This window comes from Variovorax sp. GrIS 2.14 (genome assembly GCF_046115955.1).
Lineage (GTDB): Bacteria > Pseudomonadota > Gammaproteobacteria > Burkholderiales > Burkholderiaceae_C > Variovorax.
Window position 1 is genome coordinate 113231 of sequence record NZ_JBJXIA010000010.1, and the last position, 98109, is coordinate 211339.

Below are 98109 nucleotides of genomic sequence, written 5' to 3' on the forward strand. Positions count from 1 at the left end.
CTTGCGCGCATGAAAAGTGCCGGGATCGTGCACGAAGGCGAAGCAGAACTTGATGTCCTTCATCTCCTTGGCGGCGTACGGCCGGTACCACTCGTCGATGGCGGCGCTGCCACTCTTGCCGTTGGCGAACAGGAACGGCAGCGACGCGCCGGCCATGATCGGGAAGCGGCCGGGCTGGTAACCCGGGTTGATGTAGGCGAGGTCGGCGATGCCGTCACGCGCCATGTCGTAGTGGTCGAACGCCTTGCCCAGTTGTTCCGACGGAAAGAGCGTCGCGGTGATGCTGCTGTTGGACGCCTTCTTGATGTCGTCGGCCCAGGCCTGCAAGGAAGGGTTGAGCGGATGCTGCGCCGGCACCCAGCTCGACATCTTGAGGTTGACCGGCTTGTCTTGCGCGTGTGCGGGCAGGGCGGTGGTCAACGCTGCGGCCAGTGCGAGCAGGGCCGCGGGGAAACCAATGCGGGAAGTCTTCATTTCTTTGTCTCCTTGGATGTCGGAATCTGGGGGTGTGCGGATCGAATTCGGTTATGTTTTATAAGAACTGTGCGGCGCCGCCTATTCACGTTTTCCTTGGGTCGCCCGCTTGGGTAACCTATTGCCGTGTCAACTAAAAACTGGAGCACAACCTGTCTGCAATCGAAACTTCCACCTCTTCACCGTCCACAGCGCCGGTCGCTGTCGTGACCGGCGCAGCACGCGGCATCGGCCTTGCCGTTGCCAACTGGTTTCTTGCCCAGGGCCATCGGGTCGCGCTGCTCGATATCAATAACGCGACGCTCGCAGCTGCCGAGGCCGGACTCGCGAATGACGCGCATGTGCTCGCATTGAATTGCGATGTCTCCGATCCGGACCAGGTTCAGACGGCCATCGACAAGGTCGTCGCGCGCTTCGGCCGCATCGATGCACTGGTCAACAACGCCGGCGTGGCGGCATTCAAACCGATTGGCGAACACACCTTCAAGGATTGGCGCACCGTCATGGCCACGAATCTCGATGGCGCGTTCCTGTGCTCGCAGGCTTGCGTGCCGGTGATGCTCAAGACGGGCGGCGGCGCGATCGTCAACATCGCATCGATTTCGGGTCTGCGGGCGAGCACCTTGCGTGCGGCCTATGGCACGAGCAAGGCAGCGCTCATCCACCTCACCAAACAGCAGGCGGCCGAGCTCGGAACAGTCGGCATCCGCGCCAACGCCGTCGCACCCGGACCGGTCGAAACCGAAATGGCCAAACTGGTGCACACGCCAGCGATTCGCGCCGACTATCACGATGCCATTCCGCTCGGTCGCTATGGAACGATGGAAGAGATCGCCGCGGTCACCGGCTTTCTTTGCAGCCCCGCGGCGAGCTACGTCAACGGTCAGGTCATCGCCGTCGATGGCGGTTTCGAGGCATCGGGTGTCGGCATTCCGACTCTGCGCAAAGACGCCGCGCAGGCGTAAATTCAGAAGACTCGCGTAAGACTGCCGGGAATTTCTGACAGGTCGGGACAAGCCCGAGGACTACAAAAGTGAGAAGGAGCGGGCCGTAGCTTGACGCTCCCATTTCAACTCACTGCCAACGCCCGGCTGACTGCCATGCCCAAAAAACCCAGCATTCCTCCCGCAGAACGCGACGCCACGCACGCGGCCGCTCGCAACACGGACAGCGGTCCCGCCCAGCCCGCACCGCCCGCCGCAGGCAAGGGCGATTTGCCGACGCAAAAGGCGATCGATACGCAGGCGATGGCAAGCGCAATGCCTTCCAATCCGAACAAGCCATCGGAGTACGGCGAGGTGAATGCGCTCGACACGCCCAAGGGTGCCACTGTCGAGGCGCCCTCGCGTCTTCCGACCGCGAGTACTTTGAGTGAGCAAAACTTCTCCGACAAGGTCGGCACCGCAGCGCGTGAGGGTGTCAATGCAACCATCGGCATGCTCGACCGCGTGCGCGTCGACTCGAGCGGTCAGATGTTGACGACCAACCAGGGTGTCCCGGTCGCAGACAACCAGAACTCGCTCAAGGCCGGCGCGCGTGGCCCCGCCTTGCTGGAAGACTTCATCCTTCGCGAGAAGATCACGCACTTCGACCACGAGCGCATTCCAGAGCGGATCGTGCATGCCCGTGGTTCGGGCGCACATGGCTTATTCGAATGCTATGAACCCCTGACCAAATACACCAAAGCCGCACCGTTCAAGGAAGCCGGCAAAGTGACGCCTGTCTTCGTCCGTTTCTCGACCGTCGCCGGCGAGCGTGGCTCCAAGGACACGGCGCGCGATGTCCGCGGCTTCGCGGTCAAGTTCTATACCGACGAAGGCAACTGGGACTTGGTTGGCAACAACATGCCGGTTTTCTTTATCCAGGATGCGATCAAGTTCCCTGACTTGGTTCACGCCGTGAAGCCGGAGCCGCACAACCAGATGCCTCAGGCCGCCAGTGCACACGACACTTTTTGGGATTTCGTGTCCCTTATGCCCGAATCGACCCACATGCTGATGTGGCAGATGTCCGACCGCGCAATCCCACGCAGCTACCGGATGATGCAGGGGTTCGGCGTGCATACCTTTCGGCTGGTCAATGAAGCGGGCGAGTCTGTGCTCGTGAAATTCCATTGGCAACCCAAGCTCGGAACACATTCGATGGTCTGGGAAGAAGCAGTAAAGATCTCTGGCGCGGACCCGGACTTTCATCGCCGTGACCTGTGGGAAGCCATCGAGGCCGGCGAGTACCCGGAGTGGGAATTGGGTCTGCAGATCTTCACGGAAGAGCAGGCAGAAAAGTTCAGCTTCGACATCCTCGATGCGACCAAGCTCATCCCCGAAGAGTTGGTGCCGGTTCAATTGGTCGGCCGGATGGTCCTCAACCGCAACCCGGACAACTTCTTCGCCGAGACTGAGCAGGTTGCGTTCTGCACGGCTCATATCGTGCCCGGACTCGACTTCACCAATGATCCATTGTTGGCCGGTCGTATCCACTCCTATGTCGATACGCAAATCAGTCGACTGGGTGGGCCGAACTTTCATGAGTTGCCCATCAACGCGCCAATCGCTCAGGTGCACAACAACCAACGGGACGGCATGCACCGCCAGGCGATCAACCGCGGCCGCGTGGCGTATGAGCCCAACTCGCTGGCCGGCGGATGCCCGTTTCAGGCCGGTGCCGCCCAAGGATTCACCAGCGTGGCGCGACGACTCGATGCCAAAGAGAGCGCAGACAAGGTCCGCATCAAGCCCGAGAAGTTTGCCGACCACTACACGCAGGCCAAGCTGTTCTTCGAAAGCCAGACCGAAGCGGAAAAGGCGCACATCGGCAATGCATTCCGATTCGAGTTGTCCAAAGTGACAGTGCCGGCCATTCGCGAACGCGTGGTCGCCAGCCTGCTCAATGCGGCGCCCGATCTCGCGGCACGGATTGCACGAGATCTCGGCATGGAGTTGCCTGCGCCACTGCCCAAGGCATTGGAAGCGCCCGCGGTGCCTGAAGTCGAAACGTCCCCGGCGCTGTCGCTCATGGCTCGCCCCGGTGACGGTGGCATTCGCACGCGCAAGATCGCGATCCTGGTAGCCAACGGAGTCGAAGGCGCCTCGCTCGGGAAGCTGGTCTCGGCACTGGTCGCAGCAGGCGCGGTTCCGCGTTTGGTCGCGAGGCGACTCGGCACCTATGTCGGCATCGGCGGGGAGAAGTTCGCTGCCGACGCGACAATGGAAAATTCGCCAGGCTTCCTGTTCGACGCACTCGTGCTTCCGGACGGCGCGGCTGCAGTAGAAGCCCTTGACGCTGATGCGCATACGCTTGAGTTCGTGCGTGCTACCTATTGGCACTGCAAGCCGATCCTTGCCTTTGGTGCATCCGATGCGTTGCTCGCGGAGGCACAAATTCCGATGACGCTGCCCGACGGATCAGCGGACGCAGGTCTGCTGCTGGCGGATGCGGGCAGTGCCGATTCCGCGATCGCGGAGTTCATCGCTGCAGTGGGCTTACCGCGGCAGTACGCAAGGGAGAACGATCCACCGAAAGCGGCAGTGGTCGCCTGAACGGCATGTGCTTGCTAACCGGCGCGAGCAGCATCGGCGGGCCTACGACATCGGTCTGAATCCGATGACATGCGCAGGTCCCTTGCCCATGAATATTTGCCTCTTGCCTCTTCATTCGAAGAGGTCCAACCCAGCTTGCAAAGCAGGCGCTAAAGGAGATGAAATGGCAACAGACAATGGCGAAATCGGTGTGGGTGAACCCAATCGCGACCCGATCACCGGCGCACCCGGCGCGCACCCGGTCGGCACTGGCGTTGGCGCAACGGGCGGTGCACTGGCAGGCGCTGCAGCGGGCTCGCTCGCGGGCCCTGTCGGGACAGTGATCGGCCTGGTGGCCGGTGCGGTCGTAGGTGGCCTTGGCGGCAAGGCCGTAGCCGAAGGTGTGAACCCGACGCAAGAAGATGCGTACTGGCGCGAGAACTACGAAAAGGAAAGCTACTACACGGCAGGCCGCAGCTATGACGACTACGGCCCGGCTTACGAGATGGGCTGGTCTGGAAGGGCGCAACGTGGAGCCGACTTCTACGCTGTCGAGCCGGCAATGGCGACCGAGTGGGCGGCGACGCGTGGTGGCCGGTCGAGCCTCGACTGGCCGTCGGCACGACCTGCCGTGCAGGCCGCGTGGGACCGTGCAGACGACGCCTACTACGGTAAGCAGGCCAACGGCAGTGACATCGTCAATCACGAAGATTTGTCCAACGACGACGTGGTCGATGTGCTCAACGATCTGCTCGAGAACGCACGCTATGGCGAGTATGGTTTTCGCACTTGCGCGGAGCAGGTGGAGACAGCCAATGCGAAGCAACTTTTTGCGAGCCGCGCCGAAGGTTGCCGCCAGGCGGGTGACGAACTCGTCGCGCTGATTCGCGCCTATGGCGGCGAGCCGGCATCGGGTGGTACGGCCGCCGGTGCCCTGCATCGCGGCTGGGTACAGGTCAAGGGCAGCATGGGTGCCGACAGCGAACTGTCGATCCTCGAGTCTTGCGAGCGCGGCGAAGACTCAGGCATTGCGCGTTACAGGAAGGCACTCAAGCAAAGCCTGCCTGCGGATGTTCGCGCGGTCGTTCAGAAGCAGGCGGACGGCGCCCAGCGCAATCATGATCAGATTCGTGATTTGAGGAATGCGGCGCGCGCGCGTGCCTGAAGTCATGGCCGGGTTGCTTATGAATGGCAACCCGGCTGTCCGCGCAGACCTTCAGCGCGGCGCCGCAGTCGACGTTGCAAGGGCATGTCGTCGGCAATGGTCGAGATAACCTTTTTCATGTGAGGCGACGAGCTCCACCACGCTGGTCCATAGCCAAGGTGGGGCGTCAATCACCTTCGAGTGACTCGACACAAGCTCCTTGCGCCACGCCTTTCGCGTGGCTTCGTCGATCTGCCTGGCGTGTGAGGCACCGACGACGCGAGCAAGGTAATACGCCGCCGTCATGGCTTCATCCACATTCAGCTGGGAAAATTCCAGTTTCAGGTCTTGTGGCAGCAGTTCGCGCACGAACACCGAACGGCGCAATACGCGATCCGCGTGCATGCGACTCCCGAGAAACGGTGACATCGCCTTGGCGCCCGCTACAACACGGTTTGCATTGTCAGGGGGCATAAGACCTTCATCCCGGTCATGCGGAGCGACTGCAGTGATCGCTTCCTTGATGTCCAGTAGACAAAAGTCGCGGCCTTGGGCGGTGTCGCGTCCAACGTCGACGAGCACGGCATAGCGGAGTCGACCGAGCGAGCTGCACCCTTTCATCCAGTACGCTACGTCGAGCATGCGCACCTCTGCTGCATCGTCACGGTGACTGAGGCGCGTAACGAGGCTGCGGACCTCTGCACCATGGACCAACCGCTGAACGCTTTCTCGCTCCGCTTCCGACACTGGCCAGAAACGCTTGCCGAGAGGAATCTTTCGGGTTGCGCCTTCGATCCGTTCCCTGGCGAGGTGACGCCAGGTGCGCTGCTTTGCTTCGCGCATTGCCTGCGCCACGGTCATTGGTTTGAGCAGAGGTCGGGATACCTTGCGCGGCGCAAAGGCATCTGTGTACCCGAGGCTCAGCTGCTCGATCATTCGCGCCGTGATGACGCCCGGCAGATCCGAGCCACGCGCTGCAGAGGCCAATGAAAGTCCCAGCCGAACGAGGTCGTGTGCCGGATTACCGACGACCGTCTGATCGAAGTCGCGGATCTCGATGGCGAGCTCGCCACGGACGTCGGCCACCGGTCCAAGATTGCCGATATGGCAGTCCCCGCAAATCCAGATCGAGGGACCTTCAGGCAGGGCGACGCGTTCGACGGAGTCGAGCCAGTCGTAGAACCGCGCGGTATTGCCGCGAACATAGGCATGCGCGGAACGCGCCATCTTGGCGTTGCGTGCTGCCACGAGGATGGGCAGACGTTGATCGGGCACCGGCGCGCGCACGGATGAATCCGAAGCGTGATTCTTCAAAGTAGGCATGTTGTTTTGGATATCGCCTGAGGGAACGCGGCGCGGTATGGCGCTCACGTATCGGGAATACGCAATCTATTCATGCCACACGCTGTTGTTGTAGGTCGGCGCATGCACCGTATGTCGTCCTGCTGTCGAGGCCCGAAGGCGATCGATGGCGATCAACGGCGCATTTGCGGGTGCACCGTTTCTTGGCCTTGCGCGCTATGCCGCTGGAATCGGTTGTCCCAAAGTCGCGCCCAAAGCGCCCTGTGCTGGCGTTGGTGGCGGCACCGCGTCGCCCCACTGCACGACACTTGCGCGCAGCGCGTCCATCAAGTCATCTGCCATCGCCTCGAGCAGGCGAACCTCGCGCTGGTTGAGCGCATGCGGCTCGGTGTCCAGCAGGCAGAGAGTGCCGAGCACTTGGCCTCCAATGTCGCGCAGCGTCGCACCGGCGTAGAAGCGAAGCCCGTTCGATTGCAGCGCCGGATTGCCGGCAAAGCGCAGGTCTCTGGCAACGTCTGGCACGACCAGTGTTTGTGCGTTGGCGACGACGTGGCCGCACATCGAGGATGAGCGGGGCATGTGCATGTCGTCGGCGTGCACACGCGTAGCGGCTTCGGCGCTGCGCAGACTGCCGAATGCACCCCTGACCTGTTGCGAGTCATCGTCGATGAACGACACCATCGCCATCGGCACATCGAAAATATCGGCCGCGCGCTTGGAGGCTGCATCGAAGAGGGGCTGCGCCCGTACGTCCAGCGCGCCGCTCGCATGCAATGCCATGACCCGCTGTGCGTCTGCTTCAGGCACGACCGCCTCCATGAAACCTTCGCTGAGTTGCGCCCCCATCAATGCGGTGATGCGCACCGCCGCCTCGCCGATCGACGTGACCACGGCATCGGCACCGAGCGACTTGCACGCTTCTTCGCCGAGCAGCTCGGCTGGGGCGTTCCACAGGCCGAGCACGATCTGCACGTCGGGCCAGCGCCGCTTGAGGCGTCTGCAGAAGTGTCTGGCCTGCACCCTCGGTTCAGGACTTAAATAAGACAGGCAGACGACCTGCGCCCCATCGAGCGCCAGGCCGGCGATGTAGTCTGCGTTGACCGTTCCCGCAGGGCGGTGCGCGGCGGGGTAATTTTCAAGCGACAGCGCGTGGGCGAGCATGCGCGCGGCCAGGCTATCGACCTCCCACTTGCCACCGATGCACACCACCCGCGCACCATCGGGCGCTTCCGGCGCCGGTTGCTGCTCGAGCAAGTCGTCGATGACGGCGTCCATGCCCATCACGACGCGGTGCCGATGCTCGGCCGTGGCAACGCTCGCGTGGTCGCTCGACGCCATGCGCAAGACAGGCAGGCCGACTTCGCCGTAGAAGCCGATCACGTTGCCGTCGACGACCTGCTCGTTAGCCAGTTCGCTGGCTTCCTCGACATCGCCGGCAATGAGCCGTTGATAGATGCGGGTGGGTGTGTCCAGGGCCGGCTGGCTGCCCAGCAGCACATCGAGAAAACGCAAGCGCGGAAGGTGCCGCCCGATCACCAGCAGGCACACGGTGAGCGGCGTCGACATGATCAGCCCGACCGGGCCCCACAACGCAGTCCAGAAGGTGGCCGACACCATCAGCGACATTGCCGACAACCCGGTGCTCGCGCCGTAGAGCCAGGGTTCGATCACGTTGTTGCTGAGCATCTCCAGCGCGGCGATGAGGCCGATGGTCCAGAGCACCATGCTCCAACCCGGGTCGACCGCGAAAGCCAGCGTCAGCGGGAATACTGCCGAGATCATCGGGCCGACGTAGGGGACGAAGCGCATCACCGCCGCCACGGCGCCCCAGAGCATTGCGCCGGGCACACCGATAAACCAGAGCCCCACGGCCATCGGCACGCCATAACTCAGGTTGACGATGAGCTGCATGGTGAGGTACTTGCTGATGCGCTGGCCGGCCTCGTCCATCGCATCCGTCGACCGGTGCAGGCTGCCGCCCCAGAGCCGCAACAATCTGTCTCTCAAGTCGAGGCGGTCCAGCAGGATCAACACGACGAAGACCAGAACGATGCCGGCATTCGCAAGCGGACCGCTGGCAACCTCCAGCCAGTTGAGCGCCTGCTGAAACGCGGAGGGCGGTCGTTCTGTCAGCTGCACGCGCTGCGGCTGCGGCTGCGGCGGCGTCGCGCTGCCCTTCGTCGGCGCGCTACCCGGCGCCGTGCTGGCCGATGTACCGGACGGTGCAGCGAGAGAGGTCTGATCCACCTCGTTCTTGAAGGTGTCGAAGGTCTTGACCACACCGTCGAACATGCCGGGTCGGTTAGCGCTTTCGCGAAGATCGCGCAGCTTCGTCTTGATGTTGCTTTGGTATGTCGGCAGCTCTGCACTCAGCGTGCTCACCTGGCTTCCGAGAAACACGCCGGCCAGGCCGACCATGCCCAGGGCAAAAATCACTACGACGATGACTGCAGCCGCGCGAGGCATGCCCCAACGCTTCAGCCGCATAACGAGGGGGTCGAGCACGAAGCCGAGCAGGAACGCGAGCGCCAGCGGAATCAGGATTTCGCGGCCGAAGTACAGCGCGGCGATGATCATGGCGCCGGTAACGAGGCCGATCATCAATTTGAGTTCAGGGGTCACCGTCGCCAACGTCGACAGTGCGCTGCCGGAAGGCGCCAGCGGCGACAAGCCCGAAGCGGCGCCTTCTTCACGATGGCTTCCTGCGAAGTCTTGGTTGCTCACTGCGCGCCTTCAGTTTCTGAAGCGGGCACTTTCTAGCGACGCGGTGTAACGCGGAGTCTTCCAGCCACGCGACCGTTGGTAGTCCGCCCGCCCGAGTGCATGCGATTGCCCGACACAGCAGCGGCGTGCCGCAAGCCGCTAGGTGGGATCAGAACAGTCCTGTATCGAGGATTCGGATTCGTCCTGCAACTGAATGCGCAGACTGCCTGCCAGCGCAGTTTCGAGGCGCGGCACGCTACCGGGCTTGAAGTGAAAACGAAAGAGATAAACCGTGAACGTCACCGATAAATTCGTGGGCTACCGTCGATGAAGCCTTCGTTCTCGCGTGTTGGCACCATCGCGTCGACAGTCGTTCTGACAGTGGCTGCCATGCTGCTGGCACTCAATTTCACCAGCGGCGCGAAAAAGCTCGACGAGCAGATCAAGCGGGAGTGCTCGCTACACGATGCGCAATATCAGCGTGCGCTCGGCGTGCTGCTCGGCCCGCCGATTCTTGATGGCAACCGCTTCGAGGCGCTCTACAACGGTGACCGCATCTTTCCGCCCATGCTGCAGGCCATCCACAGCGCGCAGAAAAGCATCACCTTCGAGACTTACATCTACTGGTCGGGCGACATCGGCAAAGCCTTCGCCGATGCGCTCACCGAACGCGCCAGGGCGGGCATCAAGGTTCATGTGTTGCTCGACTGGGTCGGCAGTGCAAAGATCGATGAGAGTTTCCTAAAGGACATGGGGGCGGCTGGCGTGCAGATCCGCAAGTTCCATCAACCGAGCTGGTATGACATCGCACGCCTGAACAACCGGACGCACCGCAAGTTGCTGGTGGTCGATGGCCGCACCGGCTTTACCGGCGGCGTCGGCATCGCTCCCGCATGGACCGGCAACGCGCAAGACGCGGAACATTGGCGCGACTCGCATTTCAAGGTCGAAGGTCCGGTGGTCGCGCAGATGCAGGCAGTGTTCATGGACAACTGGATCAAGGCGTCTGGCGACGTGCTCCATGGGGAAACTTACTTCCCTGCGCTCGCCCCCCTGGGGCCTGCAGTGCCGGCGGGCACCGGTCGCGCGCAGGTGTTCAGCAGTTCGCCCTCGGGCGGCAGCGAAAGCATGCACCTCATGTACCTGTTGTCGATCGCGGCGGCAGCAAAGAATATCGACCTGTCCAGCGCCTACTTCGTGCCGGACGACCTCACCGTCGGCGCGCTGGTCGCCGCGATGCAACGCGGTGTTCGCGTGCGCATCATCGTGCCGGGGTCGATCATCGATTCGCAGTCCGCACGCGGGGCATCGCGTGCAAGCTGGGGTCCGCTGCTCGAAGCCGGCGCCGAAATCAGCGAGTATCAGCCGACGATGTTCCACGTCAAGGTGTTCACCGTAGACGGCCTGCTGTCTTCGGTCGGCTCGACGAACTTCGACAACCGCTCTTTCAGGCTCAACGACGAGGCCAATCTCAATATCTACGACACAGCCTTCGCCGCAGCGCAGACGACTCAATTCGAGGCGGACTTGACGCATTCGAAGCGCGTCACGCTCCAGGCATGGCGCGACCGGCCGTTGCGGGAAAAGGCGTGGGGGCACATTGCGTCGTTGTTGTCATCGCAGTTGTGAGGGCGACGCTTTGACTCTGCACCCTGCGAGACGCGCAATGTCATTTTTTGCTGCAAGAAACAGCGAGGGCCTCGGATGCTTTGTCAGGCAGCGATCTGATGGCGTTGCTCAGGCCAGGACGTTCAGGCTGGTCTCGTTAATTCGCTGCCCACTGGGGAACGCCAGAACAACATGCGCCGCCAAAACGGCACCGCCACGGCGTCCAGTGTGCCGAAGCCCGTGCCACCTTTCGCGTTCGCCCGCCGCCGGCTCTCTGTTTCGTAAAAGTGTGCCAGGCTGAACGCCTTCTTGTTCCCGTGCAAAGCCTCGCGCCGCCAGATGATGGCTTTGACCTGGACTTCGTCGTCGGTCAGCTCGGTCAGATTGGTTTGCAAGTTCATAAAATATTGTCTCTGACCGATAAGAAGACTCGCACGCCGTCAATCAGACCGTTTGCAATCGAGCGAACAATTTCACGGTCCTATGCTCGGTGCGGTATGTCACTAAGGCAGGTTTTCCCGAAAGATCACTTGGCTTCGGGTCGACTCTATTCCGCTCAGCGCATCGCGGCGATCACGCAGGTTGCTGAAGATGCGCACGCAGTTCATCAGCGTGGTTTGCGGGCTTTGAGTGATGACAGCGTCGAGGCTGCCGTCGATTAGCAATGCGCGCGTATCCGGCGTGAGCCCGTGGCCCACGAACACGACCTTGTGGTCGCGCCCGGCTTCTTTCAGCGCGCGGGCCACGCCGTCCGACGCACCTCCGATGTTGTAGATGCCGCCGAGGTCCGGATGCTGAGCGAGCAGGGCGCGGGTCTGCCGATAGTTCTTCTCGGCGTCGTCCTGACCTTCGCGCAGGCCCACCACCTCCAGCCGCTTGAAGAGTTCGTCGATCACGTGCTGAAAGCCAGCCTCGCGCTCTTCGTGTGCACGGTAGCTGCGGCTGCCGGCAATGAGCGCGACCTTGGCGGTGGTGCGTGCGCCGATGAAGCGGCCGATGAGATAGCCGGCGGTGCGGCCGGCGGCGCGATTGTCCAGGCCGATGTAGGCCGCACGCGCCGAGTTGGAAAGGTCGGAGATCAGCGTGATGACCGGCACGCCTTGCTGCGCCAGCGTGTTGACGGCCTCGCGCACGACCGCATGTTCGAGCGCCATCATGGCGATGCCGTCGCTGCGCTTGCCGTGCCGCAACAGGGCGGCGGCAAGCGCCTGCGGATTGAAGACTTCGATGAACTCGGCGCGGCAGGTGACGTTGAACGGTGCCCAGTGCTCCTGCGAGTAGCCGACCATGTCGCCCAGCATGCGGATGAAGCGGTTGGTGCCCGCGGGCAGCAGGAACGACAGGCGCAGCGGCGGTGGCGCCAGCGCCGCGTAGAGCGCGGTCTCCGGCAGGTAGTCGAGCGCACCGGCCGCCTTGAGCACCCGCTGCGCAGTGGCGTCGCGCACGCCGGAGCGACGGTTGAGCACACGGTCGACGGTGGCGGTCGACACGTTCGCGGCGCGCGCGATGTCGGCCACGCTGGCGCGCGTCGTCGAAGGCCCGCCCGGCGGTGACGGTGGCGGTGGCGGTGGCGGTGGCGCTTTCGGGTTAACCCTCATACATCAAAAACCATCAGTGCGTTGATTTGACCGTGCGGAGTATGCCCTCTAAGGTTCGCTTGCACTGATGGATCGATGACGCATCGATGCATCAAATCGCATCAGAACCATTCCGGAGACACGCATGCAAAAAATCACCCGTCGCGGCGCGCTGCGCACGCTTTCAGCCCTGCCCGCCGCAAGCATCGTGACGGCGATTCCGCGCATCGCGCATGCTGCCGAGTTCTCGTACAAATACGGCAACAACCTGCCGCTGAGCCATCCGCTGAACGTGCGGTCGCAGGAAGCCGCCGACCGCATCGCCAAGGAAACCGACGGCCGGGTCGAGATCAAGATCTTTCCCAACAACCAGCTCGGCGGCGACACCGACATGCTGGCGCAGGTGCGCTCCGGCGGCATCGAGTTCTTCACCCCGTCGGCCCTGGTCATCGCTACGCTGGTGCCGGTCGCTGCCATCAACGCGGTCGGCTTCGCGTTCTCCGACTACAGCCAGGTCTGGGGTGCGATGGACGGCAAGCTCGGCGCCCATGTGCGCGACGCCATCTCCAAGTCGCGCCTCTACGCTTTCGAAAAGATGTGGGACAACGGCTTCCGGCAGACCACCAGCAGCAAAGCGCCGATCACCGCCGCCAAGGACATGGACGGCCTGAAGATTCGCGTACCGGTGAGCCCGCTGTCGATCTCGATGTTCAAGGGCCTCGGCGCATCGCCTGCCAGCCTGCAGTTCAGCGATGTGTACTCCGCGCTGCAGACCAAGATCGTCGATGCGCAAGAGAACCCGCTGCCGATCATCCAGGTCGCCAAGTTGTACGAGGTGCAAAAGTTCTGCTCGCTCACCAACCACATCTGGGACGGCTACTGGTTCATCGCCAACGGTCGCGCCTGGGAAGCCTTGCCGGCCGACCTCAAGACCATCGTGGCGCGCGCCATCAACGAGGCGGGGCTGAAGCAGCGTGACGACATCAAGAAGCTGAACGAATCGGTCGTCGGCGACCTCGAGGCCAAGGGCCTCACCATCAACCGGCCGGCCGCCGAAACCTTCCGTGCCAAGCTGCGCGAATCGGGCTTTTACGGCGAGTGGAAAGGCCGCTTCGGCCCCGAAGCCTGGGCCCTGCTCGAAGGCACGGTGGGCAAGCCGGCCTGAAGAGGAGCATGAGCTTGAACGTAAGCGCGATCACTGCCATTCCGGACATCGCCGTCGCGTCGTTCGGCAATGCGCTGAGCCCTTGGGCCAAGCGCGTCGACGGCTGGCTCGGCTACGTCGTCGAGAGCATCGCGGCGCTGCTGGTGCTGGCCGAGATCTTCGTGCTGGCGGCCGGCGTCACAGCGCGCTATGTCTTTCATTCGCCGCTGGTCTGGTCGGACGAACTGGCGTCGATCCTGTTCCTCTGGCTGTCGATGCTCGGTGCCGTCGTGGCACTGCGCCGCGGTGAGCACATGCGCATGACCGAGCTGGTCGACAAGCTCACGCCACCGCGGCGCGCCGTGCTGGACGCCTTCGCCATTGCGGCGTCCCTCGCATTTTTGGCACTCGTGCTTTGGCCGGCATTCGACTACGCGCATGAAGAATCTTTCATCGTCACGCCTGCGCTTGAAATCAGCAATGCCTGGCGCGCCGGCGCGCTACCGACGGGCATCGCATTGATGATCGTGGTCGCGCTGCTGCGCATGCTTCGGATCTGCGATGTGCGCCAGATCGCGACGACGCTGATCGGCACCGCCGTGGTGGTGGGCTTGTTCTGGGCGGCCGGTCCGTTGCTGGCACCGCTCGGCAAGTTCAACCTCGTCATCTTCTTCGTCGGCGTAGTGGCGGTCACCGTGTTCTCCGGCGTGCCGATCGCGTTTTCTTTCGCGCTGGCCACCTTCGGCTACCTCGCTCTGACCACGCGCACGCCGTTGCTCGTGGTGGTCGGCCGTCTAGACGAAGGCATGTCGCACCTCATCCTGCTGGCAGTGCCGCTATTCATCTTTCTGGGCGCGCTGATAGAGATGACGGGCATGGCGCGCGCCATGATCCAGTTCCTCGCGAGCCTGCTGGGCCGGGTGCGCGGCGGCCTTTCGTATGTACTCATCGGCGCGATGTACCTCGTGTCGGGCATCTCGGGCTCCAAGGTTGCCGACATGGCCGCCATCGCGCCCGTGCTGTTCCCCGAAATGAAGAAGCGCGGCGCCAAGCCGGGCGACCTGGTGGCGCTGCTTGCAACCACCGGAGCGCAGACCGAAACCATTCCGCCATCGATCGTGCTCATCACCATCGGCTCGGTTACCGGCATCTCGATCGCAGCGTTGTTCACCGGCGGCTTGCTGCCGGCCGTGGTCCTGGGTGCGGCGCTCTGCACTGTGGTCTGGTGGCGCTATCGGCATGAAGATTTGAGCGGCGTCGAGCAGCACAGCAAGCGGCAGATCGCGCGTCTCTTCGCGGTCGCGTTGCCGGCCGTGCTGCTGCCTTTCGTGATCCGTGCGGCGGTGGTCGAAGGCGTGGCGACGGCGACGGAAGTGTCGACCATCGGCATCGTCTATTCGGTCGTGGTGGGGCTTGCGATCTATCGGCAGTTCGACTGGAAGCGGCTGCGGCCGATGCTGGTCGAAACGGCCTCGTTGTCGGGCGCCATCATCTTCATCGTCGGTTGCGCCACGGCCATGGCGTGGGGGCTCACGCAGTCGGGCTTCTCGCAGGATCTCGCGAAGTGGATGGCCGCGATTCCCGGTGGCAGCTACGGCTTTCTCGCGATCTCGATCGTCGCCTTCATCGTGTTGGGCAGCGTGCTCGAAGGCATCCCGGCGATCGTGCTGTTCGGGCCGTTGCTGTTCCCCATCGCCAAGGCGGCCGGTGTGCACGAGGTGCACTACGCGATGGTCGTCATCTTCGCAATGGGCATCGGCCTCTTCGCGCCGCCCTTCGGCGTCGGCTACTACGGCGCCTGCGCTGTGAGCAAGGTCGATCCGGGCGACGGCATCAAGTACATCGGCGGCTACATCGTCGCGCTGCTGGTCGGCCTGATTCTGGTGGCCGCATTCCCCTGGTTTTCCATCGGCTTTTTGAAGAACTGAAGCCGGACATTTTCACGGAGCATGCAATGAGTCGATTCCTCGGCGAGATTCGCCAACTGGGCTATGTCGTGCACGACATCGAGGCAGCCATGGACTACTGGAGCCGCACGCTCGGTGTCGGCCCCTGGTACTACAACCCGAAGGTGCCTATCGTCAATTACGAGTACCGCGGCGCGTCGCATCAGCCGCACAACTCGGTGGCACTCGCCAACTCGGGCTACGTGCAGGTCGAGTTGATCCAGACCCGCAATGACGTACCGTCGATGTACCGCGACTTTTTGCAGGCCGGCCGCACCGGGCGCCAGCACGTCGCCTACTGGACGGCTGACTACGACGCCGACCTTGCACGCCTCACCGCGCAAGGTTTCAAGCCGGTGATGAGCGGTGAAGTGGGCGAGCGCGGTCGCTTTATCTACTTCGATACCGAGTTCCATCCGGGCACCGTGATCGAGCTGTCGGAAGTCGCCGGACCCAAGGGAAAGATGTTCGACCTGATTCGCGAATCGTCGGTCGGCTGGGACGGCAGCGACCCGGTGCGGCCCTTCCCCGATCTGAGCAAGCTTTGATGGTCATGCCCGGTTCAGATCGCATCCACGCGAGCTACCTGGTCGAGACGCCGCTGGCGCCCGAGGCGGTGGCCGAAGTGATGGCGGGCGAGCAATCGTGCGGCACCTTCACCCGGGTCGAAGGCGAAACGGATGCTTTGCGCAAGCGAGCCCGTGCGACGGTCGAGTCCATCGAAGAGCTGGAATCGGTGGATACGCCTTCGCTACCCAACGCGTTGCTGGAGCGCAAAAAAACGCGCGGGCCATGGCGGCGCGCTACGGTGCATCTGTCTTTCCCGGTTGCCAACATCGGCGCAAATTTGCCGACGCTGGCGGCCTCCGTCGCTGGCAATCTGTACGACCTGGGCGAAGTGACCGGAATGCGGCTGGAGACGATGCACGTGCCCGCCGCGTACCGTGCGCGCTTCGACCTGCCGCCGCTCGGCATCGCCGGCACGCGCCGCGTCGTCGGTGTCGCGAAGGGCGCCTTGGTCGGCACCATCATCAAACCCAACGTCGGCTTTTCGGCGGCGGAGACGGCCGAACTTGTCGGCCGTTTGTGCGCGGCCGGCGTCGATTTCATCAAGGACGACGAGGTCAGTGCCGACTCCGACCATGCGCCGCTGGCCGAGCGCGTGCCCGCCGTGATGGCGGTCGTGCGCGCGCACCAGCAACGCACGGGCAAGCACGTGATGGTGGCCTTCAACATCACCGACGAAACCGATGCGATGCGGCGCCACGCCGACTTGGTGGAGCGCGAAGGCGGATCGTGCGTGATGGCGAGCCTCAACTGGTGCGGCTTCTCCGCCATTCAGACCTTGCGGCGCCATACGCGCCTCGCGGTGCACGGGCACCGCAACGGCTTCGGCGCGATGTCGCGGCATCCTTCGTTGGGCATCGGCTTCCAGGCTTATCAGACGCTGTGGCGGCTGGCCGGCGTCGACCACATGCATGTGCATGGTCTGCAAGGCAAGTTCGCGCAGGCCGATGCGGAAGTCATCTCCTCTGCGTACGACTGCTTTACACCCTTGGCAGAGGGCATCGACGATGCGGTGATGCCGGCGTTCTCGTCCGGTCAATGGGCCGGCACCGTGCCTGCGACCTGGGCTGCCATCGGTCGCGACGATCTGTTGTTGATGTCGGGCGGCGGCATCCTCGCGCATCCGGGCGGGGCCGCTGCCGGCGTGACGAGCATTCGGCAGGCATGGGCGGCTGTGCGCGCTGGAGTGCCGCTTGCCGAGGCGGCGGTCGACGCGGCGGAGCTGGCGCAAGCGCTGGCATTTTTCGGGCGTACTTGATCATGTCGTCAGTGGCGCTGCAGATCGCGCCGCACATCGCGTTTTACGGCGACGACTTCACCGGCGCCACCGATGCGCTGGGCACCGCGACGCGCGCCGGCTTACGCACACTGCTCTTCCTGTCCGTACCCGACGAAGCTCGCATGCACCGGGTCGGTGAACTCGATTGCGTCGGCATCGCCGGCGCGGCGCGATCCATGTCGCCCGAAGAGATGCGCGCAGAGCTGGCACCCGTCTCGCGTTGGTTCGAAAGCCTCGGCGCCTCGGTGCTGCACTACAAGTGCTGCTCGACCTTCGACAGCGCGCCGGAGGTCGGCAGCATTGGCGTCGCGGTCGACGTGTTGCGGCCCGCCGTCTCGCAGCCTTGGGTCGCGGTGGTCGGTGGCCAGCCCGAGCTGCGGCGCTACTGCGTCTTCGGCAATCTGTTCGCTGCGGCCGGCCATGGCGGCGAGGTACAACGGATCGACCGGCATCCGACCATGAGTCGACATCCTGTCACCCCGATGTACGAGGCCGATTTGCGTCAGCACCTTGCGCTGCAGGGATTAGACGGACTGCGCTCGCTGGCTTATCCGGCGTATGCGGAGGGCGCCGAGGCTGTGCATACCTCGATTGAGGCGATGGTGTCGGAAAGGGCGAGCGGCGTGCTGTTCGATGTCGCTCGGCAGGAAGACCTTGCTACGCTCGGCGAAGCACTGTCTTTGAGTTGCAGGTTTGGGCAGTCGATGCTGGTCGTTGGGCCGAGCAGCGTGTTGCAAGCCTTCGCATCGCAGCATGCAACGCCGATCGCCGGCTTATCGCGTGTGGCGCCAGCGCAAGGCTCGGTGTTGGTACTCGCCGGCAGTCTGTCGCCAGTGACCGCGAAGCAGGTCGCAGCCGCAACGTCCTACGAAAAGGTCTGGCTCGACCCGGTGGCGCTCGCCGCTGCCGAGCCTGCTCACCTCGACACTGTCGCTGCCCAACTGTGCGGCCTGCTCGCCGCAGGGCACAACGTGCTTGCCTGTACCGCGTCCCCGGCGACCGGTGTCGATGCCGGCCTCTCCGCACGCGCATTGGCCCACGCCGGCGGCGCCTTGCTCGCGCGGGTGCTCGGTGCCACGCCCGTGCGCCGCGTCGGCGTTGCGGGCGGTGACACATCGAGCCATGCGGTGCAAGCACTCGATGCTTGGGGTCTGTCGTACATCGCCGCGTTGTCATCCGGCGCCCCACTGTGCCGCGTGCACAGCGATGAACCAACATTCGACGGTATCGAGCTCATGCTCAAGGGCGGCCAGATGGGCGACGACGACGTGTTCGAACGGCTGGTGCACGGCACGCGCTGAGCGCCCACTCTCCGCTGGTCATCGCCCGGTCAGGGCCCAGTGCCATGATCCGCAGGTGAAAAAGTACATCCCCTCTTTCTTGCGCCACGTCGGCCCCGGTGTCATCACTGGTGCGGCCGACGACGACCCGTCGGGCATCGCGACGTACACGCAGGCGGGTGCGCAGTTCGGCACGGGGCTGCTGTGGACGGTGTTTCTTTCGCTGCCTTTCATGATCGCCATCCAGCTGGTGTCGGCCCGCATCGGCCGCGTCACCGGCAAGGGTGTCGCGGCCAATTTGCGGCAGCATCTGCCAGCGCCATTGCTGCTGGGACTGGTCGGCTTGCTGGTGGTGGCTAACACCATCAACATCGCGGCCGACGTCGCGGCGATGGGCGAGTCGCTCAAGCTCGTCATCGGCGGCTCGGCGCACTTTCATTCGCTGATGTTCGGGGTGATCGCGGTGCTGCTGCAAGTCTTCGTGCCTTACAGAAAGCTGGCGCATGTACTCAAGTGGCTGACGTTGACGCTCTTCGCATACGTCGCCACAGTGTTGGCGGTGCACGTCGACTGGGGCCGGGTCTTGTATGACCTGGTGGTGCCCAAGCTGCAGTTCGACGGCGGCTACTGGATGATGATCGTCGCGCTGCTCGGCACCACGATTTCGCCCTATCTGTTCTTCTGGCAGGCCTCGCAGGAGGTCGAAGAACTACGGCTCAAAGGAGGTGAGCGCGGCACCGACGATGCAGTGAAGCGCGACCTGGCCCGCGTCAAGCAGGACACCTGGATCGGCATGACCTTCTCCAACATCATCGCGTTCTTCGTGATGGTGGTGGGTGCGTCGGTGCTCTACGCCGGCGGGGTGCACGACATCACATCGGCCGCGCAAGCCGCGGAGGCATTGCGCCCGCTGGCCGGCGACTTCGCCTTCTGGCTTTTTGCCGGCGGCATCATCGCCACCGGCTTGCTGGCGGTGCCGGTGCTCGCGTCATCAGCTGCCTACGCCGTCGCCGAGGCGTTTGGATGGGAAGAGGGGTTGGAGCGGCACTGGCGCGAGGCCAAGCAGTTCTACGCGATCATCACCGTGGCGACGCTGGTCGGCACTGCTCTCGGCTTCACGCCGATCGACCCGATGAAGGCGCTTTACTGGAGCGCGGTCATCAACGGTGTGGTGGCGGTGCCGATCATGGCGGCGATGATGGTGCTGACGACACGCGCCGATGTCATGGGCCGCTTTACCTCAGGCCGCAAGACGCGGTGGCTCGGGTGGGGTGGAACTGCGCTGATGGGATTCGCGGCGTTGATGATGGGTTGGGATCTGGTGCATTGATGGGTTGCGCGGCCGGTTGGTCGTATTCAAAGAACAGAGCGTTTCCAATTCGTGGCGACATGGGTGAACACCCAAGTCCGATAGTCGCATTGGAGTCCCGGCGCCCTGCGGGCCAGGAACACGCAATGCGCAAAAACGCAACAAGCAAAACAGTTTTGCGAGGCAGCCGCCTGCCGAACGACTGCAGCCTGCGCATACTTGTTCTTTGTCTCGCTAGCCAACAAACCTCTTCACCATGAGTCAGTTCAGACACTCGCTGCGTGAGCTCGACATCGTCATACCCTACAGAGAGGCGAGTGACGAACGTCGGGAGAATCTTTACGCCGTTCTCGCGCACCTGGCATTAACCTATTCGGATTACCGGATCTGGCTGATCGAAGCCGATGAGACTCCCAAATTTGAATGGTCACGTGCAGGCGACAGCCATATCCGCCACGTTTTCGTTCCGCACCGGGGCGCCTTTCCAAAAGCTGCGCTCTGCAATATCGGCGCCAAGCTTGCGACCAGTCCGGTCATCTGCTTCCACGATGCGGATTCGATTGGCAATCCAATGCAAATGATGTCTTGCGTCGCCAGCATGCTCGACGGGGATGAAAGCGAAGTTCTCTGTCCGTACTCGAAGGTCGTCAATGTGACGGGAGCTCTCAAGCAATCATTCGTCCAGCTGCCGCGCTTCGATTGGTTCGCCCAGTTACTGGATCCCGCTAATCTGCCTCCTGATGCCCAGCTCCTGTACCTGGGCGCCAACGGCGGCATCGTGTTCTTCCGGCGGGACGCCTATGCCCGCGTCGGTGGGTACAACGCGCAGCTCGAAGGATGGGGCGGCGAAGATGACGAACTGTTCAGCAGAGCGACAAGACTTGGGTTGCGGTGGCACAGTTTTCTAGTACCACTCATTCACTTGCATCACGATGTAAGTTCGCGAGAACCTGCCATCGCCGCGACCCGCGGCTCGAAGAATGTCATGGCGGCGGAAGCCGCCAGAACCATGCCCCTGGTTGAGCTGGAAGAAATGGCGACTCGCCTTTCAGAAAACTTCCGGGCGCCAACTTTTCAAGCGAGAACCAAGTGACGACTCTCTACCCGCTCGTGGCCGCCCGACACGGCCGTTTTTTTGTGAACAGCAACGACACGTATGTCGGCCAGAGGCTCCGCCGCTACGGCGAATGGTCCGAGCCCGAGATCGCTCTCTTCGGCCAGATCGTGCGCGCGGGCGATGTCGTCATCGAGGCAGGCGCCAACATAGGATCGCACACGATCTGGCTCTCCAAGCAGGTTGGCGAGGCAGGCTCGGTATATGCCTTCGAGCCGGCCCGACACACCTTCCAGCTTCTTTGCGCCAACCTGATTGCCAATGAATGCCTCAACGTTCGCGCCTTGCAGCAGGCCGTGGGTTCGACCGTTTGCGAGCTCGATTTCCCGCTCCTTGATCCCCGCCAAGCCTGGAATTTTGGGGGCGCATCCATGAAGAAGAATTGGACGCCGGTGACCGAGCGAGTTCGGGCCACCAGCATGGACGCCATGCCGTTCCAGCGGATCGACTTCATGAAAGCCGACGTCGAGGGCTTCGAGATCGAATTTCTTAAAGGCGCCTCCGCGACGATTGCCGAACATCGACCGGTGGTGTATCTGGAGATCAACACTGCAGATATTCGCGATGAAACAGTCCGGTTCTTCGAGCGGCTGGGCTACTCCTGCTTCTACTACATCACCCCGATGTTCTCACCGGAAAACTGGCTGTCGGACGCGCAGGATATCTTTCACGACTACTCCTTGGACATGCTTTGCACACCCGATGAGCGGTTTGTGACGTCTGGGCTGTCGCGGGCTGCGGTCAACGACAACACGGTGAGCTATCTGGAGGGACAGATGAAGTGGGCGACCTTGCCTTGGCAAAGCGCGCGGGTGTCTCCCAAGCCGAGTATCCCGCTGCGGATGGCCTAGTCGATACCTTCTTCGACCATGTCAACCGGCCTGTCGCTGTGACTGAAGTCGAAAGTCAATTGCGGATGGTGCGCACCCAACTCGAACAGCGGCAGCGCGATCAACATCCGGTCGATGTGGATGCGTACGGGCAGCCGTCGGCGGCCCAGCGGCTCCTGGCGACTGGCTTGCGGTTCTTGGAGTTCTTCGACTTTTATGCATCGCCACTGATGCACAAGAACCCGTAGCATCGATCGCATCGATGCGTGGAGGCCGGTGGCGGGGTGGATCGATGGCAAGGCGCATTCGGGCGCCTTCTCGCTCGGCGGCCCTGGCGCAAAGTCGTCGTTTTAGTACGAAAAGCTTATTGACTCGCATGCCCAGCGCTTGGCTGGCTCAACAATTGCTCGTTGCTTCTTGGCCGCCTTAAGGGTTTTCGCGCACGCTGCATACCGGGGAGCGCATACCGAATATGGTCGAGACGATATAAGTCGCGCGGCAGAGGCCGGTAACTTCCGGCGTTGGTCCCAACGTCACACGCACAGCGAGCTGCCAACGAGCATGAGCATCCAGAGTTCCACCCAACCGATCCGGTTCTTTCACCGCGGCAAAGTCGTCGAAGTCAGCGGCGCGCATCCGACGCGATCGGTGCTCGACTGGCTGCGCGAAGACGCCCGCTGCACCGGCACCAAGGAAGGCTGCAACGAAGGCGATTGCGGTGCATGCACCGTGGTGATCGGCGAGCTGGCCGGCGCGGGGAATGCGTCGGGTGAGGGCGCCGTGGGCGGCCTGAACTTGCAGACCGTGAACGCGTGCATCCAGTTCCTGCCGACGCTGCACGGCAAGGCGCTCTTCACGGTCGAGGATCTGAAGGCCCAGTGCGAGATGAAGCGGGACCCGGCGCAGCATGAAAAGCACGCGGTGCGGCAGTTGCACCCGGTGCAGCAGGCGATGGTCGACTGCCATGGTTCGCAATGCGGCTTTTGTACGCCCGGCTTCGTGATGTCGCTCTGGTCGACCTATGAGCACCACCAGGCTGGCGGCACCCAGCCGACGCGCCAGCAACTGGCCGACGACCTGTCGGGCAACCTGTGCCGCTGCACCGGCTACCGGCCGATTCTCGACGCCGGCCAGCGCATGTTCGACTTGCCGGCGGTGCGCCTCGATACGGCGCCCGCTGTCGCTGCCTTGACCAGCCTGCAGCGCGACTCCACTTTCACGTATACGGCGCCGTGGACCGGCAACGCGACGGGTGCCGCAGATGCTTCCGGCGAGACAGTCCCTCGCATCGACCGCTACCACGCCCCCAAGACGCTCGACGAACTGGCGATGTTGCGCGAGCAACACCCGAAGGCGCAATTGCTCGCCGGCTCGACCGACGTCGGCCTGTGGGTCAACAAGCAGTTTCGCGACCTGGGCGACATCATCTACGTCGGCGATGTCGGTGCGATGAAGGTCGTCGAGGAGCGCGGCGACACGCTCTACATCGGCGCCGGCGCCTCGCTCGAATCAGCCTACGGCGCACTCGCGCAACGCGTGCCCGCGCTCACCGACGTGTGGCTTCGCTTCGCGTCGCCGCCGATCCGCCATGCCGGCACCATGGGCGGCAACGTCGCCAACGGATCGCCCATCGGCGATTCGCCGCCCGTGCTGATGGCGCTCGATGCAGACATCGAACTGCGCCGCGGTGAACACGTCCGCTGGATGCCACTCTCGGAGTTCTACATCGACTACATGAAGAGCCACATTCAGCCGGGCGAATTCGTGCAGGGCCTGGTCGTGCCGCTGGCTGCGATGCGTCGGCAGGTGCGCGTCTACAAGATCAGCAAGCGCTTCGATTGCGACATCTCTGCCTTGTGTGCCGGCTTCGCGATCGAGCTCGATGGGGACATCGTCAAGGAAGTGCGGCTTGCTTTCGGCGGCATGGCCGCGACGGTGAAACGCGCGGCGCAGGCAGAAGCTGCCCTCGTCGGCAAGCCGTGGTCGCAGGCCAGCGTCAAGGCGGCAAAGCTCGCCTTGGCGCAAGACTTCAAGCCGCTGTCGGACATGCGGGCTTCGGCCGCATACCGCCTGCAAGTCGCGCAGAACCTGATCCAGCGGCTGTGGCTCGAAACCCGTACGCAGAATGCGTTGCCGATCGAGGCGACGAGCGTGTGGAGCGCGATGCCGCACATCACCGCGGTCGCCGCTGGCACCAATGTTCAGGGAGCCGTCGCATGAACAAGCCCATCGACGCCGCGCTCCTGCAGCCGGCCGAGGCCTTCGCCGATTACCTCAAGAACACAGCGGCCCGCATCGACAAAGTCGCAGAAGCCAAGGCGCAGGACGACGGCGCCCGCGTCGGCATCAGCCGGCCGCACGAGTCGGCTCATCTGCATGTCGCAGGCGAGGCAACCTACATCGACGATATTCCGGAACTGGCCGGCACGCTGCATTGCGCGCTGGGCCTGTCTCCCGTCGCCAACGGCCGGCTGACCTCCGTGTCGCTCGACGCCATCCGCGCCATGCCCGGCGTGGTGGACGTGCTGACGGCCAACGACATCCCAGGCACCAACGATTGCGGCTCGATCGTTCACGACGACCCGATCCTGTGCGCCATCGAAAAGCACGACGATGGATCTTCGTGGGGCGACATCCGCTACATCGGCCAGCCAGTGTTCGCGGTCATCGCCGAAACGCGAGATGCGGCGCGCCGTGCTGCTGCGCGCGCCAAAGACGCGCTGATCATCGAAGCCGTGCCGCCCGTGCTCACGCCGCAAGACGCGCACGCCAGGGGCCAGTACGTCGTGCCGCCGATACACGTCATCCGCGAAACGAACGACGGTGGCGCACGCGGCGCCATCGACCGCGCGCCGCACAAGCTCAAGGCGACGCTCGACGTCGGCGGGCAGGAGCAGTTCTATCTGGAAGGGCAAATCAGCTACGCCATCCCCAAAGAGGGCGGCGCGATGCATGTGTACTGCTCGACGCAGCACCCGAGCGAAATGCAGCACCTGGTGGCGCACGCGTTGCACCTGCATGCAAATGAAGTGCATGTCGAGTGCCGGCGCATGGGCGGCGGTTTCGGCGGCAAGGAATCGCAGTCGGCCATCTTCGCGTGCGTGGCGTCGGTTGCGGCGCACAAGCTGCAGAGGCCGGTCAAATTGCGGCTCGACCGCGACGACGACTTCATGATCACCGGTCGACGCCACTGCTTCTGGTACGAGTACGAAGTCGGCTACGACAACGAAGGCCGAGTGCTCGGCGTCGAGATCACGATGGTGTCGCGTGCCGGCCACTCGGCCGATCTGTCGGGCCCGGTGATGACGCGTGCGCTGTGCCACTTCGACAACGCCTACTGGTTGCCCGACGTGGCAATGCACGGCTTCTCCGGCAAGACCAACACGCAGAGCAACACGGCCTTTCGCGGCTTCGGCGGGCCGCAAGGCGCCATAGCGATCGAGAACATCCTCGACACGGTAGCGCGCAAGCTGGAGCGCGATCCGCTCGACGTGCGGCGCATCAATTTCTACGGCAAGACCGAAAACAACGTCACGCCCTACAAACAGGTGGTGACCGACAACATCATTCACGAGCTGGTCGCGCAGCTCGAAGAAAGCAGCGACTACCGTGCCCGCCGCGCCAAAATTGCGGGCTTCAATCTGAAGAGCGAAGTCTTGAAGCGCGGCATCGCATTGGCGCCGCTGAAGTTCGGCATCTCGTTCAACGTGAAGCACTTCAACCAGGCCGGCGCGCTGGTCCATGTGTACACCGACGGATCGATCCTGGTGAACCACGGCGGCACCGAGATGGGCCAGGGCCTGAACACCAAGGTCGCGCAGGTCGTCGCGCACGAGTTGGGTGTCAACTGCGAGAGCGTGCGCGCGACCGCGACCGACACCACCAAGGTCGCCAACACGTCCGCCACCGCCGCATCGACGGGCGCCGACCTGAACGGCAAGGCGGCGCAAGACGCGGCGCGGCAAATTCGCGAACGGCTGGCGGTGTGCGCTGCGGCGCGCCACGGCGGTGATCCAAAAGACGTGCGCTTTGCCAACGACAAGGTCGAGGTCAATGGCCGTACGCTGTCTTTCGCGACCGTCGTCGGCGAGGCGTACCTGGACCGCGTGCAGTTGTGGTCCGACGGCTTCTACGCCACGCCCGGCCTCAGTTGGGACAAGGAGAAGATGGAAGGCCGCCCGTTTTTCTATTACGCCTACGGCGCCGCCGTGAGCGAGGTGATCGTCGACACGCTGACCGGCGAATGGAAGCTCCTGCGCGCCGACATCCTGCACGACGCGGGCAAGTCGCTCAACCCGGCCATCGACATCGGCCAGATCGAGGGCGCCTTCATCCAGGGCATGGGCTGGCTCACCACCGAAGAACTGGTATGGCACCCGCAGAGCGGCAAGCTGACCACGCACGCCCCCAGCACCTACAAGATCCCGACGGCCAACGATTGCCCGCCGGTCTTCAACGTCAAGCTGTTCGAAGGCGACAATTTCGAAGATTCGATCCACCGCAGCAAAGCGGTTGGCGAGCCGCCGTTGCTGCTGCCTTTTTCGGTGTTCTTCGCGATTCGTGATGCGGTGTCGGCGGTGGCCGACCACAAGGTCGATCCGCCGTTGCGGTCGCCCGCCACCAGCGAGGCGATCTTGGCCGCGATCACTGCCGTTCAAGCATAGGCAGCCGTAGACTTCGCAGCATGTTCGCACCGATGCCCATGCTCGAATCAACGCCTCTTTTTGCTGTGGAGGCGAGCCGTCATGCGTGACCAGGCGCTTTTCGACAAGATCGATCTTCACTTGATCCGCGTGCTTCATACCGTGTTGACCGACCGCAGCGTTTCACGTGCCGCCATTCGCCTGGGCATGTACCAGCCGGCCGTCTCCGCAGCCCTCAAGCGACTGCGCGACCTGTCGGGCGATCCGCTGCTGGTGCGCTCTGGCTCCGGCATGGTGCCGACCGATGCGGGCCTGCGAATGATCGAGCCCGCCGCCGCCATCCTGCGCGCTGCCGAGGTGTTGTTCACCGATGCACGCGGCTTCGATCCGCGCACCGCCACAAGCACCTTTCGCATCGCCGCCAGCGACTACCTCGACCCGCTTTTTCTGCCGATGCTGGTGGCGCAGATCAAGAGCCAGGCACCGATGTGCCGCATCGAGATCCATCCGCTGTCGCCGGACTCCAACTACCACGGTCACCTGTCGCTCGGCCACGTCGACCTGGTCATCGGCAACTGGCTGAAGCCGCCGGAAGACCTGCACATGGCGCGGCTCTTCGGCGATGAGATCGTCTCGCTCATCAACAAGGATCACCCTGCCGCGCGGCGCGGCTGGGACGTCGACACCTGGCTTGCTGCCGAGCACATTGCGCCGACGCCGATGCACCCCGGCGCGCGCGGCATCATCGACCAGATGCTCGATGCGCTGAAGCTCGAACGCAACATCACCGCGCGGTGCGCCCACTTCAGTTTGATCCCCGACATGGTGGCATCGAGCTTGCTCGTACTGACCACCGGACGTCAGTACTGCGAACGCTTCATTCCGCGCCTGCCGGTGAAGATCGTCGAGTGCCCGATGACGCTGCCGCGCCTCATGTACTACCAGCTGTGGCACGAGCGCACGCACTCGTCGAGCTCGGCGCGCTGGCTGCGCGAGACCACCAAGTCGGTCGCCGCGTCGTTGCGGCCGCCGCCTGGTTCCGGTGTCGTCGCAGCCGACAAAAAGAATCCTTCGACAACCCCCACGAGCCCCACCAAGGTATGACGACCTCCAGACTCCAACTTGCGCACATCACCAAGCGCTACCCGGCGGTGGTGGCCAATAGCGACGTGTCGCTGGTGGTGCAGCCCGGTGAAACCCATGCAGTGCTGGGCGAAAACGGCGCCGGCAAATCGACGCTGATGAAGATCATCTACGGCTCGGTCAAGCCCGACGAAGGCACCGTCATGTTCAATGGCCAGATGGTGAACGTGCGCAACCCGCAGGAGGCGAGGGCGCTCGGCATCAGCATGGTGTTCCAGCACTTCAGTTTGTTCGACACGCTGACTGTGGCGGAGAACGTGTGGCTGGGTTTGGACAAAAGCCTGAGGCTGGCCGAAGTGACCCAGCGCATCACCGCCAAGGCGAGCGAATACGGCTTGGATATCGACCCGGTGCGCCCGGTGCACACGCTCTCGGTCGGCGAAATGCAGCGCGTCGAAATCATCCGCGCACTGCTGACCGACCCCAAGCTGCTGATCCTCGACGAGCCGACCTCGGTGCTGACGCCGCAGGCCGTGGTCAAGCTCTTCGTCGTGCTCAAAAAGCTCGCGTCAGAAGGCTGCAGCATCCTGTACATCAGCCACAAGCTGCACGAGATTCGCGAGCTTTGCACCGCCTGCACGGTGCTGCGCGGCGGCAAGGTCACGGGCGTCTGCAACCCGCAGAACGAAACCAATGAATCGCTCTCGCGCTTGATGATCGGCGCCGAGCCGCCGCCGTTGCAGCATCGCGCGGTGAAGACCGGCGCGGTGGCGCTCAAGGTCGATGCGCTGACGCTGGCGCGCGAAGACCAGTTCGGTGTCGACCTCGATGCGGTGTCGCTCGAAGTACGTGCCGGCGAAGTGGTCGGCATCGCCGGCGTATCGGGCAACGGGCAACGTGAATTGCTCTATGCGCTGTCGGGCGAAGACGTGCGCGCCGAGGCCTCGATGATCCAGGTATTCGGCCAGCCCGCCGCCCACATGCGGCCTCGCAAGCGCCGTGCACTCGGCGTGCATTTCGTGCCCGAAGAGCGGTTGGGCCGCGGCGCCGTACCGACGCTGGGCCTCGCGCACAACCTGCTGCTGACGCGCAGCAACGCGGTCGGCAAGACAGGATGGATTCACACCAAGGCGCTCGACCGTCACGCGGCAGAAATCATCAAGCGCTTCAACGTCAAGGCCGGTGGACCGAGCTCGGCAGCGAAGTCGCTGTCGGGCGGCAACCTGCAGAAGTTCATCGTCGGCCGCGAGATCGATGCCAACCCGAAAATCTTCATCGTGTCGCAGCCGACCTGGGGTGTCGATGTCGGTGCCGCGGCGCTGATTCGCGGCGAGATCCTGGCGCTGCGCGATGCCGGCTGCGCTGTGCTGGTGGTGAGCGAAGAGCTCGACGAGCTGTTCGAGATCAGCGACCGTTTGTATGTGATTGCCAAGGGCAAGTTGTCGCCCTCGGTCGACCGCGCTGCGGCCACCGTGCCACGCATCGGCGAGTGGATGAGCGGACTGTGGAACACCAACGAGAACGCCGCCAGCGCCGATACAGCCGCCAAGGAGATGTCTCATGTTTAAGCTGGAACCGCGCCCGCAGCTCTCGCGCTTCTGCAGCTACGGCTCGCCCATCCTGGCGCTGCTCATCACCGTGCTCATCGGCATGGTGCTGTTCGCCGCGCTCGGCAAAGACCCGGTAAAGGGGCTGCTGGTATTTTTCTACGAGCCCGTCAAGAGCTGGTACGCCATCGGCGAGTTGATGGTCAAGGCGACGCCGCTGCTCATCATCGCGCTCGGTCTTGCCGTGTGCTTTCGCGCCAACGTATGGAACATCGGCGCTGAAGGGCAGTTCGTGTTCGGTGCGGTGGCTGCAGGAGGCATGGCCTTGCTGGCCGACAAGACAACCGGCCCGTGGATCGTGCCGGCCATCCTGGTCGCGGGCGTGCTCGGCGGCATGTTCTGGGCCGCCATCGTCGCGTGGCTGCGAGACAAGTTCAACGCCAACGAAATCTTGGTGAGCCTGATGCTGGTTTACGTGGCCGTGCTGCTGCTCGGCTACATGGTGGCCGGCCCGTGGAAGGACCCGGGCGGCTACAACTTCCCGCAGAGCAAGACCTTCGAGGCCGTGACGCAGATTCCTCGCCTGATGAAGGGTTCGCGCGTCAGCATCGGCTTGATCATCGCGTTGGTCGGCGTCGGCGTGCTGTGGGTGTTCCTGTTCCGCACGCGGGCCGGCTTTGCACAGCAGGTCGGTGGCTTGGCGCCTGCCGCTGCCCGCTATGCGGGCTTCTCGGCTCGGCGCGCGGTGTGGATTGCGCTGCTGACGTCCGGTGGTGCCGCCGGGCTCGCTGGCGCGCTCGAAGTCGCGGGCCCTATCGGCCAGCTCACGCCTTACGTGCCGGCCGGCTATGGATTCGCCGCCATCATCGTGGCCTTCGTCGGGCGGCTGCATCCGGTCGGCATGGTGTTCTCGGCGCTGCTGATGAGCATGTTCTATATCGGCGGCGAACTGGCGCAGTCACGGCTCGGTTTGCCCAAGTCATTGACCGGCGTGTTCCAGGGCTTGCTTCTGTTCACGCTGCTGGCCTGCGACACGCTCATCGCGTATCGCATCCGTCGCAAACTGGCAGTCAAGGCGGTGGCTGTCCGGTCGACGAGTGCGGGCACTTCGTCGCTGCAAGCCAGCACGCCCCTTACCGCGCAGATGCCGCAAGCCACGCCGGAAGGAGCGATCTGATGGAATCGTATGCATTGCTGCTGGGCTCCACGCTCAGCGCCGGCACCATCCTCGCGCTCGCTGCGCTGGGGCTGCTCATCAACGAGAAAGCGGGCATCGTCAACCTCGGCGCCGAGGGGATGATGCTGTGCGCGGCCATCGCCGGCTTCGCTGCGACGGTGACCACGGGCAACGCGTGGCTGGGGTTTCTGGCGGGCATGGCGGCCGGCGCCGTGCTGGCGGCGATCTTCGGCGTGCTGGTGATCTGGCTGAACACCAACCAGTACGCGACCGGTCTGGCGCTGAGCCTTTTCGGCGTGGGGTTCTCGGCCTTTGCCGGCATCGGCTTCGTGCAGGCCAAGCTGCCCGAGACCATTTCTTACGCGATCCCGGTGCTTGGCGACATCCCGCTGATCGGGCCTGCGCTGTTCCGTCATCACCCGCTGGTGTACTTCGCAATCGCGCTGACTTTCGGGTTGATATGGTTTCTGTATCGCACGCGCTCGGGGCTGGTGCTGCGCTCGGTCGGCGAGTCGCCGGAGTCGTCGCATGCGCTGGGCTATCCGGTCCGCCGCATCCGTTTCGCGGCGGTGGTCGTCGGCGGCGCGTTGTGCGGCCTGGCGGGCGCGTATCTGTCGATCGTCTACACCGGCCTTTGGGTCGAAGGGATGGTGGCGGGCAAGGGCTGGATCGCGCTGGCGCTCACCACCTTTGCCACCTGGCGGCCGATTCGGGTGCTGCTCGGTGCCTATCTTTTCGGTGGTGTCTCGATGCTCGGATTCCACTTTCAGAGCATCGGCATCGACGTGCCGAGCCAGTTCCTGAGCATGCTGCAATACATCGCGCCGATCGTGGTGCTGGCCATCATCTCGCGCAACCCGGCGTTCATCCGCATCAACATGCCGGCGTCGATCGGGAAGCCGTTTTACCCCGGCTCATAATCGCGTTTTTTCGTGTTTCCCGTCGGTCGTTTCTGTCTTTAGTTTTTGCCAACCTGTCCTTTGAGGATTTATCCAAATGAATGATCTGAACAAGCGCTCCCTGCTCAAGCTCGCTGCTGTCACGGCGGTGGCTTCGGCCGCCCTCATCGGCTGCGGCAAGAAAGAAGAAGCGCCCGCTGCCGCTGCACCTGCTGCGCCGGCACCGACCGCTGCAGCACCGGCGGCAGCACCTGCCGCGCCGCTCAACATCGCCTTTGCCTATGTCGGCCCGGTTGGTGACGGCGGCTGGTCTTTTGCGCACGACAACGGACGCAAGGCCCTGGAGAAGGAGTACGGCGACAAGATCAAGACGACCTTCGTCGAAAGCGTGCCCGAGTCGGCCGATGCCGAGCGCGTGTTCCGCGACCTGGTGGGGCAGGGCAACAAGCTGATCTTCGGCACCACCTTCGGCTACATGGAGCCGATGCTGAAGGTCGCCGCCGACAACAAGGAAGTGAAGTTCGAGCATGCCACCGGCTACAAGACGGCCGAGAACATGCGCACCTACGACAGCCGCACCTACGAAGGCGCCTACATGGCCGGCATCATCGCTGGCGGCATGACCAAGACCAACCAGCTCGGCGTGGTCGGCTCGGTGCCAATTCCTGAAGTGCTGCGCAACATCAACAGCTTCACGCTGGGTGCGCAGTCGGTCAACCCGAAGATCACGACCAAGGTGGTTTGGGTCAACGAATGGTTCAGCCCGCCGAAGGAGACCGAAGCAGCCACCGCGCTCATCAACGGCGGCGCCGACGTGTTGTTCCAGAACACCGACTCGCCCGCCGTGCTGAAGACCGCGCAGGAAAAAGGCAAGCGCGCCTTCGGCTGGGATTCGGACATGACCGCCTACGGCCCCAAGGCCCACCTGGCATCGGCCGTCATCAACTGGGGTCCGTACTACATCAAGGCGACCAAGGACGCGCTGGATGGCAAGTGGGCGACCGGCCAGAGCTGGTGGGGCGTGAAGGAAGGCGCTATCGACATCGTGTCGATCGCCGACGACGTGCCGGCCGACATCAAGACCAAGGTCGAGACCGTGAAGGCCGGCCTGAAGGACGGCAGCTATTCGATCTGGAAGGGCCCGATCGTCGGCCAGGACGGCAAGGAACTGATCGCTGCCGGCGCGGTAGCCGACGACAAGTTCTTGTCGGGCGTGAACTTCTACGTCAAGGGCGTGGACGGCAAGGTGCCTGGCGATAAGAAGTAGAAAGAGAGCTCGCCCCCAGGTTGCTGCGCACTTCGTGTCGCAGCGCCCACCCCCTGACCGGGGCCGACACCAGTGGTCCGGCGAAGCCGGTTCCACGGTGTCCCTGGAAGGGCCGCGGGGTGCTTCAGAATGAAGGGTCGCCTTGGGCGGCCCTTTTTCTTTTTTGCGGTTTCGTTTGTCTCATCCCCCAGTTTTCGAAGACGCCACGGCTTTCCTGAAGCGCGGAACGCCTGCTTATCGTCGAGCGACCTGCGCGATCTTCTGCGCCGGCCTGTCGACCTTCGCTTCGATCTACTGCGTTCAGCCTTTGCTGCCGCTGTTCGCGAGCCACTTCGGCGTGTCGGCGGCCAACAGCAGCCTGACGCTGTCGCTGACCACTTTGTGTCTTGCGCTGTGCATGCTGGTTGCGGGTTCGCTGGCCGAAGCGTTGGGGCGCAAGCCGGTGATGATGGTGGCGCTCGGGGTGTCGGGTGTACTGGGGCTGGCGTGTGCTTTCGTCGATTCGTGGCCGCTGCTGCTCGTGTTGCGTGCGCTGGTCGGCGTTGCGCTCAGCGGGCTGCCTGCTTTGGCGATGGCCTACGTGGGGGAAGAGTTCGATCCGTCGTCGCTGTCGTCGGCGATGGGGCTCTACATCAGCGGCAACGTGCTCGGCGGGCTGGCCGGGCGGTTGCTCTCGGGCGGACTCGCCGACCTCGGTGGCTGGCCGTTGGCGATGGGCGGGATCGCGACGCTGAGCCTGGCATCGCTGGTCATCTTCGCGTGGCTGCTGCCGCCTTCGCGCCACTTCCGGCCGCAACCTTTGTCGCTGCGTGGGCTGACCGGCAACTTCGCGACGCATCTCAAAACACCTGCGCTGCGCACCGCCTTCGCGCTGGCTTTTCTGTTGATGGGCAGCTTCGTCGCGGTCTTCAACTACATCGGCTTTCGCCTGGCGTTGCCGCCGTTCGGCCTGTCGTCCACGGTCATCGGTCTGCTCTTTACCGTTTACCTGCTCGGCAGCTACAGCGCGAGCAAGGCGGGGTCGATGGTGGACCGAATCGGGGCGCGCCGCGTGGTGCAGATAGGCATCGGTTTGATGCTGCTCGGAATCGGCGCGCTGGCAACACCGTGGCTGCCGGTCGTGGTGTTCGGACTTGCTTTGCTCACGGGTGGATTTTTTGCCGCGCATGCGGTGGCCAGTGGCCAGATCGGTCAGCGAGCGCACAGCGCAAAGGCACAGGCCGCGTCGCTGTATTTGTGCGCGTATTACCTCGGCTCAGGGGTGCTCGGCTACGCTGGTGGCGCGCTGTGGCAGCACGCGGGATGGGTCGCGCTGATGGCGGGGGTGGCGATTTCAGTGCTCATCGCCGCTGCCTTGACCCGCCGTTGGTAACCGCGGTGCGGCACACTTGCCGAAGAATCATTTCAGGAGTGCCCCGATGACACCCACGACCACGATCGACTTCTCCAAAATCGCATCCGACCGCCTGCCCGAATTGCTCTGTGCGATGCCCAAGGCGGAGCTGCACATGCACATCGAAGGCTCGCTCGAACCCGAGCTGATCTTCGCGCTGGCGCAGCGCAACAAGGTGTCGATTCCGTATGCCGATGTCGAGGCTTTGCGGCGCGCCTATGCCTTCACCAATCTGCAGAGTTTTCTGGACATCTACTACGCCGGCGCGAGCGTCCTCATCACCGAGCAGGACTTCTACGACATGGCCTGGGCCTACCTGCAGCGCGCCGCGGCCGACAACGTGGTGCACACGGAGATGTTCTTCGATCCGCAGACGCACACCGCGCGCGGCATTCACGTCAAGACGGTCATCGACGGACTGCATCGCGCCTGTGTCGACGCCGAAGCACAGCTCGATGTCAGCGCATCGCTCATCCTTTGCTTTTTGCGCCACCTGAGCGAAGAAGACGCGTTCGAAACGCTGTCGCAAGCACTGCCATATCGCGACCGGTTCATCGGTGTCGGGCTCGACTCCGGTGAGGTCGGCAATCCGCCCGAGAAGTTCGCACGGGTGTTCGCGCGCTGCCGCGAGTTGGGCTTCCATCTCGTCGCGCATGCCGGCGAAGAAGGCCCGCCAGAGTACGTGTGGAGTGCGCTCGATGTGCTGAAGGTCGAGCGCGTCGACCATGGCGTGCAGAGCGCAAAAGATCCTGCGTTGATGCAGCGACTCGCGCGTGACCGCATCCCGCTCACGGTGTGCCCCCTGTCGAATCTCAAGCTCTGCGTGTTCCCCGTTCTGGCCGACCACAACCTTGGTGCGCTGCTCGACGCCGGCCTGGTCGCGACCGTCAACTCCGACGACCCGGCGTATTTCGGCGGCTACATGAACGAAAACTTTTTGCAGACCTTCGCTGCGACCGGGCTCACCGCGCAGCAGGCGTGGCAGCTGGCGGCCAACAGCTTCGAAGGCAGCTTCATCGATGAGACCGCGAAGGCGCGCTACATCGATCGGCTCAACGAGGTTTTCGCGCGCTTCGCCTGAGCTCTTGATCTTTCGGCGGCCCTCGGGCTGGCCGATGCTTTGCCGGCGGATGGGACAATCCGCCTGCACAGCCGTTGCTCCAGGCCGCGCACTCTTCTATTCCGGGGCCATGTTGAGGAACACCATGTACAAAAACCTTGTGGCTGCGCTCGCGGCTGCCTGTTGCTGTTTATCTCCCGTCTTTTCTCCCGCGTTGGCCCAGACGGCCAAGCCCGCTGCGTCGAGCGATCCGCTCAAGGTCGCCTTCGTCTACGTCGCGCCGCTCACCGACACTGGCTGGGTCCATCAGCACGACCAGGGCCGCAGAGCGATGGAGATCGCGCTCGGCAGCAAGGTCAAGACAAGCTACGTCGAGAACGTAGCCGAAGGGGCCGACGCGGAACGCGTGATTCGCGACCTGGCGATGCAAGGCAACAAGCTCATCTTCACCCCGAGCTTCGGCTACATGGAGCCGACGCTGAAGGTCGCCAAAGATTTTCCGGACGTCAAGTTCGAGTCGATCACCGGCTACAAGACCGCACCCAATGTAGCGACCGCCAACGCGCGCTACTACGAGGGCCGCTACCTGGCGGGCATCGCGGCCGGACGGATGACGAAGACGCATGTGGCCGGCTACGTGGCAGGCTTTCCGATTCCCGAGGTCCTGCAGGGCATCAACGCCTTCACGCTCGGCATGCGTTCGGTCGACCCGACGGCGCGCGTCAAGGTCGTGTGGCTCGACGTCTGGTTCGACCCGTCGAAGGAACGCGATGCGGCGATGACGCTTTTCAACCAGGACGTCGACGTGATCGCCTTCCACACCGGCTCTTCCGCCGTGATGGCGGCAGCGCAAGAGCGCGGCAAGCTGGCCATCGGCTACCACTCCGACATGCGCAAGGTCGGGCCCGACGCCCAACTCGTCGCGGTGACGCACCAGTGGGGCGGCTATTACACGCAGCGCGCCCGCGCCGTGCTCGATGGCAGCTGGAAAAGCGGTGATGTCTGGGGCGGCGTGAAGGAGGGCATGGTCCACGTCGGCGACTTCGGCTCCAAGGTGCCCAAAGCCGTGCAGGACGAGGTGCTGGCACGGCAGCGCGACATCGCCTCCGGCAAGCTGGTGCCGTTCCATGCGGTCGCCGACGTGCGCGACAACGAGGGCAACGTTGTCATCGCCAAGGGCACGAGCCTGAGCGATGCGCAGATCCTCCAGATGAAGTGGCTGGTCGAGGGCGTGCAGGGGCGGGTCGCGCACTGACATCGCGCACCGACATCGGAGACAGGCAGGCGGTGAGGGCGCGCGTACGATCGCCCGAAAGCGTTTTCAGGAGATAGAACCATGTCAGCCGTGCCACCTGCTGCACCCGCCACAGCACCTCAGGCGTTCACCGCCGCGTTCCCGATTCGTTCGCTTGACGATGTCCGACGGCTCGAAGAAACGCCGCTTGAAAAGGCGCTCACCGTTCGCAGCACCTACGAGCTTTTCTGCAACGTCGCGCGCGCCCATGGCGACCGCTCGGCGCTTACTTTTCTGCGCACCGGCGACCCGGAAGACGAACCCATCCGTTGGACCTATGCCGAGCTGATGCGCGGCATCCATCAAACTGCCAATCTGCTGCACACGCTGGGCGTCGGTCCGCAGGATGCGGTCGCCGTGTTGCTGCCCGGTTGCCTCGACTATCACCTCGCGTTGTGGGGCGGCGAGGCGGCCGGCATCGTGCAGCCGCTGAACCCGCTGCTGACCGACGAAAAGCTGGTGTCGCTGATGCGGGCGGCCGGTGCCAAGGTGCTGATCGCTTACGGCTCGGACGATGAGTCGGGCATGTGGTCGAAGGCGATGCGGCTGCGCAGCCAGGTGCCGACGCTGACGATGGTGTTGCGCGTGGCACCGCACGACGAGCCTGCGGATGCGTTGATCGACTTGCCTGAAGGCGTCGGCGATTTCAGTTCGCTGCGCGCGCAGCAGCCCGACGATCGACTGGTGAGCGGGCGCGACATCGCACCCGAAGACATCGCCGCGTACTTCCACACCGGCGGCACCACCGGCGCGCCCAAGCTCGCGCGGCACAGCCACGGCGCGCAGGTCTTCACCGCCTGGGCCTGCGTCCAGCTGACCGGTGTCACGCACACCGACGTCACCATCAACGGCTATCCGCTGTTCCATGTCGCGGGCGTGCTGCCGGCCTCGCTGGCGTCGCTGTCGGCGGGTGTCGAGTCGATCATTCCGACCACCTCGTTGTTGCGCAACAAGACGGTGCTGGCCAACTACTGGCGGCTGGTCGACCGGTACCGTCCGACGTCGCTGTCGGCCGTGCCGACGGTGCTGGCCGCACTCGCCAACGTGCCGTTGAACGGTGCCGATCTTTCGTCGATTCGTTACTGCCGCACTGGAGCCGCAGTGCTCGCGCCCGAACTGGCGGCGCGCTTCAAGCGGCTGTTCGGCTTGCATGTGCACGAGAGCCTCGGCATGACTGAAATGGCGGGGATTTCGACGATCACGCCGCCGGGGGTGGAGGGGCAGGCCGGCTGCGTCGGCTTTCGGCTGCCGTACTCGCAGATGCGCATCGTGGCACTCGACGACCAGGGCGGCGCCAGCGACCGCGACGTGGCGCCGGGCGAGCACGGCATGGTGCTGTTCAAGTCGCCGAATCTGTTCTCGGGCTTCCTCGATCCGGCCGACACGGCCAAGGCCTTCACCGGCGACGGCTGGCTGGCAACCGGCGACCTCGGCTGGCTCGACGATCAGGGCCGGCTCAACCTCACCGGCCGCTCGAAAGACCTGATCATCCGCAGCGGCCACAACATCGATCCGAAGACCATCGAAGATGCGCTGGGCGCGCATCCTGCCGTGCAGCTGTGTGCGGCAGTGGGTGCGCCCGACGCGTATGCGGGCGAACTGCCGGTGGCCTATGCGACGCTGGTGCCGGGCGCGCAGGTGACCGAGGCGGAACTGCTGGCGTTCACGTCGGCCGGCGTCGACGAAGCGCCTGCGCGGCCCAAGTCGGTGACCATCATCGAACACATGCCGATGACCAACGTCGGCAAAATCTACAAGCCGGAACTGCGTGGCCTGGCAGGGCAGCAGGTCGCAAGTGCGCTGGTGGACGCGGTCTGTACCGGCCTGGGGCTTGGCGCGATGGTGCGGCCGGCGGTGCGCATCGAAGGTGAAACCGGCGTCGCGGTGCTGATCGATGCGTCGGCCGCCGGCACGCATGCGGACGCATTGCAGGCGCAATTGCAGGAGGCGCTGGGACGGCTGCCGATCAAGACGCGCGTCGCGCTGGTCTGAGCGCGCTGGGTTGGCGCTCGTATAGCCCCCATACGCGGACGGAAATTGCGGCGTGCCCTCCTGGCCTTACCCTCAAGCCCATGCACGCGTACCGAGCCTCCCTTCTGCGATTTGACTCTTCCGGCAAGCCGCTCTTCGACGAAGACGGCCTGCTGGTCGTCGGCCCCGATCCACGCGGGCGGCAGATCTTCGTGGCGGCGGGCGCCTTCAATTCGATCCATTCGCAGTACGCCCACGTGCCGGTGACGCACTGGCCGGGCCGAATCATCGCGCCGGGCTTCATCGACATGCACGTGCATTTTCCGCAAACCGACATCATCGGCGCGCCATCGGAAGGCTTGCTGCCGTGGCTCGAGAACTACACCTTCCCTGCGGAGGCGCGCTTTGCCGACCCGGCACATTCGATCGAAGTGGCCGAGTTCTTTCTCGACGAGATGCTGCGCAACGGCGTGACCACCTCGCTCACTTTCGCGACCTCGCACGTGCAGTCGGTCGATTCGTTTTTCGAAGCGGCACAGCGGCGCAGCCTGCGCATGATCACCGGCAAGGTGCTGCAAGATCGTCACTCGCCCGACGGCGTGCGCGACGACACCGAGCAGAGTCTGATCGACACCGAATCGCTCATCTGCAAATGGCACAACGTCGACCGGCTGGGTTACGCGATCACCCCGCGTTTTGCACCGACCAGCACCGACGCGCAACTGCGTGGTGCCGGCGAACTGGCCGCGAAGTACCCCGACACCTGGATTCACTCACACGTCGCCGAGAACAAGGACGAGGTGAAGTGGGCGCGCGAGCTGTTTCCCAAGGCGCGCTCGTACCTCGACGTGTACACCGGCTTCGGGCTGATGCGCGAGCGCGCGGTGTATGCGCACTGCATTCACTTCGACGATGACGACCGCCGCCTGATGCGCGAAACCGGCGCGGCCACGGCGGTGAGCCCGACCAGCAATTTGTTCCTCGGCAGCGGCTTCTTCGACTTCGAGGGTGCCGACCGCATCGACTACCACTACGGCCTGGCCAGCGACGTTGGTGGCGGCACCAGCTTCAGCCCGTTCCACACCATGATGGCGGCTTACTACGTCGGGCGCGAAGGGCAGACCAAGACCGGCATCAGCATCGCGCCGTCGGAACTGTGGTGGCGCCATACCGGTGGCGCGGCACTCGCGCTCGGGCTCGATGGCGTCGCGGGCAATCTGCAGCCAGGCTGCGAGGCCGACTTCATCGTGCTGAACCCGAAGGCGACGCCCCTGCTCGCGCGCAAGAGCGGTTTGGCGGCGAATCTCGAAGAGTTGCTTTTTTCGATGATCGTGCTCGGCGACGACCGGCTCATCGAGCGGACCGTGATCTCGCAGGCGAGCGCGCACTGAGCGGTCATCGCTCGATGGCCCAGGGGCCGCCTCCTTAGAATGACGCTCCGAGGAAGGACCCCCTGAGATGACCATCAAGAGCGACAAATGGATTCGGCGCATGGCCGAGCAGACCGGCATGATCGAACCCTTCGAGCCGGGCCAGGTGCGCGAGCGCGAAGGCAACAAGATCATCAGCTACGGCACGTCGAGTTATGGCTACGACATTCGCTGCGCGCCCGAGTTCAAGGTGTTCACGAACATCCACAGCACGGTGGTCGACCCCAAGAATTTCGATGAGAAGAGCTTTGTCGACATGGACGGCGACTTCTGCATCATTCCGCCGAACAGCTTCGCCCTGGCGCGTACCGTCGAGTACTTTCGCATCCCGCGCAACGTGCTCACCATCTGCCTTGGCAAGAGCACTTATGCGCGCTGCGGAATCATCGTCAACGTGACGCCTTTCGAGCCCGAATGGGAAGGCTATGTGACGCTCGAGTTCAGCAATACGACACCGTTGCCGGCCAAGATCTACGCGGGCGAAGGCTGCGCGCAGGTGCTGTTCTTCGAGAGCGACGAAGTTTGCGAGACGAGCTACAAGGACCGCGGCGGGAAGTACCAGGGCCAGCGCGGCGTCACTTTGCCTAAAGCCTGAAGCCTCGAGGGCGCAGAGCAGGGCGGCTTGCGCCTCTGGCCGATGTCATGGAGCCGATGTCGTTACTTCGGTCCGGTCCTACACCGCATCGCGCCCGGCTCCCCCACCTTGTTTCCTGGGCGTTCCCCACTATCCGTTCCAGACTCGTGCAGCCAGCACGACCAGGAATCGATATGACTCAATGGATCGCCGAACTCTCGCCGCTGCGTAAATTGCTGATGGCCGCATTGGTCGCCATAGTTTGCGCACAGGCTGTCGCCATGACCATGCTGGTGCGCTCGCAAGTGCAAAAGGCCGAGATGCGCGAAGCTGCGGAGGCTTCCAGTCGCGGAGTCGTTGCAACGCGCCTGGACTCCAATCCGGCGGCTAACGCTCGCACGATGTCGGTCGGTTACGTCGCACCCCGTTAAGCCGGTACCATCACGTGAAAGCCGGCCGTTGCCGGTGAGGAGAGTCTCATGAAGTGGGAAGGCAACGAGCAGTCGGACAACGTCGAAGACCGCCGCGATGGCGGCGGCGGGGGCGGCGGTGGATTTCCGATCGGCGGTCGCAGTGTCGGCATCGGTACTGTGGCGGTGGCGCTGATCGCAGGCTGGATTTTCGGCATCAATCCGCTCACCGTGCTCGGTTTGCTGACGGGTGGGGGCCAGGCTCCCCAGGTCCAGCAACAGCAAGGCCCGGCCAAGGCGCCGCCGTCCAGTGATCGCGAAGCCTCGTTCGTCTCGACCGTGCTGAAGAACACCGAAGTCGTCTGGACGGATATCTTCCAGAAGAACGGCGGCACCTACCACGCGCCCAAGCTCGTGCTGTTTCGCGGCGTCACGCCGACGGCTTGCGGCACCGGCCAGTCGGCGATGGGCCCGTTTTATTGCCCCGGCGATCAGAAGGTCTACATCGACCTCGGCTTTTACGACACGCTGAAGAACCAACTCGGCGCGCCGGGCGAGTTCGCGCAGGCGTATGTGATCGCGCACGAGGTCGGCCATCACGTTCAAGACGAACTCGGCATCACGGGCAAGGTCGACGGAATGCGCAGCCGGCTGAGCCAGACGCAGAACAACGCGCTGAGCGTGCGCGTCGAATTGCAGGCCGATTGCTTCGCCGGCATCTGGGCGAACAAGTCACAGCAGTCGAAGAACTGGCTCGACCCGGGCGACATCGAGTCGGCGATGAACGCCGCGCAAAAGATCGGCGACGACGCGCTGCAGCGGTCGGCTGGCCGTGCCGTGGTGCCCGACAGCTTCACACACGGATCAAGCGCGCAACGGCAGAAATGGTTCGGTGCCGGCTACCAGAGCGGCAGCATCCAGTCGTGCGACACGTTCAATGCGAAGAGCCTCTAAGCATCGTTTCAAGAGCAGTTGAGCCGGCCTCCTTAACCGCAAAAAGCCCAGACTCAGCGCTGTCATCACTGTTTTTTGCGGCGGTGCGACAATAGAGGGCTTAATGACAAGCTCCTTTTCCAATCTTTCGCTGGCTGAACCGCTGGCGCGCGCCGTAGCCGAAATGGGCTACGAGACCATGACACCGATCCAGGAGCAGGCGATTCCGGTCGTGCTGTCGGGTCAAGACGTGATGGGTGCCGCCCAAACCGGCACCGGCAAGACCGCAGCGTTTGCGCTGCCCTTGCTGCAGCGCATGCTCAAGCACGAAAACTCATCGACCTCGCCCGCCCGGCATCCGGTGCGTGCATTGGTGCTCCTGCCGACGCGTGAACTCGCCGTGCAGGTCGCGCAGCAGGTCGAGCTCTACGCCAAGTACACCAATCTGCGCAGTGCGGTCGTTTTCGGCGGCATGGACATGAAGCCGCAGACGCTCGAGCTCAAAAAGGGCGTCGAAGTGCTGGTGGCAACGCCCGGCCGGCTGCTCGACCATATCGAAGCCAAGAACGCGGTGCTCAACCAGGTCGAGTATGTCGTGCTCGACGAGGCCGACCGCATGCTGGACATCGGCTTCTTGCCCGACCTGCAGCGCATCCTGAGCTACCTGCCCAAGCAGCGAATCACGCTTCTGTTTTCGGCCACTTTCTCGCCCGAAATCAAGCGGCTCGCCGGCAGCTATCTGCAGAACCCGGTGCTCATCGAAGTGGCTCGGCCCAACGAAACGGCATCGACCGTCGAGCAGCATTTCTACAGCGTGAGCGACGACGACAAGCGCCGCGCGCTCAAGCAGATCGTCAAGCAACGTGGCATCACGCAGGCCTTCGTCTTCGTCAACAGCAAGCTGGGTTGCGCCCGTCTCGCCCGGTCGCTCGAGCGCGAAGGCCTGAAGACCACCGCATTGCACGGCGACAAAAGCCAGGACGAGCGGCTGAAGGCGCTCGAGTCGTTCAAGAAGGGCGAAGTCGATCTGCTGGTGTGCACCGACGTGGCGGCACGTGGTCTCGACATCAAGGACGTGCCTGCTGTTTTCAACTTCGACATCCCTTTCAACGCCGAAGACTACGTGCACCGCATCGGCCGCACCGGTCGTGCCGGCGCGTCGGGTCTGGCGGTCAGCTTTGCCAGCGGCGGTAACGATGCACGGCTTGTCGCTGACATCGAAAAGCTGATCAAGACCAAGATCGAGCTCGAAGCGATCGAGTTCGAAGAAGACACTCCCCGCGGTCGCATCAACGACGGTCGCCGTCATTGGCGTGAAGAGGGCGAGGCCGGCGATGCACGCGATGTACTAGACCAGCCGCGCGCAAGGACTGACGGTGATAGCGGCAGCAACTTCGAGTCGCGCGATCGCAGTGATCGTGGCGGTGAGCGCAGCAACGAGCGTTTCAGCGAAGCGCGGCCGCCGATGCGTGGCGGCGGGCGTCCGCACCGGGGCCCCGCCATGTCGCGCGACCCGTTCTTCGACAAGCCGTACGAGCCGGGTCAGCCCGACGCCACGCCGGCGTGGGAAGCCGCCGCCAAGGCTGCGCCTTCGCGCGGTATCTCGAGCAACATCAAGACCAAGCGCAAGGTCGCTGCGCTGTTCAAGACCAGCGAACCGGCGACCTGAACGCGCAGCAAACGGGTCGGCGGACCCGGGCAAATTTGCAGCGATCGAAAAAGCCGGGCTAGACGCCCGGCTTTTGCGCTTCTGCGCACTGCACCTGAATCAACTCCCGCTCGTCCAGCGTTGCGCCGATGCGCACCGCGCTCAGGCAGCCGCCCCAAACGCAGCCGGTGTCGGTCGACAACAGGTCGGGCCGCGAGACGTAGCCCAGCGTCGACCAGTGTCCAAACGCCAGCGTCGCCGCAGCGGTCTTGCGGCCGGGTACGTCGAACCACGGCATGCAGCCAGCCGGCGCTGTGTCGGCACTGTCTTTCGCGTCGAAATCCATCACGCCCGCCGCTGAGCAGAAGCGCAGCCGCGTCAGCGCGTTGACGATGACGCGCAGCCGTGCGCTGCCGGTGAGCGAATCGTTCCACTGCGCCGGCTCGTTGCCGTACATGGTCATGACGAACTCGTTGAGCGCCGGGCCCCGCAGCACGGACTCGACCTCGGCGGCCAGAGTCAACGTATCGGCCACGTTCCATTGCGGCAACACGCCGGCGTGCACCATGAGCAGATCCTTGCCGCCGACGGTGCGATGCAGCGCCATCGATTGATGTCGCAACCAGTCGAGCATCGCTTCGCTGTCGGCCGCGGCGAGCAGCGGCGCCAGCGTGTCCTTGCGGCCGGCTTTGCGCGCGCCATGCGCGATACCGAGCAGGTGCAGGTCGTGGTTGCCGAGCAGCGCGTTGGCGGCATTGCCGAGTGCGTGCACGCGGCGCAACACGGCGGCCGATTCGGGCCCGCGATTGACCAGGTCGCCGAGCAGCACCACGCTGTCGCGGCTCGCGGAAAAGTCGATCTTGTCGAGCAGGCGCTGCAACGCTTCGTCGCAGCCCTGTACGTCACCGATAAGGTAGAGTGCCATGCTTCCCATTCTCACCCGCGTCCATGGATGTCCTTCTGCTGGCCTTGTTGACCACGCTCAACGCGTTGTTCTCCATGTCCGAAATGGCGCTGTCGACCAGCCGGCGTGCACGGCTTGCGGCCATGGCCGAATCGGGTGACGCCGGCGCCGCTGCGGCGCTCAAGCTGATGGAAGACCCCACGCAGTTCCTGTCGAGCGTGCAGATCGGCATCACCTCGATCGGCATGCTCAGTGGCATCGTCGGGGAGGCCGCTTTCGCAGCACCTTTGTCGGTCTGGATGGAAAGCCTCGGCATGCGTACAGGGACAGCAAGCGTCGCGTCGACCGCGGTCGTGGTGGCCTGCATCACTTTCTTCACGATCATCTTCGGCGAGCTCGTGCCCAAGCGCATTGGCCAGCTCTATCCCGAACCTGTCGCGCGCTTCGTGGCGCGGCCAATGCGCTGGCTCGCCAAGGGCGCCAAGCCTTTCGTGCTGCTGCTTTCCGGTGCGACCGCGGCCATTCTCAAGCTGCTGAAGATCGACACCAACTCGGCCCGCGTGGTGACCGAAGAAGAAATCTCCGCCAGCCTCGAAGAAGGCGTCGATGCCGGCCTCATCGAGCAGCACGAGCACCAGATGGTGCGCAACGTGTTCCATCTGGACGATCGGCGTCTGTCGTCGTTGATGATTCCACGCGGCGACATCGAATGGCTCGAAGCGTCCGGCACGGTGGCGTCGAGCCTGCAAAACGTGGCTGCCGCCGGTGCGCTCAACCTGGTGCACTCGTGGTATCCGGTGTGCCGCAACTCTCTGGACGACGTGGTCGGCGTGATCAGCGTCGCACATCTGTTACGCCTCGGGCCTGCCTACGAAGGCTCGATCGAAAGCGTGGCCCAGCCAGCGTCGTTCGTGCCAGAAACGCTGACCGGCATGGAGCTGCTGGAACAGTTTCGCGAGCGCGCCGGCCGCCTCGTTTTCGTGGTCGATGAATATGGCGTGGTGCAGGGGTTGATGACGCCGCGCGACCTGCTCGAAGCGATCACCGGTGAGCTGCAGCCCGGCATGCAGACCGATGCCTGGGCGACCGAGCGCGAAGTGGGCGTGTGGGAACTCGACGGCCTGATGCCGGTGTCGGAACTGCGTGCGCGCCTCGCCATCCGCGAGTTGCCCGATGAAGACCGCGGCCGCTACAACACGGTCGCGGGCTTGCTGATGTCGGTGTCAGGGCAGTTGCCGAAAGTCCACGAGATCATCGAGTGCGCGGGCTGGAGTTTCGAGGTGCTGGCGCTTGATGGCCGGCGTATCGACAAGGTGCTGGCGCGTGTCGACGTGCCGGCGCAAATCACCGGCAAGCGCTGAGTCGCACCGCAGCGCTCGCGCAGCCAGCAGCGACGGGAGTTCAGCCGCGCGGCGCCGGCAAGCTGTCGGCCACCGAAGACGGCACCTCGATGACGAGGTCCAACAGCATCTGCGCCATGCCCTTGCCGAGCGGGTCCATCCGCATCGACGAGGGTCCGCCGCCATCGAGCGCATCGTGCAGCAGCAGATTGAGCGACGCGGTGCCGGGCAGGTAGAAGCGTTCGATGCGGCCATGCACCATGTGCGCGAAGTAGTCGCCCACGGCCTTGTCGCTCAACCGGTTCCACAGCAACGGCAGCCATTCGGGTCGGCGCGCAATGACACCGATGTTCGAGAGGTTGCCCTTGTCGCCGCTGCGTGCATAGGCCAGGTCGATCAGCCGCACTTCGCGTGAAGCGCCACCCAATTCTTTCCACGCTTCAGGCGCGCCGACATCAGGCGTCGCACCGTCCCCGGCACCTTTGCCGATCGATACCGTTTGCCGCTCGCCATCGATCACGAAAGCCACCGGCAAGGCCTGCCTGTCGAGCAGAAACGAGAAGAGCTTGATCAACGGCGACACCGCCGGCCGACCGCCACCGGGGCTGGTCGTGCCCGGCGCCCATGAGGTGCCCGATGGTGAGATTTCCCGAGCGAAGATCGCCAGCGCGGCCTTCAGCGGATGGTTCGCGACCACGCGCATCATCACTTCGCGCGACGGCCGCACGCGTGATTGCGCGCCGTAGGAAGACTCCGATCCGATGACTTCGATGTACGTCGAAGTGAACGGCGGCATGCCGCCCTCGCGCAGGATGTCGCTCACGCGCTCGATGATCGCTTCGGCGGTGCGACGCGCTTTCTTGTCGGCGTCGATGCCGATGATGACCATGCTGCCCGCGCACCGGAAGCCGTCGAGTTGGGTGGCCGAGACCTTGTAGAACGGCGTCGGCGCGCGTCCCTTCGCCGGGCTCACCCGCACGCGGTTCTCGCCCTGCTGCTCGATCGTTACATCGCGAAAATCGCAGCACACGTCGGGCAGCAGATAGGCGCCCGGGTCGCCGATCTCGTAAAGCATCTGCTCGGCGACGTTGGCGCGAATCACCTTGCCCCCCGTACCTTCGGGCTTGGTCACGACGAAGCTGCCGTCCGCGTGGCATTCGATCACCGGATAGCCCATATGGGCCCAGTCGGGGATGTCTTCCCAGTCGGTGTGCAGACCACCTGTCGCCTGACAGCCGCACTCGATGATGTGGCCCGCCAGGCTGCCGGAGGCCAGCAGGTCGTAGTCGGCATCCGTCCAGCCGAACTCGTGCATCAGCGGGCCGAGCGTCACCGCGCTGTCGACACAACGCCCCGTGATCACCACTTCGGCGCCGGCTGCGAGTGCGGCGGCGATCGGTGTCGCGCCGAGGTAGGCGTTGGCGCTCAGCACTTTGTCGGGCAGCGACTCGCCGGTAAACATATCCTGCACGCCGCGCGCGCGCAGCCCGGGCATGTGCATGCTGACGTCGTCGCCTTCGACCACCGCGATACGCAGCAAAATGCCCTCGGCCGTTGCCAGTGCCTGCAACGCGGCCGCACAGCCGTGCGGGTTGATGCCGCCGGCATTGCTCACCACCTTGATGCCTTGCCGCTTCACTTCGGACAGCACCGACTTCATCGCGATGTCGACGAAGTCGGTGGCGTAGCCCATCTCGGGCTTCTTGGCCCGCGCCGAGGCGAGGATCGACATCGTGGTTTCCGCCAAAAAGTCGAATACCAGGTAGTCGAGCCGGCCCAGCTTCACCAGCTGGGGTGCGGCGACCATGCTGTCGCCCCAGAAGCCCGAAGCACCGCCGATGCGTACGACTTTGTTCGTTACGTTGTCTCTCATGGGGGTGGTCTCATCGATGAAAGCATCCGGCCAGCCTAGCGACGCACCGCCTGCAATGCTTGCGCCGAGTCGCTGACCGCAGCCACTTCGCGCAAGACCTTGGCGCGCACCCACGCTAGCCTCTTTGAAACAACGGAGACCTGCATGGAATTTCGTTCCGCGCCAGCATCCGCGACTTCGTGGCGCGCGAGATCACGCCCTTCGTCAAGGTACGGCAGCTCGGCGTATAAAACACAACGCGATCAGACAACGCAACCACGACAAGCGCGGCACGACGCGCACAGACCCAAGATGAAGCAAACGAGTGACGACCTCCGCAACGAATACCGCGACCTGGCCGACCTGGTGCGGACGCTGACGCCTGCGCAGTGGCGACTGCGAAGTGACTTCTACGGCTGGACGCCGTGGGACGAAATTGCCCACCTGTGCTTCTTCGACGAGACCGGCCTGCTGTCGGCCACCGACTCCGACGCGTTCGCCGCCGACACCGCGACGTTGAACGCCACGCTCGCCACGGGCAAGGAAATCAGCGCCATCGCGCGGGAGAAGTACGGTCACCTCGACGGCGCGGAGCTGCTCGCGTACTGGGAACCCCTTTCGACGCAACTCGTCGATGCGCTGGCAGCGCTCGACCCAAAAGCCAGGCTACCGTGGTACGGCCCGACCATGAGCGCACGGTCGTTCGCGACGGCGCGCCTGATGGAAACCTGGGCGCACGGGCAAGACGTGTGGGACGTCGTCGGCCGCCGGCGACCGGCTACCGACCGGCTGCGCCACATCGCCCACATCGGCGTCACGACCTTCGGCTGGAGCTTCGTGAACCGGAAGCAGCCGGTACCGGCCGTCGTGCCCTACATCGAGCTCGATGCACCCCAAGGCGGCGTCTGGACGTGGGGCGATGCCGCGTCGTCGGAAACCATCCGCGGACCGGCCGATGACTTCTGCTTGCTGGTGACGCAGCGTCGCAATCTGGCCGACACTGCCCTGCGGTACAGCGATGGATCGGCACGCGACTGGCTGCGGATCGCGCAGTGCTTTGCCGGTCCACCGGCCGACGCGCCCGAGCCCGGCGTGCGGAAGGTGGCGGCCACCGCTTGACGCGCGGCGTGCCGATCGAACTCGGCCTGCAGCCGCGCATCGATGCGGCGCTGGCTGCGTTGCGTGAGGGCAGTGGCGAGCACTGCTTGTCGGACCACGCGTTCTCCAATTTGTACCTTTTCAGGGCGGCGCACGACTACCGGTTCATCGATGGTGACTGGCCTGGCATCGCCGGCCGCGCGTATGACGGTACGCGACACTTCATGCCGTTGTTCGCGCCGCGTTGCGCGCCGCTGGACGTGCTGTCGGAACTGATCGAAGCGCACGGATGTCTCTTTCCGGTGGCAGCGCGCGATGCGGCCGAGCTGCCGGACAACGTCTTCGTTGCGACCGCGTCGGCGGACGATGCGGACTACCTTTACCAAGCCGAAACCTTCGTCGACTATGCCGGCCGCCCGTTGGCGAAGAAGCGAAATCTGGTGCGTCAGTTTCTGGCGCTGCACGAGCCATCCTGCCGGCCGTTCGGCCCCGAGCTGGTCGACGCTGCGCGCAGCGTGCTGAAAGGCTGGTTCACGCACAAGGGCAAGGCGCGGGGCGAGGCCGACGACGATGCCTGCCTCGAAGCGATCGACAACGCCGCACGCTTCGGGCTCGAAGGATTCGTTCACTTCGTCGGCGACCTGCCGATTGGTTTCGTGTTGGCGCAGGAGCTGCAGCCGGGCGTCTTCGCGATGCGCTTCGCGAAGGGGCTCGACAGTCACGTCGGGATCTATCCGTATATGTTCCAGCACTTCTGCAAGCACTTTGCGCGCGAGGTCGCCTGGCTCAACTTCGAACAAGACATGGGGCTTACCGGGTTCCGGCGCAGCAAACGCTCGTATCAGCCGGCGGCACTGCTGCCCAAATGGCGTGTCGCGTTGGTGCATCAAGCCAAAAAGTCCGAGCCAGCGCCTTAACGCCTCGCACAGCAGCCCTGTTTCGACAGGCTGACCGACGTGGACGCCTGCACAAGCAGTCGTGCGCTTACACACAAGTGCTGCCCCGGCCCCTCGCCTACGCTCTCATGGTGCGCTGCAGCAAAGCTGGCATGGTGCCAGCCGCTTGCGTCGTTTTTCCAGGAGTCTCGGACTATGCAAAACCTTTCTCTCCCGTCCGGACGCTCTGTCCGGCGCCTTAACGCGCTGGCCCGTCTGCGCGGCGTGGCAGTCGCGGCCCTGAGCCTGTCGGCCCTCGCGATGGCTGCCACCTCGGTTCATGCCGAGGTCGCCAAGGTCCCGGCCGAATGCAGCGCGCTGCAAGCCAAGTACCCGCAGTTCAAGGGCAAGACACTGGTCAACGCGATCAATCCGCACACCCCCGGCTACGAGACCATCGACCCGAACAATCCGGACAAGTACATCGGCTTCGACATCGACCTGGGCGAGACCCTCGGCGCCTGCCTGGGCTTCAAGGTGACTTACAAGGCGGTGACGTTTGCGGCGCTGCTGACCACGCTGCAATCCGGCCAGGCCGACATCGTCATCTCCGACATCTACGCCACTGAAGAACGCGCCAAGGCGGCCGACTTCATCACCTACTCGAAGGTCTTCGACGGCGTGCTGGTGGCCAAGGGCAACCCGAAGAAGATCACCGGCATCAACGCCTCGATGTGCGGTGCGATCGCCGCCGAGAACACCGGCTACGTCGAAGTGCCGCTGATCCAGGCACTGGCCCCCGCGTGCAAGGCGGCGGGCAAGGCCGAGCCGGAAATCCAGCTCTACGACAACAACCAGAACTGCATCCAGGCCATCCTGGCCGGCCGTGCCGACACTTACGTCAACGATGTCAACACGGTCGACAGCGCCGTCAAGGCCTATCCGGACAAGTTGGAAAAGGCGCTTGCGGTGTCGATTCCCTACTCGGTCGGCATTGCAGTGCCCAAGGGCAAGACGGACTTCCGTGATGCGGTGATGGCGGCGCTGGTGACCTTGCAGAAGGCCGGCATCCACACTGAGTTGCTGAAGAAGCACGGCATGCCCGTCGAAAACCTCGAGGCTCCGCGTCTGCTCGTGGCGAAGTGACATGGAGTTGTTCCTCCACTACCTCACCTTGCCCTACCTGATCCAGGGCATCGTTTTCACACTCGGGGCCACCGGCATCGGGCTGGCGGGTGGGGTGGTGGTGGGACTGCTCCTGGCGGCGATGCAACTCAGCCGCTTCAAGCCGCTGGCCGCGTTCGCTCGCGGCTACGCGGTGATCTTTCGCGGCACGCCGCTCATCCTGCAGTTCGTGTTCGTCTACGACGCGCTGCCGCATGTCGGCATCAAGCTGCCGGGGCTGCTGGCCGCCGGGGTGGCGCTGGCGTTCAACGAGGCCACCTTCATCGCCGAGATGTTCCGCTCCGGCGTGCTCGGTGTGGACCGCGGCCAGGTGCTTGCCGGCCAGGCACTGGGGATGACGCCGCGCGTGCTGATGCGCCGCATCATCGCGCCGCAGGCCTTGCGCTCGATGATCCCCGCGATGGGCAACGAGGCGGTCAGTACGCTGAAGAACTCCTCGCTCGCCTCGATCATCGCGGTGCCCGAGTTGACGCTCCGCAGCACGCAGCTGGCGTCTTCGACCTTCGATTTCTTCTCGATCTTTTTTGCGTCCGGCCTGCTGTACCTCGGGTTGACCGGAGCGATCAGCCTGGTGCAGTTGGCGCTCGAATCGCGCTTCAATCTTGACCGCCCGGCGAGGTCGACGGGACTGGCGCGCTGGCTGCCACGGCGCCGCGTGGCACTACCGATAGCAAGCCAGTCGACCCTGGAGGACACCGGTGCGGCGTCGTTGGCTGAGCCCGAGAGCGAGATGCCCCCCACGCTGGTGGTGTCGACCACCGATCGTGCCGCCCGCGCCGCACGGCTGGCCGATGCGCCGGTCGCGTTGCGCATCAACGGCGTGTCCAAGGCGTACGGCCCGCAGGATGTGCTGAACGACCTGAGCCTCGACGTGCAGGCCGGCGAAGTGGTCGCGCTGCTGGGCCCGAGCGGCTCTGGCAAGAGCACGCTGCTGCGCTGCATCAACCACCTCGAAAGCTGGGACGCGGGCCAGATCCACGTCGACGGGCACCGCCTCGGCTACCGGCCCGACGGCCAACTCATGACCCCCAGCGACCTGGCCCGCGAACGTGCTCGCCTGGGCGTGGGCATGCTGTTTCAGCAGTTCAACCTGTTCGCACACCTGACGGCCCGTGAAAACGTGGCCGGCCCGCTGCGCTGGGTGCACGGCTGGACGGCCGAGGCCGCTGACCGACGTGCACTGGAACTGCTGAATCGGGTCGGCCTGGCGCACCGTGTCGAAGCGCTGCCGCGCCATCTGTCCGGCGGGCAGCAACAGCGCGTCGCCATCGCGCGGGCACTGGCACCGGGCCCGAGCGTGCTGCTGCTGGACGAACCGACCTCGGCGCTCGACCCCGAACTCGTCAACGAGGTGCTGGACGTGATCCGCCGCCTGGCCGTCGAGGAAGGGCTGACGATGATCATTTCGACCCATCAACTGCGCTTTGCCGCCGAGGTGGCCGACCGCGTGGTCTTCCTCGCCGGGGGCCGCGTCGTCGAAAGCGGCCCGGCGCTGGACGTTCTGCAGAACCCGCGCGCCCCGGCGCTCGCCCGTTTCCTTCGCGTGATGGCCGCCGACGTGCTGCCGTCCACCCCTTCGCCTGCCAACGACCCCACATGAAGCACCACACCCTGAGCGTCTCCCCCCAGACCGTCCACTGGGGCTATTTCAGCAAGGCCGTCGCGCCCTCGCTCGTCGTGAAGTCGGGGGACAGGGTCACCATCGAGACGCTGACCCACCATGCCAACGACGACTACGAGCGCATGGTCGCGGGCGACCCCGGCGCTGAATCGGTGTTCGCCTGGACGCGCGAGCACAAGGCAATGTCCCGGCGCGGTGCCGGCCCGGTCACGGGGCCGTTCAAGCTCGGCGAGGGCGAAGGGCTGGGCGTGCATCTGCTGACGGGGCCGGTGGTCATCGAAGGCGCCGAGCCCGGCGACGTGCTGGAGGTGCGCATCCTCGACGTGCGCCCGCGGCCCAGCTGCAACCATTGCTACGCCGGCCGCTGTTTCGGCTCGAACGCGGCCGCGTCCTGGGGCTTCCATTACCGCGACCTGATCGAGGAGCCCAAGCCCCGCGAGGTGGTCACCATCTTCGAGCTGGACACCTCGGGCGAACCGTTCGCCCGCGCGGTCTACAACTACGTGTGGACGCCGCAAACCGATCCCGACGGCGTGGTGCACACGAACATCGACTACCCCGGCGTGCGCGTCGACCACACGCTGGTGCGCAAGCGCGAGAACATCCTGCGCAACGTCAAGGTGCCCGCCCGCCTGCACTTCGGCACGATGGGCCTGGCGCCGTCGGAGTCCGACTTCGTCAGCTCGATCCCGCCGAGCTACACCGGCGGCAACATCGACGACTGGCGCATCGGCAAGGGCGCGACCATGTACTACCCGGTGGCGGTTCCCGGCGCCTTCTTCTCGGTCGGCGACCCGCATGCAGCGCAGGGCGACAGCGAACTCGGCGGCACTGCCATCGAGACCTCGCTGACCGGCGATTTCGAGTTCATCCTGCACAAGCGCAACGAGTTGGGCGGGACGATCCTCGAAGGCCTGGACCATCCGCTGCTGGAGACCGACGAGCAGTGGTCGGTCTACGGCTTCACCTACCCGAACTACCTGGAGGCCCTCGGCCCCGACGCACAGACGCTGGTGGCCGGCCACTCGTCGCTGGACCCGGCCATGCGCGACGCCTTTCGCAAGTTGCGCCGCTTCCTGATGACGGTGCACCGCCTCAGCGAGGACGAGGCGATTGCCCTGTTGTCGGTCGCGGCGAACTTCGGCGTCACGCAGGTCGTGGACGCCAACTGGGGCATCCACGGCTCGATTCAGAAAAGCATCTTCAAGGACTGCTGAGCGGACTGCTGACCGAGGGCGTGGCCTGCGCCCGCACGCGGCCCGCGAACATCGATTTGCGGATCACCGCGTGCACGCCCCAGTTGCCGTCGACCACCTGCGTGACCCCGAAGTCGACCGCCACCGACATCAGCGAGATCGCCTCGTCCTCGGTCAGCCCCATGGCGGTCATCAGGAAGCGCCGGGTCTTGCGGAAGGCGTCGCGCATGGCCGGATCGAGAGACGACTTTTCGTAGATCGCACTGCGCGCCTTGTCGCCGAATTCCTTCAAATAATCCGGGTGGCTGAAGCCGTGGATCACCCACTCGTCGGCTGTCTCGACCAGCGGGTAGTCGATGTCGGCAAAGGGCTCGTCGCGCAGGTTCGCGGCCTTGTGCAGCACGATCTGGAAGACGCCCGTCAACGAGCATTCGATGGCCGTGCCGCACAACTCGCTGTCGCCCTGCGAGGCGTGCGGGTCACCCACCGATAGCAAGGCACCGTCGACTCCCACCCGCAGGTACAACGTGGCCCCCTTGGCGATGCGCCAGTTATCCAGGTTGCCGCCGAAGCACGAGGGCGGGATCGAGTCGACCAGGCCGGTCTCGGCGGGCGCCACCGCGAGCACGCCGAAATGCGGACGCACGGGGATCGTGACGCCCTGCAGCACGCCGTGGTTCTCGACGATCGAGGCCCGGTCGATCGGGATGCCGGGGTAGTCGATGGTCGGGTGCACCACGCCGTTCGGGTCGCGCTGCGGCGTCCAGCGAAAGTTGTAGACCGCATGAGCGCAAGGCTGATCCTGGCTGCAATCGACTTCGTAGATCGTCACAACCTCGCGCTGCTTGGGCTCTTCGATCAGGTCGTCGTAGTGAAAGCCCCACCAGGCGGCGGCGTTGCTGCCGAAGGCCCTGCCTTCGTATTTGGCATTGGCTGCGAGGCGCGGCGCGAGATCGAGGATTCGCACTTCCAGCACGTCGCCCGGCTGCGCTTCCTTCACGAAAATCGGGCCGGTGCAGATGTGCACGCCGAAGCCCTCGCCGCTGCCGCGACCGTAGATCGACGCGTCCGTCGGGCCCGCGCCGCGCCGATCCACGGCCTTGTGCTCGGTGGTCCAGTGGAAGACGCTTTCGGCCCCTGAATCGCCCTTGATCATGCGTTCGTGGTCGTCGTAGGCGTGCTGGGTCAGCGTCTCGATGGTGACGATGTCGCCGGACTCGATGCGCAGCACCGGCGGGATCGAGCGGCTGAAGTAGCCCCAGTGGATGGTCTGTGCGTTGGCCGGAAGGTGATGGTGGCGACCGGCGCCGATGCCGGTACTGATGACCGTGCTGATGGCATTGGTGGACGTCCCGTCGACGCAGGATGAGTCGACCGCGCGTCTCGCAGCAACCGTGTCGATGCCCGCACTGGATGCAACCGGGTCCGCCGCCGGCGTCTCGAAGTAGCCAGATGGCCAGCCGCGCTTGATGCGCTTGCGCAGCGACTGCTGGCTCACCTCGTTGGCCTGCTGTCGGTACTGTCGTGGCGACATGCCGTAGCGGTCGCGGAACGAATGGCTGAAATGCGCCGGATCGTTGAAGCCCCAGCGAAAGCAGATGTCCGAGATCGACAGGTGTCCGTACTGGCGATTGGCGAGGTCGGCGCGGCAGCGTTCGAGGCGGCTCTGGCGCAGGTAGGCGGTGAAGGTCTGGCCGAGGCCTTCGAACAGCTTTTGCACCAGCCGCTCGGACAGGTGCTCGTGGGCCGCCACACCGGCCACCGTGAGTGATGGATCGCTCAGGTTCGCATCGACGTACTGGCACAGCCGGCGCACCGTGGCAGCGCGCGTGCTGCTGATGGCGGACGAGGCCGGCAAGGCAAGGTCGCGCCGTGCCGCCATGCTGGTCGCGATGAATTCGGAAAGAGCGGACTCGACGGGCGCGATGTCGTCGTCATCCAGCGTGTCGAAGGCGTCGGCCAGCGCGGTCAGCGTGCCCGCGAACATGCGGCCCAGGCCCGCGCTGCCGCGAAGGTGCCCGAGCGCGAAAGCATGGTCACCGGGCAGCCGAGTTTTAAGGCTGGCGCCGGGCATCGACACCATGAACTGACGGAAGTTGGACCGAAAGTCCAGGTCGGCCTGCGCATGCGCCGGCCCGAAGACGATGTCACCCGGTGCCAGTTCGATGGTCTGCTGACCATGATGCAGCGCGGCATCGCCGCCCATGTGGAGCGCGAGCCAGACCGCATCGGCTCCCGCGCCCAAGCGTTGAATCGTCTGCGGTGAAGAGGTGATCCGCGCCATTTCGACACCGCGCGCCGTGCGCCGCGCGGTCAGCGTGCCGTAGAGCGGCGCCGCTGCAGGTGCCATTTCAGGCCGGAGGCTGTGCAACTGCAAAGCCTCGCGCCATGCATGAGGCCGCTGGTGCACCGGATAAGAGTCGGTCGTGAATTTTTCCAAGCGCATGGCGGCGGTTTCCTGGTTGCCTGTCCATGTCGCGCAAGACACGTGCCACATGCCATTCCCCCGACTGGCACGCAACTGGCTTGCCACGCGGTCTGTCAAACTCACACCACTTTTTTGCGATGACTCCGATCTTCCACATGATTGCCGGTGCACCCGACCCGGTCGCACCCTTCAGCCACGCCGTCGAAGCCGATGGCTGGGTGTTCGTCACGGGGCAGATGCCCTTTGTCGGCACTTCGCTCGATTCACCCTATCCCGACGGCATCGAGGCGCAAACACGCCAGGTGCTGGAGAACCTGCAGACCGTGCTGGCCGGTTGCGGCCTCGGCCTGGAGCACGCGGTGTCGGTGCGCATCTACCTCACCCACTTCGATGCCGACTACGCAGCCATGAACGCCGTCTACGCCGACCACTTCGCGAGTGGGCGGCGACCTGCCCGAACCTGTATCGGCGTGACGGGTCTGGCCAAGGGCGCGCGCGTCGAGATCGATCTCGTGGCGCGACGCCCAAGTGAGCCGGTCAAGGCGGGTCTCCCCGCGTAACCGGCCCTGAGCCACCGGCAGAACCAACCGCAGTCGCTGCCGCGCTGACCCAGGGAGCACGCGGTCTGGAGGCTCGTGCTTTGTCGAAAGACACCCCTACGCAGCCAGTTCGCGCAAGACCCGCCCCCCGCCATTGCCTAAGCTGCCGCATCAGCATCCTGCCGTACACCGGCCAGGCACTACACATGGCAATCATCGAGACCACCGTTTCTCCCGGCAGCGAAGCCTTCGAGGCCAACCGCAGCGGCATGCTGGCACTGCTGGAGCGCGTGCGCGGCTACGAGCGGCGCAGCATCGCCACCTCGGAAAAATCACGCGAGCGCTTTGCAAAACGCGGCCAGTTGCTGCCGCGCGAGCGGCTGTCGCTGCTGCTCGACCCCGGCACGTCGTTCCTTGAAATCGGCTCGCTCGCGGGTCTCGGACTCGACAACGAAGACCTCGAAAAGAGCGTGCCGGGTGGTGGTGTGATCGGTGGCATCGGCTGGGTCTCGGGCGTGCGCGTGATGATCAACGCATCCGACTCCGGCATCGATGCCGGGGCCTTGCAGCCGATGGGCATTCCCAAGCAGCTGCGCCTGCAGGAGCTGGCACTGGAGAACAAGCTGCCCTACGTGCAACTGGTGGAGAGCGCCGGTGCCAACCTCATGACCTACAAGGTTGAGGAGTTCATCACCGGCGGCAACCTGTTCCGCAACATCGCCCGCATCTCGGCGGCCGGCCTGCCGGTGGTGACGGTCACGCACGGCTCTTCGACGGCCGGTGGCGCCTACCAGACCGGCCTGTCGGATTACATCGTGATGGTGCGTGGCCGTTCGCGGGCCTTCCTGGCCGGGCCGCCGTTGTTGAAGGCCGCCACCGGCGAGGTCGCGACCGAAGAAGAACTCGGCGGTGCGCTGATGCACACCTCCATCTCCGGCCTCGGCGACTACCTGGCCGAAGACGACCGCGACGCCATCCGCATCGCACGCGAGATCCTCGCCAACATCGACTGGAATCGCGACGCCGCCGCCGCCCCGGCGCGAGCCTTCAAGCCACCGCGCTACGACGCCGAATCCCTGCTCGGCATCATGCCGATGGACCATAAGCGACCGGTCGACATGAAGCAGGTCATCGCGCACATCGCCGACGATTCGGAGTTCCTGGAGTTCGGTGAAAACTACGGCGGCGCCACGGTCGTCGGCCACATCAAGATCGAAGGCATGCCGGTCGGCGTGGTCACCAACAACGGGCCGATCGACCCGGCTGGCGCCACCAAGGCCACGCACTTCATCCAGGCCTGCTGCCAGTCGAAGACGCCGCTCCTGTACCTGAACAACACGACCGGCTTCATGGTCGGCAAGGACTACGAGGAGGCCGGCATCATCAAGCACGGCTCCAAGATGATCCAGGCCGTGACCAACGCAACGGTGCCGCAGATCACCCTCTATTGCGGCGCCTCTTTCGGTGCCGGAAACTACGGCATGTGCGGCCGCGGCTTTCATCCACGCTTCTGTTTCTCGTGGCCCAACGCCAAGACCGCGGTGATGGGCGGTGAGCAGGCGGCGAAGACGATGGTCATCGTGACCGAGGCCGCGATGAAGCGCAAAGGCGAGGTCGACCAGGCCAAGCTCGATGCGATGGAAAAACGCATCGTCGAGCACTTCGACAGCCAGATGAGCGTGTTCACTACCAGCGCACGGCTGCTCGACGATGGCGTGATCGACCCGCGCGATACGCGCGAAGTCTTGGCAAAAGTGCTGTCGATCTGCCGCGACGCCGAGGCACGTGAACCGCAGAAGATGCAGTTCTCGGTGGCACGTCCCTGAGAACACAACGGAGCCTTCCATGCAACTCACCCCTGAACACGACACCCTGCGCGACACGCTCAAGCGCTTCATCGACAAGGAGGTCAATCCTTACGTCGACGACTGGGAAAAAGCGGAGATCTTCCCGGCGCACCAGGTCTTCAAGCGGCTCGGCGAACTGGGTTTTCTGGGCCTGACCAAGCCCGTCGAAAACGGCGGCTCGGGGCTCGACTATTCGTATGGCGCGGTCATGGCCGAGACGCTCGCGCACATGAACTGCGGCGGCATCCCGATGGCCATCGGCGTGCAGACCGACATGGCGACGCCGGCCCTCGCGCACCGCGGCAGCAAGGAGCTACGCGACGAATTCCTCGCGCCGTCCATCAGCGGCGACTACGTGGCCTGCCTTGGCGTGTCGGAGGTCGGCAGCGGTTCCGACGTGGCCTCGGTCAAGACCACAGCCCGCAAGGTCGATGGCGACTACGTCATCAATGGCGGCAAGATGTGGACGACCAATGGCACGCAAGCCGACTTCTGCTGCGTGCTGGCCAACACCTCTGAAGGTTCGTCGCATCGCAACAAGTCGCTCATCGTGGTGCCGATGAAAACGAAAGGCGTGCAGGTTGCGTGCAAGCTCGAGAAGATGGGCATGCACTCTTCCGACACGGCGCAGATTCACTTCGACGATGTGCGCGTGCCGCAGCGCTATCGCATCGGCGAAGAGGGCATGGGGTTCATCTACCAGATGGAGCAGTTCCAGATCGAACGGCTGTGGGGCGCACTCAACAGCGCCGGCATGGCGCAGCGCGCCATCGACACCACCATCGCCTACACGCGCGACCGACAGGCCTTCGGCCGCTCCATCCTCGACAACCAGTGGGTGCACTACAAACTCGCCGAGTTGCAGACCGAGGTCGCGTGCCTGAAGGCCCTTTCCTGGCAAGGCGTCGAGGAGGTGGTGGCCGGTACCGATGCCACGCGCACCGCCACCATGGCCAAGCTCAAAGCGGGCCGCGTCATTCGCGAAGTAGCCGATGGTTGCCTGCAGTTCTGGGGCGGCATGGGCTACATGGACGAGAGCCCGATTTCGCGCATCTTCCGCGACGGCCGGCTGACCTCCATTGGCGGTGGTGCTGACGAAGTGATGCTTCAGATCCTCGCCAAATTCATGGGCACTTTTCCGCTCCCGAACGCCGCATAAATCGTCAGAAGAACGCCCATGACCGCAACGAATTTCACGACCGCAACGTCCTCCTCATCGTCCTCCGTACTGTCGTTGACACCGTTCCGAAAAGTGCTGGTCGCCAATCGCGGCGAGATCGCGCTGCGCATCATCCGCAGCGCCCGCGCGCTCGGCTACCGCACGGTGGCGGTTTACTCGACGGCCGATGCCGATGCGCGCCACGTGCGCGAGGCCGACCAGGCAGTGTGCATCGGCGAGCCGTTGCCGGCCCTGTCCTATCTGCGCATCCCGGCCATCGTCGAGGCGGCGCGATTGAGTGGCGCCGATGCGGTGCATCCCGGCTATGGCTTCCTCGCCGAGAACGACCACTTCGCGCAGGCGTGCAAGGACGCGGGGTTGGTCTTCATCGGGCCTTCGGCCGAGGCCATCGTGTCGATGGGCAACAAAGCCGGCGCCAAGACCTTGATGATGGCGGCGGGCGTGCCGTGCATTCCGGGCTATCAGGGCGAAGACCAGAGCGAAGAGCGACTTGCCAAAGAGGCCGCGCGCATCGGCTTCCCGGTGATGATCAAGGCGACCGCCGGCGGTGGCGGTCGCGGCATGCGACTCGTGCCATCGGCCAAGGAATTCGGCGAGCTGCTGCGCAGCGCACGGTCCGAAGCGCAGAGTGCATTCGGCGATCCGGAGGTGATTTTGGAGCGCGCCGTCGTCGAACCGCGCCACATCGAGATTCAGGTGTTCGCCGACCGCTACGGCAATGCGATCCATCTGGGTGAGCGCGATTGTTCGGTGCAGCGCCGCCATCAAAAGCTGATCGAGGAGGCACCGTCGCCGGCGGTGAATGCCGACTTGCGGGCCCGCATGGGCGCCACAGCCGTGGCCGCGGTCAAGGCGATCCGCTACGAGGGCGCGGGCACCCTCGAATTTTTGCTCGACAGCGAGGGCAACTTCTATTTCATGGAAATGAACACGCGGCTGCAGGTCGAGCATCCGGTGACCGAAGCCATCACCGGACTCGATCTGGTGGCAATGCAATTGCGCGTGGCAGCGGGGGAGCCATTGCCCATCACGCAGGAGCAAGTCACCTTCACCGGCCACGCGATCGAAGTGCGCCTGTGCGCCGAAGACGCAGACAAAGGCTTCATGCCGCAGAGCGGCACCATGGCGCTGTGGCACATGCCGACGCAGTTGCGCGTCGAGCATGCCATGCGCTCGGGCGCCGAAATCCCGCCTTACTACGACTCGATGATCGCCAAGCTCATCAGCCACGGCGACAACCGCGAGGCCGCGCGCCGCAAGCTGATGGCCGGGCTCGAAGACGCGGTCGCCTTGGGCGTGACGACCAACCAGGCTTTTTTGCATCGGTGCCTCGGCCACGAGGTGTTCGCGGTCGGCGGCGCCACCACCGCCTTCATCGCGCAGAACCAGGACGCGCTGCGGGCGCCGGATGTCGAACTGCAAGGGCGCGCGGCCGCCATCGCCGCCGTGTTGTTGTACGAGATGGCCGGCGACCGGCGTACCCGCGCCCCGGGCCGGCGCATGACGCACAGCCTGCCGATCTCGCTGCGCTTCGAGATTGGCGGCCAGCTGTCGACCGCGGGCGTCGTGCTCATTGGCCAGCGGCACTTCGACGTGACCATCGGCGCGCAGACCTTCGTCATCGAACTGGAAGAGGTCGCGGAGAACGAAGCGCACTTCCTCTGCGATGGTCTGTTCGAAAGCGCGGCCTTCCATCGCGACGGCACGCTCTTGCTGCTGCACTACCGCGGCGTGCCCGTCCGCATCGAAGACAAGACGCGCGCAGCCTCCGCCAAGCAGGGCGATGCGGCGGGCGACGGCAAGTTGCGTGCATCGATGAACGGCCGGGTGGTCGCGGTGATGACGGCGGTGGGTGACATGGTCGAGGCCGGTCAGCCGATGGTCACGCTCGAGGCCATGAAGATGGAGCACATCCATGCCGCACCCGTGGCCGGCAAGGTGATCGCATTGCATGTGAAGACCGGCGACCAGGTGGCGGCGAGCCGCGTGGTGGTGGAGATCGAAGCAGCGGTGAAAGAACCTGCAGCCACGCCGGCCTGAAGATGCGAGGCCGCCGAGCCGCCAAGCCGCCAAGCGACGAACGAGATCGAAGGAGACAGACAAGCGATGACCGATACGACACTTGGAATCCAGCCCGCCGAACCGGCCGTACTGACCGAAAAGCGCGGCCACGCGATGTGGGTCACGATCAACCGACCCGACAAGCGCAACGCCATCAACAAGGACGTGGTTGCGGGCATCCGCGACGGCTGGCGGCAGGCGCAAGCCGACAAGGACGTGCGCGTCGTCGTGCTGACCGCTGCGGGCGAGAAGGCGTTTTGTGCCGGCGGCGATTTGCAGCCCGGCGCCGGCTTCTCGTTCGACCTGTCGCAGCCGAACATCGACTACGCCGACATGCTGCGCGAAGTGCAGAACTCGACCCTGCCCAGCATCGCGCGCATCAACGGCGTTTGCATGGCCGGCGGCATCGGCCTGCTGTGCATGACCGACATGGCGATTGCCGCCGACCATGTTCAGTTCGGCTTGCCCGAAGTCAAGATCGGCCTGTTCCCGATGCAGGTGCTGAGCCTGCTGCAAGCCATCGTGCCGCGCCGCACGGTGCGCGAGTGGTGTCTTGCCGGCGAGCCCTTCAGTGCCGCCGAGGCGAAGGAAGCAGGGCTGCTCAACCATGTCGTGCCCACGGCCGACCTCGATGCCAAGACGCAGTGGTTGATCGACCGGCTCGTCAGCAAATCGCCGACCGCGTTGCGCCGCGGCAAGTACGCGATGCGCGCGTTGTCGTCGATGTCGTTCGACGAAGGCATCGCGTTCACCGAAAGTCAGATTGCCCTGCTCGCCATGACCGAAGACGCGAAAGAAGGCCTGGCGTCGTTCACCGAAAAGAGAAAGCCGGTATGGACCGGCCGCTGACCGCCGCGACCTCCGCAAAGACCGCCGCTGCGGTCACCGCCGGCAGCGCTCACTCGGTCGGCCTGGCCGAATGGCTTACCCGCCGTGCCGCGCGCGCACCGCACAAGCCCGCGCTGACCTGCAACGGCATTACTTGGAATTACGGCGAGCTGATCGAGCGCATCGAGCGCATGTCGGCGGTTCTGGCGGCCGGTGGCGTGACGCCCGGCGCACGAGCCGGCTACCTCGGCCTCAACGATCCGATGTTCGTCGTCGTGCTGTTCGCGACCGCGCGCATCGGCGCGATCTGCGTACCGCTCAACTTCAGGCTCAGCGGACAAGAACTCGCTTTCATCATCGGCGACGCCGGCGTCCACACGCTGGTCGTCGGTGAAGAGCACATCGCGGTGATCGACGCGGTGCGCAGCGACCTCGCTTGTCATCGCTTCATCCATCGCGGTGGAGGTGTACCGGGGTGGGAGTCTGCCGATGCGCTGATGGCGGAGGCTCGTGCCGAGCGGTCGTTGCCCGTCGCCGTTCCGGTGCGGGCCGACGACGTCGCCGTGATCATGTACACCTCCGGCACCACCGGCCACCCCAAGGGCGCGATGCTGACGCACGGGAACTTCTGGGCCAACAACCTCAACGAGATGTTTTTGTGGGACATGGTGTCGACCGACGTCACGCTCAACTTCGCGCCCATGTTCCACGTCGGCGGTTTGCTGTGCGGCAGCATGGCGACGCTTTTGGCGGGAGGCCACCTGGTGCTGCAACGCGCCTTCGATGCAGAGGCGGTGCTGCATGCGGTTGCGGCGCACCGCATCACGGTGAGCTTCGCGGTGCCGGCGATGCTGCTCTTCATCAGCCAGCACGCGGCTTTCGAGGCGGCGGACCTCTCGTCGCTGCGATTGATCGCGGTCGGTGGTGCGCCGATGCCCGAGCCGTTGTTGCGTTTGTACGGCGCTCGCAACATCCCGGTGCACCAAGGTTATGGCATGACCGAGACCGCATCGATGATCACCTTCCTGCATCCCGACAGATCTTCAGACAAGCTCGGCTCCAGCGGCACGCCGCCGCTCATGACCGAGATCAAGCTGATCGATGCGTCGGGTGAGCCGGTGACTGCCCCCGGCGCCACCGGCGAGATCTGCGTGCGCGGCGCCAACGTCATGCCCGGCTACTGGAACCGGCCCGAGGCCACCCAGGCGAGCTTCACGCCCGATGGCTGGTTTCGCAGTGGCGACATCGGCTACCGCGACGCCGAAGGCTTTCTCTACGTCTGCGATCGCATCAAGGACATGGTCATCAGCGGCGGCGAGAACATCTATCCGGCCGAAGTCGAGAGCGTGCTGTACGACCACCCGGACATCGCCGAGGTCGCCGTCATCGGTGCCCCCGACGCGCGCTGGGGTGAGCGCGTGGTGGCGGTGGTGGCACCGCGCCCTGGCAAGTCGATCACGCTGGAAGGGCTGCACGCCTTTGCCGAAGGCAAGCTCGCGCGCTACAAGCTGCCGAAAGAGTTGCGCATCGTCGACGCGTTGCCGCGCAACTCGACCGGCAAGGTGCTGAAGGCCACGCTTCGCGTGCACAACGTCGCAACTGCGACCGGGAGTCCTTGAACATGGACGCAAGCACCGCGAAATCGCGTTTGCTACCCTCTTCAAGCGCTTTTCCGGCGCGCTCTAGGTGATTTCCAATGATTGAAAACGTGAACTCGATGGCCGCTTCCGGCACGCTGGTGTCCCTGGTCCGCCACGGCGACATCGCCGTGCTGCGCATCGCCAACCCGCCCGTCAACGCGCTGTCGTCCGAAGTGGTCGCCGGCCTGGCCGCTGCCGTCGACGCGTTCGAGGCCGACCGCTCCTATGCCGCGCTGCTGGTCCACTGCGAAGGCCGCACCTTCGTCGCAGGCGGCGACATCACGTCGTTCGACGACCCGAACTTCTCGGCGGCGGTCTACAACGGCACGCTCGGCCGCATCGAGGCGCTCGACCGTCCGGTGGCGGCTGCCCTGCACGGCACCGTGCTCGGCGGCGGCCTGGAACTCGCGCTGGCGTGCCACTACCGCGTCGCGGTGCCCAGCACCAAGCTGGGCCTGCCCGAAGTCAAGCTCGGCATCCTCCCCGGCTCGCTCGGCACGCAGCGCCTGCCGCGCGCCGCCGGCATCGAACTGGCCCTCGACCTCATCTCCAGCGGCCGCAGCATCGACACGGCCACGGCGCTGAAGGCCGGCATCGTCGACGAGGTGCATGAAGGCAAGCCGCTGGACGTCGGGCTCGCGTACGCGCAAGCGCTGGTCGCCCGGGACGCCGCGCCGCGTCGGCTCAGTGCGGAAGTCGCATCCACCGCCGACCTGCCCGCCGACTTCTTCGACAAGGCACTGGCCGACGCCGTCAGCCGCAAGGCCTTCTATCCCTCGGCCCGCAACATCGTGCTCGCGGTGCAGGCATCGACGCTGCCCTTCGCCGAGGGCGAGGCGGTCGAGGCGCGGCTCTTCGAAGAACTGCGCGTCTCGCCCGAATCGCAGGCGATGCGCCATCTGTTTTTCGCAGAGCGTCAGGCTGCCAAGATTCCGGGGCTGGCCAAGGATGTGGCACTGCGGCCCATCGCGTCGGTCGGTATCCTCGGCGCCGGCACCATGGGCGGCGGCATTGCGATGAACTTCGCCAACGCCGGCATCCCGACGGTGCTGGTCGAAACGTCGCAGGCCGCGCTGGATCGTGGGCTCGGGCTGGTCCGCGCCAACTACGAAGCCAGTGCCGCCAAGGGCCGGCTCACCGCCGTGCAGGTCGAACAGCGCATGGCACTGTTGAGCGGCTCGTTCGACGACGCGGCGCTGGCCGACTGCGACCTCGTCATCGAAGCGGTGTTCGAGAACATGGACCTGAAGAAGCAGGTGTGCGCGCGCCTGGGCAAGGTCTGCAAGCCCGGCGCCATCATCGCGACCAACACCTCCACACTCGATGTCGACGTGCTGGCCGAAGCCACGGGTCGCCCGGCCGACGTGGTCGGCATGCACTTCTTCAGCCCGGCCAACGTGATGCGCCTGCTCGAAGTCGTGCGCGGCGCCAAGACCGCGCCCGACGTGCTCGCGACCGTCATGCAAGTCGCCCGCAAGATCGGCAAGGTGGCAGCGGTGTCGGGCGTGTGCTACGGCTTCATCGGCAACCGCATGGCCGAGGTCTACATGCGCGAGGCCGAGTTCCTGATGATGGAAGGCGCCACCCCGGCGGAGATCGACAGTGCGGTCGAAGCGCTCGGCATGGCGATGGGCCCGTGCCGCATGCTCGACATGGCCGGCATCGACGTCGGCGCCAAGACGGTCATCGAGTACGGCAAGGCCGGTGGCCTGCCGCCCGACGACAGCTACCGCGCGGTGGTGCGCAAGATGTTCGAGCTCGGCCGCTTCGGCCAGAAGACGGGCTTGGGCTACTACCGCTACGACGGCCGCAAACCCGTGACCGACCCGGAGACCGCGCGCATCGCCAAAGAGCAGGCAGAAGCGCATGGCATCGCGCAGCGCGCCGACATCGGCCGGCAGGAGATCGTCGAGCGCCTGCTGTACCCGCTCATCAACGAGGGCGCAAAGATTCTGGAAGAGGGCATCGCGTATCGACCGGGCGACATCGACATCGTGTGGACCGCCGGCTACGGTTTTCCGGACCACCAGGGCGGCCCGATGTGGATGGCCGACCGGATCGGGCTCACGGCCATTGCCGAGCGGCTGGCGTATTACGCCCAGGTGCGAGGCAACCCGTTCGGCTACTGGACGGTATCGCCATTGCTGGCGCGTCTTGCGAACAGCGGCCAGCGCGTCTCCGACTGGCAAGGCGCTGCGGCATTTGCGGAGAAACGTGCGGCGGTCTGGCAGGGGCGTTAGCATTTCAGCGATACGACCTGAAAGCCGCTGACATGACAAACACCGCATCGCCTGAATCGCTGGGCATGTGCTCGAAACGCCTGGCCCGCATCGACAAGTTCCTGGCCGACCAGTATGTGACGCCCGGCAAGATGCCGTGTGCCTTGCTGCAGATCGCACGCGGGGGACAACTGGTGCACCAGTCGGTGCTGGGGCATGCCTCGCTCGAAAGCGGCACGCCGCTGCGTGAAGACAGCATCGTGCGCATCTATTCGATGACCAAACCGGTCACCAGCGTCGCCTTCATGATGTTGGTCGAGGCGGGCTTGGTGGCGCTCGACGATCCGGTGCATCGTTTCATTCCGGCGTGGCGTGAGTTGGGCGTTTACCAGTCGGGACTGCCGGGCAATTTCCAGACGAAACCGACTGCTGCGCCGATGCGGATGGTCGATCTGCTGCGGCACACGTCCGGGCTGACTTACGGCTTTCAGATGCGCACCAGCGTCGACGCTGCCTACCGCCGAGGCAGGGTCGAGCCCTTCGAACAGGCTGAAGGACTGGATGGATTCATCGACCAGTTGTCTCAGCTGCCGCTGGAATTTTCTCCGGGCTCGGCGTGGAACTATTCAGTCGCCACCGATGTGCTGGGCTACCTGATCGGGAAGATTTCCGGCGTCCCGTTCGACGAGTTTTTGCGTCGGCGCATCTTCGAACCACTCGGGATGGTGGACACGGCTTTTTATGTCGGCGAAGACAAGGCCGCGCGTCTCGCCCAGTGCTATGTGAAGTCCGCTGCGGGTGCGCTGGCGCCAGCACCCGGCCGCACATTTCGCGAGCCTCCCGCAGCGCCGTCGGGCGGCGGTGGACTGGTCTCGACGGCCAGCGACTACATGCGCTTCTGCGAGATGCTGCGCCAGGGCGGTGCCTTGGGCGATGTGCGCCTGCTGGGTCCGAAGACGCTGCAACTGATGCGCTCCAACCATCTGCCCGGTGGCCGCGAACTGGCCGATATGGCGGTCTCGATGTTCTCCGAAGCGACTTATGCCGGCGTGGGATTCGGACTGGGCTTTGCGATGACCACTGACGTGGCAAAGACCGGGCTGGCCGGCTCGGTCGGTGAGTACTGGTGGGGTGGATTGGCTTCGACGGCTTTCTGGATCGATCCGGTGGAGGACCTCTGCGTCGTGTTCCTCACGCAACTGATTCCGTCCAGCCTGTATCCGATCCGGCGCGAATTGCGCACCATGATCAATGCCGCCGTCATCGACTCCAGGGCTTGAGACGAAGACGACTTACGCCAACGAGAATGCGGTCATGCGCGGCAGGGTGCGCTCGCCGGTTTTCTGCAGGTGCTTGCGGGTGCGCGCCTCCGCCTTGGCCTGGTCGCCTTCGAGAATCGCCTCGGTGATGGCGCGGTACTCGGCCACCATCGAACGCAGGTCGGCGGTGGTGAGGGACTGATAGAACTGCGCCCGAAAAAGATGGGCGCGTGCTTGCGGCAGCACGCGATTCAGCTCGCTGCTGTTGGCGATGTCGAACATGACCTTGTAGTAGTTGGCGCGCTCGTCGAGCACGCGGTCGAGCGCCTCGGGCGTGTTGGCCTTGATGAGCTTTTGCGCCGCCGCCTCGAAGCGCTTGGCGTTGTTGCCGATCTGGATATTGGCGGCAGCCAGGCGCGCTGCCAGGCCGGTGAGCACTTCGAGCACACCCAGCAGGCTGGCTGCATCTTCGTGGTCTAGCGAGCGGATCACGGCCCCGCGGTGCGGCGTGAGGTCGACCACGCCGCTCGACGCCAGGATGCGCAAGGCCTCGCGCACTGTGCTGCGGCTTACGCCGAGATCGCGCGTGAGGTCAGCCTCGACCAGTCGCTGCCCGACGGTAAAGCGGCGCATCAGGATGCCTTTGCTGATTGCGTCGGCCACGCGGTCGGGCGTGCTGCGCGGATGCTGCGCAGCGACCGGCGCTGGCGCTTTGACGGCCTTTGCTGCGCCAGCACGGGTCGCGCGGGCTGTTGGGGTGTCTTTCATTCGGGCTCGGGCAGTACAAAAAATGGGGGTCGGGTCGGCAGCGACAGACTCTAGAAGAGTGCGTCTGTCGCGTCGGCTCTGCTAGGGAAACCACAGCGACTAGCGAATTAATTGTCTGGCAATATTTGCAGACACTTGTGCCAGGCGGAATCAGGTTCAACCCTGCCGGGTGTACGGCTCAGCCCGGCCGTCTCGGGTCGGTCCTCCGTGTTTCCCTGAGGGCATCAAGGCAGGGTCGCAGCGTGTCGACACAAGACTGAGCATCGGGTGCTGCCTAGGCTCTAGGGACGTTGCAACACGCCGCCCTCCAAAATGCGGTCCATATGACCGATGAAACCTCAGCCCCATCGCCAGCCCGGCCTCCGCTGACTTTCCGCGAGGCCTTCGCTTACTGGCTGAAGCTCGGCTTCATCAGTTTTGGCGGACCGGCGGGGCAGATCGCACTCATGCACCAGGAACTGGTCGAGCGGCGCCGCTGGATCTCGGAGGGGCGCTTTTTGCATGCGCTCAACTACTGCATGCTGCTGCCCGGGCCGGAAGCGCAGCAACTGGCCACCTACATCGGCTGGCTGATGCATCGCACGTGGGGGGGCGTCATCGCAGGCGGACTTTTCGTGCTGCCTTCGTTGTTCGTGCTGATCGGGCTGTCGTGGGTCTACATGGCCTTTGGTCATGTGCCGGCCATCGCCGGGGTGCTCTATGGCATCAAGCCCGCGGTGACTGCCATCGTCGTCTTCGCGGCGTACCGCATCGGCTCGCGTACGCTGAAGAACGCGTGGCTGTACGGCATCGCGCTCGCAGCGTTCGTCGCCATCTTCGCGTTCAACATGCCGTTCCCGCTGATCGTGCTGGCGGCTGCCGTGATTGGCTATGTCGGTGGACGGAGGGCGCCGGGCAAGTTTTCGAGCGGCGGTGGCCACGGGCAAGGCGCGGTTTCATCGGCGCCGGCATGGATCGACGACGACACGCCGGTGCCGTCGCACGCCATCTTCAGCTGGTCGCGCATTCGACGGGTCACTGCGGTATCGATCGGCCTGTGGGTTGCCACCATCGGCGCGCTGACCGTGGCCTACGGATGGCATGCGGTGCTGACGCAGATGGCGTGGTTCTTCACCAAGGCCGCGCTGCTCACCTTCGGCGGTGCGTACGCCGTTCTTCCCTATGTTTTCCAGGGCGCGGTCGAGACGCAGCACTGGTTGACGGCGTCGCAAATGATCGACGGGCTGGCGCTGGGCGAAACCACGCCGGGTCCACTGATCATGGTCGTGGCATTCGTCGGATTCGTCGGTGGCTGGAGCAAGGAGATCTTTGGTGCGGGCTCGCCGTTTCTGGCCGGTGCAGCCGCCGCGACGCTGGTCACGTTCTTTACTTTTTTGCCGTCGTTCTTTTTCATCTTCGTCGGCGCGCCCTTCATCGAATCGACGCACGGAAAGATCAAGTTCACCGCGCCGCTCGTGGCGATCACCGCTGCCGTGGTGGGCGTCATCGTGAACCTGGCGGTGTTCTTCGCGGTCCATGTGCTGTGGCCGCTGGGAGTGGCGGGGCGCTTCGAATGGGCGGCGGCAGTGATCGGCGTGCTGGCGGCGATCGCGCTGTTCCGTTTCAAGGTTGGCGTCATCAAGGTCATCGCGGCCGCCGGGCTGCTCGGCATGGGGTGGCAATTGATGCGCTGAGGCCCGCGTTTTGCGCCGGTCAGCCCGTTCGGTAGATGCCACGCATATCTGTCAGGTGTCGGACAAACCCTAGTTGATTGTCGGACAATCTCTTCGTACCATTTTGGCATGCAAGGTCGTGCGTAATGAATGGTTTTGGTGACTTCGATGTCGCACGGCTCGAGGTCTGGATGCGCGAGCGCATCGACGGCTTTCGCCCGCCGCTGACGCTCAGTCGATTCAAAGGCGGGCAGTCCAATCCCACCTATCTGGTGCTCGACGCGACGGGCAACCGGTATGTTCTGCGTAAGAAGCCCGAGGGCGCGTTGTTGCCCTCGGCCCACGCGGTCGACCGCGAATTCCGTGTGATCGATGCGCTGCGCGGCAGCGATGTGCCGGTCGCCGGCGCACGCGGGTATTGCGACGATGCCAATGTCATCGGCACGCCGTTCTATGTCATGGACTTCGTCGATGGCCGCATCCTTTGGGACCCAGCGCTGCCGGGCCTGGCCAATGTCGAGCGCACCGCGATCTACGACGACATGAACCGCGTGGTCGCCGCCTTGCACCGCGTCGACTACAAGGCAGTCGGCCTCGCGGACTATGGTCGCGCCGGCAACTTTTTCGATCGCCAGATCGGCCGCTGGACAAGGCAATACCAGGCCGCCGCGGCCGACGATCCGATCCCCGCGATGGAGCGGCTCATCGAGTGGTTGCCGTCACATGTTCCACCCGGTGCGCAAGACGAGACGTGCATCTTTCATGGCGACCTGCGCATCGACAACATGATCTTTCACCCGACCGAGCCGCGTGTGCTGGCGGTGCTCGACTGGGAGCTGTCGACGCTCGGCCATCCGCTTGCGGACTTCGCGTACCACGCACTGCCGTGGCGCCTCACGGCAGCTGAGTTTCGTGGCATGGCCGGAACCGACTATGCAGCGCTTGGCATCCCTGATGAAGCCACCTACCTGATGACGTACTGCAAGCGTGTCGGACGCGAGCCGATCGACCCGGCGCATTGGGAGTTCTACCTGACGTACAGCATGTTCCGGCTCGCCGCCATTCTTCATGGCATCTCGAAGCGTGCGCGCGATGGCACGGCCTCCAGCGCCGAAGCCATTGAAACGGGAGCGCGGGCACGGCCGATAGCGGAGGCGGCCTGGCGACAGGTCGAAGCGCACTTTTCGCGCGGCGAGCGCTAGCGGCACGCCATAGAAAACGCATCAGGTTCTTCAGTCAACGTTGTTGTTTGCAACACCCTCCGAAAGGTTCTAGTGTTCGAGTTTTCCCCCAAGGTCCAGGATCTCCAGAAGCGCCTTTCGGCCTTCATGGAAGAGCACATCTATCCCAACGAGAAGCGCTATTACAAAGAGGCTGAAGAGTTGGGCCCGTGGAAAGTCGCGCCGGTGCTCGAGGAGCTGAAACCCAAGGCGCGCGATGCCGGGCTCTGGAACCTTTTTCTGCCCGAGTCCTCGCATGGCGCGGGCCTGACCAACTTCGAATACGCGCCGCTCTGCGAGATCATGGGCCGCTCGCATCTGGCGCCCGAAGTCTTCAACTGTTCGGCGCCCGACACCGGCAACATGGAAGTGCTGGCGCGCTACGGAACGCCCGAGCATCAGGAGCGCTGGCTCAAGCCCTTGCTCGCTGGCGAGATCCGCTCGTGCTTTGCAATGACCGAACCCGACGTTGCATCGAGCGATGCGACCAACATCGAGTCGAGCATCGTGCGCGACGGTGACGACTACGTCATCAACGGCCACAAGTGGTACACGACCAACGCGACCGACCCGCGTTGCAAGATCGCCATCTTCATGGGCAAGTCCGACCCGGACAATGCCGATCGCCATAAGCAGCAATCGATGATCCTCGTGCCGCTCGACACCCCCGGCGTGACGGTGGTACGTGCCATTGCCGTCTTCGGTTTCTACGGCGTGCCCGACCGTGCTTCCGAGGTCACTTTCGACAATGTGCGGGTGCCGGCGTCCAACATGTTGCTGGGCGAAGGTCGCGGTTTCGAGATCGCTCAGGGCCGCCTCGGGCCCGGCCGCATTCACCACTGCATGCGCCTCGTCGGCCTGGCCGAGCGCATGCTCGAGAAGATGTGCAAGCGCAGCCTGTCGCGCGTGGCGTTTGGCAAGCCGATCGCGCAGCAGGGCGTGACCATCGAGCGCATCGCGCAGTCGCGCATCCTCATCGAGCAGGCGCGACTGCTCACGCTCAACGCGGCGCACCGCATGGACACCGTGGGCAACAAGGTCGCCAAGGCCGACATCGCGATGATCAAGGTGGCGGCGCCGCAGATGGCGTGCCAGGTCATCGACTGGACCATTCAGGCCTTTGGCGGGGGCGGCACCAACAACGACGAAGGCATCGCGTCGGCCTATGCCACGGCGCGGCTGCTACGGCTCGCCGACGGCCCCGATGAAGTGCACCGCAACCAGATCTGCAAACTCGAATTGGCGAAGTACCGTTAATCTTCGACCGCGCGGAAACGCGGATATCGATCAGATCAAAACGAAGGAGACAAACATGCAACAGATTCGAATCGACGCCCCGACGTCCCTGCGGACTTCGGCTTCTTCATCGTCTGCGTCGGAGCGCGTGATGTGGCTCAACGCCGATCGCGTTCTTTACGTGGGGCTGCATGGCGAACCGTCGTTGCGCACACTCGGTGCGATCTCCATCTATGTATCGCTCAAATGTCCGCACAAGATCTGCATCGATGGTGAGACGTGGCGAGAGACTGAGTTTTCTGTGGTGCCGGCCGGTATGCCGCATCGCATCGCATCGGGTGAACGCATGATCTGCAATGTGCTGATCGAATCGGAGACAGTGGATCTCCAAAGCTTGCCTGACTACATTCGCAACGGTCGCGGTGCGGTCGATGCGCCAGCGGCCCTTCGAGCCATGCGCGACGCGCTGGATCGCTTCAAGCGCTGCGCGCTTCGGCAGTACGGGCGAACTGAAGATTTCGATCGCAACTTCTTTGGATGTGCCTTGCCGACGCGCCCGATCGATCGCCGCATTCGTGCGGTGCTGGAGCGCATCAAGCAAGACCCGAACAGTCACACCTCGGCTGAAGATTGCGCGGTGGCGTCGCACTTATCGGTGTCGCGCTTTCTGCATCTGTTCAAGTCAGAAGTGGGGTCGCCGTTTCGGAGTTTCAGAACCTGGCAGCGTGCGCGCAGTGTTCTTTACTACGTGACGCAAAGCGCGAACCTGGCCAACATCGCACTCGATGTCGGCTACCCGGACTCGACGCATTTCAGTCACTCGATCCGGCAGGTCTACGGGCTCACGCCCAAGTCGATTTTTGCCGGCTGCCGCAAGCTCGCGCTGTACGGCAGCGGTGCGGCAGCAACACCGCGCTACGGGTTCCCCTGAACCTGTGGCGCGGCTGCTCGACGGGCTTACTTGGCAATAGCAGGCGTGCTTTGCTGCGCTTGCACCGCCGGTGCAGGGCGCGCCATCGTCGAGAGCAAGCGGCTGTTGTACTTGGATCCACCGCTCACGTTTTGATCGGGTGCATGGGCGGTTGCGACCGCGCTTTCGTACACCGCGTCGGGGTTGGCGACCGGCCTGAAGGCTTCCGCACCGCGTGAGCCACGCGCCACGTTCTGGTTGGGCGCAGCCGCGGTGCTGACAGCTTCTGCATCGACGTCGGCACGGTTCTTCGACGAAACATGGGTGTGCACCCCGGTGTAATTTTCAGCCTGTGCGCCGGTGATGGCAAGCAGGGAGAGTGCGGCTGCGGCGGTGATGATCTGGAGCTTGTTCATACGGTCCTCGGAAGATGTTGTTTGACTGGGTTCGCTTCGACAGCCCTTGCTGACTGCAGGTCTGTGCGATGAAGTGTCCGGGCGTTCATGCGAATTGAACTCGACCGATCAGAGACACGGTGTTTCTGTGCGGGCAACAATCGATGCGGGTTTCGATGGCATTGCCGTTGCGCTTTGAACCGCGAGCGTCTTTCAGTACGCCGGTTTTCTGCATGCAGGCCTCATCGGCGCATTGCTCGATACCGCCTGCGGTTTTGCCGCAGCGACGACGACGTCGGGCCGCGCGCCAGCAGTCGTTAGGTCAGGGCCTGCGACGCTGACTGGTGCTCGGTGCAGGCAATTGCATCGGACTGGTCGCGAGCAGATCTTTGTAGAGCGCTTCGGTAGCGTTGAGCATCGTGCCGAGCGGTTGGGCACGGCAGTATTTTTCGATCGACTGCGCCATCGACTCCGGCGGCGGCAGCGCGGCACTCGTCATGATGAAGTCGAGTCGCGCCATGTTGGCGCCCGACAGGTAGCCTTGCACCCAATAGATCCACGGATCTTCCTTGCGCGCAGCTCGCGCTTGCAGGTACTCGTTGCAGCCTTTGACGGCAAAGCCCTGCACGTTCATTTGCTGGGCTTGCGCGCTGTTGGCACACACGGCGAGCATCGCCGTCAGCAAGATGGTCGACAACGCCGTTGCGGCCTTCGTCTTCAGCATGCGTCTCCTTGAAGTTCAATCTCAGTATCGATCATTCGCCCATCATTGCCTTGGCGGAGTCGGCTCGCGTGCTGCCAGTGCGAGCTGCAGCCGGTGCATGCATCGTCGCCGCGGCCCAGCGTGCGTCGTACACATCGTTGAGCCTGAGTCCTGACTGTTCCGGCGAGCCGCTCGCGGGTGATGCCGACAGCGGTTGGCGCGGGAAGCTCGATCATGCAGGCCCATGACAGAGTGAACTTCAACGTAGCGGATGCAAGGCTCAGGCCATGGTCGGCCGCACGGTCGGCTGAGTCACCATCGAAGTTCTTCTGGCGCGCCGCGCAGGGAGTCTGTCAAGTCGACTGGCATTTCCGAGCTCGCCGCGTGGCGGCCGAATGCGCGCGACAGGGGTGCTACGACGATGCCGGTCGTTGCGTGCAGCGCATCGAGGTCGAGCGCCCGGAGTGTCGTGTACTCGCGCCGGCGCGATTCATCGTGGGGCGTGGACTGGCCTTGCAGCCCATGCGGTGCGTCGCCGAGCGAAGGGTGGCACATCAGCACGTCGCCGCTGCGGCATTGCCGCAGCCATTCCGCAAAGGCGTGCTGGTAGTCGCCCTCTGTGGCGGGAAAGGGGTACACGCCGAGCAAGCACCGACTCATCGGAACGCCGTGCTGTTCCGCGAGACGCTGCAGCGCGCCCCCGCCCAGCGCATGGATCACTCTCGCCTTGGCGTCGGTCTTGCCCCGCGGCAGCCAGCTTGGCTCGGCAGGCGCCGTGTTGCGCAACCACGGGGGTGCCGCCCGGTACCGGCCCATCAGTTCTGCAATGAGCAGATCGCGCACGCCGGGCAACTGGTGCACGTGACGATGGCCGTCAACGAAGGCGGGCGCCCGACCCATGCGATCTTCGAAGCTGTTCAGCTGAAAACGGATTTCGTCGCGCAACCGGTTGCCGCGCAGCAGACCCAGATAGGCCATGGCGATGAGCGACACCAGGCTGCCATCGCGGCCGCCCGGCGCCGATGGAAAGTCCAGGTCGAGGTGCAGTCCGATGTCGACATGGTCGGCGTCCAGACGCCGCAAATTGCGAGATCCGGTGTGCCAGAAATTGCGCCGAACCATGCAGCCGATGGCGGAGATCTTTCGCTGCTCGGCGAGCTCGAGCGCTGCTGCATCGATGCCGTCGCTCAGGCCGAAATCGTCGGCGCAGATGCACAGGAATCGATCGTCGCTCATGACACGTCCCGCGTCGAAGATCGCGCTGGCGCGCCTACGGCGAAGCAGCCTGCATCCCCGCGCGGCGACCCCTCGAAGCGCCAGACAGCCGCCTCCTGGTTGTGCGTCACCAGAACGAAGCGTGGGTCGACCAACCAGGGCGAGGTCAGCACGGAGGCCGACGAGCCGACCAGCCAGGTGCGCCCAGGCATGCAAAGCAGGCGCGGCAGGTCCACTCGATTGACCAGCGTGGCGGCCGCCTTCGCGGGCTCGAAGCTGCCCGCGTCGCTCAGCTCATTGCGCCAGTTGTCGTGCAGCGGCAAGGAAGGGTCTTGCCAGTCGCTCACCACTGCGACTGTTTGCCTCAGCCTCCAGTAGAAAGGGATCTCGTAGTAGTAGGCGTCGAGCATCACCACCTGATCGTCCGCACCGATCTGCTCGTGGGCGGGCAGGTACAGGCGCGCACCGGGCGGCGTGCCCAGCCGGTCGGCGGCGATCACCGAAGCGACGCAGAGAAGAGCGGCTACGCCGGTCGTCCAGCGCAGCCTCGGGCTCGACGTCCATCGCGTGAGCGTTGTGGCGCGCAATGCCTTTGCGATGAACCAAGCGAGTGGCGGCAGGGCAGGCAGCACATAGCCGATGAGCTTGGACTTCGGCAGCGAGAAGAACACCACGATAACGACGAACCAGACGAGCATGAGCCAGTCGATGTCGGAGAAAGCGGAGGACCCTGCTGATGCTCCGGAAGACGATGCCCCCTGGACGCCTCGCCGTTGGGCAAGAGCTTGCCATCCCCTCCAGCCGATCCATGCGAACCACGGCAAGGTCAGCCCGACGATCACCGGCCCATAGAACCAGAACGGATGCGCGTTGTTGAACCCCGCTGCCGCGAAGCGCCTGAAGTGTTGCGTCACGACGAAGTAGTCGTAGAAGCCTGGGTAGCGCACCTGCATGGCAACAAACCACGGCGCTGCGATCAACAGAAAAATGCACCAGCCAGGCCACCACGCGAGCATTCCTGCGGCGCGAAACCGGCGGGTCACGATGCACCAGGTCACGAAGATAGCGCCGGGAAGCACGAACCCGATCAGCCCTTTCGCCAGCACGCCCAGCGCTGCCATCGCAAAGGCCAGGGCGAGTGCGCCGCGCCAGGCGCCACCGCGCTCTTTTGCGAGTGCAGCGTGCGCCGCTGCGAGCACCGTCGCGGCGATGCAGCCTGCCACCAGCATGTCGAGGTTGGCAAACTGCGCACCGACGTAGAAGAACGGCATCGTCAACAGCACGACCGTGGCGACCGATGCGCTCACGCCGTCGGCCCAGCGCCGCGCGAAAATGAGCAGCGCGCTGGCGGCCAGCGTGGCGCCCAGTACCGATGGCAAGCGCGCCGGCCACTCCGACACGCCGAAGACCGACATCGACGCCGCGCTGATCCAGTAGAACAACGGCGGTTTATGGAAGAACGGAAGGCCGTCGAGCCGTGGCACCAGCCAGTGGCCCGTTCTCAGCATCTCGAGCGCGACGCCGGCGTAGCGGCCTTCGTCCGGTGCGGTGAAGCGCCGCAAGCCCGCGGTGGCCGCAAGCCATAGGAAGATGATCGCGATGGAGAGGAGGGTGCGGTGCCAGGAGGACTGTCGGAGTGAGTTCTGGATCGACCGCATCACTTCTTGTCGCCTTCCAGCCCGGTGCCTGTGACGCTCCTGACGATGTAGAGCGGCCGCCCTTTCACTTCTTCGAAAACCCGGGCCACGTATTCGCCGACGATACCGGTCGAAATCATTTGCACGCCGATGAAGAACATCAGGCTCACCACGATGGTTGACCAGCCCGAGACGGCGTCCCCGACCACGAAGTGATCGATGATGAGGAACACGCCGTAAGCGAATGCAGGCACAGCCATCAACAGCCCGAAAATGCTGACCAGCCGCAGTGGCCAGGTGGTGAAAGACGTCAGTCCATCGACTGCCAGATGTACCAAGCGCAGCATGTTGAAGGTGCTGACGCCTTGCGCCCGAGGCGCCGGCGTGTAAGGCAACGGCACCGCCTTGAAGCCGACCCATGCATACAAGCCCTTCATGAACCGGCTGCGCTCGGGCAGGCTCAGCAGCGCATCCACCACCTTGCGATCCATCAACCGGAAATCGCCGGCATCCTCCGGCAGTTCGAAGCGACCAGACGAGTTGACCAGCTTGTAGAAGAGCTGGCTGCCCCAGCGCTTCAGAGCCGCCTCGTCGGTGCGTGCTTCTCGCACGGCGTAGACGACATCGGCGCCGGCCGACCACTTCTCGATCATCGAGCCGATGAGCGATGGCGAATGCTGCAGATCACCATCGAGCAGGATGACGGCGTCGCCCCGCGCTGCTTGGAGGCCTGCGGTCAACGCTGCCTCCTTGCCGAAGTTGCGTGACAGCGAGACACAGCAAAAGCCTTCGAGCTCGCACCATGCGGCAACCACCGAAGCGGTGTTGTCGGTGCTGCCATCGTCGACAACGATGATCTCCCAGCGCAGACGCGTGGCCCACAGGATTTCTTCGAGGCGGGGCAACAGCACGCGCAGATTGGCCGCCTCGTTGAAGCAAGGGATAACGCATGACACGCTGCGTGCTTCGGATGCGTCGATGTGTTGGGGAGCCGGCGTTACGTCGGTCTTCGACGCGGCCGCGTCGATGGCGTCGATGGTGACGTCGCGGACCAGTCTTGGCCCGACGTGAATCGGCGGCCTCATGAAGCCCTCCACTCGGCATCGTTGGCGAGCTCGCCGGGACGCGATCGTCGTGCAACAAGACGGGCCGCCATCAACGCCGCCAGGCGCACCTCCAGCAACGCGAGCACGCCGGTGAGCGAAGCCGCCAGTGCCATGCCTGCAGCGATGTCGATCGGCGAGTGAACCCCGACATAGATGCGCGCCCATCCGGTCAGTGCTGCCAGAACCAGCACCACCGCACCGACAGGACGCAACGCGGCGCGCAACATGAAAGCGAAGCCGATGAAGAACATCACGGTCGCGTGCGTGCTCGGCAGCGCGGCGCTCGGGCCATGCACGATGTAGGCGGGCACGAGTCCGGCCACGAACGGGCGAGGCATGTCGAGCCAGGCCGCGATCAGATGCGAGAGCAGGGATGCCAGTGCCGCACCGACGACCACTGCTGCAAGGTAAGGCCGCTCGGCGCGCGCATGCCAGCCGGCCCACAGCAGGGCCGCGGCGCACAGCGCACTGCCCCACAACGCGAAGACACTTCCCGCAAGGAGTGCCCATGAATTGGGATCGTCACCTGCGGCGATCCATTGCAACAACGCCGTGTTGGTGGCATTCATCATCTCGAAACCTTTCGACCGAAAACAAGGAATCTGTCTGCACGCGCGCGCGGACAGGAGTCGACGTCAGGCGACGTCGCTTGTCAGGTCGTCACAGGTGGGGCGGTGTGCGGCGGCTGGGTCCGCCAGAGCACAGTGGGCGGCGGCGCGCCGCTGGTGTAGGGCACGCGCTCGACAATCGTGCGCTCGATGGGGACGAGCAACCGGACCAGCGCGACTGCAAGCGGCAGCAGCAAGAGCACCAGAGCCATCAACACATCGAGTCCATGCGCAAAGGCATTGGGCACATCGATGTGCGCGGCGGCCGGGACATACAGCGTGGTCTCCAGCTCCTTGCTGTGATCGTCCCGATCGTCCGGCGAAAACAGCGCCATCGCTTCGACGTTGCGCACGCGAAAGCCCGGCTCGTCTTCCCAGCCGTCTTGCCGGAAATGAGTGAAGAGAAAGGGCTGCAGAACGGTCAGTACGACACCCGCCAGGCACCACCACACGAAGTGTGTTGCGACAAGGCGACGAAGAAGAACGGTGGGCACGCAGAGATTCTATGAGGCACTTCCAATTAGTACCTGAACGTGCTAGTCAGCTTGGGAAATAAATTTGCAGAGATTGCTGGTGCCGGCTTAGGCCGTCTGCGCGCCTTCAGCTGCGGCAGTTGCGCTAGATGAGCCGGTTATGCCGCGACCCCGAAGAGTGAGCCGATACCGAAGGTAATGGCCATCGCCAAACCCGCCCAGAAGGTCACGCGCCATGCCGCAGTCAGCACCGGCGCCCCGCCGGCCCGCGCCGACACTACGCCCAGCAGCGCAGAGAACGCCAGCGACGCCAGGACCACCAGCGCGATCAATAGCGCAGGCGACGCGAGCCAGGCGACCAGCAGCGGCAGCGCCGCACCGATCGAAAAGCTCGCCGCCGACGCGAGAGCAGCCTGGACCGGCCGGGCGCTCAGAGTGGTCGAGATGCCCAACTCGTCGCGCGCGTGAGCGCCGAGCGCATCGTGTGCCATCAGCTGGCGCGCGACTTCTGCAGCGAGTGGCCTGTCGAGTCCGCGCCCGACATAGATTGCAGCGAGTTCGCGGTGTTCGGCGCTCGAATCTGCATCGATCTCGGCCATTTCCTTTTGCAGGTCGGCGGCTTCGGTGTCGGCCTGCGAGTGCACTGAAACGTATTCGCCGGCGGCCATCGACATGGCGCCCGCGACCAGGCCGGCGAGCCCGGCTACCAACACGCTGTGAGGCGTTCCGTGCGCTGCGGCAACGCCGAGGATCAGGCTCGATGTAGACACGATGCCGTCATTGGCGCCGAGCACGGCGGCACGCAGCCAGCCTATGCTCTCGCTCCGATGCCGTTCGTGGTGTCGAGTGAATGCCTTCATGCGCCCACCTTGTCTTCGGAGCGCAGAAACGGAAGCATCCGCCGCAACGTGCCGTCGCGTCGCAGGTAGTGATGAAACAGTGCCGCGGCGACGTGCAGACCGATCAAGTAGTAGCCGATGACGCCCAGCGTCTCGTGGATTTTTTCGATCTGGTGCGCCAGCGTCTTGTCGGGTCCGATGAGCGGAGGAAGGGTCGCGCCGAAGAACGGGATCGTCTGGCCCGATGCGCTGAGCGTGAGCCAGCCGAGCACGGGCATGGCGAGCAGCAATGCATACAGCGCGAGATGCGTCACGGTCGCCACGGCGTTCTGCCAGCGAGGAATTCCCGGCAACGCTTGGGGCACAGGGCCAGACAAACGGTTTGCGACTCGCAGCACGGCGACGGCGAGTACCGAGAGCCCAAGCATGTAGTGCCACATCAGCAGCGCTTGGCGCGGGTCGCTGTTTTCGGGGAAGAAGTCGGTGAGATTGATGCAGGCGTAGACCGCGATCAACTGGAGCACGATCAGCCAGTGCAAAGCGATCGATAGCGAGCCATAGCGTCGGGTGGTGTTTCTGAGGATCATGAAATTCGAAGCCTGAAAAGAGGTGTGGAAAGGCGCGCGCGGGGGCGCGCCGCTGGTATGCGGAACGCGCTCGCAAGAGATGCGTCCGGCGGAAACAGCCACCGCAGTAACGCGATGGCGAGGTGCAGCAGCAGCGACACCAGCGCCATGAAGAAGCCCAGCCCATGCTCGAATGCATGAGGCGTGTCGAGGTGCGCGCTTGCCGGAACATAGAGCGTGGTTTCGAGCTCCAGGCGGTGATCTTCGCGATCGTCGGGGACGAACTGCGCCATGGCGCTCACGTTGCGAACGCGAACGCCTGGCTCGTCTTCCCATCCGTCCTGACAAAAGTGCGTGAAGAGGAAGGGCTGCAGCGCCGACAGAAGCACGCCGGCAAAGCACCACCAGAAGAAGTGGGTTGCGACGAGTCGACGAAGTCGGGCGGTGATCACCGGCGGATTCTAGAAGCGGGGTGGTACCGCGCGAGCGTGATGCCTGTTGATCCAATCGACGTCACCGCTTCATTTCCAGACGATCGGTGCGAAGCCGCTGTCGACTGTCGGTGACTGCGCGCGCCGCCAGGTACACGGCGCCGGCCGATGCCAGTCCCCCCGCGCCGGTTAGAAGAAAGAGCAGCAATATCTGGTACTTCACAGCCTCGATCGGGTCCATGCCGGCGAGCAGTTGGCCGGTCATGATTCCGGGCAGCGTGATGATGCCAGCGGCCGACATCTGGTTGATGATCGGAATCATGCCGCGCCGGATGGACGATCGCGTCAGTTCGCCCAGCGCCTCGCGCATGGTGGTCCCTAACGCCAGCTGCGCTTCGATGGCTTGCCGGCGATTCACGACGCCGTCGAAAAAGCTGTCGAGCCCGAGCGTTGCCGAATTCAGAACGCTGCCCAGCACAATGCCCATCAACGGAATGGCATAGCGCGGGTCGTACCAAGGCTCCGGCCGGATGGCGGTCATCAACGCCATCACAACTGTTGCCACGCTGGAGATGCCGACGACAGCAAGGCCGATGCGGTAGTTGCCATGTTGCTGCAGACGGCGCTCTGGCCGTACCGCCACTTCACGCGCTGCGGCACCGATCATCAGGAGCACCACGACGACAGTGACGGTCGGCGACTGCAGGCGAAAGACGACTCGCAAGAGCAGCCCTACCAAAAGCAGCTGGACGACCATTCGCGCGGCCGCCCACAGCACCTGTCGATGCAGGCGCAGCCGCAGAACCATCGAAGCAACTGCATTCGCCAACACCAACACGGCTGCGAGCGCCACGTCGGTCAACTCAAGGTGGACCGTGGTCATGACGTGCGCAGCTGCCGTTCGACGACCGCATAGTGGCGTTGCGCCACGCGATGGGCCTGGTCCCGTGAGTGCGTGACCCACAGCACCGACAAGCCCTGGTTCACATACTTCTGCAGTAACGATTCCATTGCCATCGTCGAAGTCGCATCCAGTGACGCTGTGGGTTCATCGAGCAACAGCACTTTGGGCTCGCGCGCGAGCGACCTGAGCAGCGCAATGCGCTGACGTTCGCCGGTTGACAGCCGGTCGACATCGGCATCGAGCGTTGCGTTCGGAAGCCCAAGCAGGGGCTGCAGCAAACGCATCGCGTCGAGCATGGGCCGCGGAAAATGCGCAGCCACCTTCGGTGCCCACCAGACCGGCTCGGCGGTTTGGTACACCACCTTGCTGCGCCACTGCGGCGCAGTCCACGTGTCGCGTTCACGGCCGTTCAACCGAACCTCGCCGACGCCCGGGTCCAGATCGGCAACCAGGCGCAAGAAGAGAGTTTTGCCCGCGCCTGAAGGGCCCATGAGCGACACACATTCGCCGCGGTCGATGTGCAGATCGAAAGGGCCGCCATGGGCCGAGCGCAAGCCGCGCACGCTCAGCTGCGGTAAAGGCAAGTCGGTCATTCCGTTTCAACTTCAGTAAACCTTAAGCAAAGCAGAGCGAACATTCCGATTCGCCGAGATCGCAGTTGCCCAAAAGCTGCGCTGGCTTGCCATAGGAAACCGATTTGACTTCGACAACCCTCGTCCGTATCGCATCCATTCTCGAAAAAGATTTCCATGCCGACCCGCTGCTTGTACTGCCGTCGACTGCGCTTGCTGAACTCGGCCTGGATTCGCTGGCACTGATGGAATTTGTCTTCGCGGTGGAAGACGAGTTCGAACTTCGCATTCCAGAGGATCGCCTCGATCCACGTGAGGCGGGCATCACGTTGCAGCGTTTGTGCGAAGTGATCGACGGGTTGGTGGCCGCACGACCAGAGCCTGCGACAAAATCCAAATGACCGACTGACGGTAAGTTCGCCGGACTTTGCATGAGCTTCTTGCTCACCGCGTGATGCGCTCCGCACGTTGCGGCAGCAGGACAACGCAAACAAGGATGAAGGCAGCCAGTGCGGCGGTCGCGGTGTAGCGGCTCATTTCGAGGCCACCGGCCGCATGGGGCTTGTCCAGCAGGTCGCCCACGGTGGCGCCCAGTGGCCGCGTCAGGATGAACGCCACCCAAAACAAGGCCGTGCGCGAAATACGCGTCCAGAAGTAGGCCGCTCCGACGAGCGCCAGCCCCACCGCGAACACGATGGCGCCGCCTTCGTAGCCGAGGCCCAGTCCGGCATTCGGATCGGCCGCCCAGTCACCGAGCGCGGTGCCCAGCGTCTGTGAAAACATGATGGTTGCCCAGTAGAACACCTCGGCTTTGCGTGTCGTGATGGCTGAGACGGAAACCGATCCGAGCGCCCGATGCCACAGCGCCAAGGTGCCGATCACCAGCAACAAGAGAATCGTGGACCCACCGAGGTATCCGATTCCCAGCGATCGATCGAGCAGGTCGGCGAGGGTGGTTCCTGCGGTCGTGGTGGCCACGATCACGCCCCAGAACAGGAACGGATGAAACCGCGTTGTCCTGATCTGGGCGGCCACCGCGACAACGAAGATGGTCGCGAAGATGGCCGTCCCGACGAGGTAGCCGAGGTGCATCGACATCGTCACGGCGTCGCCAGCCGTTTCCCCGAGGGTCGTCGCGGCGATCTTCACCACCCAGAACCAGAAGGTGACCTCGGCAACTTTTCCGAGTTCGATGTGGGGAGGCTGGTTCATGGATGGTTCTTTGCGAGCGGTCGGCCCAAGGCTGGGCGGAGCATCCAGCTTCGTCGACCTGTGCTTATGGAATGCTTAAGGCAACCCATTCCGGCTTAAGGCGTCCTTAATGATTCTTGCGGGACCATCGTCGCCATGCTTCTTCAAAGATCGGAATGACGCTGGACAACCTGGCTGTCTTCGAGTTGATGTCCGCGGGCTCGCACGCCTCGGCGGTCACGCTCGCCTTGGCTTCTGTGCTCGCGCGTCTTGCGGACTGGAGCTTGCCTCTCGCCGGAGTGATTGCGTGGAGGCGAGGGGACAGACGGTTGCGCGTTGACTTGCTGTGTGTGCTGCTTTCAGCAGCAATAGCCTACGCAGTGGTTCTCGTCATCCGCACGAGCGTTTGTGTGCCCGGGTTGGCGAGCGCCAGCTGGACCGCCTTCTCAGGATGCTGGATGGGCCCGGGATCTCCCAACGCACAGGTCGTGCTCTGGTGGAGCGTCGCGCTGGCCTTGGTGCCGTTCGGCCGGCTCGCCTGGCTGAGTTTCCCGCTGTTGACGGTCGGGCTCGGCGCGGGCTGGAGCCTGGTGTACCTAGGGCAGGTCTTCCCGCTCGACGTGCTGAGCGCGTTTCCGGCTGCCGCGGCCGGAGCGCTCGTCACGTGGGCTCTGCGCGCTCTGGTCAGGCCGGCCTGTCATCGTCTGGTCCGTCGCTCCCTTGCATTGACTGCCTGGCGCCACGCCTGAAGGTCGATCCCCGATACTGCGACCATGCGACTGCTCGTTGTTGAAGACGACCCGATGATTGGACGAGCGATACGTCAGGGACTCGTCGCGGCCGGCTATGCAGTCGACTGGGCGGAGGACGGGCGGATCGCGGAGCTCGCGCTGGCCAACGGTGTCTACGACCTGGTGGTACTCGATCTGGGTCTCCCCGCACGCGATGGCATGACGGTGCTCGAAGAACTCCGTCGCTCGGGCAACCATGTTCCGGTCATCATCGTGACGGCCAGGGACGCCGTGGATCAGCGCATTGCCGGACTCAATGCGGGTGCCGACGATTACCTGTTGAAGCCTTTCGATCTGGATGAACTGGTCGCCCGTGTGCGCGCCCTGTTGCGACGACGCGCCGGCGTCGGTTCATCGCTTTTGACGGCAGGCGCCTTGAGTCTGGACACCGTGCGCAAGTCCGTCACGAAGGAGGGCGCTCCAGTGTCGTTGTCGGTGCGGGAGTTCGCTTTGCTCGAGGTCCTGATGCAGCAGCCCGGAGCGGTGCTCTCACGCGAGAAACTCGAGGAATCCATCTACGGATGGGACGACGATATCGGCAGCAACGCGATCGAGGTTCACCTGCACAACCTTCGGAAGAAGCTGGGAGCACAAGCCATCGTGAACGTGCGTGGCGTTGGCTACAGGTTGGCGGAGTAGCCCGGTGAGATCACTGCGTGGCGACCTGATGAAGTGGCTGCTCGGGGCATTGGGCTTCGGCTCTCTCGTGCTCGTGATGGTCGCGTACGTCGTGACGCTCGGCGAAATGAACGAGGTGCTGGACGAAAACCTGAGAGAGGTCGCCGAGGCGGTGGCGCAATACCACGCGAGCGCGCAGGTGACAGCCAAGCCGCTGCCCGCGATGCCAGGCGGCCAAAGCGACGATGACGGCGACCTGGTGAGCCTGGTCTGGCAACGTGACGGCACACCCGTTTTTTCTTCCAATCCGCGCTTCGCTTTGCGTTTCACGGATGTGCCGGGGCCGGGCCGTTTCGAGGTCGCTGGCCAGGAATGGCGGACCTACACCGTCGTGCTGACCGACACCGTGGTGCAAGCTGCGCAGCGTACGACCGCGCGTCACCAGATGGCCGTTGAATCGGCGTCGAAACTTTTCATTCCGTTGGTTGCGCTGATCATCTTGCTCGCCGGACTCATCGTTGTAGCGCTGCGGCGTGGCATGCGTCCATTGGACGAAGCCACCGGCCAGATCGCGCGGCGCAGCGCGCTCAGTCTGGAGCCGATCGCCAGCGAAAACATGCCGCGCGAGATGCAGCCGTTGGTCGCCGCGTTCAACGAACTGATGCAGCGGCTGTCCGATGCCTTTTCAATGCAGCGGCGCTTCGTGGCGGATGCTGCGCACGAACTTCGCTCGCCCGTCACGGCGCTGCGGCTGCAGCTCACCTTGCTGGACCGCGCGGCCGATGCTGCGGGGCGCGTCGCCGCGTCCGCTGATCTCCGGCTGGGCATCGAACGCTCCGAGCGTCTGGTCGAGCAACTGCTGCAGCTTTCACGCGCACAACCCGATGTGGACCTGCACCATGTCGAGCGTCTGAGTCTCGGCGATCTGGTGCGCTCCGTCGTCGCAGAATTCCATCGTGAGGCCGTGGCACGCGGCATCGACCTCGGCGCGTCGACGACCGAAGGCATCTCAGTGGATGGCGACGCCATGCAGCTGAGAGTGTTGCTCAACAATCTGGTGCGAAACGCCTTGCGGTACTCACCCGACGGCAGCCGTGTCGATGTCGTCGCCGCCATCGAAGAGGGGAGACCGGTGCTGCGGGTGATCGACAACGGTCCTGGTATTTCGGCGACTGACCGAGACCACGTCTTCGAGCGCTTTCGTCGCGGCAGTGCATCGCATGTGCGCAAAGGCGATCCCGCTGGCAGCGGCCTGGGCCTGGCCATCGTGCATGCCATCGCGCTACGCCATGGCGCCATCGTGAGTCTGCACTCCAGCCCGGAGGTGTCGCCGGGCCTCGAGGTCCGGGTCACGTTCGGTTAGCCGCTTGTCGTGCCCTCAATGTTGCGCGTCGTTCGCCTTGAGTTCGAGGTAGGTCGCTCGATCGATCTCGTGCAGCTGCCGCGGATACTTCTCAGTGCCTGAGAACCATGCATTGCGCGCGCTTTCGGGGTCCTTGGTCGCATTGACATGGGCGTCCAACGCCAGAAAGTAGCGCATTGCATTGCGCTCGACGAGCCCGTGGGTTCCGCCGACGTACTCGGGCGTTCCTTCGGGGGTCTGTCCGATGACGGTGAAGCCGACCTTCGATCTCCCGAACGTCGCGAGGTATGCCTGCATGGCGGTGTGTGCCAAGAAGTTCTCCTCATACGAATACGAGAAATGCAGAAAGCTGTGTGATGCATCGGCGGGCACGGCCTCCACCACGATGCGATAGTTGCTCGTCCCCAAAGGCCCGGAGTTTGCCGCGAGCCGCACCTCCAGATGCTGCGCCGTTTTGTCGATGAGGTTGAATACGAACGGGAGCTGAAATGCCTTATCGACAGGCTGGTCGTACTTGCGGACAACGCTCAGAGTGATCTCCGCGCCCGAGGGACCACTCGCCACAGTGCACTTGCGATTGTTGATGTGCAACAGCATGGTTTCGCACCATTGAGTAGGCGTCCCCAGCAACGTCACAAGCGCTCCCATGGGCTGATCGACGATGGCATAGACGTCGCCTTTAAGCCCGTCAGATGTCTCGCTGGACTTGAGCAGCATGGGCCGCTTCAAGGACGAGCCGGCCAATTCGGCCCGCATCAAACCCAGTAAGGTCGAAAGACGCGCCCCATCGGAGGCACGAACAGGCAGAGCCAAGGCGCAGACCGCGCACGCGACGATGGCACCGGGCCAGCGTCGCATCGGTCTGCGGTCTAAAACGGGGCCAGTTCGACACAGGAACGCAAGGACTCGCATTGAAAGTAAAAAGGGACAGACATGAGGGCTGGGCAGTGTCGGAAGCTTCGGCTTAAGGAACACTTAATCTGCCCGCCGTGTCTCATCCCTGCTCTGCTCCCACAACTAGTAGCCGGACAGATACAGAGCATCCTGTCCCACGACGACAAGGGAGGTTAGGGAGCACGCTCCGGTTTGACAATTAGAGGAAAAAAGAATGGCTGTTAAACCCGATCGCATGTCGAATGAGCGACTCCATCGTCATTTGGCAGCGTTCAATGCGAGTCGTTTGGCGCCAGGCCTGCCGTCATCGGACTGGGAAGACGATCTCCATCGGGAGCATTCGCATCGCGTCGCTGAAGGGCGCGATCTGGAAACACTGCGTCTTGCAGTCGAACCGCTAGGTTTCGAATCCGCAGGTGACACCGACCACTTTGTTCGTTGGTTCGAGAATCTTGCTGTCGTCGGTCCTGGGCAAGGACACCCGCTTTTCGCCTGGCTTGCGGAAAAGGCCGACCTTGCGCAAATGCGATGGTTCCTCACGCAGGAAGCGTCTGGCGAGGCGGGATTCGAAGACCTGCTTGCCTACGCGCAGGTGAAGCTGCCGGCTCGAGCGAAGCTGGAGTGCGCCCGCAACTTTTGGGATGAAATGGGCCACGGCAAGCAAGGCGCCATGCACAGCCAAATGCTGGACAACATGGTGAACGAACTCGGTCTCCAACCCGCCGTTGCCACGACCGTTTGGGAATCCCTTGCGCTGGCCAACACGATGGTCGGTCTTGCGACCACGCGCCGCTATGCGTACCACGCGCTCGGCGCGCTCGGGGTCATCGAACTGACTGCGCCAGCTCGCGTGAAGCAGGTGGCAGCTGGCATGCGGCGTCTCGGATTGAGCGGCCACAGCCGCGCCTATTTCGATTTGCACGCAGCGCTGGACATCTCGCACGCAAGGGCGTGGATTCGCGAAGTCATCAGTCCGTTAGTTGAGGCCAAGCCGGCGTGCGCGCAGGCGCTGGCTGAGGGTGCATTGATGCGGCTTCGGTGCGGCGAGCGTTGCTTCGAGCGCTATTTTCAAGACTTGCGTTGTGACAAGCAGGCTGGCCACGCGCCTGCGGTCGGGCTTGCCCTGTGCTGAGCACCATAAGCGCAGCCGCTGTGCTGCGTCTGGTTGCGGACAGAGGCTACCGTTTTACCGCGGTCACACCACTCACCCATCAACGCGTGAAAGACAAGCGCGGCGCGGATCCCGGCCAGACCCTGCGGGACGTCTTCGGTTGGAACACGCCCTTCTCGGCGCGAGCCCTGCCTCCGGCGCTTTTCAGCGAGATGGGCCGCGCAGGCCTGCTGCAGCAGGTGGGTTCGCTCTGGCGCAGTACTCTCCGAATCGCCAGCATCGACGACGATTTGTTTCTGCACTCGGCTTACCCCACTGTCGGGGCTGATGCTGTGTTCTTTGGACCCGACACCTACCGGTTTGCCCGTTTCATGAGACAGGCGCTGGGTCAGCGTGTTGCGAGCATGCGCCGTGGCACGCTCGTGCGCGTATTGGACATTGGTTGTGGCAGCGGTGCCGGGGGCATTGTGGTGTCGCGTGCACTGGCGGCAGCGGGGATGACATCGACGTTGACCCTGAACGACATCAATCCGGCCGCATTGGCTCTCACCGCCGCAAATGCAGAGGTTGCCGGCGTCGCGGTGACGCTGGCGCTCGGCGATGCGCTGTCGGCGGTTGAAGGTAATTTCGACCTGATCGTGTGCAACCCGCCGTACCTGGACGACGAAGGACAGCGAAGCTACCGTCATGGAGGCGCAAACCTTGGTCGCGCGCTCGGGCTGCGCATCGCGGCGGCCGCGCTGCAGCGGTTGGCGCCTGGCGGGCAGTTGCTCTTCTACACCGGGGTGGCCATGGTCGACGGGGAAGACCCCTTCCTGGCTGAGATGGTTCCATTGCTGACGGCCGCCCGCTGCGATTGGCGTTACGAAGAAATCGACCCGGACGTATTTGGCGAAGAAATCGAACGGCCAATTTATGCGCACATCGACCGCGTTGCGGCCGTCGGCCTGGTCGCCACGTGCCCGTCCGAGCAGGCCAATTGACGCGCGTGATTGCCACTGAGCATGCGCCGACGAACGGCGCGGATGCGCGCGTCGCCGAAACATCGGAGTGCAGTTTGCTCGAGCGCATGCCCAAATGGCTTATCTGCGTGCCTATCGTTGCGCAGTGGCTCTGGCTGTCGTTTCGGTACGGCAGCGCTACGCTGCCCTCGGCCGCCAATCCGAACATCACCGCAGGCGGTCTGGTCGGCGAAGGCAAGCTCGAGTACTTCAAAGGCATGGGGCCGTTAGCGAGATCCGTCATCGCCCCGCACTGCGCGGTGTTCAACGACGGTGCGCTCTCGGAGTCGTCGTTGGCGATCGCAATGAAGAGTGCCGGCTTGTTCTTTCCGATCGTGGTCAAGCCGGATCTTGGGCTGTGTGGTTATGGCGTTCAGCTGCTTGAAGACATGACTGCGCTCAGGACCTATCTTTCGCGATTTCCCATCGGAGAAACCGCCGTGCTTCAGCGCTACTTGCCGCAAAAGGGCGAGGCAGGCATTTTTTATGCGCGCGATCCCCTCAGTGACCGCGGCCGCGTGATCGGCTTGGCACTGCGTTATTTTCCTCGTGTGACTGGGGATGGGTACAGCACTGTGGCAGAGCTGATCGCGGCGGATCCACGTGCACAACGGGTCAGATCTTCGCCGCGACATGTATGTCCCGTGCCGCTGACGGCGGTGCCATGCGCTGGTGAAGAGGTGCGTCTGGCGACCATCGGCTCGACTCGTGTCGGCGGACTGTATCGCGACGGTGCAGCGCACATTACGCAGCAACTCACGAAAGCCATCGATGCGGTGGCCCGCGACATGCCCGAATTTCACTTCGGACGCTTCGACGTGCGATTCGACAACTTGGAGGAACTCTCTGCCGGGCGTGGTTTTACTGTCATGGAGATCAACGGCGCAGGATCAGAAGCGATCGAGGCATGGGACCCCGGCACGGATGTGCTGCAAGGGTTTCGCATGATATTTGCCAAGCAGCGACTTTTGTTTGCGATTGGTGCTGCGCAGCGCAATGCCGGAACACGGCCGATCGGCCTGTTGGAACTTGCAAGACTCAACCGGCGCCAGATCCGACTGATCAGGCTCTATCCGCCTTCTAATTGAGTGCCGAGTGCCGACCCACGCCACCTTGATCACACAGTGGGCCGACTCCGAAGCCGAAGTTCGGGAGGCTCAGCGCCTGCGGTATCTGGTGTTTGCACAGGAAATGGGCGCGCGCCTCACACCACCGGAAGGCACCCCGTCCGGGGTCGACGCGGATCGATTCGATCCTTACTGCGACCACCTGCTGGTGCGTGCAGTTGGTTCCGACCATGCCGCAGGGCTGCTCATCGGAACCTACCGCGTGCTGACGCCAATGGCCGCTGAACGCGCCGGCGGTTTCTACACTGACATCGAGTTCGACCTTGCACCGTTGCACGCGCTGCGCAGTCGCGCAGTGGAACTCGGCCGCTCGTGTGTGCATCCGGCCTGGCGTTCTGGAGCCGTGATCATGGCCTTGTGGACTGCGCTGGGACACTACATGGTCAGGCGCGGACTGGACACCATGATCGGTTGCGCCAGCATTGGCCTCGATGACCACGGCGCGACGGCCAGCCGGCTGTGGCGCCGTCTGTGTCATACCCATCTGGTCGAGCAGCAGTGGCGAGTCCAGCCGCGCGTTCCCTTGCCGCTTGCCGATGCAAACGACGGCGATCGCAGCGACGCGCCCTGCGATGCGCCGCCACTGATCAAAGGGTATCTGAGATGCGGGGCCCGTCTGCTCGGCCCTCCCGCATTCGACGTGAAGTTCAATACCGCGGACCTGCCGTTGATCCTGCGAATGGATGACGTGACGTCGAGGTATCGCCGGCACTTTTTCGACATGACGACAAGTGCGCCCTTGTGAAAAAGCGGGTGCTGCTGCCAGTGTTGCTGGCGCAATTTTTCAGCTCACTCGCGGACAACGCACTGCTGACAGTTGCCATTGCGCTACTTATCTCGCGAGGTGCACCGGACTGGATGACACCCGCGCTCCGCGTAGCTTTCTATGCTTCTTATGTGTTGCTGGCGGCTTTTGCCGGAGCAGTGTCGGATGCCGCCCCAAAAGGCCAGGTCATGCTGATCACCAATCTGGTCAAACTCGGTGGCTGCGGACTTTTGGCTTGGGGCGTACAGCCGCTGCTTTGCTATGCGCTGGTGGGCCTTGGGGCCGCCGGCTATGGACCGGCCAAATACGGCATCCTGCCTGAATTGTTGTTGCCTGAAGATCTGGTTGCGGCGAATGGCTGGATCGAGGCGACTACGGTCGTATCGATCGTGGCCGGTCTGGCACTGGGCGGAGTGCTGGTCGAGACGCAAAGCGCGTTACCGGTCATTGCTGCAATTTTCCTGGCGTCCGCCATCGTCACGGTCTTGATTCCGCGAAGCCACGCCCGAAATCGCGCAGCGCTGGCAAATCCACGCCAACTGATTTTGTGTTTTGTCGATGCACTTGCCCTGCTGTGGCACGACCGGCAAGCACGCACCTCGCTGGCCGTCACCAGCCTGTTCTGGGCGGCGGCGGCGGTACTTCAATTCATGGTGTTGCGCTGGGCTGGCGAACGACTAGGGCTGCCCCTTTCACGAGCCGCCTTGTTGCAACTCGCCGTAGCGATCGGAATGGTGGCTGGAGCCATTGGAGCGGCACGTTTCGTAACTCTGAAGCGAGCGATGCGCACACTGCCACTCGGCTTGCTGCTCGGCGCACTGGTCACGCTCATGGCGTTCGCGTCAGATGTCACTGTCGCTTTCGGATTGCTGTTGCTGATCGGAGCGTTGGCCGGGTTGCTGCTGGTGCCAATGAATGCCATGCTGCAGAGCCGCGGCTTGCTGCTAATGCAACCCGGCCAATCGATCGCAGCCCAAAATTTCTATGAGAGCCTGGCGTCGTTGTTGATGCTCGGGCTCTACGGGCTGCTGGTTGCGATACAACTGCCACTCATCGGCATATTGGTGGGCTTCGGCGCATTGTTGATCGTGGCGTCGACTTGCCTGATTTTCGCCGGCGCCGATTCCAGCCGCGCTATCTGCTAACGACATGCCCGTGCTCGCATTCAGGCTTGGCAGGCCCACGGTGGTGCGTTTTGCCTTGCCTAGCGCCGTCGCCGATCCAGCACATTGATCAGGTCTCGAAAACTTCGCCACATTCATCTGGCAACTGAAATACCGTGTGGCTCGCTCTGTCGATCTGGTGCGCAACAGCGTGATTGCAAGAAGTCGTGTGTGTGACGATGCAGGAGGCAGGGCTGCAGTCTTATATCCAGCCTGTTGTGCAAGCTCACATGCCTGCTGGCCCCAATGGTTTTCGCTGACGAGTTTCCCATCCGCAGATCGAGCTCTCCGCTCTTGATCCCTATCGGAGTGTCGCCGTCCCGGGCCGAACTGTCTGTCCCATCACACGCGTGTTCGCTTGCTCTCCTTCAAACTGCTTGTTCCGTTGTCTTCGTTCTGTTGGTAGTCCGCGCGCAGGTAAGCATCGCTGCGCTTGCTGATTCCCAGCTGCGCCACCCGTCCACCGGTGCCGGTCTGGCGAGGGGCCAGTCCGACCCACGCTGCAAACTCCCCGAGCGCGACGGCTTCGCCTGGATGGAGCTGCGCAAAGTGCCAATATTGTGCGCGCAAAAACACCGAGGCGGAGCAGGCCATCTGTATGGTCTGTGTGTGTGCACGCTGACCGATCGGTGCCCTGCCGCACAGACAGGAGCACCGGGAAGTCGCAGTCTGGTTGCTTGCCGTTCTGCCCCTCTCTAACCGACGCCTTCATGTTTCAACGAAGTGCTCTCGTTGCCGAGGTCGCCGAGGCTTACCGTTTCGCGCTTGATAGCCTCAGGCGTTGCCTTTGCGAGGGAAAATCCGCCGCCGTGATCAGCCCTGGCAGCAGCGCCGCATGCAACATGGCGACCGAGACGCTGCGTCGGGAAGGTTTCCCGGGGGCGCGACCAGAGCAAGTTCCGGCAATGCCAGCCTCCGGCAGGCGACCAAGGATCGTTCGGCACTACTCGCACTGGTGCGGTCGCAGCCTGCGCGCTGAAGTGAATACCTCGGTGTACGCAGCCAATCAAATGAAGGAGCTGGCATGAGCGGCGCGCCCCGGATCCCGCACACACACGATCCCTTGGCCGCGAAGCTGAGCGCCGCCGATGATCGCGTCCTGCTTACGAAATGGTTGCCGCCACAGGCAGGCGTCGTGCCGAAGGTTCGATTCGGCCGGCATTGGGTGAATGCGCTTTGGGCTTTGCCGCTGGTCTTCGTGCTGATCGTCATTGGCGTGGCCGCGTCTCAAGCATTGCGACACGTCCCGGTGGTGCAGGAATTTTTAGTGCGCTATCCGGGCATTTCGACCTCCGCATTGCCGGTTACTACGGGCTTCCCAGCCTGGTTACGCTTGCTGCATTTCCTCAACCTGTTTTTCATGGCTTTCATCATCCGTGCCGGCGTGCAAATTCTTGCCGACCACCCGCGGCTGTACTGGAAGCGCGACTGCACACCCGGGACCGAATGGTTTCGCTTCCAGGCCGCAGTACCGACCGGTCGAATCTGGACCGCGAAGGACGACTCGGTCACCTTGCCTTCCTGGCTTGGTATACCCGGCATCCGTCACTCGATAGGCCTCGCGCGCTGGTGGCACTTTTCAGTGACGCTGCTCTGGATGATCAACGGAATCCTTTACTACGTTCTTCTGTTCACCACTGGCCAGTGGCTGCGCATCGTGCCGACGACATGGAGCGTTTTTCCGAACGCCGTCTCGACGGCGCTGCAATACCTCTCACTGACGTTTCCCGTCGATGAGAGTTGGACTCGGTACAACGGCTTGCAGCAGCTCGCTTATTTCATGACCGTATTCGTAGCTGCACCCACGTCTATCGTTACCGGCTTGATGCAAAGCCCGGCGATCTCGAACCGGCTCGGATGGTTCGGCCGCGTACTGAACCGGCAGAAGGCCCGCTCAATCCATTTCATCGCGCTCTGGTGGTTCCTGCTCTTTATCCTGGCCCATGTGACGCTGGTCTTCATCACCGATGCTCGCGTCAACCTGAACATGATGTGGGCGGGTGTGCGCGACAATTCGTGGAGCGGCTTCGCCATCTTTGTCCCTGCCATCTCGCTGGTTGCTGTCGCCTGGTGGTGGGCCTCGCCATTTACCTTGCGCCATGCACGGCTCGTGCAAAGGATCGGCGAATTCATGAGCCGGCCGTTCGGTGTTGCCACCCAGTCGTGGGACGCGAAGAGCCAGCTCACCGAGCAAGACATTTCGCCGCACTTCTGGCCCAACGGAACGATGCCAAACTCGACCGAGTTCGATGCGCTGGTCGCGACTGAATTCGCCGATTACCGGCTGCGGATCGGCGGCCTGGTCGAAAACCCTGTCGAGCTGTCTTTCGCCGAGCTGAAGGCGATGCCCAAGCAAGAGCAGATCACGACCCACTTCTGCATCCAGGGCTGGTCGGGCGTAGCCAAGTGGGGTGGCGTGCCGGTGCGCGACATCCTCGATCTCGTCAAGCCGACACCCGAGGCCCGCTACGTCGTTCTCTACTCGTTGGCCGACGGTGGCGACGGCGGCCGTTACTACGACACACACAGCTTGGCGAACATGCGCCACGAGCTGACGATCCTCGCCTACGAAATGAACGGCGCCCCGGTCAGCGTGCTGCATGGCGCACCGCTTCGGCTGCGCTGCGAAAACGAGGTCGGCTTCAAGATGGTCAAGTGGATCGCGGCCATCGAGCTCGTGCACGATTTCGCCGATCTCGGCGCGGGCCAAGGCGGCTACAACGAAGACCACGAATTCTTTGGCTACCGCGTGCCGATCTGATTGGGTCTGACGCCGCGTCCGTAGCGTCAATTTCTGGTCGCCCAGAGCGGATATCGTCGTGCTTCGCGGCCAACGCGTGCCAGCTCTGCTAGTCGATGAGCATCAAGCGGCTATGGGTGCCCGATGGTGCTGAAAATCTTGATGCAAGACGCCAGGAATAAGCTCGGCCATTGATCAAAGAAAAAGCCTCCTTGCGGAGGCTTTAAGAAAACGAAAAAAACGCTCTCTTGTGAATTTACTAGTACCCGTTTAAAGGTTAGCGATCACTATCGCGGTTTCTCGCGTATTTGTGGTGCCGGAGAGATGAATCGAACACCCGACCTTCTCATTACGAATCCGATGTAACCGCAATAGAGCGCTTCAGAAAAACAAAAAGTTCAATCAATACAATGACTTAGCGTTCTCGAACGTTTGACCAAAGCCGCGAAGTTTGGGCATTTTTTTGCACAAATGTGACGTAGGTGTGACGTGAAAACGCATCGTCAACTGCGACGATGCTCAGTCCCACGTGTTCTGGGATAGTCACGTAATGAAATCTGAAAGCAACCAGTATTGGGCATGGGAGTTCTTACGCAGAAATCATGTCTATCGAGACGCGTTTGCCCTTGCAACGAGCGTCACATCCGAGCAACAGGGATCGCTACAAGGCACAGCGGACCGCGTCTTAGCGCTTTCGGAAATCGACCCAAATCTGCCATACCGTGCTTTCTTCGCGCCTTTCGATCCGATGTGTGATTGGGATGACGATCACGAAATGGCTGATCGGGTGCTAGAACTTGCATTCGACTGGTCCGTTGGAGAAATGCTTGAACTGCTAATCCCCGAGGCAAGAAGCCGCAGCGTCGTAACGCTTCTCGACGAATGCAATCTTGAGAGTTACGCCCTTGAAACGTGGGTAGATCCAACATTGCCGGCAAGCAATGTTGATGAGAATATTTTTCGGCCTTCGATTGGGCGAGGATTCGGACTATCGAAGATCGAAGCTCCTGAAAAGACGCATGAAGGTGCGACGAATCCTGATGGTTTTCGGCTGCAGACGTTTACGATTCCCGATGCCCGGCGTGTGTACCACAGCAAACGTGAGGCACGACCCAAGCAAAAAGTAGACGGATCCTTTGGCTACCAGGGAAAAAATGGTCAACACTTTTCTCGAGGGAGTAAGGTGATTGTTGCCCTTAGCCCTACCGACGTTGTTTTCAAGCTTGCGCTGGCCCTCCCGCTGGGGCCACAGTTGGAACTAGTCGAAAAATGTGCGGCAGAGCATTTGGAAGACCTAAAGGCTGCAGGTATTTGCGAAGAGTTAAATGCTCGCAGAAACGGTGACTCCTACAACGACTACCTCATGCTCTTAGACGGTATCGACGAGGGGGTGACGGGCGGCGAGCTTGCGGAGCGGCTAGGGCGAGCGACGTTGAACACGATGACGGGTCTATATGAAGCCGAAGGATTTGTTTGGAATAAGGCTCCCAACGCCCGAGACAATCTGCGACAGATGACGCGAAGAGCTAGAGCGCTCAGAGACTATCAATTTTTAAACTTGGCGTTGTCGTAGCGCCCGGCGCTTTTCGCTCGAAACGCGTCATCGAAGCCTCATGGCCCGAGCGGCTCGGCGCTTGCGACATCGGTCAAGCGGTGAAGAGCGCATTCGACCCATCCACCATAAATGACGCTCACTGCTTGCTTGCGCAGACAAAGCGTGCAGAACGCTTGAGGCGGATTGACCTTGCCCCTGGAATCCGTACCCCATAGCCGAGTTCATGAATTGACCTGCGTTGATTGATTGGCAAGCCAGTCCTGCTCGAACTGCATCGGGCTGACGTAGGCCAGCGTCGAGTGCAGTCGGGCTCGGTTGTACCAGAGCAGCCAGTCGATGGCTTCGTCCTTGGCCTCGCGCCGGCTCTTGAAGTGCTGCCCATGCAGCCGCTCCACCTTCAACGACCCGAACAACGTCTCGCTGCAAGCGTTGACGCTCCTATGTCAAGCGGGACGTGCGGAGTCGGCCAGGTCAGCCAGAATCAGCGGGTACAACTCACGCACGATGTAGCGCTTGAGGCAGCGATGGATCTCCTTTTTCGATAGGCCCTCGGCGGTGCGTCTGGCGACGTATTTCAGGGTGCGCGCATCGCTCCTCATTCGGACCATGGCGATGGTCCACAGGGCGTTGTTGGCCTGCCTCTGCCCACCTCGATTGAGCCGATGACGGCTCGTCTTTCCGGAAGACGCCTCAAGGGGACTGACGCCGCATAGCGCAGCGAGCGCGGCCTCGTTGCGCAATCGGGTCGGGTTATCCCCGGCCGTGATGAGCAATGTCGCCGCGGTCTGAGGCCCGACGCCGAAGCGACCCAGAATTCTGGGGGCGGCCAGCTTCGTCAAGCGGGTGAGCTGCTTGTCGAGTTCGTGCAGTTCCTCGTGCAGCGCATTCCAGCGTCGCGCCAGTAGCCTCAACGTCATCTTCAAGCTGGCCAGGACGAGGTTCCTCTCATCGTCCTCCGGAAGGATTGCGCAGGTTGCGACACAGTGCGCCGTGTTGACCTTCAGCAGTGCGCCTCGAATAGATGAAGGCGCTCTGACGAGTCAAGCTCGAAGTTGATTCACGGCCTGCGTCTTGGCTTTGACGGCGCTGCGACGTGCAACGCTCAGCGTCCGCAGGGCCTCAGCCATCCCGCTCTGAGCCTTTGGAACGCCGGTCGCATCGGCGGCTAGAACCGCGCGTGCGGCACTCTCTGCATCGGTCGGATCGCTCTTGCCTCGGCTGCGTCGACGAGAACGATTCGGCCGGTTGATCTCGATAACCACGACCTGTTGGCGCCGACCGGAAAATGAGCCAGTTATGCGGGTAGCGCCGAATTAAAAGTGAGCCAGGTGTTCAACCTACCCTGCTGTTTATTTGAGCAG

The 98109-nt window shown here is 63.8% G+C and carries 83 protein-coding genes and 2 pseudogenes (1 of these 85 running past the window's edge); 57 read left to right on the top strand and 28 right to left on the bottom strand.

Annotation, left to right across the window (positions count from 1 at the left end):
- A protein-coding gene (locus tag RCH10_RS17065) for a TRAP transporter substrate-binding protein (protein WP_409053299.1) crosses the window boundary here: on the bottom strand, window positions 1-474 show its 5' end (the start). The gene continues 561 nt to the left of window position 1, outside the view; the window shows 474 of its 1035 coding nt (coding positions 1-474); it begins with the start codon at window positions 472-474; the stop codon falls past the left edge of the window.
- 206 nt (window positions 475-680) lie between these two features.
- Here RCH10_RS17065 and RCH10_RS17070 point away from each other — a divergent pair, with 206 nt between their 5' ends.
- The 3 genes from RCH10_RS17070 to RCH10_RS17080 all read left to right on the top strand — a co-directional run bounded on the left by RCH10_RS17070 (window position 681) and on the right by RCH10_RS17080 (window position 5154).
- The gene (locus RCH10_RS17070; protein ID WP_409053300.1) at window positions 681-1439 is read left to right on the top strand and encodes an SDR family NAD(P)-dependent oxidoreductase; all 759 of its coding nucleotides are present in this window, start codon (window positions 681-683) and stop codon (window positions 1437-1439) included.
- Between the two features lie 135 nt (window positions 1440-1574).
- Window positions 1575-4010 (top strand): catalase, encoded by a 2436-nt coding sequence (locus RCH10_RS17075; RefSeq protein ID WP_409053301.1) that lies wholly within the window; start codon window positions 1575-1577, stop codon window positions 4008-4010.
- 163 nt (window positions 4011-4173) lie between these two features.
- Window positions 4174-5154 carry a ferritin-like domain-containing protein gene (locus RCH10_RS17080; protein ID WP_409053302.1) on the top strand — a complete coding sequence of 327 codons (981 nt, stop codon included), beginning with the start codon at window positions 4174-4176 and terminating at the stop codon, window positions 5152-5154.
- 51 nt (window positions 5155-5205) lie between these two features.
- On the opposite strand, the gene RCH10_RS17085 is transcribed toward RCH10_RS17080, so the two are convergent.
- Both RCH10_RS17085 and RCH10_RS17090 read right to left on the bottom strand, forming a co-directional pair.
- Window positions 5206-6456: a DUF2252 family protein gene (locus tag RCH10_RS17085; protein WP_409053375.1), complete on the bottom strand. Its 1251-nt coding sequence runs from the start codon at window positions 6454-6456 to the stop codon at window positions 5206-5208.
- Window positions 6457-6651: 195 nt separating this feature from the next.
- Window positions 6652-9036, bottom strand: coding sequence for an AI-2E family transporter (locus RCH10_RS17090; protein ID WP_409053376.1), 2385 nt, complete (start codon window positions 9034-9036; stop codon window positions 6652-6654).
- A gap of 429 nt (window positions 9037-9465) precedes the next feature.
- Between RCH10_RS17090 and RCH10_RS17095 the strand changes: the two genes are divergently transcribed.
- Window positions 9466-10767, top strand: a complete 1302-nt coding sequence (locus RCH10_RS17095; protein WP_409053303.1) for a phospholipase D-like domain-containing protein — start codon at window positions 9466-9468, stop codon at window positions 10765-10767.
- A 122-nt stretch (window positions 10768-10889) separates the two neighbouring features.
- On the opposite strand, the gene RCH10_RS17100 is transcribed toward RCH10_RS17095, so the two are convergent.
- Entirely contained in the window at window positions 10890-11147 is a 258-nt protein-coding gene (locus tag RCH10_RS17100) for a hypothetical protein (protein ID WP_409053304.1), read from the bottom strand.
- Window positions 11148-11249: 102 nt separating this feature from the next.
- Window positions 11250-12344 carry a LacI family DNA-binding transcriptional regulator gene (locus RCH10_RS17105; protein WP_409053305.1) on the bottom strand — a complete coding sequence of 365 codons (1095 nt, stop codon included), beginning with the start codon at window positions 12342-12344 and terminating at the stop codon, window positions 11250-11252.
- Window positions 12345-12468: 124 nt separating this feature from the next.
- On the opposite strand from RCH10_RS17105, the gene RCH10_RS17110 reads away from it, so the two are divergent.
- From RCH10_RS17110 to RCH10_RS17145, 8 genes are all read left to right on the top strand, one after another.
- Window positions 12469-13488: a TRAP transporter substrate-binding protein gene (locus RCH10_RS17110; protein ID WP_409053306.1), complete on the top strand. Its 1020-nt coding sequence runs from the start codon at window positions 12469-12471 to the stop codon at window positions 13486-13488.
- 8 nt (window positions 13489-13496) lie between these two features.
- Complete coding sequence (locus RCH10_RS17115) at window positions 13497-15395, top strand: TRAP transporter large permease subunit (RefSeq protein WP_409053307.1); 1899 nt, start codon at window positions 13497-13499, stop codon at window positions 15393-15395.
- A gap of 26 nt (window positions 15396-15421) precedes the next feature.
- Window positions 15422-15961, top strand: coding sequence for a VOC family protein (locus RCH10_RS17120; RefSeq protein WP_409053308.1), 540 nt, complete (start codon window positions 15422-15424; stop codon window positions 15959-15961).
- Window positions 15962-15966: 5 nt separating this feature from the next.
- The gene (locus RCH10_RS17125) at window positions 15967-17238 is read left to right on the top strand and encodes a ribulose-bisphosphate carboxylase large subunit family protein (protein WP_409053309.1); all 1272 of its coding nucleotides are present in this window, start codon (window positions 15967-15969) and stop codon (window positions 17236-17238) included.
- Between the two features lie 2 nt (window positions 17239-17240).
- The gene (locus RCH10_RS17130; protein ID WP_409053310.1) at window positions 17241-18560 is read left to right on the top strand and encodes a four-carbon acid sugar kinase family protein; all 1320 of its coding nucleotides are present in this window, start codon (window positions 17241-17243) and stop codon (window positions 18558-18560) included.
- Window positions 18561-18615: 55 nt separating this feature from the next.
- Entirely contained in the window at window positions 18616-19869 is a 1254-nt protein-coding gene (locus RCH10_RS17135; RefSeq protein ID WP_409053311.1) for an NRAMP family divalent metal transporter, read from the top strand.
- Window positions 19870-20104: 235 nt separating this feature from the next.
- Window positions 20105-20941, top strand: coding sequence for a galactosyltransferase-related protein (locus RCH10_RS17140; protein ID WP_409053312.1), 837 nt, complete (start codon window positions 20105-20107; stop codon window positions 20939-20941).
- A complete protein-coding gene (locus tag RCH10_RS17145) occupies window positions 20938-21813 on the top strand; it encodes an FkbM family methyltransferase (protein ID WP_409053313.1) in 876 nt (291 codons plus the stop codon). Before RCH10_RS17140 ends, RCH10_RS17145 begins: the two co-directional genes overlap by 4 nt.
- On the opposite strand, the gene RCH10_RS17150 is transcribed toward RCH10_RS17145, so the two are convergent.
- On the bottom strand, window positions 21810-22043 hold the full coding sequence (locus RCH10_RS17150) for a hypothetical protein (protein WP_409053314.1): 234 nt from the start codon (window positions 22041-22043) through the stop codon (window positions 21810-21812). The genes RCH10_RS17145 and RCH10_RS17150 overlap by 4 nt on opposite strands.
- A gap of 310 nt (window positions 22044-22353) precedes the next feature.
- On the opposite strand from RCH10_RS17150, the gene xdhA reads away from it, so the two are divergent.
- The 16 genes from xdhA (at window position 22354) to RCH10_RS17230 (ending at window position 43142) form a co-directional block, all read left to right on the top strand.
- Window positions 22354-24012, top strand: coding sequence for a xanthine dehydrogenase small subunit (gene xdhA, locus RCH10_RS17155; RefSeq protein WP_409053315.1), 1659 nt, complete (start codon window positions 22354-22356; stop codon window positions 24010-24012).
- The gene (gene xdhB, locus RCH10_RS17160; protein WP_409053316.1) at window positions 24009-26456 is read left to right on the top strand and encodes a xanthine dehydrogenase molybdopterin binding subunit; all 2448 of its coding nucleotides are present in this window, start codon (window positions 24009-24011) and stop codon (window positions 26454-26456) included. Before xdhA ends, xdhB begins: the two co-directional genes overlap by 4 nt.
- An 81-nt stretch (window positions 26457-26537) precedes the next feature.
- Window positions 26538-27539, top strand: a complete 1002-nt coding sequence (locus tag RCH10_RS17165; protein WP_323495351.1) for a LysR family transcriptional regulator — start codon at window positions 26538-26540, stop codon at window positions 27537-27539.
- Entirely contained in the window at window positions 27536-29086 is a 1551-nt protein-coding gene (locus RCH10_RS17170; RefSeq protein WP_409053317.1) for an ABC transporter ATP-binding protein, read from the top strand. The genes RCH10_RS17165 and RCH10_RS17170 overlap by 4 nt, the downstream gene beginning before the upstream one ends.
- Window positions 29079-30242, top strand: a complete 1164-nt coding sequence (locus RCH10_RS17175; RefSeq protein ID WP_409053318.1) for an ABC transporter permease — start codon at window positions 29079-29081, stop codon at window positions 30240-30242. Before RCH10_RS17170 ends, RCH10_RS17175 begins: the two co-directional genes overlap by 8 nt.
- A complete protein-coding gene (locus RCH10_RS17180; RefSeq protein WP_187050920.1) occupies window positions 30242-31162 on the top strand; it encodes an ABC transporter permease in 921 nt (306 codons plus the stop codon). The genes RCH10_RS17175 and RCH10_RS17180 overlap by 1 nt, the downstream gene beginning before the upstream one ends.
- 76 nt (window positions 31163-31238) lie before the next feature.
- Window positions 31239-32408, top strand: a complete 1170-nt coding sequence (locus RCH10_RS17185) for a BMP family ABC transporter substrate-binding protein (protein ID WP_409053319.1) — start codon at window positions 31239-31241, stop codon at window positions 32406-32408.
- Window positions 32409-32583: 175 nt separating this feature from the next.
- Entirely contained in the window at window positions 32584-33780 is a 1197-nt protein-coding gene (locus tag RCH10_RS17190; protein ID WP_409053320.1) for an MFS transporter, read from the top strand.
- A 46-nt stretch (window positions 33781-33826) separates the two neighbouring features.
- Window positions 33827-34882 (top strand): adenosine deaminase, encoded by a 1056-nt coding sequence (locus tag RCH10_RS17195; protein ID WP_409053321.1) that lies wholly within the window; start codon window positions 33827-33829, stop codon window positions 34880-34882.
- Window positions 34883-35006: 124 nt separating this feature from the next.
- Window positions 35007-36116, top strand: a complete 1110-nt coding sequence (locus tag RCH10_RS17200; RefSeq protein ID WP_409053322.1) for a BMP family ABC transporter substrate-binding protein — start codon at window positions 35007-35009, stop codon at window positions 36114-36116.
- An 81-nt stretch (window positions 36117-36197) separates the two neighbouring features.
- On the top strand, window positions 36198-38147 hold the full coding sequence (locus RCH10_RS17205) for an acyl-CoA synthetase (protein ID WP_409053323.1): 1950 nt from the start codon (window positions 36198-36200) through the stop codon (window positions 38145-38147).
- Between the two features lie 80 nt (window positions 38148-38227).
- Entirely contained in the window at window positions 38228-39517 is a 1290-nt protein-coding gene (gene guaD, locus RCH10_RS17210) for a guanine deaminase (protein ID WP_409053324.1), read from the top strand.
- 67 nt (window positions 39518-39584) lie between these two features.
- Window positions 39585-40151 carry a dCTP deaminase gene (gene dcd, locus RCH10_RS17215; RefSeq protein WP_187050927.1) on the top strand — a complete coding sequence of 189 codons (567 nt, stop codon included), beginning with the start codon at window positions 39585-39587 and terminating at the stop codon, window positions 40149-40151.
- Between the two features lie 173 nt (window positions 40152-40324).
- The gene (locus tag RCH10_RS17220) at window positions 40325-40561 is read left to right on the top strand and encodes a hypothetical protein (protein ID WP_323500520.1); all 237 of its coding nucleotides are present in this window, start codon (window positions 40325-40327) and stop codon (window positions 40559-40561) included.
- A gap of 48 nt (window positions 40562-40609) precedes the next feature.
- Window positions 40610-41494 carry a neutral zinc metallopeptidase gene (locus RCH10_RS17225; RefSeq protein WP_409053325.1) on the top strand — a complete coding sequence of 295 codons (885 nt, stop codon included), beginning with the start codon at window positions 40610-40612 and terminating at the stop codon, window positions 41492-41494.
- 103 nt (window positions 41495-41597) lie between these two features.
- Complete coding sequence (locus RCH10_RS17230) at window positions 41598-43142, top strand: DEAD/DEAH box helicase (protein ID WP_409053326.1); 1545 nt, start codon at window positions 41598-41600, stop codon at window positions 43140-43142.
- A gap of 58 nt (window positions 43143-43200) precedes the next feature.
- Here the strand turns inward: RCH10_RS17230 and RCH10_RS17235 are convergent, their stop codons facing one another.
- The gene (locus RCH10_RS17235) at window positions 43201-44046 is read right to left on the bottom strand and encodes a symmetrical bis(5'-nucleosyl)-tetraphosphatase (RefSeq protein WP_409053327.1); all 846 of its coding nucleotides are present in this window, start codon (window positions 44044-44046) and stop codon (window positions 43201-43203) included.
- A gap of 23 nt (window positions 44047-44069) precedes the next feature.
- On the opposite strand from RCH10_RS17235, the gene RCH10_RS17240 reads away from it, so the two are divergent.
- Window positions 44070-45386, top strand: a complete 1317-nt coding sequence (locus tag RCH10_RS17240) for a hemolysin family protein (protein ID WP_323495339.1) — start codon at window positions 44070-44072, stop codon at window positions 45384-45386.
- 40 nt (window positions 45387-45426) lie between these two features.
- Here RCH10_RS17240 and RCH10_RS17245 read toward each other — a convergent pair whose 3' ends face one another.
- Window positions 45427-47238 carry an acyclic terpene utilization AtuA family protein gene (locus tag RCH10_RS17245; protein WP_409053328.1) on the bottom strand — a complete coding sequence of 604 codons (1812 nt, stop codon included), beginning with the start codon at window positions 47236-47238 and terminating at the stop codon, window positions 45427-45429.
- 291 nt (window positions 47239-47529) lie between these two features.
- On the opposite strand from RCH10_RS17245, the gene RCH10_RS17250 reads away from it, so the two are divergent.
- The 5 genes from RCH10_RS17250 (at window position 47530) to RCH10_RS17270 (ending at window position 53213) form a co-directional block, all read left to right on the top strand.
- The gene (locus RCH10_RS17250) at window positions 47530-48336 is read left to right on the top strand and encodes a TIGR03084 family metal-binding protein (protein ID WP_409053329.1); all 807 of its coding nucleotides are present in this window, start codon (window positions 47530-47532) and stop codon (window positions 48334-48336) included.
- Window positions 48337-48344: 8 nt separating this feature from the next.
- A complete protein-coding gene (locus RCH10_RS17255; RefSeq protein ID WP_409053330.1) occupies window positions 48345-49232 on the top strand; it encodes a phosphatidylglycerol lysyltransferase domain-containing protein in 888 nt (295 codons plus the stop codon).
- 174 nt (window positions 49233-49406) lie between these two features.
- Complete coding sequence (locus RCH10_RS17260) at window positions 49407-50336, top strand: ABC transporter substrate-binding protein (protein WP_409053331.1); 930 nt, start codon at window positions 49407-49409, stop codon at window positions 50334-50336.
- Between the two features lies 1 nt (window position 50337).
- A complete protein-coding gene (locus RCH10_RS17265; protein WP_409053332.1) occupies window positions 50338-51975 on the top strand; it encodes an amino acid ABC transporter permease/ATP-binding protein in 1638 nt (545 codons plus the stop codon).
- On the top strand, window positions 51972-53213 hold the full coding sequence (locus RCH10_RS17270) for an acetamidase/formamidase family protein (protein WP_409053333.1): 1242 nt from the start codon (window positions 51972-51974) through the stop codon (window positions 53211-53213). The genes RCH10_RS17265 and RCH10_RS17270 overlap by 4 nt, the downstream gene beginning before the upstream one ends.
- Here RCH10_RS17270 and RCH10_RS17275 read toward each other — a convergent pair.
- Entirely contained in the window at window positions 53200-55638 is a 2439-nt protein-coding gene (locus RCH10_RS17275; protein WP_409053334.1) for an acetamidase/formamidase family protein, read from the bottom strand. The genes RCH10_RS17270 and RCH10_RS17275 overlap by 14 nt on opposite strands.
- A gap of 119 nt (window positions 55639-55757) precedes the next feature.
- Here RCH10_RS17275 and RCH10_RS17280 point away from each other — a divergent pair, with 119 nt between their 5' ends.
- The 8 genes from RCH10_RS17280 (at window position 55758) to RCH10_RS17315 (ending at window position 67214) form a co-directional block, all read left to right on the top strand.
- The gene (locus tag RCH10_RS17280; protein ID WP_409053335.1) at window positions 55758-56180 is read left to right on the top strand and encodes a RidA family protein; all 423 of its coding nucleotides are present in this window, start codon (window positions 55758-55760) and stop codon (window positions 56178-56180) included.
- Between the two features lie 185 nt (window positions 56181-56365).
- Entirely contained in the window at window positions 56366-57985 is a 1620-nt protein-coding gene (locus RCH10_RS17285) for an acyl-CoA carboxylase subunit beta (RefSeq protein WP_409053336.1), read from the top strand.
- 19 nt (window positions 57986-58004) lie between these two features.
- The gene (locus RCH10_RS17290; RefSeq protein WP_409053337.1) at window positions 58005-59165 is read left to right on the top strand and encodes an acyl-CoA dehydrogenase family protein; all 1161 of its coding nucleotides are present in this window, start codon (window positions 58005-58007) and stop codon (window positions 59163-59165) included.
- Between the two features lie 18 nt (window positions 59166-59183).
- Window positions 59184-61226: an acetyl-CoA carboxylase biotin carboxylase subunit gene (locus RCH10_RS17295; RefSeq protein ID WP_409053338.1), complete on the top strand. Its 2043-nt coding sequence runs from the start codon at window positions 59184-59186 to the stop codon at window positions 61224-61226.
- A gap of 66 nt (window positions 61227-61292) precedes the next feature.
- Window positions 61293-62096, top strand: coding sequence for an enoyl-CoA hydratase/isomerase family protein (locus RCH10_RS17300; protein ID WP_409053339.1), 804 nt, complete (start codon window positions 61293-61295; stop codon window positions 62094-62096).
- A complete protein-coding gene (locus RCH10_RS17305; protein ID WP_409053340.1) occupies window positions 62081-63694 on the top strand; it encodes an acyl-CoA synthetase in 1614 nt (537 codons plus the stop codon). Before RCH10_RS17300 ends, RCH10_RS17305 begins: the two co-directional genes overlap by 16 nt.
- 77 nt (window positions 63695-63771) lie before the next feature.
- Window positions 63772-65955 carry a 3-hydroxyacyl-CoA dehydrogenase NAD-binding domain-containing protein gene (locus RCH10_RS17310; protein WP_409053341.1) on the top strand — a complete coding sequence of 728 codons (2184 nt, stop codon included), beginning with the start codon at window positions 63772-63774 and terminating at the stop codon, window positions 65953-65955.
- Between the two features lie 32 nt (window positions 65956-65987).
- Window positions 65988-67214, top strand: coding sequence for a serine hydrolase domain-containing protein (locus tag RCH10_RS17315; protein ID WP_409053342.1), 1227 nt, complete (start codon window positions 65988-65990; stop codon window positions 67212-67214).
- 12 nt (window positions 67215-67226) lie between these two features.
- On the opposite strand, the gene RCH10_RS17320 is transcribed toward RCH10_RS17315, so the two are convergent.
- On the bottom strand, window positions 67227-67961 hold the full coding sequence (locus tag RCH10_RS17320) for a GntR family transcriptional regulator (protein WP_409053343.1): 735 nt from the start codon (window positions 67959-67961) through the stop codon (window positions 67227-67229).
- Window positions 67962-68284: 323 nt separating this feature from the next.
- On the opposite strand from RCH10_RS17320, the gene chrA reads away from it, so the two are divergent.
- The 4 genes from chrA (at window position 68285) to RCH10_RS17340 (ending at window position 73000) form a co-directional block, all read left to right on the top strand.
- Window positions 68285-69634, top strand: coding sequence for a chromate efflux transporter (chrA, locus tag RCH10_RS17325; RefSeq protein ID WP_409053344.1), 1350 nt, complete (start codon window positions 68285-68287; stop codon window positions 69632-69634).
- Between the two features lie 125 nt (window positions 69635-69759).
- Window positions 69760-70815: a phosphotransferase gene (locus RCH10_RS17330; RefSeq protein ID WP_409053345.1), complete on the top strand. Its 1056-nt coding sequence runs from the start codon at window positions 69760-69762 to the stop codon at window positions 70813-70815.
- A gap of 72 nt (window positions 70816-70887) precedes the next feature.
- Window positions 70888-72090 carry an acyl-CoA dehydrogenase family protein gene (locus RCH10_RS17335; protein WP_409053346.1) on the top strand — a complete coding sequence of 401 codons (1203 nt, stop codon included), beginning with the start codon at window positions 70888-70890 and terminating at the stop codon, window positions 72088-72090.
- A gap of 55 nt (window positions 72091-72145) precedes the next feature.
- Window positions 72146-73000 carry a helix-turn-helix domain-containing protein gene (locus RCH10_RS17340; protein ID WP_409053347.1) on the top strand — a complete coding sequence of 285 codons (855 nt, stop codon included), beginning with the start codon at window positions 72146-72148 and terminating at the stop codon, window positions 72998-73000.
- A 26-nt stretch (window positions 73001-73026) separates the two neighbouring features.
- Here the strand turns inward: RCH10_RS17340 and RCH10_RS17345 are convergent, their stop codons facing one another.
- The 12 genes from RCH10_RS17345 to RCH10_RS17400 all read right to left on the bottom strand — a co-directional run bounded on the left by RCH10_RS17345 (window position 73027) and on the right by RCH10_RS17400 (window position 82449).
- Window positions 73027-73395: a DUF4148 domain-containing protein gene (locus tag RCH10_RS17345; RefSeq protein WP_323501392.1), complete on the bottom strand. Its 369-nt coding sequence runs from the start codon at window positions 73393-73395 to the stop codon at window positions 73027-73029.
- Between the two features lie 301 nt (window positions 73396-73696).
- A complete protein-coding gene (locus RCH10_RS17350; protein ID WP_409053348.1) occupies window positions 73697-74098 on the bottom strand; it encodes an HdeA/HdeB family chaperone in 402 nt (133 codons plus the stop codon).
- A 291-nt stretch (window positions 74099-74389) separates the two neighbouring features.
- Window positions 74390-75313: a ChbG/HpnK family deacetylase gene (locus RCH10_RS17355; protein ID WP_409053349.1), complete on the bottom strand. Its 924-nt coding sequence runs from the start codon at window positions 75311-75313 to the stop codon at window positions 74390-74392.
- A complete protein-coding gene (locus RCH10_RS17360) occupies window positions 75310-76950 on the bottom strand; it encodes an ArnT family glycosyltransferase (protein WP_409053377.1) in 1641 nt (546 codons plus the stop codon). Before RCH10_RS17360 ends, RCH10_RS17355 begins: the two co-directional genes overlap by 4 nt.
- Complete coding sequence (locus RCH10_RS17365) at window positions 76950-78014, bottom strand: glycosyltransferase family 2 protein (protein ID WP_409053350.1); 1065 nt, start codon at window positions 78012-78014, stop codon at window positions 76950-76952. Before RCH10_RS17365 ends, RCH10_RS17360 begins: the two co-directional genes overlap by 1 nt.
- Window positions 78011-78604: a phosphatase PAP2 family protein gene (locus RCH10_RS17370; RefSeq protein WP_409053351.1), complete on the bottom strand. Its 594-nt coding sequence runs from the start codon at window positions 78602-78604 to the stop codon at window positions 78011-78013. Before RCH10_RS17370 ends, RCH10_RS17365 begins: the two co-directional genes overlap by 4 nt.
- Window positions 78605-78687: 83 nt before the next feature.
- Window positions 78688-79137 carry a hypothetical protein gene (locus tag RCH10_RS17375; protein ID WP_409053352.1) on the bottom strand — a complete coding sequence of 150 codons (450 nt, stop codon included), beginning with the start codon at window positions 79135-79137 and terminating at the stop codon, window positions 78688-78690.
- 137 nt (window positions 79138-79274) lie between these two features.
- On the bottom strand, window positions 79275-79976 hold the full coding sequence (locus RCH10_RS17380) for a VIT family protein (protein ID WP_409053353.1): 702 nt from the start codon (window positions 79974-79976) through the stop codon (window positions 79275-79277).
- Window positions 79973-80542: a cytochrome b gene (locus tag RCH10_RS17385; protein ID WP_409053354.1), complete on the bottom strand. Its 570-nt coding sequence runs from the start codon at window positions 80540-80542 to the stop codon at window positions 79973-79975. Before RCH10_RS17385 ends, RCH10_RS17380 begins: the two co-directional genes overlap by 4 nt.
- Window positions 80539-80973, bottom strand: coding sequence for a hypothetical protein (locus RCH10_RS17390; RefSeq protein ID WP_409053355.1), 435 nt, complete (start codon window positions 80971-80973; stop codon window positions 80539-80541). Before RCH10_RS17390 ends, RCH10_RS17385 begins: the two co-directional genes overlap by 4 nt.
- Window positions 80974-81034: 61 nt before the next feature.
- The gene (locus RCH10_RS17395; protein WP_409053356.1) at window positions 81035-81835 is read right to left on the bottom strand and encodes an ABC transporter permease; all 801 of its coding nucleotides are present in this window, start codon (window positions 81833-81835) and stop codon (window positions 81035-81037) included.
- Window positions 81832-82449, bottom strand: a complete 618-nt coding sequence (locus RCH10_RS17400) for an ATP-binding cassette domain-containing protein (RefSeq protein ID WP_409053357.1) — start codon at window positions 82447-82449, stop codon at window positions 81832-81834. The genes RCH10_RS17395 and RCH10_RS17400 overlap by 4 nt, the downstream gene beginning before the upstream one ends.
- Window positions 82450-82553: 104 nt before the next feature.
- Here RCH10_RS17400 and RCH10_RS17405 point away from each other — a divergent pair, with 104 nt between their 5' ends.
- Window positions 82554-82829, top strand: a complete 276-nt coding sequence (locus tag RCH10_RS17405; protein ID WP_409053358.1) for a phosphopantetheine-binding protein — start codon at window positions 82554-82556, stop codon at window positions 82827-82829.
- 43 nt (window positions 82830-82872) lie between these two features.
- Here RCH10_RS17405 and RCH10_RS17410 read toward each other — a convergent pair whose 3' ends face one another.
- Window positions 82873-83640 (bottom strand): hypothetical protein, encoded by a 768-nt coding sequence (locus RCH10_RS17410; RefSeq protein ID WP_409053359.1) that lies wholly within the window; start codon window positions 83638-83640, stop codon window positions 82873-82875.
- 437 nt (window positions 83641-84077) lie between these two features.
- Between RCH10_RS17410 and RCH10_RS17415 the strand changes: the two genes are divergently transcribed.
- From RCH10_RS17415 to RCH10_RS17425, 3 genes are read left to right on the top strand one after another with little or no spacing between them, the layout of a single operon-like run.
- Window positions 84078-84368, top strand: a complete 291-nt coding sequence (locus tag RCH10_RS17415; RefSeq protein ID WP_323495306.1) for a hypothetical protein — start codon at window positions 84078-84080, stop codon at window positions 84366-84368.
- A 24-nt stretch (window positions 84369-84392) separates the two neighbouring features.
- Window positions 84393-85049: a response regulator gene (locus tag RCH10_RS17420; RefSeq protein WP_409053360.1), complete on the top strand. Its 657-nt coding sequence runs from the start codon at window positions 84393-84395 to the stop codon at window positions 85047-85049.
- A 4-nt stretch (window positions 85050-85053) separates the two neighbouring features.
- Window positions 85054-86391 (top strand): ATP-binding protein, encoded by a 1338-nt coding sequence (locus tag RCH10_RS17425; RefSeq protein WP_409053361.1) that lies wholly within the window; start codon window positions 85054-85056, stop codon window positions 86389-86391.
- Window positions 86392-86406: 15 nt separating this feature from the next.
- Here RCH10_RS17425 and RCH10_RS17430 read toward each other — a convergent pair whose 3' ends face one another.
- Complete coding sequence (locus RCH10_RS17430) at window positions 86407-87108, bottom strand: hypothetical protein (RefSeq protein ID WP_409053362.1); 702 nt, start codon at window positions 87106-87108, stop codon at window positions 86407-86409.
- A gap of 700 nt (window positions 87109-87808) precedes the next feature.
- Here RCH10_RS17430 and RCH10_RS17435 point away from each other — a divergent pair.
- From RCH10_RS17435 to lplT, 5 genes are all read left to right on the top strand, one after another.
- Complete coding sequence (locus RCH10_RS17435; protein WP_409053363.1) at window positions 87809-88417, top strand: iron-containing redox enzyme family protein; 609 nt, start codon at window positions 87809-87811, stop codon at window positions 88415-88417.
- Window positions 88418-88437: 20 nt separating this feature from the next.
- Window positions 88438-89379, top strand: a complete 942-nt coding sequence (locus RCH10_RS17440) for a methyltransferase (protein ID WP_409053364.1) — start codon at window positions 88438-88440, stop codon at window positions 89377-89379.
- A 278-nt stretch (window positions 89380-89657) separates the two neighbouring features.
- Complete coding sequence (locus tag RCH10_RS17445; RefSeq protein WP_323495300.1) at window positions 89658-90485, top strand: hypothetical protein; 828 nt, start codon at window positions 89658-89660, stop codon at window positions 90483-90485.
- Window positions 90486-90492: 7 nt separating this feature from the next.
- On the top strand, window positions 90493-91269 hold the full coding sequence (locus RCH10_RS17450) for a GNAT family N-acetyltransferase (RefSeq protein WP_409053365.1): 777 nt from the start codon (window positions 90493-90495) through the stop codon (window positions 91267-91269).
- Complete coding sequence (gene lplT / locus RCH10_RS17455) at window positions 91266-92435, top strand: lysophospholipid transporter LplT (protein ID WP_409053366.1); 1170 nt, start codon at window positions 91266-91268, stop codon at window positions 92433-92435. Before RCH10_RS17450 ends, lplT begins: the two co-directional genes overlap by 4 nt.
- Window positions 92436-92864: 429 nt before the next feature.
- Here lplT and RCH10_RS17460 read toward each other — a convergent pair.
- Window positions 92865-92963 (bottom strand): annotated as a pseudogene (locus RCH10_RS17460) (transposase); the annotation flags it as partial.
- A gap of 514 nt (window positions 92964-93477) precedes the next feature.
- Between RCH10_RS17460 and RCH10_RS17465 the strand changes: the two are divergent.
- Together RCH10_RS17465 and RCH10_RS17470 are read left to right on the top strand one after the other, a co-directional pair.
- Entirely contained in the window at window positions 93478-95214 is a 1737-nt protein-coding gene (locus tag RCH10_RS17465; protein WP_409053367.1) for a molybdopterin-dependent oxidoreductase, read from the top strand.
- Window positions 95215-95743: 529 nt separating this feature from the next.
- Window positions 95744-96766, top strand: coding sequence for a transcriptional regulator domain-containing protein (locus tag RCH10_RS17470; RefSeq protein WP_409053368.1), 1023 nt, complete (start codon window positions 95744-95746; stop codon window positions 96764-96766).
- A 203-nt stretch (window positions 96767-96969) separates the two neighbouring features.
- Here the strand turns inward: RCH10_RS17470 and RCH10_RS17475 are convergent.
- From RCH10_RS17475 to RCH10_RS17485, 3 genes and pseudogenes are all read right to left on the bottom strand, one after another.
- Window positions 96970-97179: pseudogene (locus RCH10_RS17475) on the bottom strand (IS3 family transposase); the annotation flags it as partial.
- Window positions 97180-97191: 12 nt separating this feature from the next.
- Complete coding sequence (locus RCH10_RS17480; RefSeq protein WP_409053378.1) at window positions 97192-97665, bottom strand: transposase; 474 nt, start codon at window positions 97663-97665, stop codon at window positions 97192-97194.
- Between the two features lie 123 nt (window positions 97666-97788).
- Window positions 97789-98046, bottom strand: coding sequence for a transposase (locus RCH10_RS17485; RefSeq protein WP_409053379.1), 258 nt, complete (start codon window positions 98044-98046; stop codon window positions 97789-97791).
- Window positions 98047-98109 lie beyond the last annotated feature (63 nt).

Excerpts from the sequence above, each read along its gene's own strand:
- RCH10_RS17370 (WP_409053351.1), bottom strand. The coding sequence starts at position 78,604 with ATGAATGCCACCAACACGGCGTTGTTGCAATGGATCGCCGCAGGTGAC.
- RCH10_RS17480 (WP_409053378.1), bottom strand. The coding sequence starts at position 97,665 with ATGACGTTGAGGCTACTGGCGCGACGCTGGAATGCGCTGCACGAGGAA.
- RCH10_RS17265 (WP_409053332.1), top strand. The coding sequence starts at position 50,338 with ATGGAGTTGTTCCTCCACTACCTCACCTTGCCCTACCTGATCCAGGGC.
- guaD (WP_409053324.1), top strand. The coding sequence starts at position 38,228 with ATGCACGCGTACCGAGCCTCCCTTCTGCGATTTGACTCTTCCGGCAAG.
- RCH10_RS17115 (WP_409053307.1), top strand. The coding sequence starts at position 13,497 with ATGAGCTTGAACGTAAGCGCGATCACTGCCATTCCGGACATCGCCGTC.
- RCH10_RS17230 (WP_409053326.1), top strand. The coding sequence starts at position 41,598 with ATGACAAGCTCCTTTTCCAATCTTTCGCTGGCTGAACCGCTGGCGCGC.
- RCH10_RS17270 (WP_409053333.1), top strand. The coding sequence starts at position 51,972 with ATGAAGCACCACACCCTGAGCGTCTCCCCCCAGACCGTCCACTGGGGC.
- RCH10_RS17085 (WP_409053375.1), bottom strand. The coding sequence starts at position 6,456 with ATGCCTACTTTGAAGAATCACGCTTCGGATTCATCCGTGCGCGCGCCG.
- xdhB (WP_409053316.1), top strand. The coding sequence starts at position 24,009 with ATGAACAAGCCCATCGACGCCGCGCTCCTGCAGCCGGCCGAGGCCTTC.
- RCH10_RS17130 (WP_409053310.1), top strand. The coding sequence starts at position 17,241 with ATGTCGTCAGTGGCGCTGCAGATCGCGCCGCACATCGCGTTTTACGGC.
- RCH10_RS17195 (WP_409053321.1), top strand. The coding sequence starts at position 33,827 with ATGACACCCACGACCACGATCGACTTCTCCAAAATCGCATCCGACCGC.
- RCH10_RS17200 (WP_409053322.1), top strand. The coding sequence starts at position 35,007 with ATGTACAAAAACCTTGTGGCTGCGCTCGCGGCTGCCTGTTGCTGTTTA.
- RCH10_RS17240 (WP_323495339.1), top strand. The coding sequence starts at position 44,070 with ATGGATGTCCTTCTGCTGGCCTTGTTGACCACGCTCAACGCGTTGTTC.
- RCH10_RS17340 (WP_409053347.1), top strand. The coding sequence starts at position 72,146 with ATGCAACAGATTCGAATCGACGCCCCGACGTCCCTGCGGACTTCGGCT.
- RCH10_RS17315 (WP_409053342.1), top strand. The coding sequence starts at position 65,988 with ATGACAAACACCGCATCGCCTGAATCGCTGGGCATGTGCTCGAAACGC.
- RCH10_RS17355 (WP_409053349.1), bottom strand. The coding sequence starts at position 75,313 with ATGAGCGACGATCGATTCCTGTGCATCTGCGCCGACGATTTCGGCCTG.
- RCH10_RS17280 (WP_409053335.1), top strand. The coding sequence starts at position 55,758 with ATGACTCCGATCTTCCACATGATTGCCGGTGCACCCGACCCGGTCGCA.
- RCH10_RS17180 (WP_187050920.1), top strand. The coding sequence starts at position 30,242 with ATGGAATCGTATGCATTGCTGCTGGGCTCCACGCTCAGCGCCGGCACC.
- RCH10_RS17140 (WP_409053312.1), top strand. The coding sequence starts at position 20,105 with ATGAGTCAGTTCAGACACTCGCTGCGTGAGCTCGACATCGTCATACCC.
- RCH10_RS17415 (WP_323495306.1), top strand. The coding sequence starts at position 84,078 with ATGGGCCCGGGATCTCCCAACGCACAGGTCGTGCTCTGGTGGAGCGTC.
- RCH10_RS17090 (WP_409053376.1), bottom strand. The coding sequence starts at position 9,036 with ATGATCGGCCTCGTTACCGGCGCCATGATCATCGCCGCGCTGTACTTC.
- RCH10_RS17105 (WP_409053305.1), bottom strand. The coding sequence starts at position 12,344 with ATGAGGGTTAACCCGAAAGCGCCACCGCCACCGCCACCGCCACCGTCA.
- RCH10_RS17205 (WP_409053323.1), top strand. The coding sequence starts at position 36,198 with ATGTCAGCCGTGCCACCTGCTGCACCCGCCACAGCACCTCAGGCGTTC.
- RCH10_RS17420 (WP_409053360.1), top strand. The coding sequence starts at position 84,393 with ATGCGACTGCTCGTTGTTGAAGACGACCCGATGATTGGACGAGCGATA.
- chrA (WP_409053344.1), top strand. The coding sequence starts at position 68,285 with ATGACCGATGAAACCTCAGCCCCATCGCCAGCCCGGCCTCCGCTGACT.
- RCH10_RS17305 (WP_409053340.1), top strand. The coding sequence starts at position 62,081 with ATGGACCGGCCGCTGACCGCCGCGACCTCCGCAAAGACCGCCGCTGCG.
- RCH10_RS17170 (WP_409053317.1), top strand. The coding sequence starts at position 27,536 with ATGACGACCTCCAGACTCCAACTTGCGCACATCACCAAGCGCTACCCG.
- RCH10_RS17075 (WP_409053301.1), top strand. The coding sequence starts at position 1,575 with ATGCCCAAAAAACCCAGCATTCCTCCCGCAGAACGCGACGCCACGCAC.
- RCH10_RS17360 (WP_409053377.1), bottom strand. The coding sequence starts at position 76,950 with ATGCGGTCGATCCAGAACTCACTCCGACAGTCCTCCTGGCACCGCACC.
- RCH10_RS17400 (WP_409053357.1), bottom strand. The coding sequence starts at position 82,449 with ATGACCGACTTGCCTTTACCGCAGCTGAGCGTGCGCGGCTTGCGCTCG.
- RCH10_RS17150 (WP_409053314.1), bottom strand. The coding sequence starts at position 22,043 with ATGCTACGGGTTCTTGTGCATCAGTGGCGATGCATAAAAGTCGAAGAA.
- RCH10_RS17365 (WP_409053350.1), bottom strand. The coding sequence starts at position 78,014 with ATGAGGCCGCCGATTCACGTCGGGCCAAGACTGGTCCGCGACGTCACC.
- dcd (WP_187050927.1), top strand. The coding sequence starts at position 39,585 with ATGACCATCAAGAGCGACAAATGGATTCGGCGCATGGCCGAGCAGACC.
- RCH10_RS17110 (WP_409053306.1), top strand. The coding sequence starts at position 12,469 with ATGCAAAAAATCACCCGTCGCGGCGCGCTGCGCACGCTTTCAGCCCTG.
- RCH10_RS17395 (WP_409053356.1), bottom strand. The coding sequence starts at position 81,835 with ATGACCACGGTCCACCTTGAGTTGACCGACGTGGCGCTCGCAGCCGTG.
- RCH10_RS17165 (WP_323495351.1), top strand. The coding sequence starts at position 26,538 with ATGCGTGACCAGGCGCTTTTCGACAAGATCGATCTTCACTTGATCCGC.
- RCH10_RS17285 (WP_409053336.1), top strand. The coding sequence starts at position 56,366 with ATGGCAATCATCGAGACCACCGTTTCTCCCGGCAGCGAAGCCTTCGAG.
- RCH10_RS17125 (WP_409053309.1), top strand. The coding sequence starts at position 15,967 with ATGCCCGGTTCAGATCGCATCCACGCGAGCTACCTGGTCGAGACGCCG.
- RCH10_RS17310 (WP_409053341.1), top strand. The coding sequence starts at position 63,772 with ATGATTGAAAACGTGAACTCGATGGCCGCTTCCGGCACGCTGGTGTCC.
- RCH10_RS17235 (WP_409053327.1), bottom strand. The coding sequence starts at position 44,046 with ATGGCACTCTACCTTATCGGTGACGTACAGGGCTGCGACGAAGCGTTG.
- RCH10_RS17470 (WP_409053368.1), top strand. The coding sequence starts at position 95,744 with ATGAAATCTGAAAGCAACCAGTATTGGGCATGGGAGTTCTTACGCAGA.
- RCH10_RS17320 (WP_409053343.1), bottom strand. The coding sequence starts at position 67,961 with ATGAAAGACACCCCAACAGCCCGCGCGACCCGTGCTGGCGCAGCAAAG.
- RCH10_RS17100 (WP_409053304.1), bottom strand. The coding sequence starts at position 11,147 with ATGAACTTGCAAACCAATCTGACCGAGCTGACCGACGACGAAGTCCAG.
- RCH10_RS17185 (WP_409053319.1), top strand. The coding sequence starts at position 31,239 with ATGAATGATCTGAACAAGCGCTCCCTGCTCAAGCTCGCTGCTGTCACG.
- RCH10_RS17095 (WP_409053303.1), top strand. The coding sequence starts at position 9,466 with ATGAAGCCTTCGTTCTCGCGTGTTGGCACCATCGCGTCGACAGTCGTT.
- RCH10_RS17175 (WP_409053318.1), top strand. The coding sequence starts at position 29,079 with ATGTTTAAGCTGGAACCGCGCCCGCAGCTCTCGCGCTTCTGCAGCTAC.
- RCH10_RS17080 (WP_409053302.1), top strand. The coding sequence starts at position 4,174 with ATGGCAACAGACAATGGCGAAATCGGTGTGGGTGAACCCAATCGCGAC.
- RCH10_RS17385 (WP_409053354.1), bottom strand. The coding sequence starts at position 80,542 with ATGATCCTCAGAAACACCACCCGACGCTATGGCTCGCTATCGATCGCT.
- RCH10_RS17465 (WP_409053367.1), top strand. The coding sequence starts at position 93,478 with ATGAGCGGCGCGCCCCGGATCCCGCACACACACGATCCCTTGGCCGCG.
- RCH10_RS17350 (WP_409053348.1), bottom strand. The coding sequence starts at position 74,098 with ATGCTGAAGACGAAGGCCGCAACGGCGTTGTCGACCATCTTGCTGACG.
- RCH10_RS17435 (WP_409053363.1), top strand. The coding sequence starts at position 87,809 with ATGCGATGGTTCCTCACGCAGGAAGCGTCTGGCGAGGCGGGATTCGAA.
- RCH10_RS17410 (WP_409053359.1), bottom strand. The coding sequence starts at position 83,640 with ATGAACCAGCCTCCCCACATCGAACTCGGAAAAGTTGCCGAGGTCACC.
- RCH10_RS17260 (WP_409053331.1), top strand. The coding sequence starts at position 49,407 with ATGCAAAACCTTTCTCTCCCGTCCGGACGCTCTGTCCGGCGCCTTAAC.
- xdhA (WP_409053315.1), top strand. The coding sequence starts at position 22,354 with ATGAGCATCCAGAGTTCCACCCAACCGATCCGGTTCTTTCACCGCGGC.
- RCH10_RS17275 (WP_409053334.1), bottom strand. The coding sequence starts at position 55,638 with ATGCGCTTGGAAAAATTCACGACCGACTCTTATCCGGTGCACCAGCGG.
- RCH10_RS17120 (WP_409053308.1), top strand. The coding sequence starts at position 15,422 with ATGAGTCGATTCCTCGGCGAGATTCGCCAACTGGGCTATGTCGTGCAC.
- RCH10_RS17430 (WP_409053362.1), bottom strand. The coding sequence starts at position 87,108 with ATGCTGCTCAAGTCCAGCGAGACATCTGACGGGCTTAAAGGCGACGTC.
- RCH10_RS17300 (WP_409053339.1), top strand. The coding sequence starts at position 61,293 with ATGACCGATACGACACTTGGAATCCAGCCCGCCGAACCGGCCGTACTG.
- RCH10_RS17345 (WP_323501392.1), bottom strand. The coding sequence starts at position 73,395 with ATGAACAAGCTCCAGATCATCACCGCCGCAGCCGCACTCTCCCTGCTT.
- RCH10_RS17380 (WP_409053353.1), bottom strand. The coding sequence starts at position 79,976 with ATGAAGGCATTCACTCGACACCACGAACGGCATCGGAGCGAGAGCATA.
- RCH10_RS17295 (WP_409053338.1), top strand. The coding sequence starts at position 59,184 with ATGACCGCAACGAATTTCACGACCGCAACGTCCTCCTCATCGTCCTCC.
- RCH10_RS17290 (WP_409053337.1), top strand. The coding sequence starts at position 58,005 with ATGCAACTCACCCCTGAACACGACACCCTGCGCGACACGCTCAAGCGC.
- RCH10_RS17225 (WP_409053325.1), top strand. The coding sequence starts at position 40,610 with ATGAAGTGGGAAGGCAACGAGCAGTCGGACAACGTCGAAGACCGCCGC.
- RCH10_RS17250 (WP_409053329.1), top strand. The coding sequence starts at position 47,530 with ATGAAGCAAACGAGTGACGACCTCCGCAACGAATACCGCGACCTGGCC.
- RCH10_RS17220 (WP_323500520.1), top strand. The coding sequence starts at position 40,325 with ATGACTCAATGGATCGCCGAACTCTCGCCGCTGCGTAAATTGCTGATG.
- RCH10_RS17330 (WP_409053345.1), top strand. The coding sequence starts at position 69,760 with ATGAATGGTTTTGGTGACTTCGATGTCGCACGGCTCGAGGTCTGGATG.
- RCH10_RS17245 (WP_409053328.1), bottom strand. The coding sequence starts at position 47,238 with ATGAGAGACAACGTAACGAACAAAGTCGTACGCATCGGCGGTGCTTCG.